Source organism: Comamonas odontotermitis (assembly GCF_040396735.1).
Classification (GTDB): Bacteria; Pseudomonadota; Gammaproteobacteria; order Burkholderiales; family Burkholderiaceae_C; genus Comamonas; species Comamonas odontotermitis_C.
On the sequence record NZ_JBEBNZ010000002.1, the window covers coordinates 114,231 to 228,333 of the forward strand.

101 protein-coding genes, 1 tRNA gene and 1 riboswitch (2 of these 103 only partly in view) are annotated in these 114,103 nt (G+C 62.4%); of the genes, 44 read left to right on the forward strand and 58 right to left on the reverse strand.

Going from position 1 to position 114,103, the window contains the following annotated elements:
• From ACH2DG_RS02950 to ACH2DG_RS03015, 14 genes are all read right to left on the reverse strand, one after another.
• Positions 1–942: the 5' portion of an NADH-quinone oxidoreductase subunit D gene (locus ACH2DG_RS02950; protein WP_395024218.1), read on the reverse strand. The gene continues 312 nt to the left of window position 1, outside the view; the window shows 942 of its 1,254 coding nt (coding positions 1–942); it begins with the start codon at positions 940–942; its stop codon lies off the left edge, out of view.
• 27 nt (positions 943–969) lie between these two features.
• Positions 970–1,578 carry an NADH-quinone oxidoreductase subunit C gene (locus tag ACH2DG_RS02955; protein ID WP_395024219.1) on the reverse strand — a complete coding sequence of 203 codons (609 nt, stop codon included), beginning with the start codon at positions 1,576–1,578 and terminating at the stop codon, positions 970–972.
• Positions 1,579–1,586: 8 nt separating this feature from the next.
• Positions 1,587–2,066: an NADH-quinone oxidoreductase subunit B family protein gene (locus ACH2DG_RS02960; RefSeq protein ID WP_021028558.1), complete on the reverse strand. Its 480-nt coding sequence runs from the start codon at positions 2,064–2,066 to the stop codon at positions 1,587–1,589.
• Positions 2,067–2,088: 22 nt separating this feature from the next.
• Complete coding sequence (locus ACH2DG_RS02965; protein ID WP_184705847.1) at positions 2,089–2,448, reverse strand: NADH-quinone oxidoreductase subunit A; 360 nt, start codon at positions 2,446–2,448, stop codon at positions 2,089–2,091.
• A gap of 69 nt (positions 2,449–2,517) precedes the next feature.
• Positions 2,518–2,602, reverse strand: a tRNA-Leu gene (locus ACH2DG_RS02970).
• 116 nt (positions 2,603–2,718) lie between these two features.
• Positions 2,719–3,180, reverse strand: coding sequence for a preprotein translocase subunit SecG (secG, locus tag ACH2DG_RS02975; RefSeq protein ID WP_395024220.1), 462 nt, complete (start codon positions 3,178–3,180; stop codon positions 2,719–2,721).
• Between the two features lie 42 nt (positions 3,181–3,222).
• A complete protein-coding gene (gene tpiA, locus ACH2DG_RS02980) occupies positions 3,223–3,963 on the reverse strand; it encodes a triose-phosphate isomerase (protein ID WP_395024221.1) in 741 nt (246 codons plus the stop codon).
• The gene (locus ACH2DG_RS02985) at positions 3,960–4,955 is read right to left on the reverse strand and encodes an NAD(P)H-quinone oxidoreductase (protein ID WP_395024406.1); all 996 of its coding nucleotides are present in this window, start codon (positions 4,953–4,955) and stop codon (positions 3,960–3,962) included. The genes tpiA and ACH2DG_RS02985 overlap by 4 nt, the downstream gene beginning before the upstream one ends.
• A gap of 98 nt (positions 4,956–5,053) precedes the next feature.
• Positions 5,054–7,285, reverse strand: coding sequence for a polyribonucleotide nucleotidyltransferase (gene pnp / locus ACH2DG_RS02990; RefSeq protein ID WP_395024222.1), 2,232 nt, complete (start codon positions 7,283–7,285; stop codon positions 5,054–5,056).
• 204 nt (positions 7,286–7,489) lie between these two features.
• Positions 7,490–7,756 (reverse strand): 30S ribosomal protein S15, encoded by a 267-nt coding sequence (gene rpsO, locus ACH2DG_RS02995; protein ID WP_116925902.1) that lies wholly within the window; start codon positions 7,754–7,756, stop codon positions 7,490–7,492.
• A 173-nt stretch (positions 7,757–7,929) separates the two neighbouring features.
• Complete coding sequence (locus ACH2DG_RS03000) at positions 7,930–8,265, reverse strand: AzlD domain-containing protein (RefSeq protein ID WP_395024223.1); 336 nt, start codon at positions 8,263–8,265, stop codon at positions 7,930–7,932.
• Positions 8,262–8,972, reverse strand: a complete 711-nt coding sequence (locus ACH2DG_RS03005; RefSeq protein ID WP_395024224.1) for an AzlC family ABC transporter permease — start codon at positions 8,970–8,972, stop codon at positions 8,262–8,264. Before ACH2DG_RS03005 ends, ACH2DG_RS03000 begins: the two co-directional genes overlap by 4 nt.
• A 45-nt stretch (positions 8,973–9,017) precedes the next feature.
• Positions 9,018–9,707, reverse strand: coding sequence for a hypothetical protein (locus ACH2DG_RS03010; protein ID WP_395024225.1), 690 nt, complete (start codon positions 9,705–9,707; stop codon positions 9,018–9,020).
• Complete coding sequence (locus tag ACH2DG_RS03015; RefSeq protein ID WP_395024226.1) at positions 9,707–10,750, reverse strand: MlaD family protein; 1,044 nt, start codon at positions 10,748–10,750, stop codon at positions 9,707–9,709. The genes ACH2DG_RS03010 and ACH2DG_RS03015 overlap by 1 nt, the downstream gene beginning before the upstream one ends.
• A gap of 169 nt (positions 10,751–10,919) precedes the next feature.
• Here ACH2DG_RS03015 and imuA point away from each other — a divergent pair, with 169 nt between their 5' ends.
• From imuA to ACH2DG_RS03035, 4 genes are all read left to right on the forward strand, one after another.
• Positions 10,920–11,729 (forward strand): translesion DNA synthesis-associated protein ImuA, encoded by an 810-nt coding sequence (gene imuA, locus ACH2DG_RS03020; protein WP_395024227.1) that lies wholly within the window; start codon positions 10,920–10,922, stop codon positions 11,727–11,729.
• Complete coding sequence (locus ACH2DG_RS03025; protein WP_395024228.1) at positions 11,659–13,071, forward strand: Y-family DNA polymerase; 1,413 nt, start codon at positions 11,659–11,661, stop codon at positions 13,069–13,071. The genes imuA and ACH2DG_RS03025 overlap by 71 nt, the downstream gene beginning before the upstream one ends.
• 8 nt (positions 13,072–13,079) lie before the next feature.
• Positions 13,080–16,208: an error-prone DNA polymerase gene (locus tag ACH2DG_RS03030; protein WP_395024229.1), complete on the forward strand. Its 3,129-nt coding sequence runs from the start codon at positions 13,080–13,082 to the stop codon at positions 16,206–16,208.
• 269 nt (positions 16,209–16,477) lie between these two features.
• Entirely contained in the window at positions 16,478–17,572 is a 1,095-nt protein-coding gene (locus ACH2DG_RS03035) for a DNA/RNA non-specific endonuclease (protein WP_395024230.1), read from the forward strand.
• Between the two features lie 27 nt (positions 17,573–17,599).
• On the opposite strand, the gene ACH2DG_RS03040 is transcribed toward ACH2DG_RS03035, so the two are convergent.
• From ACH2DG_RS03040 to ACH2DG_RS03060, 5 genes are all read right to left on the reverse strand, one after another.
• Complete coding sequence (locus ACH2DG_RS03040) at positions 17,600–19,063, reverse strand: efflux transporter outer membrane subunit (RefSeq protein ID WP_395024231.1); 1,464 nt, start codon at positions 19,061–19,063, stop codon at positions 17,600–17,602.
• A 10-nt stretch (positions 19,064–19,073) separates the two neighbouring features.
• Positions 19,074–22,265 carry an efflux RND transporter permease subunit gene (locus tag ACH2DG_RS03045; RefSeq protein WP_395024232.1) on the reverse strand — a complete coding sequence of 1,064 codons (3,192 nt, stop codon included), beginning with the start codon at positions 22,263–22,265 and terminating at the stop codon, positions 19,074–19,076.
• Positions 22,262–25,405 carry an efflux RND transporter permease subunit gene (locus tag ACH2DG_RS03050; RefSeq protein ID WP_395024233.1) on the reverse strand — a complete coding sequence of 1,048 codons (3,144 nt, stop codon included), beginning with the start codon at positions 25,403–25,405 and terminating at the stop codon, positions 22,262–22,264. The genes ACH2DG_RS03045 and ACH2DG_RS03050 overlap by 4 nt, the downstream gene beginning before the upstream one ends.
• Positions 25,406–25,418: 13 nt before the next feature.
• Positions 25,419–26,960 carry an MdtA/MuxA family multidrug efflux RND transporter periplasmic adaptor subunit gene (locus ACH2DG_RS03055; protein ID WP_395024234.1) on the reverse strand — a complete coding sequence of 514 codons (1,542 nt, stop codon included), beginning with the start codon at positions 26,958–26,960 and terminating at the stop codon, positions 25,419–25,421.
• A gap of 180 nt (positions 26,961–27,140) precedes the next feature.
• Positions 27,141–28,115, reverse strand: coding sequence for a DMT family transporter (locus tag ACH2DG_RS03060; RefSeq protein WP_395024235.1), 975 nt, complete (start codon positions 28,113–28,115; stop codon positions 27,141–27,143).
• Between the two features lie 126 nt (positions 28,116–28,241).
• Here ACH2DG_RS03060 and ACH2DG_RS03065 point away from each other — a divergent pair, with 126 nt between their 5' ends.
• On the forward strand, positions 28,242–29,192 hold the full coding sequence (locus ACH2DG_RS03065; RefSeq protein WP_395024236.1) for a LysR family transcriptional regulator: 951 nt from the start codon (positions 28,242–28,244) through the stop codon (positions 29,190–29,192).
• A gap of 464 nt (positions 29,193–29,656) precedes the next feature.
• Here ACH2DG_RS03065 and ACH2DG_RS03070 read toward each other — a convergent pair whose 3' ends face one another.
• Positions 29,657–29,893 (reverse strand): hypothetical protein, encoded by a 237-nt coding sequence (locus ACH2DG_RS03070; RefSeq protein ID WP_395024237.1) that lies wholly within the window; start codon positions 29,891–29,893, stop codon positions 29,657–29,659.
• A 356-nt stretch (positions 29,894–30,249) separates the two neighbouring features.
• On the opposite strand from ACH2DG_RS03070, the gene ACH2DG_RS03075 reads away from it, so the two are divergent.
• Positions 30,250–30,582 (forward strand): four-helix bundle copper-binding protein, encoded by a 333-nt coding sequence (locus ACH2DG_RS03075; protein ID WP_395024238.1) that lies wholly within the window; start codon positions 30,250–30,252, stop codon positions 30,580–30,582.
• Positions 30,583–30,648: 66 nt separating this feature from the next.
• Here ACH2DG_RS03075 and tenA read toward each other — a convergent pair whose 3' ends face one another.
• Together tenA and ACH2DG_RS03085 are read right to left on the reverse strand one after the other, a co-directional pair.
• Positions 30,649–31,317 carry a thiaminase II gene (tenA, locus tag ACH2DG_RS03080; RefSeq protein WP_395024239.1) on the reverse strand — a complete coding sequence of 223 codons (669 nt, stop codon included), beginning with the start codon at positions 31,315–31,317 and terminating at the stop codon, positions 30,649–30,651.
• 89 nt (positions 31,318–31,406) lie between these two features.
• On the reverse strand, positions 31,407–32,342 hold the full coding sequence (locus ACH2DG_RS03085; protein WP_395024240.1) for a LysR family transcriptional regulator: 936 nt from the start codon (positions 32,340–32,342) through the stop codon (positions 31,407–31,409).
• 287 nt (positions 32,343–32,629) lie between these two features.
• Between ACH2DG_RS03085 and ACH2DG_RS03090 the strand changes: the two genes are divergently transcribed.
• Positions 32,630–33,820 carry an acyl-CoA dehydrogenase gene (locus ACH2DG_RS03090; RefSeq protein ID WP_224151783.1) on the forward strand — a complete coding sequence of 397 codons (1,191 nt, stop codon included), beginning with the start codon at positions 32,630–32,632 and terminating at the stop codon, positions 33,818–33,820.
• 320 nt (positions 33,821–34,140) lie between these two features.
• Positions 34,141–35,379 (forward strand): CaiB/BaiF CoA transferase family protein, encoded by a 1,239-nt coding sequence (locus tag ACH2DG_RS03095; protein ID WP_395024241.1) that lies wholly within the window; start codon positions 34,141–34,143, stop codon positions 35,377–35,379.
• Between the two features lie 85 nt (positions 35,380–35,464).
• Here the strand turns inward: ACH2DG_RS03095 and ACH2DG_RS03100 are convergent, their stop codons facing one another.
• Positions 35,465–36,256: a methylated-DNA--[protein]-cysteine S-methyltransferase gene (locus ACH2DG_RS03100; RefSeq protein WP_395024242.1), complete on the reverse strand. Its 792-nt coding sequence runs from the start codon at positions 36,254–36,256 to the stop codon at positions 35,465–35,467.
• Positions 36,257–36,471: 215 nt separating this feature from the next.
• Between ACH2DG_RS03100 and ACH2DG_RS03105 the strand changes: the two genes are divergently transcribed.
• The 6 genes from ACH2DG_RS03105 to ACH2DG_RS03130 all read left to right on the forward strand — a co-directional run bounded on the left by ACH2DG_RS03105 (position 36,472) and on the right by ACH2DG_RS03130 (position 41,957).
• Positions 36,472–36,945, forward strand: a complete 474-nt coding sequence (locus ACH2DG_RS03105) for a nucleoside deaminase (RefSeq protein WP_395024243.1) — start codon at positions 36,472–36,474, stop codon at positions 36,943–36,945.
• A gap of 6 nt (positions 36,946–36,951) precedes the next feature.
• On the forward strand, positions 36,952–38,217 hold the full coding sequence (locus tag ACH2DG_RS03110; RefSeq protein ID WP_395024244.1) for a cyanate transporter: 1,266 nt from the start codon (positions 36,952–36,954) through the stop codon (positions 38,215–38,217).
• Positions 38,218–38,319: 102 nt separating this feature from the next.
• Positions 38,320–38,694, forward strand: a complete 375-nt coding sequence (locus ACH2DG_RS03115) for a CidA/LrgA family protein (RefSeq protein WP_395024245.1) — start codon at positions 38,320–38,322, stop codon at positions 38,692–38,694.
• On the forward strand, positions 38,687–39,412 hold the full coding sequence (locus tag ACH2DG_RS03120; protein ID WP_395024246.1) for an LrgB family protein: 726 nt from the start codon (positions 38,687–38,689) through the stop codon (positions 39,410–39,412). The genes ACH2DG_RS03115 and ACH2DG_RS03120 overlap by 8 nt, the downstream gene beginning before the upstream one ends.
• Before the next feature lie 131 nt (positions 39,413–39,543).
• Positions 39,544–41,163: an ArnT family glycosyltransferase gene (locus ACH2DG_RS03125; RefSeq protein ID WP_395024247.1), complete on the forward strand. Its 1,620-nt coding sequence runs from the start codon at positions 39,544–39,546 to the stop codon at positions 41,161–41,163.
• Positions 41,160–41,957 (forward strand): alpha/beta fold hydrolase, encoded by a 798-nt coding sequence (locus ACH2DG_RS03130; protein ID WP_395024248.1) that lies wholly within the window; start codon positions 41,160–41,162, stop codon positions 41,955–41,957. Before ACH2DG_RS03125 ends, ACH2DG_RS03130 begins: the two co-directional genes overlap by 4 nt.
• A gap of 77 nt (positions 41,958–42,034) precedes the next feature.
• On the opposite strand, the gene ACH2DG_RS03135 is transcribed toward ACH2DG_RS03130, so the two are convergent.
• Positions 42,035–42,694, reverse strand: a complete 660-nt coding sequence (locus ACH2DG_RS03135) for an NAD(P)-dependent oxidoreductase (protein ID WP_395024249.1) — start codon at positions 42,692–42,694, stop codon at positions 42,035–42,037.
• Between the two features lie 141 nt (positions 42,695–42,835).
• Between ACH2DG_RS03135 and ACH2DG_RS03140 the strand changes: the two genes are divergently transcribed.
• Positions 42,836–43,768 carry a LysR family transcriptional regulator gene (locus ACH2DG_RS03140; RefSeq protein WP_395024250.1) on the forward strand — a complete coding sequence of 311 codons (933 nt, stop codon included), beginning with the start codon at positions 42,836–42,838 and terminating at the stop codon, positions 43,766–43,768.
• Between the two features lie 33 nt (positions 43,769–43,801).
• Here the strand turns inward: ACH2DG_RS03140 and ACH2DG_RS03145 are convergent, their stop codons facing one another.
• Complete coding sequence (locus ACH2DG_RS03145) at positions 43,802–44,740, reverse strand: DMT family transporter (RefSeq protein WP_395024251.1); 939 nt, start codon at positions 44,738–44,740, stop codon at positions 43,802–43,804.
• Positions 44,741–44,791: 51 nt separating this feature from the next.
• Here ACH2DG_RS03145 and ACH2DG_RS03150 point away from each other — a divergent pair, with 51 nt between their 5' ends.
• A complete protein-coding gene (locus ACH2DG_RS03150) occupies positions 44,792–45,685 on the forward strand; it encodes a LysR family transcriptional regulator (RefSeq protein ID WP_395024252.1) in 894 nt (297 codons plus the stop codon).
• 1 nt (position 45,686) lies between these two features.
• On the opposite strand, the gene ACH2DG_RS03155 is transcribed toward ACH2DG_RS03150, so the two are convergent.
• The 5 genes from ACH2DG_RS03155 to ACH2DG_RS03175 form a co-directional block, all read right to left on the reverse strand.
• Positions 45,687–46,883: a sugar transporter gene (locus ACH2DG_RS03155; RefSeq protein ID WP_395024253.1), complete on the reverse strand. Its 1,197-nt coding sequence runs from the start codon at positions 46,881–46,883 to the stop codon at positions 45,687–45,689.
• Between the two features lie 189 nt (positions 46,884–47,072).
• Positions 47,073–48,185, reverse strand: coding sequence for a sensor histidine kinase (locus ACH2DG_RS03160; RefSeq protein WP_395024254.1), 1,113 nt, complete (start codon positions 48,183–48,185; stop codon positions 47,073–47,075).
• Positions 48,186–48,851: 666 nt separating this feature from the next.
• A complete protein-coding gene (locus tag ACH2DG_RS03165) occupies positions 48,852–49,463 on the reverse strand; it encodes a heme-binding beta-barrel domain-containing protein (protein ID WP_395024255.1) in 612 nt (203 codons plus the stop codon).
• 290 nt (positions 49,464–49,753) lie between these two features.
• A complete protein-coding gene (locus ACH2DG_RS03170; RefSeq protein ID WP_395024256.1) occupies positions 49,754–50,278 on the reverse strand; it encodes a 6,7-dimethyl-8-ribityllumazine synthase in 525 nt (174 codons plus the stop codon).
• Between the two features lie 95 nt (positions 50,279–50,373).
• A riboswitch (FMN riboswitch) is annotated at positions 50,374–50,541 on the reverse strand.
• A 148-nt stretch (positions 50,542–50,689) separates the two neighbouring features.
• Complete coding sequence (locus ACH2DG_RS03175; RefSeq protein WP_395024257.1) at positions 50,690–51,820, reverse strand: branched-chain amino acid ABC transporter substrate-binding protein; 1,131 nt, start codon at positions 51,818–51,820, stop codon at positions 50,690–50,692.
• 531 nt (positions 51,821–52,351) lie between these two features.
• Here ACH2DG_RS03175 and ACH2DG_RS03180 point away from each other — a divergent pair.
• The 3 genes from ACH2DG_RS03180 (at position 52,352) to ACH2DG_RS03190 (ending at position 54,213) form a co-directional block, all read left to right on the forward strand.
• Entirely contained in the window at positions 52,352–52,837 is a 486-nt protein-coding gene (locus tag ACH2DG_RS03180) for a hypothetical protein (RefSeq protein WP_395024258.1), read from the forward strand.
• Between the two features lie 89 nt (positions 52,838–52,926).
• A complete protein-coding gene (locus tag ACH2DG_RS03185) occupies positions 52,927–53,367 on the forward strand; it encodes a hypothetical protein (protein ID WP_395024259.1) in 441 nt (146 codons plus the stop codon).
• Positions 53,368–53,412: 45 nt separating this feature from the next.
• Positions 53,413–54,213 (forward strand): DUF4124 domain-containing protein, encoded by an 801-nt coding sequence (locus ACH2DG_RS03190; RefSeq protein ID WP_395024260.1) that lies wholly within the window; start codon positions 53,413–53,415, stop codon positions 54,211–54,213.
• Positions 54,214–54,270: 57 nt separating this feature from the next.
• On the opposite strand, the gene ACH2DG_RS03195 is transcribed toward ACH2DG_RS03190, so the two are convergent.
• On the reverse strand, positions 54,271–55,377 hold the full coding sequence (locus tag ACH2DG_RS03195) for an NAD-dependent epimerase/dehydratase family protein (RefSeq protein WP_395024261.1): 1,107 nt from the start codon (positions 55,375–55,377) through the stop codon (positions 54,271–54,273).
• A gap of 207 nt (positions 55,378–55,584) precedes the next feature.
• Here ACH2DG_RS03195 and ACH2DG_RS03200 point away from each other — a divergent pair, with 207 nt between their 5' ends.
• Both ACH2DG_RS03200 and ACH2DG_RS03205 read left to right on the forward strand, forming a co-directional pair.
• Complete coding sequence (locus tag ACH2DG_RS03200; RefSeq protein ID WP_395024262.1) at positions 55,585–56,640, forward strand: CDP-6-deoxy-delta-3,4-glucoseen reductase; 1,056 nt, start codon at positions 55,585–55,587, stop codon at positions 56,638–56,640.
• A 115-nt stretch (positions 56,641–56,755) separates the two neighbouring features.
• Positions 56,756–57,724: a Bug family tripartite tricarboxylate transporter substrate binding protein gene (locus ACH2DG_RS03205; protein ID WP_395024263.1), complete on the forward strand. Its 969-nt coding sequence runs from the start codon at positions 56,756–56,758 to the stop codon at positions 57,722–57,724.
• Between the two features lie 159 nt (positions 57,725–57,883).
• Here the strand turns inward: ACH2DG_RS03205 and folK are convergent, their stop codons facing one another.
• The 4 genes from folK to hda are packed head-to-tail and all read right to left on the reverse strand — an operon-like array spanning position 57,884 to position 61,523.
• Positions 57,884–58,450 (reverse strand): 2-amino-4-hydroxy-6-hydroxymethyldihydropteridine diphosphokinase, encoded by a 567-nt coding sequence (gene folK, locus ACH2DG_RS03210; RefSeq protein ID WP_395024264.1) that lies wholly within the window; start codon positions 58,448–58,450, stop codon positions 57,884–57,886.
• A 57-nt stretch (positions 58,451–58,507) separates the two neighbouring features.
• Positions 58,508–60,091, reverse strand: a complete 1,584-nt coding sequence (pcnB, locus tag ACH2DG_RS03215) for a polynucleotide adenylyltransferase PcnB (protein WP_395024265.1) — start codon at positions 60,089–60,091, stop codon at positions 58,508–58,510.
• Positions 60,088–60,786, reverse strand: coding sequence for an HAD family hydrolase (locus ACH2DG_RS03220; RefSeq protein ID WP_395024266.1), 699 nt, complete (start codon positions 60,784–60,786; stop codon positions 60,088–60,090). Before ACH2DG_RS03220 ends, pcnB begins: the two co-directional genes overlap by 4 nt.
• A 41-nt stretch (positions 60,787–60,827) precedes the next feature.
• Entirely contained in the window at positions 60,828–61,523 is a 696-nt protein-coding gene (gene hda / locus ACH2DG_RS03225) for a DnaA regulatory inactivator Hda (RefSeq protein WP_395024267.1), read from the reverse strand.
• Positions 61,524–61,938: 415 nt separating this feature from the next.
• On the opposite strand from hda, the gene purM reads away from it, so the two are divergent.
• Together purM and ACH2DG_RS03235 are read left to right on the forward strand one after the other, a co-directional pair.
• The gene (purM, locus tag ACH2DG_RS03230; RefSeq protein ID WP_395024268.1) at positions 61,939–62,988 is read left to right on the forward strand and encodes a phosphoribosylformylglycinamidine cyclo-ligase; all 1,050 of its coding nucleotides are present in this window, start codon (positions 61,939–61,941) and stop codon (positions 62,986–62,988) included.
• A gap of 89 nt (positions 62,989–63,077) precedes the next feature.
• Entirely contained in the window at positions 63,078–64,196 is a 1,119-nt protein-coding gene (locus ACH2DG_RS03235; RefSeq protein ID WP_395024269.1) for an AI-2E family transporter, read from the forward strand.
• 142 nt (positions 64,197–64,338) lie between these two features.
• Here ACH2DG_RS03235 and ppk2 read toward each other — a convergent pair whose 3' ends face one another.
• The 3 genes from ppk2 to murJ all read right to left on the reverse strand — a co-directional run bounded on the left by ppk2 (position 64,339) and on the right by murJ (position 68,061).
• Positions 64,339–65,247 (reverse strand): polyphosphate kinase 2, encoded by a 909-nt coding sequence (gene ppk2, locus ACH2DG_RS03240; protein ID WP_395024270.1) that lies wholly within the window; start codon positions 65,245–65,247, stop codon positions 64,339–64,341.
• 229 nt (positions 65,248–65,476) lie between these two features.
• Positions 65,477–66,325 carry a SirB1 family protein gene (locus tag ACH2DG_RS03245; RefSeq protein ID WP_395024271.1) on the reverse strand — a complete coding sequence of 283 codons (849 nt, stop codon included), beginning with the start codon at positions 66,323–66,325 and terminating at the stop codon, positions 65,477–65,479.
• Positions 66,326–66,495: 170 nt separating this feature from the next.
• A complete protein-coding gene (murJ, locus tag ACH2DG_RS03250; RefSeq protein ID WP_395024272.1) occupies positions 66,496–68,061 on the reverse strand; it encodes a murein biosynthesis integral membrane protein MurJ in 1,566 nt (521 codons plus the stop codon).
• Between the two features lie 118 nt (positions 68,062–68,179).
• On the opposite strand from murJ, the gene rpsT reads away from it, so the two are divergent.
• A complete protein-coding gene (gene rpsT / locus ACH2DG_RS03255; RefSeq protein WP_221451995.1) occupies positions 68,180–68,476 on the forward strand; it encodes a 30S ribosomal protein S20 in 297 nt (98 codons plus the stop codon).
• Positions 68,477–68,713: 237 nt separating this feature from the next.
• Here rpsT and ACH2DG_RS03260 read toward each other — a convergent pair whose 3' ends face one another.
• On the reverse strand, positions 68,714–69,049 hold the full coding sequence (locus tag ACH2DG_RS03260) for a DUF3579 domain-containing protein (protein ID WP_224151748.1): 336 nt from the start codon (positions 69,047–69,049) through the stop codon (positions 68,714–68,716).
• A gap of 400 nt (positions 69,050–69,449) precedes the next feature.
• On the opposite strand from ACH2DG_RS03260, the gene ACH2DG_RS03265 reads away from it, so the two are divergent.
• Both ACH2DG_RS03265 and argF read left to right on the forward strand, forming a co-directional pair.
• A complete protein-coding gene (locus tag ACH2DG_RS03265; RefSeq protein ID WP_224151747.1) occupies positions 69,450–70,652 on the forward strand; it encodes an aspartate aminotransferase family protein in 1,203 nt (400 codons plus the stop codon).
• A gap of 102 nt (positions 70,653–70,754) precedes the next feature.
• A complete protein-coding gene (gene argF, locus ACH2DG_RS03270; protein WP_395024273.1) occupies positions 70,755–71,675 on the forward strand; it encodes an ornithine carbamoyltransferase in 921 nt (306 codons plus the stop codon).
• A gap of 178 nt (positions 71,676–71,853) precedes the next feature.
• On the opposite strand, the gene ahpF is transcribed toward argF, so the two are convergent.
• Both ahpF and ahpC read right to left on the reverse strand, forming a co-directional pair.
• The gene (gene ahpF / locus ACH2DG_RS03275; protein WP_395024274.1) at positions 71,854–73,410 is read right to left on the reverse strand and encodes an alkyl hydroperoxide reductase subunit F; all 1,557 of its coding nucleotides are present in this window, start codon (positions 73,408–73,410) and stop codon (positions 71,854–71,856) included.
• A gap of 116 nt (positions 73,411–73,526) precedes the next feature.
• Positions 73,527–74,108: an alkyl hydroperoxide reductase subunit C gene (ahpC, locus tag ACH2DG_RS03280; RefSeq protein WP_184705959.1), complete on the reverse strand. Its 582-nt coding sequence runs from the start codon at positions 74,106–74,108 to the stop codon at positions 73,527–73,529.
• A gap of 405 nt (positions 74,109–74,513) precedes the next feature.
• On the opposite strand from ahpC, the gene bfr reads away from it, so the two are divergent.
• Positions 74,514–74,990, forward strand: coding sequence for a bacterioferritin (gene bfr, locus ACH2DG_RS03285; RefSeq protein WP_224151743.1), 477 nt, complete (start codon positions 74,514–74,516; stop codon positions 74,988–74,990).
• Between the two features lie 91 nt (positions 74,991–75,081).
• On the opposite strand, the gene ACH2DG_RS03290 is transcribed toward bfr, so the two are convergent.
• The 3 genes from ACH2DG_RS03290 to ACH2DG_RS03300 are packed head-to-tail and all read right to left on the reverse strand — an operon-like array spanning position 75,082 to position 80,394.
• Positions 75,082–76,044 carry an alpha-E domain-containing protein gene (locus ACH2DG_RS03290; protein ID WP_395024275.1) on the reverse strand — a complete coding sequence of 321 codons (963 nt, stop codon included), beginning with the start codon at positions 76,042–76,044 and terminating at the stop codon, positions 75,082–75,084.
• 58 nt (positions 76,045–76,102) lie between these two features.
• Positions 76,103–77,590 carry a circularly permuted type 2 ATP-grasp protein gene (locus ACH2DG_RS03295; RefSeq protein WP_395024276.1) on the reverse strand — a complete coding sequence of 496 codons (1,488 nt, stop codon included), beginning with the start codon at positions 77,588–77,590 and terminating at the stop codon, positions 76,103–76,105.
• 59 nt (positions 77,591–77,649) lie between these two features.
• Positions 77,650–80,394, reverse strand: a complete 2,745-nt coding sequence (locus ACH2DG_RS03300) for a DNA internalization-related competence protein ComEC/Rec2 (RefSeq protein ID WP_395024277.1) — start codon at positions 80,392–80,394, stop codon at positions 77,650–77,652.
• 181 nt (positions 80,395–80,575) lie between these two features.
• Here ACH2DG_RS03300 and ACH2DG_RS03305 point away from each other — a divergent pair, with 181 nt between their 5' ends.
• The 6 genes from ACH2DG_RS03305 to ACH2DG_RS03330 all read left to right on the forward strand — a co-directional run bounded on the left by ACH2DG_RS03305 (position 80,576) and on the right by ACH2DG_RS03330 (position 85,935).
• On the forward strand, positions 80,576–81,037 hold the full coding sequence (locus ACH2DG_RS03305; protein WP_224151739.1) for a RidA family protein: 462 nt from the start codon (positions 80,576–80,578) through the stop codon (positions 81,035–81,037).
• Positions 81,038–81,213: 176 nt separating this feature from the next.
• Positions 81,214–81,675, forward strand: coding sequence for a RidA family protein (locus ACH2DG_RS03310; protein WP_395024278.1), 462 nt, complete (start codon positions 81,214–81,216; stop codon positions 81,673–81,675).
• Between the two features lie 216 nt (positions 81,676–81,891).
• Positions 81,892–83,079 (forward strand): M20 aminoacylase family protein, encoded by a 1,188-nt coding sequence (locus ACH2DG_RS03315; RefSeq protein ID WP_395024279.1) that lies wholly within the window; start codon positions 81,892–81,894, stop codon positions 83,077–83,079.
• 43 nt (positions 83,080–83,122) lie between these two features.
• Entirely contained in the window at positions 83,123–84,136 is a 1,014-nt protein-coding gene (locus ACH2DG_RS03320; RefSeq protein WP_395024280.1) for a Bug family tripartite tricarboxylate transporter substrate binding protein, read from the forward strand.
• Positions 84,137–84,228: 92 nt separating this feature from the next.
• Positions 84,229–85,374: an MBL fold metallo-hydrolase gene (locus ACH2DG_RS03325; RefSeq protein WP_395024281.1), complete on the forward strand. Its 1,146-nt coding sequence runs from the start codon at positions 84,229–84,231 to the stop codon at positions 85,372–85,374.
• A gap of 171 nt (positions 85,375–85,545) precedes the next feature.
• A complete protein-coding gene (locus ACH2DG_RS03330; protein ID WP_395024282.1) occupies positions 85,546–85,935 on the forward strand; it encodes a nuclear transport factor 2 family protein in 390 nt (129 codons plus the stop codon).
• A gap of 101 nt (positions 85,936–86,036) precedes the next feature.
• On the opposite strand, the gene ACH2DG_RS03335 is transcribed toward ACH2DG_RS03330, so the two are convergent.
• Together ACH2DG_RS03335 and ACH2DG_RS03340 are read right to left on the reverse strand one after the other, a co-directional pair.
• A complete protein-coding gene (locus ACH2DG_RS03335; protein WP_395024283.1) occupies positions 86,037–87,020 on the reverse strand; it encodes a Bug family tripartite tricarboxylate transporter substrate binding protein in 984 nt (327 codons plus the stop codon).
• Positions 87,021–87,064: 44 nt separating this feature from the next.
• On the reverse strand, positions 87,065–88,525 hold the full coding sequence (locus ACH2DG_RS03340) for an amidase (RefSeq protein WP_395024284.1): 1,461 nt from the start codon (positions 88,523–88,525) through the stop codon (positions 87,065–87,067).
• Positions 88,526–88,632: 107 nt separating this feature from the next.
• Here ACH2DG_RS03340 and ACH2DG_RS03345 point away from each other — a divergent pair, with 107 nt between their 5' ends.
• Positions 88,633–89,544: a LysR family transcriptional regulator gene (locus tag ACH2DG_RS03345; RefSeq protein ID WP_395024285.1), complete on the forward strand. Its 912-nt coding sequence runs from the start codon at positions 88,633–88,635 to the stop codon at positions 89,542–89,544.
• A gap of 40 nt (positions 89,545–89,584) precedes the next feature.
• Here ACH2DG_RS03345 and ACH2DG_RS03350 read toward each other — a convergent pair whose 3' ends face one another.
• On the reverse strand, positions 89,585–90,484 hold the full coding sequence (locus ACH2DG_RS03350) for a LysR family transcriptional regulator (protein ID WP_395024286.1): 900 nt from the start codon (positions 90,482–90,484) through the stop codon (positions 89,585–89,587).
• A gap of 103 nt (positions 90,485–90,587) precedes the next feature.
• On the opposite strand from ACH2DG_RS03350, the gene ACH2DG_RS03355 reads away from it, so the two are divergent.
• The gene (locus ACH2DG_RS03355) at positions 90,588–91,562 is read left to right on the forward strand and encodes a Bug family tripartite tricarboxylate transporter substrate binding protein (RefSeq protein ID WP_395024287.1); all 975 of its coding nucleotides are present in this window, start codon (positions 90,588–90,590) and stop codon (positions 91,560–91,562) included.
• 140 nt (positions 91,563–91,702) lie between these two features.
• A complete protein-coding gene (locus tag ACH2DG_RS03360) occupies positions 91,703–92,446 on the forward strand; it encodes a substrate-binding domain-containing protein (RefSeq protein ID WP_395024407.1) in 744 nt (247 codons plus the stop codon).
• A 275-nt stretch (positions 92,447–92,721) separates the two neighbouring features.
• On the opposite strand, the gene parC is transcribed toward ACH2DG_RS03360, so the two are convergent.
• On the reverse strand, positions 92,722–95,082 hold the full coding sequence (parC, locus tag ACH2DG_RS03365; protein ID WP_395024288.1) for a DNA topoisomerase IV subunit A: 2,361 nt from the start codon (positions 95,080–95,082) through the stop codon (positions 92,722–92,724).
• Between the two features lie 198 nt (positions 95,083–95,280).
• Complete coding sequence (locus tag ACH2DG_RS03370) at positions 95,281–97,257, reverse strand: DNA topoisomerase IV subunit B (RefSeq protein ID WP_395024289.1); 1,977 nt, start codon at positions 97,255–97,257, stop codon at positions 95,281–95,283.
• 199 nt (positions 97,258–97,456) lie between these two features.
• Here ACH2DG_RS03370 and ACH2DG_RS03375 point away from each other — a divergent pair, with 199 nt between their 5' ends.
• The 6 genes from ACH2DG_RS03375 to ACH2DG_RS03400 all read left to right on the forward strand — a co-directional run bounded on the left by ACH2DG_RS03375 (position 97,457) and on the right by ACH2DG_RS03400 (position 102,341).
• Positions 97,457–98,683 carry an MFS transporter gene (locus ACH2DG_RS03375; RefSeq protein WP_395024290.1) on the forward strand — a complete coding sequence of 409 codons (1,227 nt, stop codon included), beginning with the start codon at positions 97,457–97,459 and terminating at the stop codon, positions 98,681–98,683.
• A 26-nt stretch (positions 98,684–98,709) separates the two neighbouring features.
• Positions 98,710–98,871, forward strand: a complete 162-nt coding sequence (locus ACH2DG_RS03380; RefSeq protein WP_395024291.1) for a hypothetical protein — start codon at positions 98,710–98,712, stop codon at positions 98,869–98,871.
• 64 nt (positions 98,872–98,935) lie between these two features.
• Positions 98,936–99,487 carry a class I SAM-dependent methyltransferase gene (locus ACH2DG_RS03385; protein ID WP_395024292.1) on the forward strand — a complete coding sequence of 184 codons (552 nt, stop codon included), beginning with the start codon at positions 98,936–98,938 and terminating at the stop codon, positions 99,485–99,487.
• A 277-nt stretch (positions 99,488–99,764) separates the two neighbouring features.
• Positions 99,765–100,031 carry a hypothetical protein gene (locus ACH2DG_RS03390; RefSeq protein WP_395024293.1) on the forward strand — a complete coding sequence of 89 codons (267 nt, stop codon included), beginning with the start codon at positions 99,765–99,767 and terminating at the stop codon, positions 100,029–100,031.
• A 109-nt stretch (positions 100,032–100,140) separates the two neighbouring features.
• The gene (locus ACH2DG_RS03395) at positions 100,141–101,652 is read left to right on the forward strand and encodes an ATP-binding protein (RefSeq protein ID WP_395024294.1); all 1,512 of its coding nucleotides are present in this window, start codon (positions 100,141–100,143) and stop codon (positions 101,650–101,652) included.
• Positions 101,649–102,341, forward strand: coding sequence for a response regulator (locus tag ACH2DG_RS03400; protein WP_395024295.1), 693 nt, complete (start codon positions 101,649–101,651; stop codon positions 102,339–102,341). Before ACH2DG_RS03395 ends, ACH2DG_RS03400 begins: the two co-directional genes overlap by 4 nt.
• 50 nt (positions 102,342–102,391) lie before the next feature.
• Here ACH2DG_RS03400 and ACH2DG_RS03405 read toward each other — a convergent pair whose 3' ends face one another.
• The 5 genes from ACH2DG_RS03405 to ACH2DG_RS03425 form a co-directional block, all read right to left on the reverse strand.
• On the reverse strand, positions 102,392–103,108 hold the full coding sequence (locus ACH2DG_RS03405) for an MgtC/SapB family protein (RefSeq protein ID WP_395024296.1): 717 nt from the start codon (positions 103,106–103,108) through the stop codon (positions 102,392–102,394).
• A gap of 56 nt (positions 103,109–103,164) precedes the next feature.
• Positions 103,165–105,909, reverse strand: coding sequence for a magnesium-translocating P-type ATPase (gene mgtA / locus ACH2DG_RS03410; RefSeq protein WP_395024297.1), 2,745 nt, complete (start codon positions 105,907–105,909; stop codon positions 103,165–103,167).
• A gap of 216 nt (positions 105,910–106,125) precedes the next feature.
• Positions 106,126–106,317, reverse strand: a complete 192-nt coding sequence (locus ACH2DG_RS03415; protein ID WP_395024298.1) for a hypothetical protein — start codon at positions 106,315–106,317, stop codon at positions 106,126–106,128.
• Positions 106,318–106,658: 341 nt separating this feature from the next.
• On the reverse strand, positions 106,659–107,681 hold the full coding sequence (locus ACH2DG_RS03420; RefSeq protein WP_395024299.1) for a Bug family tripartite tricarboxylate transporter substrate binding protein: 1,023 nt from the start codon (positions 107,679–107,681) through the stop codon (positions 106,659–106,661).
• A 138-nt stretch (positions 107,682–107,819) separates the two neighbouring features.
• A complete protein-coding gene (locus tag ACH2DG_RS03425) occupies positions 107,820–108,185 on the reverse strand; it encodes a winged helix-turn-helix transcriptional regulator (RefSeq protein WP_395024300.1) in 366 nt (121 codons plus the stop codon).
• Between the two features lie 188 nt (positions 108,186–108,373).
• Here ACH2DG_RS03425 and ACH2DG_RS03430 point away from each other — a divergent pair, with 188 nt between their 5' ends.
• A complete protein-coding gene (locus ACH2DG_RS03430) occupies positions 108,374–109,381 on the forward strand; it encodes an NAD(P)-dependent alcohol dehydrogenase (RefSeq protein ID WP_395024301.1) in 1,008 nt (335 codons plus the stop codon).
• Positions 109,382–109,511: 130 nt separating this feature from the next.
• Here the strand turns inward: ACH2DG_RS03430 and ilvD are convergent, their stop codons facing one another.
• Together ilvD and ACH2DG_RS03440 are read right to left on the reverse strand one after the other, a co-directional pair.
• Positions 109,512–111,377, reverse strand: coding sequence for a dihydroxy-acid dehydratase (ilvD, locus tag ACH2DG_RS03435; RefSeq protein ID WP_395024302.1), 1,866 nt, complete (start codon positions 111,375–111,377; stop codon positions 109,512–109,514).
• A gap of 270 nt (positions 111,378–111,647) precedes the next feature.
• On the reverse strand, positions 111,648–111,887 hold the full coding sequence (locus ACH2DG_RS03440; protein WP_395024303.1) for a TIGR04438 family Trp-rich protein: 240 nt from the start codon (positions 111,885–111,887) through the stop codon (positions 111,648–111,650).
• A 97-nt stretch (positions 111,888–111,984) separates the two neighbouring features.
• On the opposite strand from ACH2DG_RS03440, the gene ACH2DG_RS03445 reads away from it, so the two are divergent.
• Complete coding sequence (locus ACH2DG_RS03445; RefSeq protein ID WP_224151703.1) at positions 111,985–112,290, forward strand: c-type cytochrome; 306 nt, start codon at positions 111,985–111,987, stop codon at positions 112,288–112,290.
• A 180-nt stretch (positions 112,291–112,470) separates the two neighbouring features.
• On the opposite strand, the gene ACH2DG_RS03450 is transcribed toward ACH2DG_RS03445, so the two are convergent.
• Complete coding sequence (locus tag ACH2DG_RS03450) at positions 112,471–112,944, reverse strand: LapA family protein (RefSeq protein ID WP_395024408.1); 474 nt, start codon at positions 112,942–112,944, stop codon at positions 112,471–112,473.
• A 254-nt stretch (positions 112,945–113,198) separates the two neighbouring features.
• On the reverse strand, positions 113,199–114,103 hold the final stretch of the coding sequence (gene acs, locus ACH2DG_RS03455) for an acetate--CoA ligase (protein ID WP_395024304.1). The gene runs 1,096 nt beyond the window's last position; the window shows 905 of its 2,001 coding nt (coding positions 1,097–2,001); its start codon lies beyond the right edge, outside the window; its stop codon occupies positions 113,199–113,201.

Here is a 114,103-nt window from a genome sequence, read left to right on the forward strand (position 1 = left end):
GTTGTCGGTGATCACCGGACCGGGATTGGCGCGCAGCCAATCCACACACTGCTTGACAATGCGGTTGGACTGGCGCATTTCCGCCACGCGAACCAGGTAACGGTCATAGCAGTCGCCCGTCGTGCCCACTGGCACATCGAACTCCATGCGGTCGTAGACCTCGTAGGGCTGCTTCTTGCGCATGTCCCACGCCACACCGGAGCCGCGCAGCATCGGGCCGGTCAGGCCCAGGTTCAGCGCGCGCTCGGCGTCAACCACGCCGATACCAACATTGCGCTGCTTCCAGATGCGGTTGTCGGTCAGCAGGGTTTCGTATTCATCGCAGCACTTGGGGAAGCGCGCCGTGAAATCATCGATGAAGTCCAGCAGCGAGCCCTTGCGGTTGCTGTTCATCAGCTCCAGCGACTTGGCATTGCGCACCTTGCTGGCCTTGTACTGCGGCATGCTGTCAGGCAGATCGCGATACACACCACCGGGGCGGAAGTAAGCAGCATGCATGCGGGCGCCAGAGACAGCCTCATACATGTCCATCAGGTCTTCGCGTTCACGGAAGGTGTAGATCAGGATGGTGGAGCTGCCGCCGTCATTGCCCGAAGAGCCCAGCCACATCAGGTGATTCATGATGCGGGTGATTTCGGAGAACATCACACGGATGTACTGCGCACGGATAGGCACTTCCAGGCCCATCAGCTTTTCGATGGCCAGGCAGTAGGCGTGCTCGTTGCTCATCATCGAGCAATAGTCCAGGCGGTCCATGTAAGGCAGCGACTGGATGAATGTCTTGCTCTCGGCCAGCTTTTCGGTGGCGCGGTGCAGCAGACCGATGTGCGGGTCAGCGCGTTGCACCACTTCACCATCGAGCTCCAGCACAAGACGCAGCACCCCGTGTGCTGCAGGGTGCTGAGGACCGAAGTTGAGTGTGTAGTTTTTGATTTCAGCCATGTTTTTTCATCGTGAGGACCGAAGGCCTCAGTGCAGGCCTCCGTAATGCTCTTCACGAATAATGCGGGGCGTGATCTCGCGCGGCTCGATCGAGACAGGCTCGTAGATCACCCGGCCCTGCTCCGCGTCGTAACGCATTTCGACATGGCCGGACAGCGGGAAATCCTTGCGGAAGGGATGGCCAATGAAACCATAGTCCGTCAGAATGCGTCGCAGGTCGGAGTGGCCTTCAAACACGATGCCGAACAGGTCGAAGGCTTCGCGCTCAAACCAGTTGGCAGAACCCCACAGCTCGCTCAGTGTGTCGACGACTGGAAAATCATCGTCCTGGCAGAACACGCGCACGCGCACACGCTGGTTCAGGCTCACCGACAGCAGGTGGCACACCACCGCATAGCGCGGGCCATCGGTACCGACATCCTTGTATGCGGAGTAATCCAGGCCACACAGGTCCATCAGCACTTCAAACTTGCATTCAGGCGCATCACGCAGCAGTTGCATTGCAGCCAGATAGTCCTGGGCAGCGACTTCCACAGTCACTTCATCCAGCGCCAAGGTTACGGAACGCGCCTTGTCGCCCAGCACACGGGCGATGTTTTGTTGCAGCACAGTCGGCTGTATCAGTTCAACACTCATTCCGACTCCTAGGCGCGCGCAATGGTATGGGTGCGGCGAATCTTCTGCTGCAGCTGGATGATGCCGTAGATCAGCGCCTCGGCAGTGGGAGGGCAGCCTGGAACGTACACATCCACCGGAACAATACGGTCACAGCCCCGCACCACCGAATAGCTGTAGTGGTAGTAGCCACCACCATTGGCGCAAGAGCCCATCGAGATCACCCAGCGCGGCTCCGCCATCTGGTCGTACACCTTGCGCATGGCCGGAGCCATCTTGTTGCACAGCGTGCCAGCCACAATCATCAAGTCCGCCTGACGTGGGCTCGCGCGGAACACTTCGGCACCAAAGCGGCCGATGTCATAACGCGCTGCAGCTGCGTGCATCATTTCGACAGCGCAGCATGCCAAACCAAACGTCATGGGCCAGATGGACCCCGTCTTGGCCCAGTTCACCACCGAGTCGTAGCTCGTGGTGACAAAGCCCTTTTCCAACACACCTTCAATCATCGTGCACCTTTGTGATTTCCGGTTATTCCCAGGTCAGCGCGCCCTTTTTCCATTCATAGGCGAAACCCACCACCAGAATGGCCAAGAACACGAGAACCGCGATAAAACCAGGCATTCCCACTTCATGCAGCGATACTGCCCAGGGGAAGAGGAAAGCAATTTCCAAGTCGAAGAGAATGAACAGAATGGCGACGAGATAGTAACGCACGTCAAATTTCATGCGTGCGTCTTCAAACGCCTCAAAGCCGCATTCGTAAGGGGAATTTTTCGCCGCATTCGGGCGATTGGGACCAAGGATGTATCCCGCCACCAGAGGACCTACACCGACAAGAATGCCCACCAGAATGAACAGGAGGACTGGGAGGTATTGATCGAGATTCATCTGAGTACTCACCGCAGGAGCCAACCTGGGTAAGCACAAGATGCGACCCAGGCAGGCCTTTTTTTGTGTTGGTGCCGTCGGCGAGACTCGAACTCGCACAGCTTTCGCCACTACCCCCTCAAGATAGCGTGTCTACCAATTTCACCACGACGGCTGTTTTTGACTGGTCTGGCAGGTGCAATTGCTTTTGCAACAATTTACTTCCCAGACAGACCAAGATTCTACTCTGTAAAAACCCTGATATCGGGGATTCTTTCCAAAATAGTTGACTTATTTCACTGCGGGTTGCGCTGGCTCGGCAGGCGTTGCAGCGGCAGGAACATCTGCTGCTGCAGGCGCGGGCACAGCAGCATCACCGCCAGCGGCTGGGGCAGCAGGCGTTGCCGGTGCAGGCACCGAAGAGCTTGCAGGAGGCACTGCGGCATCAACAGCCGGTGCATTGGACTGCGGAATGGTTGCAGCAGGACCTTCCAGCACGCTACCAGCGGATGTGGGACGGGCATTGCCAAAATAGGCCAGTGCCAGCGTGGCTGCAAAGAACACCGCAGCCAGTACTGCCGTACTGCGCGAGAGGAAATTGGCGCTGCCGGAAGCACCGAACAGGCTGCCCGCACCGCCGCCGCTACCAAAAGCCGCGCCCGCATCTGCACCCTTGCCATGCTGAACCAGCACCAGGCCAATCATGCCCAGTGCAGCCAACATCTGAATTGCCAACAAAATCGTTACCATCATCTACCCTCTTTATCAAAATCGATAGCTGCCTGCGCCCATGTATCAAGCGGCAGCGGCAATAATCTTCAGAAAATCTGGCGCCTTCAGCGCCGCACCACCAATCAAGCCACCATTGATGTCCGGCTGCGCCAGCAGTTGCTCGGCGTTGCCCGCATTCATGCTGCCACCATACAGCAGCGGCACCTTGGCCGCTTGCGTGCTGGCCGCAGCCAACTGCGCGCGCAATACAGCATGGACAGCCTGCGCCTGCTCGGGCGTGGCCGTCTTGCCGGTGCCAATGGCCCAGACAGGCTCATAAGCAACCACGATTTCCGTCGTGCAGGCGCCAATGGCATGGATCACCGCCGCCAGTTGGCGCTTGACCACAGCCTCCGTCTCACCTGCATCGCGCTGCGCCAGGGTCTCCCCCACACACACAATCGGTGTAATGCCTGCATTCAGCGCCTTCTGCGCCTTGGCAGCCACCACGGCATCGGTCTCGCCATGGTACTGGCGCCGCTCGCTGTGCCCCACCAGGGCATAGCGCACGCCAAACTCGCGCAACATGGCAGCAGACACTTCACCAGTGTAGGCACCACTGTCGTGCGCAGATACGTCCTGGGCACCCAGGTGCACCGTAGAGCCCTGCAGCAAGCCTTGCACCTGGGGGACATAGACGGCAGGCACAGCCACCGCCACATCGCACGCAGCCTGCCCCAGTCCTTGCAGAATTTCTTGCAGCAAGGATTGGTTGGCAGCCAGGCTGCCATTCATCTTCCAATTGCCTGCAATCAGTTTTTTCATTGCTCGCTCCAGCTCAGCATGATCTTGCCGATATGTTGGTTGGATTCCATCAGCGCATGGGCTTCGGCCGCACGCGCCGCAGGGAACCGGCTATGAATGATGGGACGCACCTTGCCTGCAGCCAGCAAAGGCCACACTTTGGCTAACAAGGCCTTTGTGATCGCAGCCTTGAAAGCCACAGGACGGGGACGCAGGGTGGAACCGGTGATCTGCAGGCGGCGGCGCAACACCAGGCCGGCATTGAACTCCGCCTTGACGCCACCTTGCACGGCAATGATGACCAGTCGGCCGTCTTCCGCCAGCGCCTCAACCTCACGAGCCACATAATCGCCAGCAACCATGTCCAGGATCACATCCACGCCTTTGCCTGCGGTGATGCGCTGGACTTCTGCGACAAAATCCTGCGTCCGGTAGTTGATGGCAAGGTCAGCCCCGAGGTCGCGGCAGGCCTGGCACTTTTCGTCCGAGCCCGCCGTCACAATCACTTGCGCACCAAAAGCCTTGGCCAGCTGGATTGCCGTCACACCAATGCCGCTGCTGCCCCCCTGGATCAACAAGGTCTCACCCGCCTGCAGCGCACCGCGGTCAAACACATTGCTCCAGACCGTGAAAAAGGTCTCAGGCAGGGCTGCAGCCTCCAGGTCCGACAGACCCGCAGGCACCGGCAGGCACTGCGCAACAGGCGCCACGCAGTACTCTGCATAACCACCACCGGCAACCAGCGCGCAGACACGGTCGCCCAGCTTCAACCCCTGCGCAGCCATGGCAGCAGCATCACCGGCAACGATGACACCGGCAACCTCCAGCCCCGGCAGATCGGACGTGCCCGGAGGCGGTGCGTAGTGGCCCTTGCGCTGAAGCACATCCGGGCGATTGACACCGCTGGCAGCCACATGAATGCACAGCTCGCCCTGCCCCGCTTGCGGCATGGGGCGCTCGCCCAGCTTCAAGACGCCTGGCTCGCCAAAGCCATTCATCTCGACAGCACGCATTTTGTCCATGGCGCTTCCTTGGTACATCACATCATTCACATTGTTCGATCAACAAAAACGCACCCAGGCCCCAGGACCTCGGGTGCGCCCAGCAGGCATTACTGCTGCTGTTGTTGCTGCTGATCGCCCTCAGCACCCACGCGCGGCTCACGCGGCTCGCGGTGCTGGCGTGGTGCACGCTCGCGGAATTCACGCGGCTCGCGAGGCTCGCGAGGCTCGCGCTCCGGCATGCCCGCTGGACGCTCGGTCAGCGCCTTCATCGACAGCTTGACGCGGCCCTTGTCGTCGGTTTCCAGAACCTTGACCTTGACCACTTGGCCTTCCTGCAGGTAATCGGTAACCTTTTCCACGCGTTCGTGGGCGATCTGGCTGATGTGCAGCAGACCATCCTTGCCCGGCAGCAGGTTGACCAGGGCGCCAAAGTCCAGAATCTTCACGACCGGGCCTTCGTAGACCTTGCCGATCTCGACTTCGGCAGTGATCTCCTCGATGCGGCGCTTGGCTTCGTCTGCCTTGGCGCCATCGGTGGCGGCGATGGTGATGGTGCCATCTTCCTCGATATTGATCTGGGTGCCGGTTTCTTCAGTCAGTGCACGGATGGTGGCGCCGCCCTTGCCGATCACGTCACGGATCTTTTCAGGGTTGATCTTCATCGTGTACAGCTTGGGAGCAAACGACGAGATCTCGGCCTTGGCCTCGCCCATGGCTTCCTGCATCTTGCCCAGGATGTGCATGCGTGCTTCCTTGGCCTGTGCCAGGGCAACCTGCATGATTTCCTTGGTGATACCCTGGATCTTGATATCCATCTGCAGGGCGGTGATACCGTTGGTCGTACCCGCCACCTTGAAGTCCATATCGCCCAGGTGATCTTCGTCACCCAGAATGTCGGTCAGCACAGCAAACTTGTTGTCTTCCTTGATCAGACCCATGGCGATACCTGCCACGTGCGCCTTCATGGGCACGCCGGCGTCCATCATGGACAGGCAGCCGCCGCAAACCGATGCCATCGACGAAGAACCATTGGACTCAGTGATTTCCGACACTACACGGATGGTGTAGGGGAACTCTTCCTTCGAGGGCAGGCAGGCCGCCAGGGCGCGCTTGGCCAGACGACCGTGACCGATTTCGCGGCGCTTGGTCGAGCCCATGCGACCCACTTCGCCAGTGGCAAACGGAGGCATGTTGTAGTGGAACAGGAAGCGGTCTTCGAACTCACCAGCCAGGGCGTCGATGCGCTGTGCATCACGCTCGGTACCCAGGGTGGAGATCACCAGCGCCTGGGTTTCACCACGGGTGAACAGTGCCGAACCGTGGGTGCGTGGCAGCACGGAGTTACGGATCTCGATGGGACGCACGGTGCGGGTGTCGCGGCCGTCGATACGGGGCTCGCCAGCCAGAATCTGCGAACGCACGATACGTGCTTCGATGTCAAACAGCATGCCTTCGACCTTGACGCCGTCAAACGCCACGCCTTGCTCCGTCAGCGCGGCCTTCACATCGGCATAGGCGGTGCGGCAGGCGAGCGTGCGCACTTGCTTGTTGCGCTCCTGGTAAGCGGCGCGCAGCTTGGCTTCGCCCAGCTCGGTCACCTTGGCAATCAGTGCCTCATCCTTGGCGGGTGCAACCCAGTCCCAAGCGGGTTTGCCGGCATCGCGCACCAGTTCGTGGATGGCGTTGATGGCGATCTTGCCTTGGTCGTGACCGAACACCACGGCGCCCAGCATCACTTCTTCGGGCAGTTGCTGTGCTTCGGACTCGACCATCAGCACTGCGGCTTCGGTACCAGCCACCACCAGATCCATCTGCGAATCCTTGCGTTGGGTCTGGCCGGGGTTGAGCACGTATTCGCCATTGATGTAACCCACACGGGCAGCACCAATGGGGCCGTTGAAAGGAATGCCCGAGACGGACAGTGCAGCAGACACGGCGATCATTGCGGCGATATCGGCATCCACTTCAGGGTTCAACGAGATGGTGTGGATGACCACGTGCACGTCGTTGTAGAAGCCTTCGGGGAACAGTGGGCGGATCGGACGGTCGATCAGGCGGCTGGTCAGGGTTTCCAGCTCGCTGGGCTTGGCTTCGCGCTTGAAGAAGCTGCCAGGGATCTTGCCTGCAGCGTAGGTCTTCTCGATGTAGTCCACGGTCAGCGGGAAGAAATCCTGGCCGGCCTTGGCAATCTTGGAACCGACGACGGTGGCCAGAACCACGGTGTCATCGATGTTGACCAGCACGGCACCAGAGGCCTGGCGTGCGATTTCACCGGTTTCCATGGTGACCGTGTGCTGGCCCCACTGGAAAGTCTTGGTCACTTTATTGAACATGGTCATATTGACTCCTTGTTGGATAGCTGGGCACGCAGGCCCGGCTTGATTTAAGGGTACAAACAGAACACGATGCCATTCCAGTGCTGCACTTATAGCTACAAATATTGCAGCATTGGAATGACACAGCTTCGCTCTGCTTTACACCCTCCGAAGTAAAAAACGCCTGAGCTAGCGGACTAACTCAGGCGTTTTCATCTCACCCCAGGCTTACTTACGCAGGCCCAGCTTGGCGATCAGCGCAGTGTAACGGTCAGCGTCCTTGGACTTGAGGTAGTCCAACAGCTTGCGACGACGGCTCACCATGCGCAGCAGGCCGCGACGACCGTGGTGGTCCTTGGCGTGCGTCTTGAAGTGAGGGGTCAGTTCGTTGATGCGGGCGGTCAGCAGAGCCACTTGGACTTCTGGGCTGCCCGTATCGGTAGCGGAACGTGCGTTGGCCTTTACAACTTCGGCCTTGATAGATGCGGCGATCATGTGTTTTCCTTCTGAAAAATGCAGCTCGCGCTGGCATTTTTGGTTACTTGCGTCGCAGCCGGAAAAGCTTGCGACGTGCGTCTTGCACCATGCAAAACCGGTCGATTATACCAAAGTGCTGAACCGCTGTGCCAGGAACTGCTTTGCGGCGCGAGGAGATCTCAAACACGTTCTTACATCCACCAGCGCACGGCCGCTGACGCCCCGGCCCCCAGCACCACCACCAGCAGGAACGGAGCCCTCAGCGCCAGCGCAATGGCCGCAACCACCAGGGCCGCCAGCCGCGCATCCAGAACCAGTTGCTGGCCGCCGGCAAAGGTGTTCATTGCTGTCAGCGCAGCCAGCAAGGCGATGGTGAGCGAGCCCGCCACCCGTGCCATGCGCGGATGGTGCAGCCAGCGTGCGGGCACGCCGTAACCCAGCAGCTTGGTGGCATAGGCAATGGCGCTGGCCAGCAACACCCAGAGCCACCAGTGGCCGCCCATCTGGACAACGGTCTCCGTGTTCATGCGGCGCCTCCTGCGGCGCGGGGTGCCTGCCCACTGCTGCGGGTACAGTAACCCCACACACCGCCAAGCACGGCAGCAATCAGAATCGGAATGCCCGGCGGCACCATGGGCACCGCCAGCATGGCAACTGCCGCAGCCGCCACGGCCAGCGCAATCGGCTCCCGCCCTTTGAGGCGCGGCCACAGCAACCCCAGAAAAGCAGCCACTGCCGCCCCATCCAGCCCCCAGCGGCTGGGGGCGCCCAGTGCATTGCCCAGCAATGCGCCTGCTGCCGTAAACAGATTCCACAGGACATAGACGCCCACGCCCGCCGTCCAGAAGCCGCGCCGCTGCTCGGTCTTATCTGCCTGCCCCAGGGCAGTGGCGGCGGATTCATCGATTGTCAACTGTGCCGAGAGCAGCCGAGCGAGCCCCTTGGGGCCCAGCAGCGCTGCCATCTGCATGCCGTACACCGCATTGCGCACACCCAGCAGGCTGGCAGCGCCCAGCGCAGCCACTCCGGCGCCACCACCCGCCACCACACCGACGAATGCAAACTGGGAGCCGCCCGTGAACATCAAAAGGCTCAGCGCGCAGGTCTGCCATACCGAAAGGCCTGCGGCCACACCCAAGGCACCGAAGGAGATGCCATACAGCCCGGTGGCGATACTGATCGACACCCCCATGCGAAAAGCGGACGATTGCCGCCACAGCGTTGAAAGTTGCATGGGCAGCGATTGTAGGGAAGGCGTACGGGTTGTGCAGGCGCCGTGCTACTTCTGCGTCGCCTGCAGCACATCCAGCCGCCGCTGCACCTGCGCCGCCAACGCGGTATCGCCCTGCTCTTGCGCCAGACGCTGCTGGTTGAGGAGCCAGGCGAGCAGCGCACGGCGCCAGCCCTGGGCAGAAGCAGTATCGACCGCCTGCTGCACCACCGCCATGGGCAGTGGGCCGCGCACCGCCAAGGCGCCTGCCGCCACCAGGCGCGAGAGCGGGTCGTCAATGGCTGCCAGCGCCCCAATTGCACTGGCAGGCTGCTGCGCTGCCACTGCCTGCTGGGCTTTGGGCAGCAGTGCGATGTCTGCCATCTGCTGGGCGCCGCGCAGGTAGCGGGCGTAGGCCTGCTCTGGCGCTGCCGCATCATGGGCCACAGCCTCATAACCACTGCATGGCGACGTATCCAGCGCAGCCACCTGTGCGGCGCAGCGTGCCAGCTCCAGCCGGGCCAGCAGGTCGGGCCGCGCAGTGCGGCGAACCTCCTCGCGCGCACGGCGCCACTCCGCATCGGCAACGCGGCTGTTGCCAGACAGGTAGGCATCGGTCGCCCGCTCGGCCGCCCCTTGTTCATTGACGGCCCAATCTGGTATTTTTTGGCCGCCAGCGCAAGCCAGTAAAGCGCCAGAAGCTACCAGAACAATAGCAACCCGATGTACAGCAGAAGACGAGAAAAAGCGCGTCGACATCATGGCAGCTTGACCTCCGCCTCTTTCTTGGCAAACGGCCATTTGCGGTTCAGCTCGGCCAGCATGCCCTCCACTTTGCGCAGGCTGGCCTCGACATCGGCCCGCAAGTCACCCAGGTTGGAAGTCGCGTCCTTCGCATTGGCGCCTACGGCCTGCGCCTCTACCAGCACGGCATCCACCTTCTTGAGACTGCCGCGCACATCCGCCAGCACGCCATTGAGCTGCTGCACGGTCGCGCGTACCTCGGGCATGACGCCCTGCGCGCCAAACACCTGCTTGTCCGTATTCTTGACCAGGCCATCCAGGCGGGCGAGCAACTGGTTGGCTCGGTCGAGGGTGACGGAGATCTTCCTGGCCTCTTCATCTCCACCCAGCGCCACGCCCAACGCGCCGCCGGGGCCATTCAGTTTGGTGCTGAGCGTGCGCAGCTGCACCAAGGTGCTGTCCAGCGCCGAGCCAGCCGAGGTCATCATGTTCAGGTTTTCCAGCAACTGGCGAGCATTGCTCATCAGTTGCGGCAACTCAGCCGTGGCATCGCCCAGCAACACGGCGCGCACCGCGCCATCTTCCAGTGGTGGGTCATCCAGAATGCCTGAATACGCCTTGATCGTGGTCCCTCCCACCAGGCCCTTGACCAGGGTGAACACGCTGCTGATGCGCAGCCAGTGCGCATCCTTTTCCGGCACAGCCACATGGATGCGCACCGTGCCATCCTTGGCCAGCTCGATCTTGTCCACCTTGCCGATGGGAAAGCCGGAAAAAGTCATGTCCATGCCAATGGTCACACCCTCCGAGTCTTCCGCCGTCAGGATCAGCTCCTGCTTGGGCTCGAAAACACCGCGCGCATACAGCAGGTACAACGCCGATCCCAGGATGAGCAGCATGGTGAACAGCAGCAGCGCAGCGGCCTTGCGCTCCAGATGCGGAACGGGCGCCAGGCCATCAATGGCTACGCCATCGGCCACTGCCGTATGCCGCGCCGAAGCCGTTGCATGCGACTGCACGGGCCGGTCGGCGGAGTCGTGGGGTTCTGGTATATGCATGTGGGCCTGATCTTACCCGTGCTGCAAGCCATGGTAATAAAAATCCTGCCAGCGCCATCTGGCAAAGCATTGTGCGCTATGCATTTGATAAGAGGAAACCCTCTTGCCCCGACCGTTGCAGACAAGCACCTCGCATCACTTTATACTGTATATATAAACAGTATTTATCATGCATTCCATCCCTTCCAATCCGGCTCCTGTCTTGCCGCCATCGGTTGCCGCCAGCATCTGGCGTGGCGACTGCCTGGTGCGAACACAACTGGCCTGTACACCTACGGGATGGGAAGCGCTGGATTGCGAACTGCCCGGCAAAGGCTGGCCCAGCCAGTGCCTGACAGAAGTGCTGCAACCCCAGGCAGGCCAGCTGGAATGGCGGCTGACAGCCGCCGCGCTGCAGCAACACAGCCTGCAGAAAAAAGCCATCGTTGCCATCGGCCCGCCGCTACCGCCTCATGCCAGCGGCCTGGCACAGCAGGGCGTGGCGCCCGAGCAGTTCGTGTGGATCAACACATCCACGCCGCAGGACCGGCTCTGGACGCTGGAGCAGCTCATCCGCGCCAATGCGGCAGGCGTGCTCCTTGCCTGGCTGCCGCAGGCCAGCCCCGAGCAGATTCGCCGCCTGCAGATCAGCGCGCAGCAATTTGAAGGACTGGTCTTCCTCTTTCGGCCCAGCAGTGGCCAGCACCAGGCATCGGCCGCGCCGCTGCGCCTGCTGGTGCATGCCAGCAGGCCGTGGTCGCTGCAACTGCAGATCGTCAAGCGGCGCGGGCCGGCACATACCGGCACGCTCGATCTGCCTGCCGCACCGCGCAGCCTGCAAGCGTTCCTGACGCCTCGCATGCTGGGCAATGCAATCGCTACACCGTCCTCCGCCCCTCTTTCAGCGCCCTCCTCCTCTCCTGTACGCCATGACACCACTTTGGGCCGCACTGCTGCCCCATCTGCAGAACACGCAGACCGCGCCACCGCCCAGCATTGATGCCCATATGCATGGGCTGGCGTTGTGGGCCCTGCAGTTCACCCCGCGCGTGGCCTGCGTGCCCTCCCCTGCGCCGTTTGGCAATGCACTGGTGCTCGAGCTGTCTGCCAGCCAGCGCCTGTTCGGCGGCCGCCAGCAACTGGCCCGGCGCCTGTTGCGCGAAGCACGGCAGCAGGGCGTGCGCGCCATCAGTTGGGCCCCCACCAGCCTGGCCGCCATTGCCCTGGCACGCTGCGGTCTGCGCCACGGCTTTGGCGCGCCACTCGCGCAAGTGCTGGCACCGTTGCCGTTGGCCGCCCTGGATGCGACCGCACACCACGCCCAACTGCTCTCGCAACTGGGCTGCACCAGCCTGGGAGCGGTGCAGGCCCTGCCGCGCGGCGGCGTGGCAAGGCGCTTGGGGGCAGATCTGCTGGCCGCACTTGACCAGGCCTGCGGCCTGCGCCCCGACCACTACTCCTGGATAGACTTGCCTGCACGCTTTGATGCCCGGCTGGAGCTGCCCATGCGCATCGACCAGGCCGACGGTCTGATGCACGGCGCGCGCCACCTGCTGCTGCAACTGTGCGGCTGGCTTGCCGCGCAGCGGGCAGGCATACGCAGTTGCACCTTGCGCTGGTGCCATGACGCAATGCGCTCAAAACATGTGGGCGATGGAGGTGAGCTGGTGCTGCACACGGCCACCACCACACGCGACGTCGGGCACCTGGCCCGCTTGCTGCAAGCGCATCTGGCCCATGTGCAACTGCTCGCGCCCGTAGGCGAGCTGAGCCTGCACGCCGATGCCCCCGAAGCACTGCACGAAGCCAGCGCCAGCCTGCTGCCCGACACCACCGCACAAGGCGAAAGCCTGGTGCAAGTGCTCGAACGCATCACCGCCCGCCTGGGCAGCCACCAGGTGCAGCGCCCCCAACTGCAGGCCGACCACCGCCCTGAATGGCAGGTGCAGTGGCAACCTGCCTGCCAGCTTGGCTACACCTCCCCCGCACCACCCGCCGTGCCGCCCCTGCCCCAACCCAGCTTTCTGCTGGCCGAGCCCCTGCAGCTGCTGCAGGACGGCAACAGCCAGCCCCTCTACCAAGGCCCGCTGCAGTTGCTGGCAGGGCCTCAGCGCATTGAAGGCGGGTGGTGGCACCGCAGCCCTGGCTTTGTGCCGCCCGGCGATGGCGAGGCTGATACGAAGCCCGGCGCCAGCACGCCACCGCCCATGGCCCAGATCGCGCACACCGCCGTACGCGATTACTGGGTGGCACACAGCGCGCATGCAGGCCTGCTGTGGGTCTTTCACACCCGCCTGTCGGCGCAGGACAGCGCCTGGTTTCTGCATGGCCGCTTTGCATGAGTCTTGCCATGACATTACCTCCCCGCCCCACCATTCCACGCTACGCCGAGCTGTGGTGCCTGAGCAATTTCAGCTTTCTGCGCGGCGCCAGCCACCCGCACGAGCTGGTGACACGTGCGCACCGCCAGGGCTATGCCGCACTGGCGCTGACCGATGAATGCTCGCTCGCCGGCATTGTGCGCGCCCATGTGGCGGCCCGCGAATGCGGCCTGCCACTGATCATTGGCGCGCAGTTCCAGGTGCAATGCAGCGACAATGATGCGCCGCCCTTCACCCTCATCGCGCTCGCCTGCAACCTGCGCGGCTACGGCAACCTGTGCGCACTGATCACCCATTTGCGAAGAAGAGCGCCCAAAGGGCAATACGCGCTTGCGCAATCCGCCATCAAGAAAAGAGTGTTTGACGACTGCGTGCTGCTGCTGGCCCCGCACCGCCAGGCAAGCGCCGCCCACATCGATACCCAGGCCCGATGGCTGCAGGATCACTTTGCCGGCCGCTGCTGGCTGGCGGTGCAGCAGGACCGCAGCTTGGGCGACGAAGCCTGGCTGCTGCAACTGCGCGCTGCCAGCCGCGCCACAGGCGTGCCCCTGGTGGCTGCAGGCGATGTGCACATGCATGTGCGCTCGCGCAAACCACTGCAGGATACGCTCACCGCCATCCGCTTGCGCAAGCCGCTGGCCGATTGCGGCTACGGCCTGCAGCCCAATGCCGAGCACCATCTGCGCAGCCTTTTGCGGCTGGCGCAACTCTACCCCCGCGATCTGCTCGATGCCACGCTCACCGTCGCGGCGCACTGCCATTTCTCGCTGGATGAATTGCGCTACCAGTATCCCGACGAGGTCGTTCCCGTAGGCCTGTCCCCCGCCAGCTACCTGCGCCAGCTGACTTACGAAGGCGCAGCCAGCCGCTGGCCGCAAGGCATTCCCACCAAGGCCCAGGCCCAGCTGGAGAATGAACTGGCCCTGATCAGCGAGTTGCACTACGAACATTATTTTCTGACCGTGCACGACATCGTGCGCTATGCGCGCAGCCAGGACATCCTGTGCCAGGGCCGGGGCTCGGCAGCCAACTCGGCCGTCTGCTATTGCCTGGGCGTGACCGAGGTAGACCCCGCCGAAAGCACAGTGCTGTTTGAGCGCTTCATCAGCAGGGAGCGCAACGAACCGCCCGATATCGACGTGGATTTCGAGCACGCGCGGCGCGAAGAAGTCATCCAGTACCTGTACAAGAAATACGGCCTGCACCGCGCCGGCTTGACGGCGGTGGTCATCCGCTACCGGCGAAAATCCGCGATCCGTGACGTGGCCAAGGCCCTGGGGTTTGCAGCGGAGCAGATCGACCTGCTGGCACGCGACCACTCGCAATGGGACGCCGAACTGCTGCGCAGCGAAGCGCTGCAAAAGGCTGGCCTGCAGGCCGATGACCTGGCCGTGCGCCAACTGGTGGAGCTGGTGGAGACCTTGCGCCATTTTCCGCGCCACCTGTCGCAGCATGTCGGCGGCTTTGTGCTGACGCGCGGGCCGCTGTCGCGCATGGTGCCGATCGAGAACGCCAGCATGAAAAACCGTACCGTCATCCAGTGGGACAAGGACGACCTGGATGCCGTGGGTCTGCTGAAAGTGGATGTGCTCGCCCTGGGCATGCTGACGGCACTGCAAAAAATGCTGTATCTGGTTGGCGCGCGCAAGGGCGGCACCTTCGGGCTGGGCGACATCCCGCACGGAGACCCCGCCACCTACGACATGATCTGCGCCGCCGACACCATCGGCGTCTTCCAGATCGAAAGCCGCGCGCAGATGAGCATGCTGCCGCGCCTCAGGCCCCGCAACTACTACGACCTGGTCATCGAAGTGTCGCTGGTGCGGCCCGGGCCCATACAAGGCGGCATGGTGCACCCGTATCTGCGGCGCAGGCAAGGCCTGGAGAAAGTCAACTATCCCAGCAATGATCTGGAGCACGTTCTGCAGCGCACGCTAGGCATTCCGATCTTTCAGGAACAGGTCATGCAGATCGCCATCGTCGCCGCCGGCTTCACCCCCGGCGAAGCCGACCAACTGCGCCGCAACATGGCTGCATGGAGACGCACCGGCGACCTGCAGCAATACCATGCCAAGATTATCGAGGGCATGACGCAGCGAGATTACACCCCAGAGTTTGCCGAAGCCATCTTCCAGCAGATTCAGGGCTTTTCGGAATACGGCTTTCCCGAAAGCCATGCAGCCAGTTTTGCCATCCTGGTGTACTTCAGCGCCTGGCTCAAATGCCACTACCCGGCTGAATTTCTGGCCGCCATGATCAACAGCCAGCCGCTGGGCTTTTACAGCAACAGCCAGCTCATCCAGGATGCACAGCGCCATGGCGTGCAGGTGCTGCCGGTCGATGTGATGCACAGCATGGTGGACTGCACAATGGAATACAGCGGCGGCGCGCAGCCTGCAGTGCGCCTGGGGCTGCGGCTGGTCAAACAGCTGTCGCAAGCCCAGAGTGAACGCGTAGTGCAGACGCGCGAGGCCGCGCCCTTCATCAGCGCCGAAGACCTGGCCCAGCGCGCTCGGCTGGATGCACCTGCCATGCAGCAACTCGCCGCCGCCGATGCATTGGCCAGCCTGGAAGGCCACCGCCGCAACCAGCTATGGCAAGCAGCCGCACCACGGCCCAGCAGCCCCTTGCTGCAAGCCGCTGCCATCCACGAAAGCCACCTGGAATTGCCCTCGGCCGCCGAGCAGGAAGACATCCACTGGGACTATGCCGCGCTGGGCCTGAGCCTGCGCCGCCATCCGCTGGCCTTGTTGCGCGAACGCCTGCAGCGCCACCGGTTCCGCACCCATGCAGCCCTGCGCGATGCGCGTGACGGCAGCTGGGTGCGCGCCTGCGGCATCGTCACCTTGCGCCAGCAACCTCCTACTGCCAAAGGCGTGGTGTTCATCACCCTGGAAGACGAGACCGGCAACCTGCAGGTGATCTGCTGGCCAAAGATTCGCGAACACCAACGCGAGGCGCTGTTGCATTCGCAATTGCTGGCGGTGGAGGGGCGCTGGCAGCGCACGGGCGATGTCGGCAACCTGATCGCCCATCGGCTGCGCGATATGTCCGACTGGTTCGACACCTTGCGCATCCGCAGCCGTGACTTTCACTGAGCACTCCGTATCGAACTGCGCCATATGCCCCCAGCATGACGGCGCGTCCTCATTCACTCCATCCAAGGGCACACCCGCACCCCGTTCTGTTGCACCAAGGCATGCAGAAATGTTTTAAATAATTTCATCATTTACGCGCGCCCATGCTTGTAAGCGCGCCACAATAACGATAGCAGACAGCTCTCTGTCGCAACACCAGTTGCGCATGCGTCTTCTGTCTGCAGCTCTCCTGCAAAGGGCGCATCGAGCGCCCCGGTGTCTGTTCATCCATGGCCTGTCCCCCGTCCCGCTCCCGCTCCGCATCCCGTGCTGGCAAACGCAGCAACACATCCCGCAAATCCTCCAACAGCCTGATCGCCCGGCTGCTGCGCCCGCTGGTCGGCAAGGCAGCCATTGCGGCTTACAGCGCAGCAGCTGCGGCAGGCTCTTTCGTACTTGCTCCCCAATTGGAAGGGGCCCGCCACTGGGCCAGAGACAAAACGCAGCATTGGCTGCAAGCCCAGCCGCTGGTACGCGACGCCAACCACTGGTTTGAAGAGCAACAGGACCGCTGGGCCAGCTGGCAGGAAACCCTGCAGACCCTGGCCCGCCAAAGCCGCGAATCTGCGCATCCTTCATCCGGAGGCAATGGGGTCAACAATGGGGCCAGCCAGCCTGCCCCGCCCAAAGGCCAGGCCGGCAAGCAACCATCTGCATCAGACAGTTTTGCGCAGTGCGCAGAACAATTGCCCGCCAGCGCCCCGCTCGGCCTCGCCAGCGTGGGCGCCACCTGGATGCCGGTAGCGCTGTGCTCTGATGGCTTTGCAGTGCTGTATTCGGGGCTGTCTAAAACCCCGATCGTCACCATCGAACGACTCAATCGCAATCGCCTGCAGCATGCTGCGGGCCAGGAACGGACTGACCGCTTCTATGCCGATGCACGCTTGCGCTCCGCGTACAAGGCCGATCTGTCCGATTACCAAGGCAGCGGCTACGACCGAGGCCACATGGCAGCCGCCGCCAACCAGAGCACCGAAACCGGCATGGCGCAGTCGTTTGCGCTGTCGAACATGGTGCCTCAGGACCCCACCAACAACCGCAAGATCTGGTCCAAGCTGGAAGGCGATGTGCGCAAGTACGCCAAGCGCGCCAACGGCAATGTGTTTGTGTATACCGGCCCGCTGTTCGAAGGCGGCGCACACACCATTGGCCGCAACCAGGTATGGGTGCCCAGCCACCTGTACAAGCTGGTGTTTGACGAACAGCAGCAGCGCGCCTGGGCCTGGGTACTGCCCAACAACGCCAGTGCCACGCTGGGGCCGCCGATGAGCTATGCAAACTTTGTAGAGCGCACGGGGCGGAACTTTCTGCCCCAGTTGCAGTGAACAGGCTGCAGCAACACTCCCTGAGCCCTAGGGCTTGGACTGCAGCACTGCTGCATCCGGGGCCTGCATCCACGGTGCATGCCAGCCGCCACCCAGTTCCTGGATCAGTTGCGCTGCTGCCAGTTGCTGGTTCAGTTGCAACTGGATCAGCGAGCGGCGCGCATTCAGCGCTGTCGCCTGCGCGGTCACTACATCGGTGTATTGCACCTGACCTTCCTTGTAGCGGTTGAGCATCTGCTGCTCCACCTTCTCGGCCGAATCCAGGCTTTGCTGCAGCAGCGGCTGCTGGGCGTTCAGAGCTGCGATGTTGCTGAGCACATCTTCCACTGCCTGGAAGGCTCCCAGCACCGTCTGCCGGTAGCTTGCCGTCTTGGCGGCATGCCCAGCCCTGGCCGAATCCACCTGCGCCGCAGTGGCCCCGGCATTGAAGATGCTCTGGCTGATGGACGCGCCCAGCGACCACAGCAGGCCCGAAGCGCTGAACAGGTCGCCCAGATTGGAGCCCGTGCGGCCCAGCGACCCCGACAGGCCGAGGCTTGGGTAGTACGCCGACTGCGCAACGCCGATCTGTGCATTGGCAGCAGCCACGGCACGTTCGGCCGATGCAATATCTGGCCTGCGCTCCAGCAGGGTTGAAGGCACCACGCCCGGCACCTGTGGCACCGTTACCTGCCAAGAGGCAGCAGGCAGATCGAACTGGGCTGGCGCCTGGCCGGTCAATACGGCAATCGCATGCTCATAGGTCTGACGCGACTGGCGCAGCGACTCGGCGCTGGCCTGGGTATTGGTCAGGGTGGTTTGCGCCTGCAGCACGGCCGTCCTGGCTTCGATGCCGCTGTCATAGCGGTTCTGTGTGATCTGCAGGCTGCGCTGGTAGCCTTCGATGGATTGCTGCAGGATCTGCAGTTCCGCATCGGCCTCGCGCAGCCGGAAGTAGTTCTGCACCAGGCTGCCCACCGCCGACAGTCGGGCAGCGGCAAGGTCTGCCTCGCTCGCCTGTGCGCTGCTCTGCGCGGCGCTGACGGACTCCTTCAAGCGCCCCCATACATCCGCATCCCAGGCTGCATTGATGCCCAACGATGCACTGCCACTGCCGCTGGCCTGGCTGCCTCCTTGGCGTGTCTGCCCGAGCGAGCCACTGACCGTTGGCAACAGGCCGGCACGCTGCACGCGCACCGCAGCCTGGGCCTGGGCCACAGCAGCGGCGGCAGCAGCGATGTTCTGGTTGTTCACCTGCACCTGCGCGGCCAGCTGGTTCAATTGCGCATCGCCAAACAAGGTCCACCATTCGCCACGGTCCATGGCGTCATTGGGTTGGGCGCCTTGCCATAGTGCCCCTGCCTCCTTGAAGCTGGCGGGCGCTGGTGTGCTCGGCACTTCATACACAGGTGCCACCGAGCAGGCGCTCAACATGCCCGCACAGCACAGCGCAGAGGCCAGAGTGCGCAGCGCGTTGGCACGGGAAGAAGGTTGTTGGAGTTGTCGTTTCATAAGTTTCTTCTTAACCCGGTGCAGGCCCGGCCTCTTGCGGCTGTGCGCGGCTCAGATAGCGCTCATCGGGCGCATGGCGGCGCAGCCTGTCCATCAGCACATACACGACAGGTGTGGTCACTAGGGTCAGCACCTGGCTGGCCAGCAGGCCGCCAATGATGGCAATGCCCAGCGGCTGGCGCAGCTCCGACCCTTGCCCAAAGCCGATGGCCAACGGCAGCGCACCCAGCGCGGCAGCCAGGGTGGTCATCAGAATGGGACGGAAGCGCAGCACGCAGGCTTCGTGCACGGCATCCGTGGCGCTGATGCCCCGCGCGCGCTGCGCTTCCAGCGCAAAATCGATGATCAGGATCGCGTTCTTCTTGACGATGCCGATCAGCAGAAACACGCCGATGAGCGCAATCACCGTGAACTGCATGTCGAACAGCATCAGCGCAATCACCGCACCCACACCTGCCGACGGCAAGGTGGACAGCACCGTGACCGGATGCACCAAGCTTTCATACAGGATGCCCAGCACGATGTAGATCACCACGAGCGCCGCGAGAATCAGGTACAGCTGCTGCGACTGCGTCTTCTGAAAGCTGAGCGCCGTGCCCTGAAAACTACCACGTACATTGATCGGCATGGCGATATCGGCTTCCGCCTGCCGGATCACGGCCTGCGCCTCGCTCAGCGCCACACCTTCGTCCAGGTTGAACGAGATCGTCGTGGCCAGTTCGCCATCCTGGTGGTTGACCGAGGTGGGTGCAGGCCGCTCCACCACCTTGGCAAAGGCAGACAGCGGCACCATGGTGTCGGCGGCCGTGCTGATGACATTGCCGGTCGAGGCGCTCTTGAGCGCCGGATTGGCCGCCGTTCCCACGGTACCCGCCAGGTTGGATGGCACATAGATGTCCTGCAGTGCAGGTGGGCCGCGTGTGTACTCGGGCGCCCATTCCATGATGACCGAATACTGGTTCAGATCGCTGTAGATGGTGGCAACCGAGCGCTGGCCAAACGCGTTGTAGAGCGCATTGTTGATGGCCTTGGAGTTGACGCCCAGGCGCGCTGCGGCCTGCTTGTCCACATCCACATACACCTCGACGCCGTTTTCCGCCTGGTCGGTATCCACGTCCTGCAGCAATGCCTCCTGCTTGAGACGGTCGGCAAGGCGCGTGGCCCATTTCTTCAGGTCTGCCGTGTTGTCGCTCTTGAGCGTGTACTGGTAGGTGGAATTGGACGAGCGCCCGCCCATGCGCAGATCCTGCACCGGATTGAGGAACACACGCAGGCCGGTGATCTGCGACAGCTGTGGCCGCAGACGCGCCACCACCTGCAGGCTCGTCACATCGCGCTCCTTCACGGGCTTGAGATTGATGAACATGAAGCCCCCACCCGCACGGCTACCGCCTGAAAAGCCCACCACGGTATCCACAGCAGGGTCGCGCTGGATGATGGCCAGCGCATCCTTGAGCTTGTCGGCCATGGCCGTGGAAGAAATGCTCTGGTCCGCACGCAGGCCGCCCGCCAGCTGGCCGTTGTCCTGCTGCGGGAAGAAGCCCTTTTGCACATGCACGAAGAGGTAGCCGTTCATCCCGATCACCACCACCAGAATGGCCATGACCAGCGCCTTGCTGTGCAGGGCCCAGTCCAGACTGCGCTCATAGGTGCGCAGCATCCAGGAATAACCGGCCTCCAGAGCACGCGCCATGCGGCCCTGGGGTTCGGAGCTGACGGCATCTTCGTCGCGCAGGAACCACGCACACATCATCGGCGTGGTGGTGAGCGAGATCACCAGCGAGATCATCACCGCTACCGACAGGGTCACGGCGAACTCCTTGAACAGCCGGCCGATCTGCCCGTCCATGAACAGCAGCGGAATGAACACCGCCACCAGCGACAGGCTGATCGACAGCACGGTAAAACCCACTTCGCGGGCACCCAGCAAGGCAGCGGCCATCTTGTCCATGCCCTGCTCGATGTGACGGCTGGTGTTTTCCAGCACCACAATCGCGTCGTCCACCACAAAGCCGGTTGCCACCGTGAGCGCCATCAGGCTCAAGTTGTTCAGGCTGAAGCCCAGCAGATACATGATGGCAAAGGTGCCCAGCAGCGACACCACAGTTGCTACCGCGGGGATGACCGTGGCGCGCGCCTTGCGGATGAAGGCCCCCACCACCAGCACCACCAGTGCCACGGACACCATCAGCGTCGTCTCGATCTCGCGCAGCGACGAACGGATGGAATTGGTGCTGTCGCTGGCCACCTGGATGGTCACATCCTTGGGCAATTGCGCCTGCAGCTCGGGCAAGAGCTTGCGCACGTTGTCAACCGTGTCGATGATGTTCGCCCCCGGCTGGCGCGTGATCAGCACCAGAATGGCAGGCTGGCCATTGAACAGGCCCATGGTGTGCACATTGGCCGGGCCGTCGATCACGCGTGCCACATCGCCCAGCTTGACGGCGCCATTGTCGCGCCAGCCCACTACCAGACCCTGGTACCAGGACGCCTTGCGCTCGGGCGCGGGGGTATAGATCTGCAGGCGATTGCCTTCGTTCTCGATCGCGCCCTTGGGGCGGTTGGCGTTGGCAGCCTGGATGGCGGCACGCACGTCCTCGGTGGCAATGCCGTATTTGCTCAGGGCCTGCGGCAGCAGTTCCACGCGCACCGATGGCAGCGACCCGCCACCAATTTCCACATCACCCACACCATCGACCTGCGAGATGCGCTGGCTCACCACGTTCGAGACCTCGTCGTACAGCTCGCCGGGTGTGCGTGTGGGCGATGTCATCGCCAGGATGATGACCGGCGCATCGGACGGATTGATCTTGCGGTACGTGGGGTTGCTGCGCAGGTCGGATGGCAGATCGGTGCGCGCCGCATTGATGGCGGCCTGCACCTCCCGCGCGGCGCCGTCGATATTGCGATTGAGGTCAAACTGCAGGGTGACGCGCGAGGAGCCCGTCGAGCTGTTCGACGTCATCTCGTTGACGCCGGCAATCACCCCCAGGTGTCGCTCCAGGGGCGTGGCCACGCTCGATGCCATGTTTTCGGGGCTGGCGCCTGACAGGCTGGCCGATACCGAAATCACCGGGTAGTCCACCTGCGGCAGCGGCGCCACCGGAAGCACAAAGAATGCAGCCATTCCCGCCAGCGCGATACCGATGGTCAGCAAAACCGTGGCCACCGGGCGTTTGACAAACGGCAAGGACAGATTCATGCCGCCACTCCATCGCCCGCGCCGTTGCCATTCACGCCGCCACCGGGCGCACCAGACGGGCCAGGAGGTTGAGGCCTGCGGCGAAAACGTGCTCCCAGGCGGTCAAAGGCCAGATAGATCACCGGCGTGGTGAAGAGCGTGAGCAGCTGGCTCAGCATCAGCCCGCCAAAGATTGCCAGGCCCAGCGGGCGGCGAAGCTCTGCACCATCGCCCCAGCCGAACATCAGCGGCAGCGCAGCAAACAGCGCGGCCAGCGTGGTCATCAGAATGGGACGGAAGCGCAGCAGCGCCGCCTGGTGGATCGCATCCTGCGGCGCCATGCCCTGGCTGCGTTCGGCATCGATGGCAAAGTCGATCATCATGATCGCGTTCTTCTTGACGATGCCGATCAGCAGGATGATCCCGATGATGCCGATCACGCCCAGGTCATTGCCGCTCAGCATCAGCGCCAGCAAGGCGCCCACACCTGCGGACGGCAGGGTGGAGAGGATGGTCAGCGGGTGCACATAGCTCTCGTACAGCACACCCAGCACGATGTATACACACACCAGCGCAGCCAGGATCAGCAGCAACTGGCTGGTGAGCGACTTCTGGTACGCGCCGGCCGCGCCCAGGAACTCCATGGTCAGCGACCGGGGCATGCCGATGTCCTGCGCAGCCTGCTTGATCGCGTCGACCGCATGGCCCAGCGACACGCCGGGCGCAGTGTCAAAGCCCAGCGTGGCTGCGGGGTACTGGGCCACACGGGTGACCTGCAGCGGCGCCATCTGCTCTTCGATCCGTGCAATGGCCGACAGCGGCGTGGCCCCCGTGCTGTTGGCGTTGATGGCCAGATTGCCCAGGGTCTGCACGCTGTTCAACTGGCCCTGCTGCGCCTCCAGGATCACGCGGTACTGGTTGGTCTCGGTGAAGATGGTAGAGACAATGCGCTGACCAAAGGCGCTGTAGAGCGTGTCATCAATGCTGCTGGCACTGATGCCCAGGCGCGATGCGGTGTCGCGGTCCACATTCACATAGGCCGACAGCCCCTGGCGACCGGCGTCGCTGGTGGCATTGCGCACCTCGGGCACCTCCTGCAGGCGGGCGGCCAGCTTTTGCGTCCACTGGTTCACCTCGTCGGTGCTCACTCCACCGATCGACAGGCGGTACTCGGTAGGCCCGCTCTGCGAATCGATGGTCAGATCCTGCGCGGGCTGCAGAAAGATCGACACGCCCGCCACCTGGCCCACGCGGTCGCGCAGGCGCTGCATCACCGCGTCCTGCGCATTATGCGGCCGCTTGAGGTTGATCGACAGGCTGCCGGTATTCAGCATGGTGTTGTTGGCAGCATCCACACCGACGACCGAGCTGACCGATTCCACATCCGGGTCGTGCAGGATGGCGCTCACCGCCTGCTGCTGCAGCGCACTCATGCGGGCAAAAGACACCTCCTGCGCGGCCACGATCTGGGCCTTGAGCTGGCCCGTGTCCTGCGTCGGGAACAGTCCCTTGGGAATCATCAGGTACAGCAACCCGGTCAGCGCCAGGGTGGCCACGGCCACCACCAGGGTCAGGCCCTGGTGGCGAAACACCCACTGCAGCCCCCGGTCGTAGTGGTGGATCACCTTGTCAAAGCCGCGCTGCACAGCCCCCACCCAGCCATGGCTGTGTGCGCCCGTGTCTTCGTGCTTGAGCCAGCGCGCCGACATCATGGGCACGAGGGTAAGCGACACCACGGCAGAGATCAGGATGGTGATCGCCAGGGTGACGGCAAACTCGCGGAACAGCCGCCCCACAATATCGCCCATGAACAGAAGCGGTATCAGCACCGCGATCAGCGACACGGTGAGCGAGATGATGGTGAAGCCGATCTGCGACGCTCCCTTGAGCGCTGCCGCCATCGGCGTCTCGCCCTCCTCGATGTAGCGGGCGATGTTCTCGATCATCACGATCGCGTCGTCCACCACGAAGCCGGTCGCAATCGTCAGCGCCATCAGGCTCAGGTTGTTGAGGCTGTAGCCCAGCAGGTACATCAGGCCGCAGCTGCCGATGAGCGAGATCGGCACCGCCAGACTGGCGATCACCGTGGCACGCAGGCTGTGCAAGAAGAAGAAGATCACCAGCACCACCATGATGACGGCCAGCGCCAGCTCCATCTGCACATGCTCCACCGACGCGCGGATGCCGGTGGTGCGGTCGGTCAGCACCTTCACCTCGACCGATGCGGGCAAGGAGGCCGTGAGCTCCGGTAAGCGCGCCTTGATGGCATCGACCGTGGCGATCACATTGGCGCCGGGCTGGCGCTGCACGTTCACGACGATGGCCGGCGTCTCGTCCACCCAGGCAGCCAGCCGGTCGTTCTCGGCGCTGGCTACCACCTGGGCCACATCCTTCATGTAGACCGGCGCGCCGTTCTTCCAGCTGACGACGAGGTTCATGTAGGCCTCGGCGGTCAGCAACTGGTCGTTGCTGTTGATCGAGTAGGCGCGCTTGGGGCCGTCAAAGCTGCCCTTGGCGGTGTTGGAATTGGCATTGCTGATGGCGGTGCGTAGCGTGCTCAAGGTGATGCCATTGGCCGCCAGCGCCTGCGTGTTGGCCTGGATGCGCATGGCCGGCTTCTGCCCGCCTTCAAGCGTGACCAGGCCCACGCCAGAGACCTGGCTGATCTTTTGCGCCAGCCGCGTGTTGACGATGTTCTGGACTTCCGTCAGTGGCAGTTCTTTAGAGGTAATAGACAGGCTCAGTACCGGCGTATCGGCCGGATTGACCTTGGCATAGACAGGCGGCGCAGGCAGATCGGCAGGCAGCAGCGCACTGCTGGCATTGATGGCGGCCTGCACCTCCTGCTCGGCCACATCCAGCGACAGGCCCAGTTGAAACTGCAGGGTGACCATGGAGACCCCTGCCGCGCTGGTGGACGACATGCGGTCCAGCCCGGACATCTGACCGAGCTGCCGCTCCAGCGGCGCCGTCACCGTGCGGCTCATCACCTCGGGGCTGGCGCCGGGGTACAGGGTCTGCACCTGGATCGTGGGGTAATCGACCTCGGGCAGCGCCGACAAGGGCAGCAGCTTGAAGCCGACCAGGCCCGACAGCACAATGGCCACCATCAGCAAGGCCGTGGCCACCGGCCTTTGAATGAATGGACGGGAAGGACTCATCGATCAACCCGCCTTACTGCGCCTTGGCGGGCGTTGCCGGAGCCGCAGAAGAGGCAGGCGTCGTGGGCACCACGTCAGGGACAGGCACCGCAGGCGCGGCCGGTGTGGGTTGCGCCGCATTGGGAACCACTCCGGCGGGGTTGCCTGTGGCTGCGCCGCCTCCACCACCGCTGGCTGCAGAGCCGTTGGAGGGCGAGCCGGAAGCCGCTGGCGCATCGCCCGGGCGGCCCGCGCCGCCGCGCCGTCCACCACCGCCATTGCCGCCCTCACCCCGGTTGCCTCGGCGGCCACTGCTAGCGCCCGGCGCCTGCGTGGGTGTGTCGCCTTGCAGGGCAACGCTGGCACCGTCCTTGAGGCGATCGGCTCCTTCGGTCACCACCAGTTCGCCCTCCTTCAGGCCGCTGCTGATGGCCACCCACTCGACCGTGCTCATGCCGCGGATCACGGTGCGCTGGTTCACCGTGCGGTCCTGGTTGATGACATAGACGAAATCACCGTTGCCACCCGTGCGGATGGCGGTGACCGGCACCACCAGGGTGCTGATGTCCTTGAGCGTGAGTCTGGTGTTGACGAACTGGTTGGGAAACAGCGCACCATCGGCGTTGTCAAACCGCGCCTTGGCCTTGACGGTACCCGTCGTGGTATCCACCAGATTGTCCAAGGTGAGGAATGCACCGGTGGCCAGCGGTTTGCTGCCCGCGCGGTCCAGCGCGACCACCGGCAAGCGGGCGTCCTGCTTTTGTGCGTCAAGAACCGAGGGAATATGGTCTTGCGGCACGGTAAAGCTCACATCGATAGGCGCCACCTTGGTGATGACGGCAATGCCCGTGGTGCCACCCGCGCTCACATAGTTGCCGGGGTCGATGCTGCGCAGACCGATGCGGCCATCAATGGGCGAAGTGATGCTGGAATACCCCAGGTTCAGTTGCGCGGACTGCACCGCTGCCTGATCGGCGATCACCGTGCCTTCCAGTTGCTTGGCAGTGGCCGCCTGCGTATCCAGGTCCTGGCGGGCGATGGAGTCCTGGCTCCACAGCGTCTGGTAGCGCTTCAAGGTGACGCGCGCGGCGTCCAGCTGGGCCTGGTCACGCGCCAGTTGGCCCTTGGCCTGCATCAGCGCCTGCTCGAAGGGGCGGGGGTCGATCTGCGCCAGCTTCTGGCCCTTTTTCACCATCTGGCCTTCGGTAAACAGCACATCGCGCAGCACGCCGGAAACCTGGGTGGTCAGGGTGACGGTGTTGGTGGGCACCACCGTGCCCATCGCGGTCAGAGTCACGGGCAGGTTCTGCCGTTTGACAGTGGCGCTGCCGACTGTCACGCTCATGGACCGCATCGCACCCGGGCCGCCAAAGCCGGAGCCGCCCGGCCCGCCGCTGCCGGCTTTTTTGCTTTGCACCAGGTACCAGGCACCGCCCGCCAACGCCGTCACCAGCAGCACGGCAATGGTGGAGCCCACCCAGCGCCTGCGTGGCTTGAGGGCCGGACTGTTCAGCGGCGCAGCAGAAGGCTGGGAAATATGGGCAGGATGGGCGGAATTGTTGGAATTGTGGTCCATGGCATGCGATCGATCAGTGGTCTTACATTCGCAGGCACCCCCACCCTCAGGAGGACGCCTCATGTAAAGAAGAATGATCGCATCCTAGTGCAGCAGTGTTGCCTTTGCTTTATCCCGACTGCGAAGAAAAGTAAATGCCGCATTGCAGCAAGCACCCGCCGCCTGTCTTGTCTCGGTGCCTCAGCGCTGCACGGCCCGCAATTCCTGCCAGCGATAGCCCACCACCGCCACCACGATCAGCCCCATGCCGAGCCACTGCGCAGGCGCCGGGTGCGCGCCGAACCACCACAGATCGACCAGCAGGGCCACGGCAGGATAGACAAAGCTCAGCATGGCGATGGCTGCAGCCCCCAGGCGCTGGAAGGCACCGTACATCAGTCCGTACATGAGCGATGTATGCACCAGCCCCACCACCAGCACGCAAGCCACGGTCTGCGTGAGCGGAACCCCTTGCGGCTGCTGCCAGCCCTGCAGCACCATGGCGGCCATTGCAGGCGCCTGCCACAGTGCCAGCAGCGATCCACCCGCCAGCATCTGCACCATGGCAATCTGCGCCGGCGCAGTATTCTTCACGCGCCGGGTGGTGATCACCGTCACCGTGTAGAGCGCTGCCGCCAGCAATGCCAGCAGCACGCCCCAAACGGGCAGGCCTGCCGCTGCATGTGTACCCGCCAGAGCTGCATCGGTGCGCAGCCCACTGGTGAGCACCACGCCTGCCAGGGCCAGCAGCATCCACGGCCATTGGCGCCAGCGCAGCGCCTCGCCACCCAGCGCTGCCGCCAGCACGAGCAAGAACGGCTGCACATGGTAGACCACGGTGGCTACTGCAATGCCAACATAGGCGTAGGCATGGAACAGCGCCACCCAGTTGCCCACCAGGGCCGCACCGCCTGCGGCCATCATCCAGAAACCGCTCCGGCTGGGCGCTACCCACGCCTTGCGCCACCACAGCCATGCACCCAACCCCAGTGCGCCCAGCAGACAGCGCAGCAGCACCACCAGCTCCACATGCAGGCCGCTTTCGATCACCACGAGGCCAATGGTGCCCGAGAGCAGCATGGCGGCCACCATGCGCCAGGTGCCTCCGCCAGTTTTCGCCTGGGCTGAAGAGCCCCTCAACCCCGCCGCCGGAGAGACCGTACCTGAATGCGCCATCACCAACTCCTTGTCTTTGCCATGTGCGCATGGTCATACATCAATGAAAAATCAACAATCTACTTTCATTTCAATTTATTATTGAATTTCAATCAATAGTCTCAACAGACTTAACAAACCACTGCCATGACTTCCGACACGCTTCCGTTGGCCGATATGCAGGTATTCACGCAGGTGGTGGCCCACCAGAGCTTTGCCGGGGCGGCCCGCCAGTTGCGGCTCACCACCGGTGCGGTAAGCCGCAGCGTGGGCCGGCTGGAATCGCAGTTGGGCGTCAAGCTGCTGCATCGCACCACGCGCTCGCTGGCGCTCACCGAAGTGGGCGCCGCCGTGCACGCCGACTGCCTGCAGATGCTGCAGAGCGCCGAGCTGGCCGTATCGCGCGCAGCGGCGCACCGCGAGCAACCCCTGGGCGTACTGCGCATCAACGCGCCACTGGTGTTTGGCGACTGGTGGCTGGCTCCGTTGCTGCCGGGCTTTTGCGCACGCTGGCCCGAGGTGCAGGTACAGGTGTCCATGACCGATGCCATGGCCGACCTGACTGCCGAGCGGCTGGATCTGGCCATCCGCATTGCCGCAGCCGAGGCTTTGCCGCCCGCGATGGTGGCGCGGCCACTGGCGCGCATGGCCTATGTCCTGGTGGCGCACCCCGATTACCTGCGCAAGCACGCCCCCATCGCCATCCCGCAGGATTTGCTGGCCCACCGCTGCATGAGCCTGGGCTATGGCCTGTTTCAGAACACGGTGGAGATGGTCCCTGCCCAGTCGCCAGCCACACCCGCCATCAAGCTGCGGCTCAACACCCCCATCACCATCGCCAGCAGCCACGGCATGCTGCGAGCGCTGCAGCAGGGGCCTGCTGCAGGCATTGCATTGATGGCCGATTTTGTGGCGCGCAGCCACCTTGCCGATGGCAGCCTGGTGCAGGTGCTGCCCGACTGGGAACTCACCGGCGGCTATGCCCCGCGCATGGTCTACGCCGTCTATGCGCCAGGCCCGCACATCCCGCCCAAGCTGCGTGCCATGCTGGACTATCTGCAGGAGCAGTGCACCCCTCTGGCTGAAACCGAGGTGTAAGCCGGTCTACACGCCCGTTGTCCCCATCTGGCGGGCACAATACTGTGGAAAGCACTGTGCACAGCTGTAGATAAGCACAGCAAGTATTTGATAAGACACCAAAAATATGAAGCAGCCCAAATTTTAAGCAACAGGCGTTTTTATCTACGTTCCGACTGGCTTTCAGTCGAAAATATGCCTGTTTTTGTAGCAGCCAGCGCCCGCCACATGGACTTTGCAGATCCTTTTTGCCCAACACGGGTGGACAATTCATCCATCCGCCGCTTGTCCCCATCCACCGGGCACAATGCTGGGGAAAACACTGTGCACAGCTGTAGATAAGAGGCCCATCACCTTGATTTGTAATGGTTTAAATACAGGTGATGAAAAAAAGGGCAACCAGTGCGGTTGCCCTTTCAGTGAGGGAGAAGATTCTTCCGGCCTCAGCCGGTACGCATTGCCCTTGCAGTGCGCCCGTACAGCCACTATTCAACACGGCGAATCTGCTGCAGGCCCAATGCCGTGATCGCCAGATCACCATCACGGCGATCCACCATGCCCCACTCGAACAGCCGCTTGGAGACATGGTCGTGCAGGGCGGTCGCTATCGAGATCACTTCGCCCAGCTCCAGCTTCTTGAGCAAGGCCAGTTCGTCGACGGTGGGCTCAAACACAGGAGCGTGGTAGACGGTTTCGGGCTTGACGGGATTGAGAGACAACATGGCAACTCCTTTTCTGGTTGCGATGCGTGTTTCGTAGGTCGTAGGCCTCGGATTCAGGTGACTTCGGGGTCTGCGCCATCGCGCATCTGGTGAGATAACGCCGCTAGCGTAGGCCTGCGCCATGGCCTGTTTTGTAGGCCAACACCGCCAACCGTGTCATCCACAAGCCGACATTGCACTGCTTTACCAAAGAGCGACAGAGTGTTTACACGAAGCCTCGCGCAAGCAGGGCCGGGCAGCGCCCGTGCCTCCTCCATCGATGGCCTGGTCAACTGGGCCCCATCACCTACACACACCTGTGGCAGGGCGGAGTACAACGAAAAGTACGCCATCCGCCCACCCACCAGGAGATTCCCATGACCCCTACCCCCAGCTACCAGGCCTGTATTGACGCCTGCAACGCCTGCGCCACCGCCTGCAATGCCTGCCTGGCCGGTTGCCTGCGCGAGGAAGACATGCAGATGATGACGCGCTGCATTGCGCTGGATATCGATTGCGCAGCCATCTGCCAACTGACCGCTTCTGCCATGGCCCGCAACAGCGAAATGGCCAGGCACCTGGCCCGCGTATGCGGCGAGATCTGCCTGGCCTGTGCCAATGAATGTGTGCAGCACCACCACGACCACTGCCAGCGCTGCGCAGACGCATGCAGGCAGTGCGCCGCCGCCTGCGAGGCGGTGAACCGCTGAGCAAGCCCTTGGGGCAGGCTGCAGCGAGCGCCCGATGCGCCCAAAGATACGTCTACGAATGCGTTTTCAGCGGCGCGTCGGCCAGCCGCCCAACTGGTAGGCGCTGTCCCAGAACAGCCATTCCAGCTCCGCCGAGTAGCGGTAGGCCTCTGCCATGCGCTGGTGTGTCGCACTGTCAGCTGCGTCGGCCACGCGGTCGATCGTCGCAATCACACCGCGTACAATGGCGTGGAATTCATCGCCCGCATAGGTATCGATCCATGCCTGGTACGGATTGCCCGGCATGGAGCGCGCATGGATGTCCCGCCCCACCTCGGCATAGATCCAGAAGCACGGCAACAAACCAGCCAATGCCACGGGGTAGCTTTCGGACCAGCTATTGGCCACCAGAAAGCTCGCATAGTGGTGGCAGGCCGGAGTGAGCGGCGTCGCGGCAAATTCTTGGGCGGTGATGCCGAAGTCGCGCATGAAGCCGCTGTGCAGCTTGCGCTCTTCCACCACCGCCTCATTGGCCGCATTGGCAAACTGCACCACACCTTCCGCATTGTCTGCCTTGGCCGCAGCCACGGCCAGCGCCCGGCCATAGGCCACGAGGTAGTGCGCATCCTGGATCATGTAGTGGCGAAAGCGTTCGCGGCTCAGGGTACCGGCGGCCAGTTCGCGGTTGAAGGGCAGATCCAGCGTGCGCTGGTACAGGGCATGGTTGGCTTGCCAAAGCGTTTGGCAGAAAGACATGGCGACTCCTGAAAGGTTTCTGTCGGTTTTCTCGGAAATGACCCGGGATTGTCGGCGATGGGCGCCTGGCTTCTCTGCGAATACCGTATTCAGCCAGCGGCTCGCCCCACCAGCCAGCGCGCAAAGGCTTCCAACGCCGCCCGCATCGGTGCTCCGTCAGTGGCCAGGGGCGTGATCAGGTAATAGGCCCGGCTGCCCCTGAGCGGCAGGTTGCAGGCCACCACCAGCTCACCCCGCGCGAGTTCGTCCTCGATCAGCATCGGTGGAATCAAGGCCACCCCCATGCCTTGCGCCGCTGCCACGGCCAACATGGAAAACAGTTCATAGCGCGGGCCGTCGAGCGCATGCGGCGCGTCCACGCCCACCTCGTCAAACCAGCTGCGCCAGCCATCCGGGCGTGTGCTTTGCTGCAGGAGCGGCAGCCGGGCCAGCACCTGGGGCGCAACCGGCTGATACGCACGACCCCGTCCACGGTCAATGGCAGGCTCCAGCAGGCGCGGGCTGCAGACGGGAACGATGATCTCGTCCATCAGCCACGTAGCCTGCGTGCCTGGCCACTGCCTCGCCTGCTCGGGCGTGCCGGCATAGATGGCCGCGTCCACCTGCCGCTCGGCAAATACAAAGGGACGGGTCTGCACATCGATATGCACCACCACGCCGGGGTGCACCTGCTGGAACTGCGGCAACCGAGGCAGCAGCCAGCGCGTGGCAAAGGTAGGCACGGCGGCAATGCTGATGGCGCCCCCTGCGCCCTGGTGGGCCATGATGTCCAGCGTGCCACGCTCGATGCCCTGCAGCCATTGCGCCACCTGCTGGCTGTACTGGTGGCCTGCGGGTGTGAGCACCATGCCGTGGCGCGATCGCTTGAACAGCTGCACGCCCAGTTGCTCTTCCAGCGCAATGATCTGGCGCGAGACGGCGCTCTGCGTCAGTGCCAGCTCCTGCGCAGCGCGGGTATAGCTTTCGTGCCGGGCGGCGGCCTCAAAGCAGGCCAATGCCTGGGTAGATGGAATCATTCGGCGCATAACTCAACCTTTTCCCCTGGCCTCACAGAACAATTTCTCCTGTCCATCTGAAGTGTTTTCCTTCTACCAATATACGCTACCTCTACCAATTTGATAGCAGACATGGTGTTCAGCCAATATTCATAAATGATCTTTTAGCATATCTGGATGATAAACAATCGTTTGCGTCACGGCACGTCCCCACCTACGATGGCGGCTGTACAGGAGTGGGAGGGCACACGTTGCCCTCGCCGCCTCCCCCTACCCATTCAATACACATCCAAACGGATTCAAGGAGCACAGACAACATGGCCAATTTCACCTGGGACGATCCCCTGCACCTGGACGAGCAGCTGACCGAAGACGAGCGCATGATCCGCGACGCGGCGCGCGCCTACTGCCGTGACAAGCTGGCACCCCGCGTGCAGGAAATGTTCCGCAAGGAATCGGTGGACACCAGCATCTTCCGCGAAATGGGCGAGCTGGGCCTGCTGGGCCCCACCATCCCCACCGAATACGGCGGCGCAGGCCTCAACTACGTGAGCTACGGCCTGGTGGCCCGCGAGATCGAGTACATCGATTCGGGCTACCGCTCGATGGCCTCCGTGCAGTCGTCGCTGGTGATGGTGCCGATCAACGAGTTCGGCACCGAAGCGCAGAAGCAGAAATACCTGCCCAAGCTGGCAACCGGCGAATTCATCGGCTGCTTTGGCCTGACCGAGCCAGACCACGGCTCCGACCCCGGCAGCATGGCCACCCGCGCCTACAAGGTGGACGGCGGCTACAAGCTCAAGGGCAGCAAGATGTGGATCACCAACAGCCCCATTGCCGACGTGTTCGTGGTGTGGGCCAAGGAAGTCTCCGAAGGCGGCGCCGTCGGCCAGATCCGCGGCTTCATCCTGGAAAAGGGCTGGAAGGGCCTGACCGCCCCCGCCATCCACGGCAAGGTGGGCCTGCGCGCATCGATCACCGGCGAAATCGTGATGGACGATGTCTTTGTGCCCGAAGAAAACGCCTTCCCCGAAGTGCGCGGCTTGAAGGGCCCGTTCACCTGCCTCAACAGCGCCCGCTTTGGCATTGCCTGGGGCGCGCTGGGCGCTGCCGAGTTCTGCTGGCACACCGCCCGCCAGTACACCATGGACCGCAAGCAGTTTGGCCGCCCACTGGCTGCCAACCAGCTGATCCAGAAGAAGCTGGCCGACATGCAGACCGAAATCAGCCTGGGCCTGCAGGCCGCACTGCGCGTGGGCCGCATGAAGGACGAGCACCAGAACGTGATCGAGGTGACCTCACTCATCAAGCGCAACAACTGCGGCAAGTCGCTGGACATTGCCCGCATGGCGCGCGACATGATGGGCGGCAACGGCATCAGCGACGAATTCGGCGTGGCCCGCCACCTAGTGAACCTCGAAGTGGTGAACACCTATGAAGGCACGCACGATGTGCATGCCCTCATCCTGGGCCGCGCGCAAACCGGCATCGCCGCATTCGCCAACTGAGCGCATACCCGAACCGGCCCCGCTTCGCCTATCGCATGGCACCTGATTAGCTATATATTTAATAGCTATCAACACCCATCAATAAAGCGCCAACGGGTACATTGATTGCAATCCATGACAAACCCACCGCACAGCAGGCCATGCCGTGGGTGGGTTGTCTGCCTTCTGCGCCCAGCGCTTTGCGATCCTTTAACCGGCCCCTTGCGGGATGCGAATGGTACAGACGCAAAGCTGGCCGTACCATCGGCAGGATTTGCTGAAAATTTCAGGCCATAGCGCGCATCTGACAAGCGCTGCCAGCTATCAAATTTGGAGACACCATGACCCAACCCATTGCGCCGCTGGACGGCATCAAAGTTCTCGATCTCTCGCGCGTGCTGGCAGGCCCCTGGTGCGCCCAGATGCTGGGCGACCTGGGCGCCGATGTGATCAAGGTGGAACGACCCATTGCAGGCGACGACACACGCCACTGGGGCCCCCCGTATCTGCACACCGATGATGGTGAAAAGACCGACCAGGCCAGCTACTACACCTGCTGCAACCGCAACAAGCGCAGCATCACCATCGACATGGCCACGCCAGAAGGCCAGGCGCTGATCGTGGAGCTGGCCCGCGACGCCGACATCCTGGTGGAGAACTTCAAGGTAGGCGGCCTCAAGGCCTACGGGCTCGACTACGAAAGCCTCAAGAAGATCAACCCGCGCCTCATCTACTGCTCCGTCACCGGCTTTGGCCAGACCGGCCCCTACGCGCCGCGCGCAGGCTATGACCTGATGGTGCAGGCCATGAGCGGCATGATGAGCATCACCGGCCACCCTGATGGCGAGCCCGGCGGCGGCCCGCTGAAGGTGGGTGTGGCGGTGACCGACGTGTTCACCGGCATCTTCTCGTGCAGCTCCATCCTGGCGGCGCTGCATGCCCGCCACCGCACGGGCGAAGGCCAGCACATCGACATGGCACTGCTCGACGTGGGCATGTCCGTGCTCGCCAACCAGGCCGTGGGCTACCTCAATGCCAACGTCATTCCCGAGCGTGCGGGCAACATCCATCCCAGCGTGGGCCCATACCAGGATTTTCCCAGCAAGGACGGCAACGTGCTGCTGGCGATCGGCAACGACGGCCAGTTTGCCCGCTTCTGCGCGGCCACCGGCAACCCGGATTGGTCGCAGGATGCGCGCTTCACCAAGAATTCGGACCGCATCATCAACCGCAAGGCCCTGTCCGAGCTGCTCTACCCGCTGATGAAGACCCGCACCACCGCCGAGTGGATCAAGCTGCTGGAAGACAAGGCCGTGCCCTGCGGCCCGATCAACAACATTGCCGAGGCCTTTGACGACGAACAGGTCAAGGCGCGCGGCCTGCATGTGCAGACGCCACGCGATGCGGGCGACGGCATTGGCACCATCAGCACCGTGGCTAGCCCCATGCGCCTGACCGCCACGCCCCCCGTGGTGCGCCGCCCCCCACCCGCCATGGGCCAGCACACCGACGAGATTCTGGCCGAGATGGGCCGCAGCCAGGCGCAGATTGCCCAGTTGCGCGAGAGCGGCGCGGTGTAAGCCTTCTTTCCCATCAAAAGCTAAAAACCAAAACCAAGAGCCGCAATCGCGGCTCTTCTTCGTTCCTCGTTTTATTCGCCTGCGTTCAGAACAGTGGCAGTGTCGCCCCATCGCCCAGCGCAGCGCCTTCCCATTCCAGCAAGCTGAGCTTGGTGCGCGTGCCGCCACTGGCCGAAAAACCTCCTGATCCGCCCTGCGCCGCCAGAATGCGGTGGCAAGGCACCACCGGTGCAAACGGATTGGCGCCCAGCGCCTGCCCCACGGCCCGCGCCAGGCCCCGGCCACCGTTCGCGCTGCTGGCAGATCCGTCAGCATCGCCGCCCGCACCCAGGTCGGCGGCCAGTTCGCCATAGGTGCGGGTGTGGCCCGGCGCAATCGCCAATGCCAGCCGGTACACATGCCGGGCAAATTCGGGAACGCCATGCCAATCCAGCGGAATGTCGTCGAGCAGCGGAAGGCCGTTGGCTGCCCAGCGGCTGGAGCTGAATTGCGCACGCACATCCGGCAGCACCATGCCAGCCGCTGTCAGACGCGGCTGGGCAAAGGCCCAATCCTCCCTGGTGGCCGGTGCGCCCCCTGCCCCCTCGGCACGGCCAGCCATCAATATCTGCACCCCTGCCACGGCCTGCAGCGCAGCCGGGCTCAGACTGCCTGCCGACACTGCCTGCCGCCAGCCCCCCGGGCGACGACGGGTAGCGCTGTGCAGCACACGGTCGCGCGTGGTATCGGGCGATGGGTCGGGCAGCATCACTGCCACCACGCCCTGCTCGCCCCAGGCAAGAGAGCACACACCCAACCGGGTGGTGAACAGGGCGTATCCCGTACGGTCGGGCTGCCAGTTTTCATCGTCAGGAACAGGGCGAGTGGTGGGACGCATGCCTGCATCTTGCCGTTTTGCCGGTGCCTTGGCTAGCGCAGCTTGTGGAAAGCCCGCCCGAAACGGCGGTAAACACATCTTCGCACCTCGGCCTTTGGAAGTGCGCCACCCGGGGTGCGCGCGCCAAAGGCAAAATGGAATGCTGTAGAGAAATATTCAAAAAGTGGCTTCCTCGCTTGCGTTACAAGCGCCAATAGCTCACTAATTCATAGCAGATGACCAACAAGAATTCTGATGTGGCGCTGATGCGCCAGGCGGTTGATCTGGCCCACCGCAATCGCCTGGCTGGTGGCCGCCCCTTTGGCGCCGTGTTGGCGCAGGACGGCGTGGTGATCGCCACGGGTGTCAATGAAATCATCGCCAGCCACGACCCAAGCACCCATGCCGAGCTGCAGGCCATCCGCGCCGGCACCCGTGCCCGTGGCAATCCCAGCCTGGCTGGCCTGAGCATTTACGCCAGCGGCCACCCCTGCCCCATGTGCCTTGCCGCGCTGGTGGCAGGCAATGCCAGGCAGGTGTTCTTTGCGTTCGACAACGCCGATGCCGCGCCCTACAACCTGTCGAGCGAAGGCACCTACCAACGCCTGGGTATCCAGCTGACCCCGCCACCGCTGCCCATCACCCGCATCGACACCGGCATTTCTGCCGCCCAGCTGTACGGCGACAGCCCCTGGCCGCAGCAGGGCTGAGCGGCCATGTCGTCTCCGACCCAACCAGGCGCCCAGGCGGCGCCTGCCATCACACCTGCACTCTGGCTGCTGACGGTGGTGCTCGTCACCCTCAACCTGCGCCCCTTTCTGACGGCCCCCGGCCCACTGGGCCACGCCATACAGCAGGCCACTGGCATGGACTTGCGGGCCTTCTCCTGGCTCACCCTGCTTCCCATGGCCTTGATGGGCGTGGGAGGCTGGCTGGCACCCGCAGCCCTGCAGCGCCTGGGCGCGCGCACGGCCGTCTGTGCATCGCTGCTGCTGATCGCCCTGGGTTGTGCGCTGCGCCTCATGCCCGCGGGCCATGCCACCACCATCGTGCTGATTGCCACTGCCGGCCTGTGCGGCGTGGGCGTCGCTCTGGTGCAAAGCGCCTTGCCTGGACTGATCAAGCGCCAGTCGCCGGGCCACGTGGCGCCGATGATGGGCGTGTATTCCGCCGCGCTGATGGGTGGCGGCGCACTGGGCGCGCAGCTCTCGCCACTGGCCATGCAATGGGGCATGGGCTGGCAGGCGGCCATGGCCATCTGGGCGCTGCCCGTGCTGGCCGCATTGCCGCTCGCCTGGTGGGCGCTCACGCGCATTCAGCGCAGCACGCAGGCCCTGGCGCCTGCCGCATCCGGCACCGTGCCCGCCAGTGATACCGGCTGGCTGATGCGGCGGCCCCGCACCTGGCTGCTGCTGATCAGCTTCGGTCTGATGAATGGCGGCTATGCCTCGACGGTGGCCTGGCTCGCGCCCTTCTACCAGGGCCATGGCTGGTCGGCCTCGCAAAGCGGGTCGCTGCTGGCCATTCTCTCCATTGCGCAGGCTGCATCAGCCCTGGCCATGCCGGCACTCGCTCGCCGCCATATCGACCGGCGCGGTTGGATGCTGGTGGCCCTGGCTGCGCAGGTCATCGGCTTTGCCGGCCTTGCGCTGTGGCCCGATGCCATGCCCACCGCCAACGCCATCATCCTGGGCGTGGGGCTGGGCGGCTGCTTTTCCCTCTTCATGGTGCTGGCGCTCGACCACCTGCCCCGCCCCACCCAGGCGGGCGCTCTTAACGCGTTGATGCAAGGCGGCGGCTTTGTGCTGGCGGCACTGGCGCCGCTCGTGATGGCGCAGTTGCACCATTGGAGTGGCAGTTGGACCAGCGGCTGGCTCTACCAGGCGGGCATGGCGCTCGCCGTTGCGGTACTGGCGCTGCGGTTTGCGCCGCAGCACTATGCAAAAGCCATGCAAGCCCCTGTGCAACCGACACTTTCCTGATTGCGGCGCTATGCTGTGCCATCAGGCAGATCTGCTTTGCGCTGCCGCTCGGCACATGGAACTGAACGGATTCAACTCTTCACTTTGAAAGGCTTTCTCCTTATGCAAGCACTGCAAGGAATGGCTTGGCTTCTTGTGCTCCAACTCACCGGCGAAGCACTGGCGCGCCTCCTGAACCTGCCGTTTCCCGGCCCGGTGGTCGGCATGCTGCTCCTGGTGGTGGCACTGCGTGCGCCCCTGGTGCGCGAGCCGGTGCAGGCCACAGCGCGCTTTCTGCTCTCGCACCTGTCACTGCTGTTTGTTCCGGTGGGTGTAGGCGTCATCACCCACCTCGATCTGCTGCGCGACTACGGACTCAAGCTGATGCTGGTGATTGCCCTGTCCACCTGGGCGGGCATGGCCGTTACCGTGCTGCTGGTGCGGGTGCTGATGCGCGGCCAGTTCACAGATGGCAAAAAGGAGTCCGGTGATGCCTGATTTCGTTCAGCTCTGGGTGTACCTGTCGTCTGCGCCACTGTTCGGCCTGACGTCCACCCTCGTTGTCTACGTGCTGGCACAGGCCCTCTATGTGCGCTCCGGCCAGGCACCCTGGGCCAACCCCGTGCTGTGGTCGGTGGTGGTGCTGGGTTCGGCCCTGATGGTGACGCGCGTGCCCTATCCTACCTACTTTGCCGGCGCGCAGTTCATCCACTTTCTTCTGGGGCCTGCCGTGGTGGCGCTGGGCTTTCCGCTGTGGGAGCGGCGCGCCGAACTGCAGCGCAGCTGGAGCCGCTTCCTGCTGGCAGCCCTGGCCGGGGGCGCTACCGCAGCCATTGTCGCGGTTGCAGCAGGCTGGGCCGTGGGCCTGTCTCCCGAGGTGCTGCGCTCGCTCGCGCCCAAATCGGTCACCGCACCGGTCGCCATGGGCATTGCGGAGAAGATCGGAGGCGTTCCGGCGCTGGCTGCCGTGTTTGCCGTGCTGACCGGCCTCGTTGGCGCACTCTCGGCGCGGGCCCTGTTCAGGCTGCTGGGCGTAGGCACCAGTGATCTGGACTGGGTCGCACGGGGTTTTTCCCTTGGAACCGCCTCGCACGGCATCGGCGCTGCGCGTGCCCTGCAGGTGAACGCCGATGCGGGCGCCTACGCAGGCCTTGCCCTGAGCCTGCAGGTGCTGCTGGCGGCGCTGCTGATGCCGCTTGTGGCTCGCTGGTTCTGAGAAAAATTCGCTGCAGTGCATGCTTGGCAAGCACAGTCCGCTATAAAAAAAAGAGTTATTCAATGTCCGTACCAAGCCCGATATGATCAAGGCATCATGACGAGCTATCCGATGGTGACTGTATTTTGGCAATGAGCGCTTCTTCCGACACCACCGCGCAGGCACCCAGCCGGGCGCCCTGGCTCTGGATTGCCGCGCTGGCGCTGCTGGTGATCATCACGCGGCTGTGGATGTCTTCTGCCGTCTCGTGGGACCAGAACGAGCAACTGGTCTGGTCGCAACGGCTGCGGCTGGGCTACGGGCCGCAGCCACCGCTCTATACCTGGCTGCAATGGGCGGTGAACCTCGTTCTGGGCCCCACCACCCTGGCAGTGGTGCTGGTCAAGAACTCCCTGATCGCGCTGACCTTTGTGTTCATGCTGCTCGCGGCGCGCCAGGTGCTGCCGGAGCGCACGGCGTGGCTGGCGGCGGCGGGTCTTGCCTGGCTGCCGGGCATCGGCTGGCAACTGCTGCGCGACCAGACCCACACCGTCATGCTGACCTGTGCGATTGCCTGCACCTGGTGGCTGGTGCTGCGCCATGTCCGCAATCCGCGTCCGCTTGGCTTTGTATGGATCGGTCTGGCCGTGGCCTGGGGAATTCTGTCCAAGTACAGCTACGCACTCGTCGCTGTCGCCCTGCTGGTTGCGGCGCTGTCCGTGCCAGCCCCGCGCCATGCATTGCTGTCGCGCGGCTTCTGGCTGGCGCCGCTGGTCACCCTCGCCCTCGTGGCTCCGCATGCCTGGTGGGTGCTGGAGCACTGGGACAAGGCCAGCGGCTCGACCCTCGACAAACTGCATCCCGCCGATACGCCCTCGCGCCTGCACGGGCTGGCCACCGGCTCAGGCGACCTGCTGGCCTTCTTGCTGCTGGCGGTGCTGCCCTGGCTGCTGATGGCTGCCTATACGCTGGGAAGGTTCTGGAAAACGCCTCGGACATCCGCTGCACCCGCCGCATCCACCAGCCACCAACGCCCCGGCACCCTGCCATGGGTAGAGCCCTTGCTGCGCCACTACGCGATCGTGGTGGTTGCGGTGCTGGCGTTGATGGTGCTGGCAGGGGCCTCCAAGTTCGATGGCCGCTGGATCCAGCCCCTGCTGCTGATGGCTCCGCTGTGGGTGCTGTCGCGCTGGCCCCAGGCAGGCAACAACGAGAGGGGTGCACGGCGCTATCTGGCCGCGTGCCTGGCCATGCTGGTGCTGATGTGCTCGATTGCCATGCTCGCGCCGCTGCGCGATGCCCAGCGAGGCAATGGCGACCGGCTGAACTGGCAGCTGGATGCCATTGCAGCCAGCCTGCGCCAGGCCGGCTTCAATGGCCAGGGCATGATTCTGGCCGAGCACCACACCACAGGCGGCGTGTTGCACATGCTCTTTCCGCAGGCCAAAGTGGTGGTCTGCGACGCAGACGACCCCGGCTTTCACCTCGGATGCGCCTGGCGCAAAGCGGAGAAGGCCCGCGCGAAAGGCCTGCCCCTGTTGCAGGTATCGACCGAAACCCCGGCGCCCGACGCCTGGTGGTGGGCGGCCTGGCCGATCGGCAGCATGCCCGAGCGCCGGGTCTACAACCTGCCCTACCGCTGGACCGACCCGGACCAGGCGCGCATGAAGCTCGAATTCATTGTCTATCCGGCAGACCCCTCCGCCGCTGTGTCCACTTCAGCTGCTGTACATCCTGCCTTGCATGCTTCTGCGCACAACCACCTGCAATGACGACCATCACCACCCACCAACACTGGATGACCATCCCTGAGGGGCGGCTTTTTGCGCAGTCATGGACGCCTTCTGACAGTGCAGGCAGCGAAGGCAGCGCGCCCATCGTGATGCTGCATGAGTCGCTGGGCAGCGTCGCGCTGTGGCGGGATTTTCCGGCCCAGCTGGCACAGGCCACGGGTCGCCGGGTGGTGGCGTACGACCGGCTGGGTTTTGGCCAGTCCGATGCCCGTCAGGGTCTGCCCGATCTCGATTTTGTGGCACAGGAAGCCACGCGGTACTTTCCTGCCATGCGCGAACAGTTGCAACTGGCAAGCTATGTGCTGCTGGGCCACAGCGTGGGCGGCGGCATGGCGGTGGAAATTGCCGCGCGCGCTGGCAGCGAATGCCGGGCCGTGGTCACCATCGCCGCGCAGGCGTTGGTGGAGCCCCATACACTGGCAGGCATCCGCGAGGCACGCGCCCGGTTTCAGGAGGCCGAGCAGCTGGCGCGCCTGGCCAAATACCATGGCGACAAGGCGCGCTGGGTGGTGGACGCCTGGACGGAAACCTGGCTGAGCCCGGCCTTTGCCGACTGGTCGCTCGACAACAGTCTGCCCCGACTCACCTGTCCGCTCCTGGCCCTGCACGGCGAGCTGGATGAATACGGTTCCACTGCCCAGCCCGCCCGCATCGCCCAACTTGCCGGCGGCGGCGGGCTTTGCGAAATTCTGCCCGGTGCGCGCCACATGCCGCACCGCGAGATGCCCGAGCAGGTGCTCTCGCACATCACGCAGTTTCTGAAGAACATTTGAAACTACAAAAACAATAGCTGCTGGCGCTTTGCAGGAGAGCGCCAGCAGCTATTTTGATGACTATCTACCTGTAATCATCAGTAGGCCACGGTAAACCGCTGCTGCAGATGCGTCTCCTGCTCCAGTGCATCCACCAGCGCCACCGCCAGATCCTGCACCGAGATATCGCCGCTCTGGCCGTCCGCCTGCATCAGCGGCTCGTCCCTGCCGGTGCGGTACTTCCCCGTGCGGCCCTGTGCCTGCGCCGCAGACCCGCCATGAAAACCTACGGCAGGGCTGAGCACCGTCCAGTCCAGGCTGTGCTCCTTTTGCAGCTCGGTGTACATGTCACGCGCCGCGCTGGCACCCGGCTTGATGGCGGCGGGAAACTCGGGCGAATCCACCAGTTGCTGGCCGTTGACGAACAGGCTGCCTGCGCCGCCCACCACCAGATAGCGCTTGATGCCTGCTGCCTTGACGCCTTCCACAATGGCGCGCGAGCCGCGCATGAAGTCGTCATAAATATGCGGATTGGTCCAGCCCGCGTTGTAGGCGCTCAGCACGGCCTCGCTGCCTGCCACTGCGCTTTTCACGGCCTGGGCGTCCATCACATCGGCCTGCACCACTTTCAGGTGCGGCTGCGCGGCGATTTTTTCGGGCTGGCGCGCAAGCGCCACCACTTCGTGGCCGCGTTGCAGCAGCTCGTTCAATACGGCTGCGCCGACAAATCCGGTAGCGCCAATCAGTGCGACTTGCATGGTGAGTTCCTTGGTCAAAATGAAGGGTAGGCGTCTGGTGCGCCTGTGGTGTGCGTAGGTCTCTACTGTAGATTGCGGCCGCTCATTTGATAATTCATCAATTTCTGCAATGATTGTTTAGCTCTACTTCAAAATTACCCCATGGAAGACCTCAATCGCATGGCCGTGTTCGCCACCGTGGTGGAGCAAGGCTCGATGAGCGCCGCCGCGCGTGCGCTGGGCATGACGGCCTCGGCCGTGAGCCAGCACATTCGGCAGTTGGAAGCGCAATCGGGCCTGCCACTGCTGCAGCGCACCACCCGCAAGCACAGCCTGACCGATGCGGGGCAGCGCTTCTATGCGCAGTGCGCCGTCATGCTGCAGGCGGCCCGCCAGGCCCGCGCAGAGCTGGAAGCCGAACGCGAAGAGCCGATTGGTGAACTGCGCATTGCCGCCGTGCTGGGCCTGGCCGCCCCACTGGGCCGCGCGCTGGCGCCCCTGCTGCATGCCCACCCACAGCTGCGCCTGCAACTGCTGCTGGACGATGCGCACACCGATCTGGTCTCGGAGCGCATCGACCTCGCCGTGCGCCTGGGCAGCCTGCCCGACTCCACCTGGGTGGCCCGCCCACTGGGCCGCCTGCCCTGGTGGATCTGCGCAGCGCCCATCCTGCTGGGCCCGCAGGCCCAGTTGCCCGAGCAACCTCGGCAGCTGGGAGCCCTGCCGTGGATCGTGCGCAACACCGGAAAAGCCCTGGTGACCGAGTTGCGCCTGCAGCACCCTGCCACGGGCGCTGTCGCACAGTTGCAGACCACGCCGCGCATCATCTGCAACCAGCAACAGGGCCTGCAGCAGCTGTGCAGCGAAGGCCTGGGCCTGGCCAAGCTCTTTTCGCTGGACGTTGCCGAGCCCGTGGAGAGCGGCCAGTTGCTGCGCCTGCTGCCCGACTGGGACTGCGGCAGCCTGGACATCTGGGCCATCACGCCCCAGCGGCACGCCCTGCCGGCGCGTGTGCGCCTGGCACTGGCGGCACTGCAGGCTCACTTTGCGCCGCTGGCCATGGAAGAACGTGCCTTACGATCTCCTCGCGTGTAGAGATCGTAAACACCTTCTAATGGTCCCTGTGCGCTACCGCGCAAGCCCTGCGGCGCGTCTTTCCATCCGGTGGCGGCCCCAGTTCATCAACAGCATGCCCAGGATGGCCAAGGCGCCGCCATGGAGCAGCGATGCGGTGAAGGGTTCGTTCAGCCAGAGACTGGAAAAAACCATGCCAAACAAGGGCACCAGCGCCATATAGGCTGCGGCGGCTCCGGCTCCCAGCGCCTTCACACCGTTCAGGTACCAGGCGTAGGCCAGCGCCGTGGCGCCGAAAGCCAGCGCCGCAATGCCGAACCACGCCTGGACAGGCGCGTCTGCCAACCTCCCCCACGCCGCAGGCCCCTCCAGGGCCAGGCTTGCTGTCAGCAGCAGCCCGGCACCGATGGCCGCAGTCACGGTCGTGGTGGTGAGCGGATCGACACGGGCCAGCACCATCCGCCCCATCAAGGTATAGGCCACCCAGCAGGCCGCGCAGCCCAGCAGCAGCAACTCCCCCGCACCAGCGGTCGGAGACTGCAACAAAGACAGAGATCCGCCACTGAGTGCATACAACGCACCTGTCACGGCCAGCACCAGGCCCAGACACATGGGCGTGTTGACAGCTTCACGAAACAGCAGCACGGCAAAAAGCATGGTCAGTACCGGGTTGAGGGCCACCACCATCGCCGCCTTTCCCGCTGGCACTGTTTGAAGCGCCAGCATGAAGAACACCGAGTAACCAAGCACGCCCACGGCGGAAGCGCATGCCAACCCCATCCACTGCCGCGCGCCAAGGACGCGCAGTGCGCCTGTGCGCCCGCTGCGGTGCAGCCACAGCAAAAGCACTGCACTGGCCAGAAGAAACCGCAAGCTGGCTGCAGCAAGCGGCGGCATGGACTGCGCGACTATGCGCCCCCAGGGCCAGGAAGCGCCCCATAAGGCAGCCATGCCAACCAAACCCCAGTGTGTGGAATACCGTGATGCGTTCATGAGGCGTTACTATCCGCTTATTGACGTTCATCATCAAATGAGCAAACACTCATGACATTCGCACAACTGGAAATCTTCTCGATGCTGGCCCGAATGGGAAGCTTCTCCCGCGCTGCCGCCGCGCTGGGCATTACCCAGAGCGGCGTGAGCCATGCCATCAAGCAACTGGAGACGGAATGGGGTGCCAGCCTGTTCGACCGCGACGGAGTTGCTGCGAACTTGACCAAGGTGGGTGCCCGGCTGCTCACCCGTGCGAACGACATTCTTCAGCAAAAAGATGCCCTGCAGCAGGAGGCGCTTGCGGAGCGCGGCATTGCACGCGGAACCCTGCGCATTGCCTCGTTTGGTGCCACTTCATCGCTGCAGCTGCTGCCCGGGCTCATGGCGCGCTACCAGCAGGCCCATCCATTCGTCGAAGTGCAGATTGAGGAAGCGCAAGACAGCGTAGTGGTGCAATGGCTGCTGGAGCGGCGTGTAGAGCTGGGCTTTGTGGTGCTGCCCGACGAGCGCTTCGACACCCTGCCCCTGGCAGAAGACGAACTGGTGGCCGTGCTGCCCGCCACACATGCCCTGGCCCGCAAGGCTGCCATCTCCGCCATGGATTTTCATGGCTTGCCATTCATCCGCACCTCTGCGGGCTCTGGCCCGTACATCGACGCCTTTCTGGCGGGCGAAGGCGCGGTGCCCAGAACCCTGTTTCGGTTCGAGCAGCTCAGCTCAATGATGGGCTTTGTGGCGCAAGGCAATGCGGTCACCATCGCGGCCCGCCTGGCGTTGCCGGAGGCGCCGGATGGCGTCGCCTACCGCAGCCTGGAGCCGCCCCGCCGCCGGGAAATTGCGCTGGCCGCCCTGCACTTTGACAGGCTCTCGCCCGCTGCGCGCGCCTTCATCGACCTGGCACGCAAAGCGCGAAAGCTGGTGGTGCCGGAGAATATCAGGAGTTAGCTCAACGCTGCGGCTTTGGCGCGAAGGTGCCCACCCAGTACCAGCTGGCAAAAGCGCACCACAGCACACCCGCCACGGCAATGCCGCCGCCCACGGGCCCCAGGTACTGCAGGCCCCAGTGCGTACCGATCTGGCTACCCAGCAAGGCGCCTGCGCCAATCCCGACGTTGAAGAGGCCCGAGAACAGTGACATGCCCACATCGGTGGCGTCCGAGGCCAGGCGCAGCACCTTGGCCTGCAGCGGCAGCACCATGCACAGCATGGACACCCCCCACACTGCGCACACCGCATACAGTGCCAGCGGCCATTGCGTGCTGGGCAGCAGCAGCCACAGACAGGCCGTCAGCACCGCCATGGCCGCCAACAGAAAACCGCGCGGCCAGCGCAGGCCTATTGCGCCGAACAGCACACTGCCCACAATGCCCATGCCCCCATACAGCAACAGGACCCAGGTGGTCACATCATTGGACAGGCCCGCAGCACGCTGGATCAAGGGCTCGATATAGCTGTACACGGTGAACTGCGCGGTCACCATCACAATCAGCAGCGCGTAGGTAGCGGAGAGGGCCGGGCGCTTGAGCAGCATCGGAATGCTCCGGGCCGAACCTGCGTTTTCGCTGGGCAGCAATGGCAGCAGGCGCCACAGCACCAGCATCACCGCCAGGGCAACCAGGCCGATGCCGCCAAAGGTGGTGCGCCAGCCCAGGGCTTCGCCCACCACGCGGCCCAGCGGAATGCCGAGCACCATGGCCAGGGTCGTTCCCGTGGCCAGCAAGCCCAGTGCCTGGGGCTTCTTGCCCTCGGGTGCAATGCGCACGGCCAGAGACGCGGTGATGGACCAGAACACCGCATGCGCCAGCGCAATGCCCATGCGGCTTGCGAGCAGTACCGGGTAGTTCCAGGCAATGGCAGATACACCGTGGCTGACAACGAACAAGGCAAACACACCCATCAACAGCTTGCGGCGCTCGACATTCTTGGTCAGCAGCATGCAGGGCAAGGAAGTGAGGGCAACGATCCAGGCGTAGATGGTCAGCATCAGGCCGACGCGCTCGGTGGTCATTCCGTAGCTCGCGCCAATGTCGCTCAGCAGGCCCACCGGTACAAATTCGCTGGTATTGAAAACAAAGGCGCCCATGGCCAGGGCGATCACACCCAGCCAGGCTTGCTGGCGGGTCAAAGAAGAAGATTCAGTCATTGCAAAAGGGGTTCGCCAACCTGCCCGCCTTGCGCGACAGTCGCCCTTCCAAGGGCTGCCTGGCGATGAAAAAGCCGCTGCGCCGAAGCGGAAAACGGCTCGCCAGTGTGCCAAAAAATGACCGTGGCACCCGTGGCGTGCACAAAAGCCCTCTTTGCCTCTCCAGCAAAACCGTCTGCGCTCACTGCATCAACCCCATCGCAGAGGCAGACAGACCGTGACGCGAAACCGCCGCCCCTCATCCACGGTTTCCGTGGTCAGTGCGGCCCTTTGAGGAAATTGCAGCGCGATACGCTCACGCACATTTCTGAGGCCAATGCCTGTGCCATGGCTGCTTCGACCTGCCGAAGGACAGAAGTCGTTTTCCACCACCAGCAGCAACCGATCTTCGGCCACGCGCGCGCTCACCGCAATCTCCACCAGCCCGGGCATGCTGCAGACACCGTGCTTGACCGCGTTTTCCACCAGAGGCTGCAGCACCAGTGCAGGCACCAGCGTATTCCCCAGTGAGACAGGCACATCGATGCTCACCCGCATGCGATCAGAAAACCGCTCTTGCTCGATATCCAGATACCGTTGCTGCATCGCAACTTCCTCCCCTAGAGGAATATCCGCAGAAGGATCCAGCGTAAGCGTGGCACGCAGATAGCTCGATAGAGACAGCAGCATCGTCCGTGCCTGGTCCACAGCCCTCTCCTCCATCAACCCCGCCAGCGCGTTCATGGTGTTGAACAAGAAATGCGGGTTGATCTGGTAACGCAGTGCGCGCATCTGGGCATTCATCGCCTCTTCGCGCCAGGCATGCATGCGCCGCTCGCGCTCCATCAGGTCAGCGCTGAAGAGATAAGCCACCAACAGGCAGCACCAGCCAAAGACCAGTGCCGAACCGTACAGCATGTTGTAGCTGAAATCGCGCAGGTCGAACGCAGCTTGCGATGATTCATACACGTTGAGGCTTTGGTCCATCAGGCCAAAAATGCATGCCGCCCCCAGCGACAGTGCGACGGACTGGGCGGCCATCGAGCGAAGGCTGCGGCTCCTGCTCCACAGCAAGGCCAGCGAAACGGCCATGATCAAGACCGGCGCAAGCGCGAACAACGTCATTCGGGCGGCAGTCAGCTCGTAACGCTCGCCCCCCAGAAAGCCACGCATCACCGTCGTGAGGAAAATGATGGCCACACAGTACCCGGCAGCCAGCCAGATGCAGGCCCGCAGAATTCTGCGCCGCTCCCGACTCGGTCCCGTTGGAACTGTCGAATGCGGTTTCTCGGGGCCATCCTCGGGAAAGGGCGAAAATCGCATGCGATGAGGCTCCTCGGGCCTGGGCGGCGCCTGCGGCGCCAACAATCTTGATAACGGTCATTATCCCAATCGGATCGCCGGCGCGCATGGCGAGGTTGTGCAACTGGCTGCGAAAATTGCTTTCCACCGACTGCACGCTATGGGAAGTTGACTGGCCCGGCCTCCATCAAATACCTGCTTGCAGCAGAAAGAAGATGCCATTGGCGACCGCTTCTTCACTGACCTGAGCACGGGCATCGCTTTTTTTCCGAGTGCGTTGTGGCTGGAATCAGGCAGGAGCTTGGCCCCTACAGCCCCGTGTGGGTGGACCACCAGCCATATGAATGCTTCCTCCATCTCCCACAAAAGCCATTCGAGGTGTGCCGACAGAATGCGTCGGGGCGATGCTCCTCGTCTGTGCCGGGGCGCAGCAATGGCCCGATTCACATTCCCTGACGGGGAGTGGCTTTGCCTGGGATCAGGCCCGCCACGACCCGTCTGGATATGCCGTTGCTATGTTGGGGGCGCCAAGCTGGGGGCGCTTGACCGGGGGCGCTTGGCCGGGGGCGCTTGGCCGCGGGCGCCAAGCCCTGTGGCAGGTTTGTATTGCCCGTAGCCTCGTCCGGCACAACCCGGCGCCTCTTCCCCGACGCATGTCTGCGATTTGCCGGGTGGTGTGGATGGCTCTTATTGCTTCACGCGCTTGAGCGTATTGCTATCCGAATGGCTGAAGTCTTTGCCGTAAATGGTAGTTAATGTCACCTGGTTATATTTCATGTCATCGCCATTGACTGCCATGGACATATTGAACATACGGGTGGTGCCATTGTTTTTCATGAATATACTTTCGGCAATTGCCCGGTCGGTGCCGACTTCAAATTTATTCGGATCTTCCAATTTACCTTCGGCAGTAATACAAACCGCGCGGGGCACGCAATACGAGTGAAGGATTGTGTTGAATTTTTTATCCCAAATCCAATAACCAACCTGGTCATGAAATTTCTGCTTGTCTGATTTTCGGAATACTTCCTGGTGGTATTGCACCGTGACAAGTTCCTGCTCGCTGGCATTGGTGGCTCCTGCTCCAGGTACGATGGAGATGCGCTCAAAGTAGGGACTCACAGCGGGGGCGCCAATAGCACCACTCGATTTTTGTGCTGGAGCAACATCATTGCCTTTATCGCCTTCCCAAACACCGACCATTTTTGCAAGCGGGCCCAGGGGATTTTCTTCGGCCTTGACGACACCGCCTGCCAGAGTGGAACCAATAATTAAAACTGCTAGAAATTTACCATTCATACTTCTCTTCCTGTAAAGTTTTATTATTGATTTACGCCACCCCATTGCCTATTGCGATGGATCAATTGGCAAAAGATCCTCAGGAAAAGAAATGCAAAATTGTTTTTCCCCGTAATGGTGCGAAAAATCCCCGCTGGAGAATTTGCGGTAAAAGCAACACAGCATAAATGGGCTTGTAATGGAAGACGGCATCCATCTTGAGCGCTACCTGCCGGTACAGAAAAGCCCATTGCAGCGCTTGATTCACAAGCACTGCAATGGGCTCTCAGCACGCAGAGGCCTGATCCGGCTTACGCCGCCAGGCTGTGCAAAGGCTGTGGCCTGTGGGTTTGCTGCACCTCCAGCGAACGGTGCAGTTGAACCGTTGCGGCACAGGCCCGGGCCAGTTCCGTGCCTTTCTTGATGAAATGCTGGTGGAAGAAGTCGTGGTGCTCTTGCGAGTCGTGGAAATCGCGCGGGGTCAGCACGGCCGAGAACACGGGCACACCCGTATCCATCTGCACACGCATCAGGCCATCAATGACCGCTGTCGTCACGAATTCGTGGCGATAGATGCCGCCATTGACAACCAGGCCACAGGCCATCAGGCCCGCGTATTGGCCGGTCTCTGCAAGGCGCTTGAGCACCAGCGGAATCTCGAAGGCGCCAGGTACATCGATGAGATCGATCTGGTCTTTTTGCCAACCGAGTTCGGCCAGTTGGGCGACAGCCGCATCGCGCGCCTGGTGCACGATGTCGGCATGCCACTGCGCGCTGACGATTGCCAGCCTCTGGGCCTTGCCGATGGAATAGGAAATGGGGGACATCTGATTCATGGTGTGTATCCAATAAATTGACCTGAATCAGGGCACGCGAACGCAACACACACCTGCACGGCCGCACAGCGGCAATGCAGGCGCCATGGAGCGCACGCGATTCTCTTTCATCCGGACTGTGACCGTCGGCTCTGGCATCTCACCAGATCTGCTGACCCTGGTGACCATGCAGGCCCCCAGGCGCTCGCGGGCTGCTGCAGTCCAGCAGGTTGCTGGCCACAGATACCGCCGGTGGGGAATTGCACCCCGCCCTGAGAATGTTGTTCATTCCGAGAAATGACACCGGCATTGTAGGGTGCGCAGCATGCAGCCACTGTCACGCGGGTTTTATGCATGCCAAAGCAGCCATTCCCCGGTAGAAACAAAAAACCCGCCGAAGCGGGTTGTGTGGGTTCATGGTGCCAGAAAGCTTTATTCGCCGATAGGCGTCTTCTTGCCGGCAATGTAGTGGCTCAGCGTGTACAGAGGCACCTTCAGCTCGCCGTTGTCCTGGAAGGCGATCTTGGCGGTCACGCCGTTGTACTCGGACTTGCGCAGTTCAGGCAGGTACTTCTTGGGATCAGTGGAATCGGCGCGCTGCATCGCGTCGACGATCAGCATGGTCGCGTCGTAGAAGTACGGGCTGTAGACCTGGAACACGCCAGGGTTCTTCGCGTCGTAGCGCTTCTTCCACTCGACACCGCCGGGCATCTTGGCCAGCGAAGCACCGCCGTCAGCGCACACCACGTTTTCCAGCGTCTTGGTGCCGGTGGCCAGCTTGGCCAGCTCAGCCGTGCAGATGCCGTCGCCACCGAAGAACTTCACATTGGTCATGCCCAATTGCACCATCTGGCGCAGCATGGGGCCGGCTTGTGCATCCATGCCGCCGTAGAAGATCGCGTCGGGCTTCTTGGCCTTGATCGATGTCAAGATTGCCATGAAGTCGGTGGCCTTGTCGTTGGTGAATTCGGAAGCAACGATCTTGACACCCTTGGATTCCGCGTCCTTCTTGAACACGTTGGCCAGGCCCTGGCCGTAGGCGGTACGGTCGTCGATCACAGCGACGTTCTTGAGCTTGAGCGTATTGGCTGCGTAGCCTGCCAGCGCAGCGCCCAGCGCGTTGTCGTTGGCGATGATACGGAACACGCCTGGGTATGCGGGGCGGGTCAGCTCAGGGTTGGTAGCCGCACCGGTGATGAACGGCACGCCGCAATCGTTGAAGATCTTGGACGACGGAATGGCCACGCCCGAGTTCAGGATACCGGCCACGGCAGCCACCTTCTCGTCGCACAGCTTCTGTGCGGCAGCAGTGCCTTGCTTGGGATCGGCGGCATCGTCTTCGGCCACCACTTCAAACTTGATCTTCTTGCCACCAATCGTCACGCCCTTGGCGTTCAAGTCATCCACGGCGAAACGCACGCCGGTGACATTGTCCTTGCCGTAGTGGGCCTGTGGGCCGGACAGCGGACTCATCGTACCGATCTTCACCACCTCCTGCGCGCCAGCAGCAACTGCCATGCCGGCCACCACCATTGCCACTGCTGCTTTGATACCTTTGTCCATTGCGTAGTACTCCATCATCTGTAGTAGATCGCCATCCCCCGCTGCACCACACCGATGGCACCATGCCACCGCCTGCGCAGACTTTGATCGCGTGAACCAGATTCTTGTCCCGCAAAGCCCTGCACCGATATTAGGAGAATTCCTGTAAAAAAAGCGACACAGCCCGGACGAAATCGCATATAAGCCGCGCGCCCCAAGCTGCGGCACGAAATGCTGCTCTGCAACATCGCCGTTGGCCGCGTCGTGGCCCATCCTGTGATTTTTGAGCATCAACAATGATTGAACCAACGCGAACCCGTCTTATCTGTAGGCAATCCGCTACGCGCTGTTTTCTGTAAAGATAGGCAAAACCATCCATTCCACGGGGGCAGGGGTCAACCCCCTGAGGCGTTCAAGCGTATTTACATACATGGGCGAATGTTCGCCACACCTCGCACCCAGCAGTTAGCATGGAGGTATTTAGCAGGGTTGAGGGGCCGTCTCACACCAGTGAATGCCTCTGCCCTTGTCCGCATGAAAGGTCTCAAAACTATGAATCGTCGTCATTTGCTGAGCGTGGCTGCCATTGCCGGTACGCTGTTCGCCGCCACTGGCTGTGTTGCCACCGGCAGCGATGGCTACTACGGGGATGGCGGCTATGGCTATGGCTACAACCGCCCTGGCGATACCGTCTATGTACGCGACGGCTATTACGACGACCGCTACTACCGCGAACGTGACCGCGATCGCCAGCGCGCCGAACGCGAGCGCGAACGTGAACGCGAGGCCCGTGAGCGGGAACGCGACCGTGACCGCCAGGCGCGTGACCGCGACCGTGACCAGCGCGCCCGCGATGAAGACCGCCGCCGTGAACTCGATCGCCAGGCCCGCGAGCGTGACCGTGATCGCCAGCAGCGCGAGCGCGACAACAACCGCAATCGTTTTGGCAGCTCGCAGCAACAGGCCGATTGCGCCCGCTACCGCGACCAGGTCCGCTCGGGCAGCGACACCATCAACGTGCCATCCCATCCTTGCTGACAGGCAAATCGGTGCAGCGGGGCACCCGTGCCGCCGCACCGGCAGATTTTGTGGTTCTGCCAACCGCGAACCACCAGGAGAAACGAAACATGACTATCGCACGACTGGGCACCCTGATGGCCACCATCGCCGGTGCCGTATTGCTGACAGGCTGCGTCGTCGCACCGGTCGATGGCGCCTACTACACGGGTGATGCCTATTCCACCTATTCCAGCGGGTATGGCTACGGCTACAGCGGTTATCCCTACTATGGCGGATCGTCGCTGGTGATCGAAAGCTCGCCCACCTATGTGTATGGCGGCGGACGGCCTTACTACCGCCCCGGCGGTGGCTACTACCGCCCAGGTCACGGAGGGTATGACCGCCCGTCCTACCATGGCAACCGCCCCAGCTATGTCTCCCCAGGCACGGGCGCAAACATCGGACGCCCCATCGATGGCGGCGGCGCCCGCCCTTCGCGCCCCAGTGGCGGGGGCAGCCGCTTCACGCCGGGCTACCGGGAGACCCGTCCCCAGCAATGGCAGCGCTGACGCGCCCTGCCCGCCCATCACCTGGCACGGACAACTCAGAAGACCATGCGCCAACCCTCTGCATCGCCTCGCACCATGCATGCCGCCTTGCAAATCAGAAGCTGGGCGCTCGCCGTCATCGCTGGCACTGGCCTGTGGCTGGCAGGCCCCCATGGCGCGCAGGCGCAGGTGACCCGCTGCACCGACCCCGCTACGGGCAAAGTCACCTATACCGACGGTGAATGCGCGCGGGGTACCAGCGCCACCGAGATCGAGCGCCGCAAGACCGATGAGGAACTGGCCCAGGACCGCGCACGCGAGCGCGAAGCACTGCGCGCCAAGGCAGAGAGGCGCGAGCAGGAATTGGAACAGCGAAAGCTCGAAGCCGACGAGCGCACGGCCCAGAATGCAGCTGCCCGCAGCCAGGGCAGGCAGCGCCCCGATTACGCCAATTCGGCAGCCTGCCACCAGTCACGTGAGCGCTACACCGCAGCCTCCGCCGCAGCGGCAGACCGTAGCATGGGCAGCCAGGCACAGTTAGATGCCGCAAAGCGCCAGATGGAACTCGATTGCATGGGCCCTGACGCCTATGGCCGCCTCGAAGCCAGCCGCCCTGCGCCCTCCACGACTGTGGTCAACGACGATTATTGGGACCGCTATCCCCACGGGCGCCCCCATCCGCCCCGGCCCCAACCCCAGCCGGTGCAACCTGCCCCATCCATCACCCGCTGCGATGTGTTCAAGTGCGTGGATTCGCAAGGCTATTCCCACCCACGAGGGCAGATTGGCGAGACAGCCCCCCGCCCCGTACAGCCCAGCGTCAACCCGCGAAACTGCCGCAGCCAAGGCGGCAGCGCCGCTTGCTGACAAGGCAATTGCTCCTTTATTGATAGCTTCTTGTGCTTACCTGCAAAGCGCGAGAAGCTATTTTTTTGGCAAATCCTTTGACAACAGATATGCCGCTGCCAGGCCTTGCTGCACCGTCGGGTAGCGCAACCTCAGGCCCAGTTCCGTCTTCATGCGCCGGTTGGACACATGGCGCGATTCGCTCATGAAGCTCAGCAGCACAGGGCTGAGTTGCAGCGCCGCATCCGCCCGGCTGATGCGCGGCGGGCGCGGCAATTGCCACAGGTCGGCGGCCAGGTCGAAATAATCGCCCATGCGCAGGGCGGAATCATCTGCCACGTTGGTGGTGCGCTGTGGTCTGCCGCGCCACAGCGCCAGCGCCACGGCGCGCGCCAGGTCGTCCGCATGGATATGGCTGGTGAAGACATCGTCCTCTGCCCGCAACGCGGGCGTGCCCCGCAGCAGACGCGCAACCGGCGTGCCGCCCTCACGATCGCCTGCGTAAATGCCGGGGATACGCAGCACATGCACCCGCACGCCGCTGTGCTGAAAGCGCAGAGCCCAGCTCCGCAACTGGCTTTCGGCATCCACCCGCCGCAGCGCACGCGCCGTGGTGGCTCTGAGGGGCATGGCCTCATCCACCCAGGCGCCTTGCCAGTCGCCATACACGCCGCTGGTCGATCCGTACACCAGTGCTGGCGCGCTATGGGCCCGGCGCACCAGCGCCCGCAACAGATGGCGGGTGCGCCGGTCCTGCACGCTGGCTGCAGCCTCGCCTTCGGCGGATGCGATGGCAGCAGGCGGCGCCAGATGCACCACGCGCTGCGCCAGCCCTGCCAGCCGGCGCAGGCTGGTCACATCGTCAAGGTTGCCCAGCAGCGGCAGAATGCCCTGCGCGCGCAGTGCTGCGCACTTCTCTGGCGACGAGGTGAGCGCCCGTACCAAGGGTAGACGGTGACGGAGCTGCGCACCTTTTTTTGCTATCAAATTTGATGATTCAGCACTTACCAGATGAGCGCCAGCGGCCAGTTGCATCGAAACGCGGTGCTCCACAGGCTGCCACAGACGGGCCACGCGCTGGCCCACGTCGCCGCAGCCAACGATCAGCACACGTTGCCGCTTGAAGCGCGAAGGCAGCGCACGTGGTACACGCCGCACGCGCTGCGGTTTTTGAATTGAGGGCACAATAAGCTTTTCGGGGGAGTAGAAACACGCTCTTACAGTCTGTCTGATGCGGCCCATCACCTCCAATGGCCGCATCCGGCCCGCAGTCTACCGCGTGGCGCATGCCACGCATCGGTCCATGCGGTGTGCCGGGCACAACATCCCCCACGATTTCAGGTTCGGGCGCTCGTGGGCGCCCTTGTTTTGTGTCGAAGGAATTTTGGTGCGATGAGCTCTTCTCCCAGCGCGTTTCAAATCTCGGTTCTCCCCAGCGGACGCGCATTTGCCACCCAAGCCTCTGAAGCCATCCTGACCGCCGCCATCCGCAGCGGCGTGGGTCTGCCCTATGGCTGCAAGGACGGCGCCTGCAGCTCCTGCAAGTGCAAGAAGCTCAGTGGCACTGTCGTACACGGCCCGCACAGCGACCGCGCGCTGAGCGCCGAGGAAGAGGCGGCAGGCCTGATCCTGCCGTGCTGCGCCGTGCCGACGAGCGATGTGGTGATCGAATCGCGCCATGTCACCGATGAGAGCGCCTTCCCGGTCAAGAAGATGCCGGTGCGGGTGCAAACGCTCGAACGCCTTTCGCCCGACGTGATCAAGCTGCGCCTGCAGTTGCCTGCGGCGGACACCTTCCGCTACCACGCGGGCCAGTACATCGAATTCCTGCTGGCGGGCGGCGCGCGCCGTGCGTACTCGATGGCCGTGGCTCCGCACCAGCAGGACACTGGCCCCGGGCTGGAGCTGCACATTCGCCACACCCCCGGCGGCCTGTTCACCGACCATGTATTTGGCGCAATGAAAGAGCGCGAGATATTGCGCATCGAAGGCCCGTTTGGCAGCTTCTACCTCAATGAGGACAGCGACAAGCCCATGGTGCTGCTCGCATCGGGCACCGGCTTTGCGCCCATCAAGGCCTTGATCGAGCACCTGCAGCACAAGGGCATCACCCGCCCGGCCGTGCTGTACTGGGGAGGCCGCCGGCCGCAGGATCTGTACATGAGCGAGTGGGTGAACGCCCGCTGCGCCGAAATGCCCAGCCTGCGTTACGTACCCGTGGTATCCAACGCCCTGCCCGAAGATGGCTGGAGCGGCCGCACCGGCTTTGTGCACCAGGCGGTGCTGGACGATTTTGCCGACCTCTCAGGCCACGAGGTGTATGCCTGCGGCGCGCCCATCGTGGTGGACTCGGCCCGCGCAAGCTTTACTGCACAGCGCAGCCTGCCCGATGATGCCTTCCATGCCGACTCCTTTGTCACCGAAGCAGACAAGCAGAACAAGGCCTGATAAAAAAACTATAGCTGCTTATTCATATTTCTATTGATTTTCGAACATAAAATCCACCGAAAACCAATACCAGCAACCGCAAGCAGCTCTCTTTTTTAAACCGCAAACCACTCTTATGCAACGCAGAAACCTTTTGTTGTCGGCCGTGCTGGCCGCATCCACCCTGGCAGCGCCAGGCGCATTTGCAGAACCTGTGATCCGTCTGGTGGTGCCTTACGCCCCCGGCGGCCCGCTGGATGTGACCTCGCGCGTCCTGGCCGAGAGGGTACGGGACCAGTTGGGCACCGTGGTGGTGGACAACAAGGCCGGCGCAGGCGGCAATATCGGGGCCGACATCGTTGCCAAGGCGGCGCCCGATGGGCTGACCATCGGCCTGGCGGCCACAGCTACCCATGCCGTCAATCCCTGGCTCTACAGCAAGATGCCTTTTGACGCCGGCAAGGACTTTGCCGCGATCACGCAGATGGTGCGCGTGCCCAATGTGCTGGTGATGAACGCCCAGCGCGCGCAGAGCCTGGGCATCAACAATGTGGCCGACCTGATCGCCTACGCCAAGAAGAACCCTGGCAAGCTGAACTACGGCAGCGGCGGCAACGGGAGCGCAGGCCATCTGGCAGGCGAGATGATGAAGCGCCAGGCCGGCATTTTCGCCGTGCACGTTCCCTACCGCGGCGCCAACCCCGCGCAGCTGGCCCTCTTGTCAGGCGAAGTGGATTTCAATATCGACAACCTGGCCGCAGCATCGGCCAACATCCACAGCGGCAAGCTCAAGGCGCTGGCTGTCACCAGCCTGCACGAGAGCCCCATGCTTCCGGGCGTGCAGCCACTGGCAAACACGCTCAAGGGCTTCGAGATCGATACCTGGTGGGGCCTGGTGGCACCCGCCGGCACGCCTGCCGAGGTCATCAACCGCCTGAACAAGGCCTTTACCGACGCATTGAAGGACCCTGCCACCAAGACCAAGTTTGCAGGTCTGATGGCGGAACCCGTGCCCACCACGCCTGCGCAGTTTGACAAGTTCATGGCTGCCGAGCGCAACAAGTACGAATCGTTGGTGAAGATGTCCGGCGCCAAGGTGGACTGATAGCCCCGGCCGCCGGTGATGGAGAAGATGGTGGGGGGATGTGGTTATCTACCACTCACCCGTCCATCCAGGACAGGCGCTGCGGGTGCACAGAGAGGGTGGGCATCGAAAATGCCACGCTCTTGCGACACCCCCGGCGCCTTTTTTTCCTGATGCAACCTACGCAGGCAGTGCCCAGACCGGGCCTTCTGCGCGCGCCACGCCCTGCGCCAGGAGCGGTTGCAGTTGCGCATCGCTGACCCATGCAGGCTGCAACTCCTGCAGCGGCGACAGCACAAAGGCGCGCTGCCACATACGCGGGTGCGGCACCTGCAGATCGGGCAGGTTCACCACGGTCTCACGGCTGGCGTACAGCAGCAAATCCAGATCAAGGGTGCGCGGCGCATTGCGATAAGGCCGCTCACGGCCTGCCGTCTGCTCCAGTTGCTGCAGTACCAGGAGCAATGCATGGGCAGGCAGCCGGGTCACCAACTGGGCCACGGCATTGAGATAATCCGGCCCGGCTGAATCCACCGGCTTGCTGGCGTACAGCGACGACACCCGCTCCACCGCCACCCCGGGCATGGCCGCCAGTTGCGCAAGCGCCTGCCGCATCGCCTCCCCGCGATCTCCCAGGTTGGCGCCCAGACCGATCCATGCGCGCACGGAGTGCCCCGCAGCAGGTGCCCAGTCATGATCCGGCTGCTGCTGCGCATGCGCTGCCAGCGGCAATGCAAAATTACTCATGAAAACAAGCTGTAGCGCATACATGGAAAGCGCCACAAGCTATCAATAAAAGAGCAATCACTCACCCGCACCGCTGCTGCCCTGGCCTGCGCCACCGGGCTTGCGGCGACGGCGGCGGCGCTTCTTGGCGGGTGCGTCCAATGCCTCCCCGTCATTCAGCGCCTGCTGGGCCACGGCCTGCAGTGCGCTGGCGTCCAGGCCCTCCACCGGGGCCTTGCCGGCCGGCTTTTTGGTGCCGCGCTTGGCACCTGTGGCGCCCTTTTGTTTGGCACGCTGCTCTTCGCGCACCTGGGCGATCAGGTCTTCCCGACGCGCCTCGTCGGCCTGCTGGAACTCCTGCCACCAGTTGGCCAGCATCTCGTCCACCTCGTCCACATCGGCACGCAGGCGCAGGAAGTCAAAGCCCGCACGGAAACGCACCTGCGCGATCATGCCGAACGGCGTGCTGCCCGTGCGCTTTTCAAAGCGCGGCTGCATCACCCAGATCTCGCGCATGTCGGCGGCCAGCTTGCCGCGCCCCGACACATCGCCAATGCGCAGGTTGAACACCTCGTCAATCGCATCCTGCAGGGCCGGGAACGGGTGTTCGCCCCGATCCAGGCGCGCGTCCCAGCCCGCCTTCACGTCCTGCCACAGCACGCAGGCGAGCAAGAAACTCGGCGCCACGCTCTTGCCTTCGGCCACGCGGCGGTCAGTGTCCATCAGCGCAGCCTGCACAAAGGGCAGGTCGGCCCGATCCACCACCACGTCCAGCAGAGGATAGATGCCCTTGGACAGGCCCAGCTTGCGCAACTGCTCGACCGACGCCAGCGCATGGCCGGTCTGCAGCAGCTTGAGCATCTCGTCGAACATGCGGCTCTGGGGCACCTCCTGCAGCAGCTGCGCACACTCGACCAGCGGCTTGGCCGTCTTGGGGTCGATGGTGAAGCCTTTTTTGCTGAGCTTGGCTGCAAAGCGCACGGCACGGATGATGCGCACCGGGTCCTCGCGGTAGCGCGTGGTCGGATCGCCGATCATGCGCAGCACCAGCTTTTGCGCGTCGCGGATGCCCTTGTGGTAGTCCACCACGATCTGCGTCTGCGGGTCGTAGTACATGGCGTTGACGGTGAAGTCGCGGCGCGCCGCATCTTCGTTCTGCGGGCCCCATACGTTGTCGCGCAGTACGCGGCCGCTTTCATCCACGGCCAGCTTCATGCCGGCAAGAGCGGCCTTGCTGGTTTTTTCATTGCCCTGCACCTGCTCGGCCTTGGAGCTGTCGAGGAAGGCACGGAAAGTGGTGACTTCGATGACTTCGTTCTCGCGGCCGCGGCCGTAGACCACGTGCACGATGCGAAAGCGCCGCCCAATGATGAAGGCGCGGCGGAACAGGTTCTTGACCTGCTCGGGCGTAGCGTTGGTTGCCACGTCAAAATCCTTGGGACGCAGGCCCAGGAGCAGATCGCGCACGGCGCCACCGACGATGTAGGCCTCGAACCCGGCTTCCTTCAAGGTGCTGCAGACATCGACGGCGCGCCGGTCGACCAGCTTGGGATCGATATGGTGTACCTCGACAGGCACTTCCTCGCGCTTGCCGAATGGGTTCTTGGCCTTGCCGGCGGCAGCACTCTTGCCCAGCAGTTTGTCAATGATGTTCTTGATCATGCGTGGGGCTCCAGCAAATCCAGAATGCGCCAGCCGCGCTCGGCAGCCAGCTTGCGCAGGCGTTCATCGGGGTTGGTCGCGATGGGGGTGTTGACCTTTTCCAGCAGCGGCACATCGTTCATCGAATCGCTGTAGAACGTGCTGTCCACCGTGTTCCAGGTGAGGCCTCGCTCTGCCAGCCAGTCATCCATGCGGGAGACCTTGCCCGCGCGCATCGTGGGCACGCCTGCAATTTCGCCGGTGATCCAGCCCGAGGCATCGCGCTCCAGATTGACGGCCAGCAAATGCTCCACGCCCAGTGCCTTGGCAATCGGGCGGGTCACGAATTCGTTGGTGGCGGTAACGATCACGATGGTGTCACCTGCATCGCGGTGCTGCTGCAGCAACGCGCGCGCCGCTGGCTGGATGTGAGGCTCGATCACCTCACGCATGAACACGGTGTGGGCGGCATCTGCCGCATCGCGGCCCAGCCTGCGGATGGCCTCGGTTGCAAAGCGCACGTATTCGTGAATGTCGAGCGTGCCTTTCTGGTAGTCGGCAAAGAATGCGGCATTGCGGCTGCCGAACTCCTCCTTGTCGCACCAGCCTTTGCGCAGGGTGAACTCGCCCCACTCGTAGTCGGAATCGAGTGGCAGCAGGGTGTGATCCAGGTCAAAAAGCGCGAGCCGTGGCTTGGCAGCGGCAGTGGTATTCATCAAATCTTCTCGATTCTTCTCGGTTAGGCCTGGAGCCGGCATCACTCCGTCTCCAGCATGTCTTTGAGCAGCGGGATCGTCAAAGCCCGCTTGTTGCGCAACGCAAAATTGTCCAGATGGTCCAGCAGCTGCATCAGGCTGCCCAGGTCGCGCGAAAAACGCTTGAGCATATAGTCCATCACATCGTCCGGCAACGTCAGGCCGCGCTGCTGCGCCTCGTCCTTGAGTACACCACGGCGCTGGTCCTCGGTCAGCAGGTGCAGCTGGTAGATTTCGCCCCAGCCGAGGCGGGTGCGCAAATCGTCGCGCAGCTTCAGGTCCGAAGGCGGCGCATCGCCTGCCGCCAGCACCCAGCGCCGTGCACCCGTTGCCGGGCTGGTGGCATTCACAAACCAGTTGAATGCCGCCGCCTGCTGGACGGAGTTGTAAAAATGCACCTCATCCAGAATCACCGCCGACCAGCGCTCATTGAACGCGCTGGGAAAGCGGGTATTCGCATCCAGCCAGCCCACCGTGGCGCCCTGCTCTCGCAGGGTTTCTGCCACGGCTCGCAGCAGATAGGTTTTGCCCACGCCCATTTCACCCCACAGGTAAGTGGGCACTGGCGAGCGGGGAGTTCCCCACCCGTCACCCACCTGCAGACGCAGATGCTCCAGCGCCGCCTGGTTCGAACCCGGGAAAAACCGCTGCAGGTTGGGCCCAGGGGCCAAGCCCAGATCCAGCGCCATCTGCTTCATGCCAGGCCTCCCGCACAGGTGGCCGCACCGCACGACGCAACAATGCGGGCGCGCAGAACATGGATCAGGGCAGATGGGACACGCATGGGCTGCGTACGGATGGGCAGTAGGTGTTGGTAAATGAGCGACCACTCACATGCAATACAGCCAGACCGGACCGGCCATTGACAGCACGACCCGCAACCTGCACATATGCAATGCATGCAAACCCGTTGATTTTAGACGGACACAGAGCCCTGGCGGCACAAATACCGTATTCATCCCGGCCGGGCACTGCAATCCGAGCCCCGAGACGGTGTTTACGCCCTGCGCCACAGGCATTCAGCCCCCTCGGGTATACGGGGCGGCATAGAATCGCAGCTTGTGGCCAGCCCGCGGCGGTTGTGCTCCGCTTTTTTGCCCTTGTATTGCCTCCATGAGCTCTTCTACTACCTCTACCCCTCTCTCGTACAAAGATGCCGGCGTTGATATCGACGCAGGCGATGCGCTGGTGGAGCGCATCAAGCCACTGGCCAAAAAGACCATGCGCGAAGGCGTGATGGCCGGCATCGGTGGCTTTGGCGCCCTGTTCGAGGTTCCCAAGCGCTACAAGGAGCCCGTGCTCGTCTCCGGCACCGATGGCGTAGGCACCAAGCTCAAGCTCGCCTTCGAATGGAACATGCATGACACCGTGGGCATCGACCTGGTGGCCATGAGCGTGAACGATGTGCTGGTGCAAGGTGCCGAGCCACTGTTCTTCCTGGATTACTTTGCCTGCGGCAAGCTCCATGTCGACACCGCTGCCGCCGTGGTGGGCGGCATCGCCAAGGGCTGCGAGCTGTCGGGCTGCGCGCTGATTGGCGGCGAAACCGCCGAGATGCCCGGCATGTACCCCGACGGCGAATACGACCTGGCAGGCTTTGCCGTGGGTGCCGTCGAGAAAAGCAAGATTCTGACCGGCCAGAACGTGCAGGCAGGCGATGTGGTGCTGGGCCTGGCATCGCACGGCGTGCACTCCAACGGTTTCTCGCTGGTGCGCAAGTGCATCGAACGCGCCGAAAGCCAGGGCAACGTGCCCGCCACGCTGGATGGCAAGCCCTTCAAGCAGGCCATCATGGAGCCTACGCGCCTGTATGTGAAGAACGTGCTGAGCGTGCTGGCCGAGCATCCCATCAAGGCGCTGGCCCATATCACCGGCGGCGGCTTGCTGGAAAACATTCCCCGCGTGCTGCCAGAAGGGCTGGGCGCGCAACTGGTCAAGGGCAGCTGGCCCCAGACGGAGCTGTTTGCCTGGTTGCAGAAGACTGCGGGTATCGACGATATCGAAATGAACCGCACCTTCAACAATGGCATCGGCATGGTGGTGGTGGTGCCCGCCGAGAGCGCCGAAGCCGTCAAGAGCGCCTTTGCCGCACTTGGTGAACAAGTGTGGACGATTGGCAGCATTGGCCCACGCGGCAGCGAAGCAGCTGTCACGGTGCGCTAAGCTCATTCCACCTGCGGGCAACCCACCGGGTTGCCATGCCAGGCAGCGCTGGTCCTGCAGGCCAGCCTGCTTTTTGACCGATTGCCGCCATGCGCCAAGACTCTGCAACACCACCATCCTCCCCTTCGGCGGGCAATCCATCCGCTGGCGGTGTTGCCGATGCGCCGCAACCCTGGCGGCCTCCGCCCGTGCACTGGGGCGTGCGTCTGGCCTCCTACCTGCTGATGGGCTTTGCGCTGCTCATCATCATGCTCAATGGGCTGCTGGTGGGGCTTCTGGCAGCCTGCGTGGGCTACACCTTCACCCAGTTTCTGGTCCGCAAGATTGCCGAGGCAAGCCGCCAGCCTCTGTCGCTGCATGTGCCGCCGGCCCGCTGGATCGAATATGTGGCCGTGACCATCGTGCTCGTGGTGCCGGTTGTTCTGGTCACCCTGGGCCTGATCCATTCGCAGGGCTATCTGCTCAACGCTCCGCAGCAGTACCGTGACATTCTGGAATCCATGGCCAAGACCTTGCTCGACCTGCGCAGCAAGCTGCCGCCTGAACTGGCCAACGTGCTGCCCGATGGCGCGCAGGAGCTGCAACAACGTGCAGCCGAGTACCTGGGCACCAAGGCCGGCACCATCGCAAACATGGGGCGCTCCTGGCTCGCCGGGCTTTTGTATGTCTTTGTCGGCTTGTTGATCGGCTCGCTGGCCGCAGTGCGCCATGGCCGCCTCTCCCACGCACCGCTGGCTCACCAGTTGCAATTGCGGGTGCAACGATTTGGCGATGCCTTCCGCCAGATCGTGGCCGCGCAGTTCTGGATTGCCCTGTTCAACACCGTGCTGACCGCCATTTTCCTGCTCGGCATCCTGCCTCTGCTCGACATGCGCCTGCCCTATAGCGGCGCACTCATCATGCTGACCTTCTTTGGCGGCCTGATTCCCATTGTCGGCAACCTGGTGTGCAACGCCGTCATCACCACCGTCGGCCTGTCGGTATCGCCACTGACGGCGGTGGCATGTCTTGCCTTTCTGGTGCTGATTCATAAGGCCGAATACCTGATCAATGCCAAGGTGGTGGGGGCGAAGACGCATATGGGCGTCTGGGAACTCCTGTCCGTGATGTTCGTGGCCGAAGCCATTTTCGGCCCCGCCGGTCTTGTGGCCGCCCCGCTGTTCTACGCTTACCTGAAGAAAGAGCTGTTTGCCGCGCGTCTGATATAAGCCAACAGCTACTGAATAGATAGCATAACATTCACAAAAAAACGCCTCGGGGAACCGAGGCGTTTTGCTTGAATGCTGGATTGCATGGAGGCCAGCCGCCGGTCAGCAGGCGGCCTGCACAGCGTTGGCGCAGGGACCAGTCTCAGTAGATTTCCGGCACATACATGGACGCCGGCACCGGCTGGCGGCTGTAGTCCGGGTGGCGCACGCGATCTGGCAGCACCACGTTTTCGTGATCCACATCGGTATACGGAATCTGGCTTAGAAAGTGCGCGATGCAGTTGAGGCGCGCCGTCTTCTTGTCATCGGCATGCACGAGCCACCATGGCGCCTCGGGTGTGTGAGTGCGCTCCAGCATCACTTCCTTGGCCTTGGTGTACTCCTCCCAGCGCACGCGGCTTTGCAGATCCATCGGCGAGAGCTTCCACTGCTTGAGCGGATCATGGATACGCCCGAGGAAACGCAGGTGCTGCTCTTCGTCGCTGATCGAAAACCAGTATTTGACAAGGCGTATGCCCGAACGCACCAGCATCTTTTCAAACTCGGGCACCGAGCGGAAGAACTCCTCGTACTGCTCGTTGGTGCAAAAGCCCATGACCTTCTCGACGCCAGCCCGGTTGTACCAGCTGCGGTCGAACAGCACCACCTCGCCTGCGGCAGGCAGATGCGCCACGTAACGCTGAAAATACCACTGTGTGCGCTCGCGGTCATTCGGCGCAGGCAAGGCCGCCACCCGCACCACGCGCGGATTCAGGCGCTGGGTGATGCGCTTGATGACGCCGCCCTTGCCTGCGGCGTCACGCCCCTCGAACAGCACCACCACCTTCTGGCCCGTGTGCTGCACCCAGTCCTGCAGCTTGACGAGCTCGCCCTGCAGCCGCAGCAATTCGCGGAAATATTTGTATTCGTTCTCACTCAGGCTTGCAGCAAAAGGCGCCCCCAGCAGGCCATCCTCCATCTCCAGCTCCAAGGATTCGTCGTAATCGTCCATGACGTCACGTGCAATCTTGTGCATGACATCTTCGGGCGAAATTCCAAAACGGTCTTTCATAGCAACTCTTCCTCAAAAAGTGCCGCTAACACCACCGCCGAACCATCGTCCGCAGACAAGTCCGGCAAAAACCGGCCACGCCAATACACGGCCTGCCATCAGGGCCGCATGGTCTGGCGCCACCTCATTCACCCTGGATTGATTCGGTAGTGCTAACGCCTCAGAGCACTATATTGCCGCCGATGTATGACGAAATAGTGACAAATACATGTCAAACAACTGATGTTTGTTACATGCGTTGTAAATCCAGCAGCGCCGCACGGATCTGGGCGGCATCCTCCGGAACACCGGTCTGGTTGAGGTACTGCTGCAGGTCTTCACGAGCCCGGTCATGCACCCCCAGTTCTGCGTATGCCAGCCCTCGGTCGCGCAACTCCGTCCATTCGGTGGGCTGCAGCAATACCAGACGGTTCTGTACCTCAATCAGCTTGGCCCAGGCCTTGTCGCTGCGGTAGATCTCCTTGAGGTTGGCCAGCATGCGCACGATGATGTCGCGCGAAGTCGCCGCCTGCAGGTAAAGCCCCAGAGGAACATCATCCTCGTCGACACGGTGATACGCCTTTTGCATGGGCTCCAGCATTTCGGCGAGCATGGAACTGGAGAACGATTGCCCCGAGAGCGGATCGAGCACGATCTGCCCTTCCGCAACACTGACCTTGAGCAGGAAGTGGCCCGGAAAACAGATGCCGTGTGCTGGCAGTTGCAACTCGGAGGCCAGCTCCAGCCAGATTACCGCCAAGGACACCGGAATACCACGCCTGCGATGCAGCACCGCGTTGAGGCAGCTGTTGTCGGGGGCGTAGAAATCATTGGGATTGCCCTGAAATCCCCAGTCGGCATAGAAGCGGTGGTTGAGCACCTTGAGGCGCGTGAGGGCGCTGCGGCTGTGGGCGTCACGGCTCTCCCGCAGTTGGCTGAGCAACTGATCCACCTCGTTGACCACCTGCTGGATGTCAAGCTGCGGGTATTCGATACAGGCAATGGCCGCTGCAGCCTCCAGCAGCGGAAAGTTGTCATCGCTTTGTACCAGCGACGCGAAATGCTCCAACGGGGTGGGGATCGAAAAGCTGAAGTCCATATGCATCCCTGCTGCAGCGCTCCGGCAACAACGCTGGTGCAATCACCGCGTTCTGGCGCTTCTGCAGCGCTGCTTGCGCCATAGCTTCAATGTATAGCATCGTGCAGGCACATCCGGGCGACAACTGTCACCAACTGTTGTGAATGTGCCTATGCGTTGCCAGAGGGGTTTCAACGGCGCAGCAGGCTGCGCAGCTTCATGCCCGACAGTGCGAGCACGCCGAAATACAGCACCACCGAGCCCGCCAGCCACAGCACCAGCCAGCCCACACGCTTGAGCCGCTCGCTGCCCAGGGCCACCCAGTCGAAGGAATGCGCGCCCCACAGCAAAAAGATCGTCAGCAGGCCGGCAGCCAACCCCACCCGGACAAAGAAGATCAGCCAACCTGGTTGCGGCTTGAAACTGCCACGGCGCATCAGCCCCACCAGCAGCCACAGCGCATTCACGATCGCCCCCAGGCCAATCGACAGGGCCAGACCTGCGTGCGCAAAGCTGGGTACCAGCACCAGGTTCAGCAACTGGGTGATGACCAGCACGCAGATGGCAATCTTGACCGGCGTGCGAATGTCCTGACTGGCATAGAAACCCGGCGCCAGCACCTTGATGGCCACCATCGCCAGCAGGCCCACACCATAGCCTTGCAAGGCCAGGGCAATCTGCCCGACATCCGATCCCTTGAGCGCGCCGTAGTGAAACAGCACCGCCACCAGGGGCTTGGCAAAGGCCAGCAAGGCTGCAGCGCAAGGTACTGCCAGCAACACCACCATGCGCAACCCCCAGTCCAGCATGGCGCCATAGCGTGCATCATCGCCTGCCGCCTTTGCCGAAGCCAGCTGGGGCGTCAGCACCACGCCCAGCGCCACGCCCAGCAATGCGGTGGGAAACTCCATCAGCCGGTCGGCATAGAACAGCCATGTCACGCTGCCCGTTGCCATGTACGACGCAATCTGCGTGTTGATCATCAGCGATATCTGCGCCACCCCGACACCCAGCAAGGCCGGAGCCATCAGCGTCAGAATGCGGCGCACGCCAGCGTCTGCCCAGGCGGCCTTGATGGCCGATGGCCTGAAGGCAATGCGCGGCACCATGGCGATGCGTCGCAGTGCCGGAAACTGGATGGCCAGTTGCAGCACGCCCCCCAGCATCACCCCTGCCGCCATGGCGTAGATAGGCTCCACGCCGCGCGCACCCAGCCAGGGTGCCAGCAGCAAGGCTGCCACGATCATGCTGACATTGAGCAGCACCGGCGTGAATGCCGGCACCACAAAGCGCTTCCAGGTATTGAGCACGCCTGCGGCCAATGCCACCAGCGACATGAAACCGATGTACGGAAACATCCAGCGCGTCATCAGCACGGCAGCGTCATAGCTGTGTGCGTTCTGGCGCAGGCCGCTGGCCAGCAGCCACACCAGCGCCGGTGCGGCCACGACACCGACCACGCAGGTCACCGCCAGTATCCAGAACAGCACCGTTGCCACGCTCTGCACCAGGGCGCGCGTTCGCTCCTCACCCTCCTTGGCAAGGGTCGTGGCCAGCACCGGCACAAAGGCCTGGCTGAAGGCACCTTCTGCAAACAAGCGCCTGAACAGATTGGGGATGCGGAAAGCCACGTTGAAGGCATCCGTCAGCGCGCTGGCACCGAACATGGTGGCCATCAGCAGATCGCGGGCAAGGCCTGTCACACGCGAGAGCAGTGTGAACAGGGAGACGGTGGAGGCGGCTTTGAACAGAGACACCCGCAAAGTGTAGCCGTGCCCAGCCAGGGGATTGAACTGGCACCTGGATTTCTGTGTAAATTGCCGCTATAATCGCTGGTTCACTGACAACATCCGCAGACTTTTAAGGAAAATCATCATGGCATCCAAGCCAGTCAAGAAGAACCCCCGTTTGGCATCCGGCCGCAAGCGCGCCCGCCAGAACGTCAAGCTGAACGCCGCTAACACCTCGCTGCGTTCGAAGTACCGCACCGCTATCAAGAACGTGGAAAAGGCTGTTGCCGCTGGCGACAAGACCAAGGCCACCGAACTGTTTGCAAAGGCCCAGTCCGTGCTGGATACGATCGCCGACAAGGGCATCTTCCACAAGAACAAGGCCGCTCGCGATAAGAGCCGCATTGCTGCCAAGGTGAAAGCCCTGGCATTGGCCGCCTAATCCATTTAGGCAATCGCACGGGCAGACCTCCTGCCCGCCGTTTGTAAACGGGTGCGCTGTCAGTAGTAAAAAAGCCGTCGCAAGACGGCTTTTTTACGTTCGTACTCACCAAAAATATACGCCAGCGCACGCCAAAAACCGCCTGCATCATCAAAAACAATAGCATTCCGCGCTTCTTCACCCGGTCACTGGATTCCCTCCGCCAGTCTCCCGCACCCAAAAAAGAAGGCCTGAGAATCAGGCCTTGGTAGCGGGAGCCGATGCTGAAGCATCCGGGATCAGACAGGCATCGGTGGTCTGCAGATCGTTGTCGCGGGCGAAATTCATCACGAAGTCCCAGGCCATCGGCTCATGGGCCTGCAACTCGCGCTTGACCACCACGCACTTGGCGCCATTCATCGTGGTGGGAATGCACCAGGGCGAATAGCCCAGATGGCTGCCGGGACGCGCGCCACCCGGACGAAACTGACTCATCACCCCTGCCAGGCGCTCCGCCCAGTCGCTGGGGCGAAATGTCCTTCCACCCTGGGTGATGCCCAAAATGAAAACCTCTTGAGACGACGGAGAAACCATGTGACGGAAACCTCTGATAACGGCCTTCCAGGAGGATCACTGCCCGAGGCCAAACCAGCATTTTAACTCTTATATAAGAGATAAGCACGCAGAGCCTATAACTTCAAAACATCATGAAATGCGCAGACAGCATAGTTTTGCCGCAAATTCACGCAATTGAGGCAGAGCAACAGGATACCGGGCACAGAATCCTGAAAACACTACACAGCCGGCCCATTTCGTGCACCACTCTTCAACGCAAAGCGTATATTTCACAAAGAGATCGCTTGCGCAATGCAGTGATGCACATTCTTCACTAGTGGTGTACCGCCCAGCCCCTAGAATGGCCTTTCCACCCGATGCCCTGCCACTTTAGCGGGTATCTGTGGAGTTTTTATTTACTTTTTTGTGGAGATTTCCCATGACCGACATCGTCAAGCCTGCAGAGCCCCATGTGATGACTACCTATGGCCGCGTGCCAGTCGCACTGGAGCGAGGCCAGGGCGTGCGCGTGTGGGATGTCAACGGCAAGGAATACCTCGATGCACTGGGCGGCATCGCCGTCAACACGCTGGGACACAACCATGCCAAACTGGTAGCTGCCCTGCATGACCAGATGACCAAGCTGATCCACACCAGCAACTACTACTACGTGCCGGGTCAGGAAAAGCTGGCCGCCCTGCTGGTCGAGCGCTCGAAGATGACCAACGCCTTCTTCTGCTCCACCGGCCTGGAAGCCAATGAAGCGGCGATCAAGATCGCCCGCAAGTATGGCGTGGACAAGGGCATCGAAAAGCCGGTCATCGTGGTTTTTGACCACGCTTTCCACGGCCGCTCCATTGCCACGATGAGTGCCACGGCCAACCCCAAGGTGCGCAATGGCTTTGGCCCGCTGCTCGATGGCTTCCTGCGCGTGCCTGCCAACGATTTTGTGGCATTGAAAGAGGCAACCGAAGGCAACCCCAATATCGTTGCCGTGATGATGGAGCCCATCCAGGGCGAAGGCGGCCTGCACCCCATGCGCGCCGACTTCATGAAGCAGGTGCGCGAGCTGTGCGATGCCCAGGACTGGCTGTTTGTGGTGGATGAAATCCAGGCCGGCATGGGCCGCACCGGCAAATGGTTTGCCCACCAGTGGGCCGGCATCGTGCCCGATGTGATGTCGCTGGCCAAGGGCCTGGGCTCGGGTGTGCCGATCGGAGCAGTGGTGGCGGGCCCCAAGGCAGCCAAGGTGTTCCAGCCTGGCAACCATGGCACCACGTTCGGCGGCAACCCCCTGGCCATGCGCGCTGGCGTCGAAACCATCCGCATCATGGAAGAAGAGAAGCTGCTGGACAACGCCACCAAGGTCGGCGACTATCTGAAGGCCGCACTGAACAAGGCGCTGGCGGGTACGGAAGGCTTCGTCGAAGTGCGCGGCCAGGGCCTGATGATCGGCGTGGAGCTGAACAAGCCCTGTGGCGAGCTGATCACCCGCGGAGCGCAGGAGGCAGGCCTGCTGTTCAGCGTGACCGCCGACACCGTGATCCGCCTCGTGCCGTCCCTCATCCTGACGGAAGCGGAAGCCGACGAGATCGTCGCCAAGCTGGCTCCGCTGGTCAAGGCATTCCTGGCTGGCAAGTAAACCACGGCTTATGCAAATTCGGATCAGGCCGGCAGGCTGCCAATAGGAAGGCCCGCTGCACCTCTCTGTTTGCATAAGCTCTACAGACAAGACCCGAGCGTTATGAAACATTACCTGCAATTCCAAGACTTCACGGCCGATGAGTATGAATACCTGTTCAAGCGTGCTGCGCTGATCAAGCAGAAGTTCAAGGGCTATGTCACCCACCACACCTTGGCCGACCGCACGCTGGCCATGATCTTTGAAAAGGCCAGCACGCGCACGCGCGTGAGCTTTGAGGCGGGCATGTACCAGTTGGGCGGCTCCGTCGTGCACCTCACCACCGGCGACAGCCAGCTGGGCCGCGCCGAGCCCATCGAGGACAGCGCGCGCGTCATCAGCCGCATGACCGATCTGGTGATGATCCGCACCTTCGGCCAGGAAAAGATCGAGCGCTTTGCCGCGCACTCGCGCGTGCCGGTGATCAACGGCCTGACCAATGAGTTCCACCCCTGCCAGATCCTGGCCGACATCTTCACTTTCATCGAGCATCGCGGCTCCATCCAGGGCAAGACGGTAGCCTGGGTGGGTGACGGCAACAACATGGCCAATACCTGGCTGCAAGCCGCCAACCTGCTGGGCTTCAAGGTGCACGTCAGCACACCCAGCGGCTACGAGATCGATGAAGAACTGGCCTTCAGCGGCCGTCCCTACAGCAAGGATTGCTACAAAATCTTCAGCAACCCGATGGATGCCTGCAAGGATGCAGACCTTGTCACCACCGATGTGTGGACCAGCATGGGTTATGAGGAAGAGAACGAGAAGCGCATGAAGGCCTTTGCCGATTGGTGCGTGGATCAGGAGATGATGGCGATTGCCAAGAAGGATGCCCTCTTCATGCATTGCCTGCCCGCTCACCGAGGCGAGGAAGTGCAGGCCGACGTGATCGACGGCCCGCAGTCCGTCGTCTGGGATGAGGCCGAGAACCGCATGCATGTGCAAAAGGCCCTGATGGAATACCTGCTCATCGGCAAGCAGGGCTGATCGGCATTCCGCCACTCCCACAAACGGCCTTCGGGCCGTTTTTTGATGCCGATCGAGTTCGGCAACAGAGGCAAACAAAAAAGAGGACTGCCAGGCAGTCCTCTTTGCATTTACGGGAGATTTCAGTATTGCTTTGATAGCAACTGGTACTTACCGGTCAAGCGCGCCAGCAGCCATTTCAGTGCCGAATCAGGTGATCAAAGGCCGACAACGCCGCCGTGGCACCGGCACCTGCGGCAATGATGATCTGCTTGAACGGCACGTTCGTGCAATCACCGGCAGCAAACACACCAGGCAGATTGGTTTCCCCCTTGGCATTGATCTCGATCTCGCCAAAGCGCGTCAGGTTCACCGTGCCCTTGAGCCAATCGGTATTGGGCAGCAGACCGATCTGCACAAAGATGCCTTCGAGCGCAACCTGCTTGATCTCGTCGTTGGTGCGGTCCTTGTACGTGAGGCCAGTCACCTTCTTGCCGTCGCCATTCACTTCCGTGGTCTGGGCGTTCAGGATCACCTTTACGTTCGGCAAGGTCGCCAGCTTCTTCTGCAGCACGGCATCGGCCTTCAGCTCCGCAGCAAATTCCAGCACCGTGACACTCTTGACGACACCAGCCAGATCGATGGCCGCCTCAATGCCTGAATTGCCGCCGCCGATCACGGCCACATCCTTGCCCTTGAACAGCGGGCCGTCGCAGTGCGGGCAGTACGTCACACCCTTGGTGCGGTACTTGTCTTCACCAGGCACATTCATGTTGCGCCAACGGGCGCCGGTCGAGAGAATCACGGTCTTGGCCTTGAGCTTGGCGCCCGATTCCGTCTCGATCTCGATCAAGCCACCTTCCTGCGCAGCAGGCGTGAGCCGCTTGGCAGTCTGCAAGGCCATGATGTCCACCTCGTAGTCGCGGATATGGTTTTCCATCGCCGCAGACAGCTTCGGACCTTCGGTCTTGCTGACCGAGATGAAGTTCTCGATATCCACGGTATCGAGCATCTGGCCGCCAATGCGGTCGGCCGCGATGCCGGTGCGGATGCCCTTGCGGGCGGCATAGATGGCTGCAGCCGCGCCGGCGGGGCCACCACCCACCACCAGCACATCAAAGGCTTCCTTGGCAGAAATCTTGGCAGCTTCGCGGGCAGCAGCACCCGTGTCCACCTTGGCCACGATCTCGGCTAGCTCCATGCGGCCCTGGCCAAAGCGTTCGCCATTGACAAAAACGGTAGGCACCGCCATCACTTCGCGCGCTTCCACTTCCTTCTGGAAGATGCCGCCGTCGATCGCAGTGTGCGTGATCTTGGGGTTGAGCACCGCCATCAGATTCAGTGCCTGCACCACATCCGGGCAGTTGTGGCACGACAGCGAGTAGTAGGTCTCGAAGTGCAGTGGCGTATCGATGTTCCTGACCTGCTCCAGCAGATCTGCAGATTCCTTCGATGGGTGGCCACCCACTTGCAGCAACGCCAGCACCAGCGAGGTAAATTCGTGGCCCAATGGCACGCCGGCAAAACGCACGCCGGTATCCACGCCTGGGTTGGTGATCAGAAACGAAGGCCTGCGTTCGTCGCCGTCCTTCTTCTCGACCACGGTGATCTTGTCATTGAGTTCCTTGATGTCCGCGAGCAGCTCGCGCACTTCCTGCGACTTTTCGTCATCGCCCAAGGCCGCCACCAGCTCGACGGGCTTGGTCAGACGCTCCAAGTACGCTTTCAATTGTGCTTTCATGGTGTTGTCGAGCATGGATCTTCCTTTTGACTTTGTAACGACTGAATTTTCTAGTTTTTGAAAAAAACAATGCCCGGGCGCCAGGCACCCGGGCGTCTGAAGCTACTTATTTTGTAGCGGTGTGAGATCGATCAGATCTTGCCGACCAAGTCCAGCGAAGGAGCCAGGGTCTTCTCGCCTTCTTTCCACTTGGCGGGGCACACTTCACCTGGGTGAGCAGCGGTGTACTGAGCAGCCTTGAGCTTGCGCAGGGTTTCCGACACGTCACGGGCGATTTCGTTGGAATGGATTTCCATGGTCTTGATCACGCCATCGGGGTTGATCACGAAAGTGCCGCGCAGTGCCAGGCCTTCTTCAGGAATGTGCACGCCAAAGGCGTTGGTCAGCTGGTGCGTAGGATCGCCAACCAGTGGGAACTGGGCCTTGCCCACGGCGTCGGAGGTTTCATGCCACACCTTGTGCGAGAAGTGCGTGTCGGTGGTGACGATGTAGACCTCTGCGCCAGCCTTCTGGAACTCGGCGTAGTTGTTGGCTGCGTCTTCGATTTCGGTAGGGCAGTTGAAGGTGAAAGCGGCTGGCATGAAGATCACGACAGACCACTTGCCCTTCAGGTCGGCTTCGGTCACGTCGATAAACTCGCCCTTGGCGGCGCCAGCGCGCTGCACGAAAGCAGTGGTCTTGAAGGGTTGGACTTGCGTATTGATCAGGGACATTGCTGTTTCCTTCTAGTGGTAAAAATTGCTTGACAGGGGTTAGTGTAGGAAAATCTGCTTTATTAATCCAATCAATTGAATTGATCGTTTTAATGTACAAAAGCTATTTTAAAAGTTCCTAAGCTGTCGTACTTCTTCAATAGGGACGATTGCCGAATTTGCAAGGCCGCACAGCAGTTTGCGCACCACCTCTGCAAGTTAGCACAGTCGTGTGACAACTGCCTTGCTTCTCGACAAGGCCGCATCATGCAGGTGCGGGCAGGCACTGTCAAATGCGAACACAACTCAACCTTAAACGCAGCCAGAACGCTGCGGCGGGGATTAGTGTCTCGCCTGTTTGGCGCATCGCCGATTCACCCCGACAATAGACCCATCGACCACTGACACACCGAGAAGGAGCCCACCATGAAAGGCGACCCCAAGGCCATTGGCTTTTTGCAAGCCCAGCTGAAAAACGAACTCACCGCCATCAACCAGTACTTTCTGCACTACCGCATGTACAAGCACTGGGGCCTGGACAAGCTGGCCAAGAAGGAATACGAGGAATCCATCGGTGAGATGAAGCACGCCGACTGGCTGATGGACCGCATCTTCATGCTCGATGGACTGCCCAACCTGCAGGATCTGGGCAAGCTGCAGATCGGCGAAGACGTGCCTGAAGCGCTCGCCTGCGATCTGCGTCTGGAGCAAGGCGCGCAAGCCACCATCAAGGACGGCATTGCCCATTGCGAAAGCGTGCGCGACTATGTCTCGCGCGATCTGCTGCAGAAGATTCTGGACGACACCGAAGAGCACATCGACTTCCTGGAGACGCAGCTGGAGCTGATCGACAAGGTCGGCACGCAGAACTACCTGCAGTCGGTGATGGGCGAGCTGGAGTAAGCCCGCCGAGCGTCAAGCTCACACCCTCCAAAGAAAAGGAAAAGGGCGCCATGCGCCCTTTTCCTTTTCTTCATTGCAATGGCTTATCCACCTACATGTCTGCAGTCGCAAGAAAGTCGCTGCCGATGCGGCCGCCCAGCGCATGCACGCGCTCCAGAAAGTGCACCAGGTAGGCATGCAGGCCGGTGGCCAGCAGCTCGTCGATGCGGCCATACTGCAGTTCTGCCAGCAGCAGGCCTGCCTGGCGCTGGGTTTCGGCCGAGTGGTCATTGGCCACTGCCTCCAGAATCTGCACGACCTCGTACATGCTTGCATGCAGGGAGCGTGGCATGTCTCGGCGCAGGATCAGCATCTCGGCCACACGCTCGGGCGTGATCACATTGCGGTAGACCTTGCGGTAAACCTCGAACGCCGAGACGCTGCGCAGAATGGCACTCCAGTGGTAGAAGTCGAACTGCGCTTGGCCTTTGCCTGGCACGGTGCCATGGTAGTCGTTCTTGATGGCGTGGAAGCGTACATCCAGCAAGCGCGCGGTGTTGTCCGCCCGCTCGATGAAGGTGCCCAGCCGCAAAAACCGAAACGCATCGTCCTGCAGCATGGTGCCCAGCGCCACGCCACGCGAAAGGTGTGAACGGTACTTGACCCATTCGAAGAACTTCGCCGGATCGGTCTCGAACTTCTTGGCCTTGAACAGCCGGTTCATGTCCAGCCAGGTCAGGTTCTGCGTCTCCCAAGCCTCTGTGGTCAACGCCCCACGCACGGCACGAGCGTTCTCACGCGCCGCCTGCAGGCAGCTGTAGATCGATGAGGAATTGGTCTCGTCCCGCACCATGAAGTGCAAGACACCTTCCAGGGTGACTTCATCGTGGCGCTGGTAGTAAGCGGGCAGCAGCTCGCTGATCGACAGCACGCTCTGCCAGGCTTTGGTGGCAGCGGACGCAGACTGCGGAAGCATGGAGGTTTCGTAGCTGACATTCAGCATGCGGGCGGTGTTTTCCGCCCGTTCGGTGTAACGGGACATCCAGTAGAGGTGATCGGCGGTACGGCTCAGCATCAATAAAATCTTTCGCTATGCATGATCTTGGTCGAAGGTCAGGTGGTGCGTGCAAGCCTCACTGCTGGCCGCCCTCCCACTCGCTGTAGTCATCCTCCGGGCCGCGCAGCACCCAGGTGTCCTTGGTGCCTCCGCCTTGCGACGAGTTGACGACCAGCGAACCCTCCTTGAGAGCGACACGGGTCAGCCCACCCGGCACCATCTGCACCTGCTTGCCGCTGAGCACGAAGGGACGCAGATCGATATGGCGCGGCGCAATTCCGCTTTCCACATAGGTCGGGCTGCTCGATAGGCTGAGGGTGGGTTGCGCGATATAGCCGCTGGGCTTGGCCTTGAGCACCGCGCGAAACTCCTCGATTTCTGCGCGCGTGGCAGCCGGTCCGATCAACATGCCGTAGCCACCAGCGCCGTGCACCTCCTTCACCACGAGCTCATCCAGATGGTCCAGCACGTAGGCCAGGTCATCCGGCTTGCGGCACATCCAGGTCGGCACATTTTTCAGGATGGCCTCTTCCCCCAGGTAGAAACGGATCATGTCGGGCACATAAGGGTAGACCGACTTGTCGTCGGCCACGCCGGTTCCCACCGCATTGCAGATGGCGACATTGCCCTTGCGGTACACCTGCATCAGGCCCGCGCAGCCCAGCGTGGAATTGGGGCGGAAGACCTGCGGGTCCAGAAAATCGTCGTCCACACGGCGGTAGATCACATCCACGCGTTGCAGCCCCTGCGTGGTGCGCATGTAGAGCATGTCATCGCGCACGACCAGATCCTGCCCTTCCACCAGTTCCACCCCCATTTGCTGAGCGAGGAAGGCATGTTCGAAGTAAGCGCTGTTGTACATGCCTGGCGTCAATACCACCACCGTCGGATTGTTGACGGCGTGGGCGGGAGCACTGGCGCGCAGGGTATCGAGCAGCAAATCGGGGTAGTGGGCCACAGGTGCTACGGCATGGCTGCTGAAAAGCCCGGGAAACAACCGCATCATCATGCGGCGGTTTTCCAGCATGTACGACACCCCGGACGGCACGCGCAGATTGTCTTCCAGCACATAGTAGGTGCCGCTTCCGTCGGCTTCGGCCGCGCGCACGATGTCGATACCTGCCATGTGCGCGTAGATGTCGAGCGGCACATTCACGCCCTGCATTTCGGGCCGGTACTGGCTGTTGTCCAGCACCAGATCGCGCGGCACGATGCCGGCTTTCAGGATTTCCTGGTCGTGGTAGACGTCATGGATGAACCGGTTGAGGGCCGTTACCCGTTGCACCAGGCCCTTTTGCATCTGTCGCCATTCGTGCGAGGGAATGATGCGCGGGATCAGGTCGAACGGAATCAGCCGTTCCGTGCCCGAGCCATCTTCGTCCTTTTCGCCATAGACCGCGAAAGTGATGCCCACACGGCGGAACACCAGTTCGGCCTCTTCACGCAATGCCTGCATCTTGTCGAAAGGCTGCTCCTTGAGCCATTTGGCGTAGGTCTGGTAATGCACCCGCTCGCCCCCCGTGGCGTATGGCAGCCCTTGGTACATCTCATCAAATTTCTGCATCGACATGTCCTTTCTCACGGAATCAGCTTAGCAAGTTTCGCGCCACCGCCAGCTAGGTACTAACCTTCATCGGGTATGAAGGCTTCATTGCCATCCCCTATGGATTTTGCAGGGGAGGCAGCGCGCTCCGATAGGGGCTCGCTGTCAACACGCTCTGAATTTGCACCAAACTGGTGCACCCTATGCTGCCAATACCGCGGCCGAGTCTGGCGCTGGCATTGCAATGCCACCGGCCAGGTGGACTGCCACGATGCAGCGCCGCACTCCACCGTGGAGTGAAACCGGATGCGTTGCTCTGCATACCGCCGCACCACGGGGGCTGCTGGATGACGAAACCGGTTGCGATAGCCCGTTTGCGCCACGGCCCGGCTGGCACCTACGGCAGCCAGCAGCGGCAGGCTTGACGAGGTATTGCTGCCATGGTGTGGAACCAGCATCAGGTCTGCACGAAGCACGGCGCCTCGCTGCACCAGCAGCTGCTCCTGCTGCTTTTCCAGATCACCCAGCAACAATGCGGCTGCCGCATGGCCCTGGTAGGACTGAGCCTGAATGCGCAACACACAGCTGCGCGAATTGCCTGAACGCTGGCGCGCGATGCGTTCATCCGCCGGCAAAGGGCCATCGGGATGCAGAACTTCAAACTGCACCCCATCCCAGCTCCAGGAATGACCCGCAGCACAGTCGCGCCAGGGCAGCGCCTGCAAACCTGACTGGCTGCGCTCCTGCAAGGTCAGAGAGCCCATGGCCTGCGCAGGTCGCAGTTGCTCTGCCACAGCAGCGCTGCCGCCGGTATGGTCACTGTCACCATGGCTGAGCACCAGCATGTCCAGCACGCCCGATTCACGCCCTTGCGCCGCCAGCGCACGCAGGGCTGGCACCACCACACGGTCGCCCGCATTGCTGCCCGGGCCGTAGACGGGCCCCGTGTCATACAACAGACTGTGGCGGGCCGTCTGTACCAGCACCGCCTGACCCTGCCCCACATCCAGCGCCAGCAGGCTGAACTGCCCCTCGACGGGGCGCAGCGGCTGCCACCACAGTGCGGGCAGCAGGCATGGCAGGCCCAGCACGCGCAGCTGCCACGGCAGCGGCAATGCGAGCAAGATGCCGCCCGCCATGGCTGCCACCGCCGCCCACCATGGCGCGGCAGGCAGCCACAGCGCAGCGTGCGGCCAGCGCGCCAGCCATTCCAGCCACACCATCAGTATCTGCATGGCCCAGGCAGCCAGATCCCACAACGGGGGCAGCACCACGCCCAGCAATGCCAGAGGCGTCGCCACCCAGGTCACCCACGGTATGGCCAGCACATTCGCCAGCAGGCCAACCACCGAGACCTGGCCAAACAGCAACAGGGACAGTGGCGTGATGGCCACCGTCACGATCCACTGTTCGCGCAACAGTGCCAGCAACCGGCGCTTGGTGCCCTGTAGCCGCCCAGCAGAGAGTTCATGGGCACCGCCCGCTCCTATATCCGAAGCAAACAAAATGCCCACAGCCAGAAAACTGAGCCAGAACCCTGCTTGCAGCAGAGCCATGGGCTGAAAAAGAACCACTGCGCTGCACGCCATCAGCCATGTCACATACCAGGGCCATGGCCTGCCGCCCAGCCTTTGCATGGCGATCATCGCCAGCATCAGCACGGTGCGCTGCGCAGGCACTCCCCAGCCGCTGAACACGGCATAGGCAAAAGCGCTCAGCACCCCGGCAACCAGGGCCACCTGTGGCGCGGGCAGCCACAGGCACAGGTGGCTGCTGCGGCGCCAGCACCAGCCCACCACCATGCCAGCAGCCCAGGCAAACACGGTGATGTGCAGGCCCGAAATCGCCATCAGATGTGCCACACCAGTAGTGCGAAAGACACGCCAGTCTTCGCGGTCGATAACGCGCTGTTCGCCGGTGACCAATGCCACCAACACGCCAGCAATACGGGCCCGCCGTGTCTCCGCATCCTCCCAGCCCCCATCGCCACCTGCACGCCTGCCCTCGGCAACCGGCGCCAGCCGGTGCACCATGGCGTCGCGCACATGCTGCCGCAGGCGTTCCACCGGATGTGCGTTGCCAGCCTCCAGCAGTTGCGGACCGGCCTGCCGGCTGCCACCGGCCCGAGCGCCCGCTGGCAAGCGCACATAGCCCGTAGCGTGTACGCCCTGCTCCCACATCCACAGTTCATAGTCAAACCCATGCGGGTTGGCGCTGCCGTGGGGCGCCTTGAGCCGCACCGGCAAGCGCCAGCGCTGTCCGGCCGCCAGCACAGGAATGGCTGCAGCCCCCGCTGGTGCAGCACTACGCAGAGCATTCGCAGCGGGCTGTGCATACCATGCGAGATCGACCAACGGCGGCACTGCAACCGGTCGCCCGGCAAATTCCGCCGTGTCAACCTGCAGGCGAAAGCGCTGCCCCAGGGCCGTTTGCTGTGGCATGGCAACAATGGTGCCTTGCAGCAGCAGATCTGCCCCTTCCAGCGCGGGATCCAGCCGCAGCGTCATCTGCTGCGAGGCCTGCCAGCCCGCCAGCCCCCAGGCCAGCGCGCAAGCTGCCAGCATTGCGCCCAAGTGATCGGCGCAACGGCGCCATCCACGGTGTTTTTTGCATGCGCCAGCGCGCCCTATACACCAGGCGCTTGCCAATGTGCCCAGGCCCATCGCCCATCCATACACCGCTTGCGGGTAGAGCTCCGATTGCTGCAGCTGTAATGTGGCGCCCAGCACAATACCCCAAAGCCATGCCAGAGGCTGCCACCCCGAAAAAGACGCAGTTGCGCCCTGCACGGAAGAGCGTGGAGACGGTGACAAGGCGCTTGGCATGGTGCCATGCTAGGCATCACCATTGCCGTGTTTCCAAGGGTTGGCCCCCTGAGCAGACGAACGGTAGACATTCATGACGAAGGTCATCGCCTGTGCTGGGAAGCAGTATGCATTTGTGCCACACTTGGCGCTTTCTGCAATCGGCGCAGCTCTGCTGCCCCCACCAACCACCGAGGACTCCATGAGCGTTTACGACCAACTCCAAGCCTTGAACATCAGCCTGCCGCCGCTGGCCATTCCCGCTGCTGCCTATGTGCCCTATGTGCAGACCGGCAACATGGTCTTCCTGAGCGGCCACATAGCGCGCAAGGATGGCAAGCCCTGGGTGGCGCAGTTTGGTCGCAACATCACTACCGAAGAAGGCAAGCTTGCCGCGCGCGCCGTGGCCATTGATCTGCTGGGCACCTTGCAGCACGCAGCGGGCGGTGACCTCAACCGTGTCAAGCGCATTGTCAAGCTGATGAGCCTGGTCAACAGCACCAGCGATTTCACCGAGCAGCACCTCGTCACCAACGGCGCCAGCGAATTGATGGCCGAAGTGTTTGGCGCTGAAAAAGGCGCCCATGCCCGCAGCGCCTTCGGCGTGGCACAGATCCCCTTCGGCGCCTGCGTGGAAATCGAGCTGATCGCCGAGCTGGCCTGATACCCGGGCCCCAGGCCTACGCCAGCGGCGCCAATGCCTTTTGGGCATGGCGCCGCTGCCTTTTTGCATAGAAAAACGGCAAACGGGGCTGGTACGATGTGCGGCAAGCATGCAAATTTGATAGCAAAACTGATTTGCAGGCATTCCTTTCCTTGACCATCAGCAGGACACCAACCATGAGCGTTTACGACCAACTCAAAGCCCTGAACATCGAGCTGCCCCCGGTGCGCACGCCCGCTGCAGCCTATTCCCCTTTTGCACAGACCGGCAACCTGGTCTTCATCAGCGGCCACACCGCCAGCAAGAATGGGCAACCCTGGGCAGGCAAGCTCGGCAAGAACATCGACACTGCCGAAGGCAAGCTGGCCGCGCGCTCAGTTGCCATTGACCTGATGGGCACCCTGCAGGCAGCCGTGGGCGGAGACCTCAACCGCGTCAAGCGCATCGTCAAGCTGATGAGCCTGGTCAACAGCACGGACGAGTTCACCGAGCAGCACCTTGTCACCAACGGCGCCAGCGAGTTGATCGCCCAGGTGTTCGGCCCAGAAAAAGGCGCCCATGCCCGCAGCGCATTTGGCGTGGCACAGGTTCCCCGTGGTGCCTGCGTCGAGATCGAGCTGATTGCCGAAGTGGAATGAAAGCGACTCGCTGAAGCGCCTGAATCCAGGCTTCAAACTTCACACTTCAGATCCAAACGCGCCCTCGGGCGCGTTTTTTGCGTTTTTGCTCTCGGCGTTTTTTGCATCTGCAGCCCTGGCCACTCAGGACACTCCTTTTGTCCATTGAGTGACAAAGCGTCCCGGCACTCCACCCCACAATGCCAGACACCCTCTCCGCCCGCCATCGCACACGCCATGTCTCAAGATTTCCCTGCCAGCGCCGGTCTCCTGTCTTCCGTGGAAGCAATTGCACCGCAATTCGTCTCGATTCGCAGATCGATCCACGCCCACCCAGAACTGGCTTTTGAAGAACAGCGAACCAGCGACCTGGTCGCCAGCACCCTCGAAGGCCTGGGCTACAAGGTACATCGCGGCCTGGGCTCTACGGGCGTTGTGGGCCAGTTGACCAAGGGCAATGGCAGCAAGGCCATCGGCATTCGCGCCGACATGGATGCACTCCCCATCCAGGAGCGCACGGGCCTCGATTACGCCAGCACCTTGCCCGGCAAGATGCATGCCTGCGGACATGATGGCCACACCGCCATCTTGCTGTGCGCTGCGAGGTACCTGGCCCAGTCTGTGGATTTCAACGGCACACTGAACCTGATCTTCCAGCCTGCGGAAGAGAACGAAGGCGGCGCGCTGCGCATGGTGGATGAAGGCCTGTTCGACCTCTTTCCCTGCGACGAAATCTACGCCCTGCACAACGCCCCCGGCCTGCCCGTTGGCAAGATGGCGATCAGCCCGGGCCCTGCCATGGCCTCGTTTGACCGCGTCACCATCCGGTTGCATGGCCGCAGCGCCCACGGCGCCATGCCCCACCATGGCATCGACCCGATGCAGTGCGCAGCCAGCATCGTGCTGGGCCTGCAATCCATCGTCACCCGCGAAATCGATGCTTTGCACGCGGCAGTGATCACCGTCGGCTCCATCCAGGCGGGCGAAGTCTACAACATCGTTCCCGAATCTGCGTTGCTGAAAATCGGCGTGCGCACGCTCGACCTCGCAGTGCGCACGCTGGTCGAAAAGCGCATCCGCCAGTTTGTCGAAGGCCAGGCCCAGAGCTACCAGTTGAACTGCGAGATCGACTACCTGCACAAATACCCCGTGCTGGTGAACCATCCCGCGCAGACGGAATACGCCCGCGAGGCCGCCATCCGCCTGCTGGGCGCCGACAATGTGAGCCAGCGCACGCCCACCATGGGCAGCGAGGATTTTGCCTACATGCTCCAAAAGCGCCCCGGCGCCTACATTCGCCTGGGCAATGGCGTTGGCGAAGATGGCGGCTGCATGGTGCACAACCCGCTGTACGACTTCAACGACAAGGCCCTGACCATTGGCGCCGCCTTCTGGTCGCACCTCGTCCAGAGCTATCTGCGCTAGCCCCTGTCGCCCCCGCGCATCTGCACATCTTTCCGGAGCCTTCATGCAGCACATCCATCGCCGCCATTTCATCCAGGGCCTGGGCGCCACGGCGGGCCTTGCCGGTCTGTCGGCCATCACACCGCTTGCGTGGGCCAGCGATGCATTCCCCAGCAAGCCGTTGAGTCTGGTCGTTCCCTATCCCGCAGGCGGCGCCAGCGACGTGGCAGCGCGGATCTTTGCGGAATCCATGGGCAAGACGCTGCAGCAGCAGGTCATCGTCGAGAACATCGGCGGCGGCACCGGCCTGCTGGGCGCTGGCAAGGTGCTGTCCGCACCCAGCGACGGATATACCTTCTTCCACGGCTCGGCCAACGAAGTCTTTCTGGCCCCCATGCTGAACCCGGCTGCGCGCTACAAACCGCAGGATTTCAGCTTCGCCTGCCCCACCACCGATGCCGTCATCGTGCTGCTGGTGAAGAGCGACCTGCCCGCCCGCACCTACGACGAATTCATCGACTTTGCCAAAAAGCGCCAGGACAAACCGCTCACCTACGCAACGGTGGGCATCGACTCCATGTACAACCTGATGGGCGATGCCCTGGCAGCGCAGCTGAAGCTGCCCTTTCTGCACGTGCCCTACAAGGGTGCAGCACCGGCCCTGCAGGATGTGGCTGGCGGACAGGTGGATTTCGCCATCCTGCCGTACCAGACCAGCTTCGATGGCATGCAGCAGCAGGGCCGCCTGCGCATTCTCACCAGCTTCTCCAAGACGCTGCCCGAGCCCATCAGACACCTGCCACTCATCTCCGCAAGCCGGCACACACCCGATTTCGAGCATACGATCGGAGGCGGCTACTTTGTGCGCAAGGGCACGCCGCCAGAGCGCTCTGCCGTACTGCGCAATGCAGTCTCTGCCGCGCTGGCAACGCCTGCCATCCGCAGCAAGCTCGAATCCGAAGGCCGCAATGTGCGCCAGCCGATCAACTCGCAACCCCAGGCGGATGAGGTGTTCCAGCAGCAATATGCGCGGCTGAACCAGTTGATCCAGGCCGTGGGGCGCAAGGCACTGGCATAGCCTCTGTGCATGGAAAACCGGAGCCAATAGCCGCACACCTGCGGCTTTTTTTCAGGCCGCTATCATGGTCCGCAGAACTCGACACCTGTCCCATGAGCACACCCTCCCCCTCGCCTTCCCCCGCCACGGCCAGTCCCCGCAGCGGATTCAAACGCCTGCGCAGCGGCTGGCTGGTCGCCACCGCCTGCTCCATTGCCGCATGCGCATCCACTCCCGACGAAGAAAGCCAGCGCCGCTACCAAGCCTCGCAACAGTATTCGGCGCAGGACCAGCGCTTTCGCAACGGCCCCAACCCCGACATCAAGCCCCACGCAGGCGGGTTGCAGATCTGGTCGCGTTTTCTGTTCGGCGACAAAACCGGCACCGTGCCGCTAGACCCGATTCCCGTGCAGCCAGTGACGCAGGCGCAGTTGCAGGCGCTGCCGGACGACGCCAACCACATCATCCGGCTGGGCCACTCCTCGCACCTGCTCAAGCTGCAGGGCCGCTACTGGCTGATTGATCCGGTGTTTGGCGAGCGCGTGTCGCCTTTCAGCTTCATTGGCCCCAAGCGCTTTCACCCCACGCCGCTGCCGCTGCAGGAGTTGCCACCGATTGCAGGCCTCGTGCTCTCGCATGACCACTATGACCATCTGGACGAGCCCACGATCAAGTTTCTGCTCGGCAAGGTAGAGCGCTATTTCGTGCCACTGGCGGTCGGTGCCCGCCTGCGTGCCATGGGGGTGGAAGCGGACCGCATCACCGAACTCGACTGGTGGCAGGCCGATGCGCACGCCGGCGTCACCCTCACGGCCACGCCTTCGCAGCATTTCTCAGGCCGCACGCTCAACGACCGCAACAGCACGCTCTGGGCGTCGTGGGTGCTGCAGGCGGGGGGCCAGCGCATTTTCTATACCGGCGATTCAGGCTATTTCCCCGGCTTCAAGACCATTGGCGAAAAGCTCGGACCCATGGATGTGGCCTTGATGGAAAACGGCGCCTACGATGCCTACTGGCCCTCGGTACACATGACGCCTGAGGAAACCGTGCAGGCCTTCATCGATGTGCGCGGCCAAGTGCTCTACAGCGTGCACAACAGCACCTTTGCCCTGGCCATGCACAGTTGGCGCGATCCTCTGGACCGCCTGGAGGCGCTGGCCCAGCAGCGCGGCATCGCGCTGGCAACCCCGGAAATCGGCGAGGTGCTGACCGTTGGCCTGCCGCGCAGCAATGCGCTGTGGTGGAAAAACCTACGTTAAGCACTGATGACCGCAATGGCGCTAATCGCAGCGCCTGCGCGCACTACCATCGCTTCGCATACCTGCCGCAGGGCGCCGTACTGCCCTGTATGAGCGCCTTTCAGGATCGTGTTCATGGTCCTGCGGCAGATTTCCCACCGATTCCCTAACGATTTCCCAGGAGACAGCACCATGAGCAACACCGCCACCCGTCTGACCAGCCATCCCGAAGAGGCCGCTGTGCGCGCACCGCTGGAGCTGTACATGCGCGGCCATGCCGAAGACAGTGCCGAGCACATGCGCGCCGCCTTCATGCCCACCGCGCGGCTGGAGAGCGTTCGCGAAGGCCCGCTGACATCGTGGGACCTCGATACCTACTGCCAGCGTTTCAAGAACACCCCCGCCGCCGACGAGGCCACACGCCGCCGCACCATCGATACGCTCGATATCGTGGGCACGGCGGCCAGCGCCAAGGTCACCCTGGTGCACGGCAATATCACCTTCACCGACTACTTCGTGCTGCTCAAGACCGAGCAGGGCTGGAAGATCGCCAACAAGGCCTTCCATGCACAGGTCGCCTGATCTCCTGAAAAACCAAAAAAATAGCTGCCAGCGCTTTTCCCCTATGTGCCAGCAGCTATCTTTTGGATACTGATACCGACCCTGGCCCCGACAACAGGCGCTCACTCTGCCTGAATATTGGCCCGCTGCGCCACCTCGCGCATCAGTGGCAGCTCGCGCTCCACACGCTCGCGCAGTGCCGCACCCGGCCCCCAGGCGGGTGTCAGGCCAATGTCCACGAGCTTGCGCTGCATCTCGGGCACGGCCATCACATCGGCCAGTGATTGTTCCAGCTTCTTTTGCACCGGCGCGGGCAGGCCGGCTGGCGCCATGAAGGTGAACCAGGTACTCATGTCAAAACCCGGGTAGCCACTCTCGGCCACCGTCGGCACCTGCGGCAGCAGGGCCAGCCGCTTGGCACCCAGTGCGGCAATCGGCTTGATCTTGCCCGACTTGATCAGTGGCGTGGTCGCCACCACCGTATCGACGGCCAGTTGCACCTGCCCGCCCATGAGCGCGGTGAGGCTGGGCGAGCTGCCGTTGAAGGGCACGTGCAGCATGCTCAATCCCGTGGCGGACTTGAGCAGCTCGCCCCCAAAATGCACCGATGACGCCGTGCCGAAAGTGCCATACGAGAACTTGTCCGGCGCGGCTTTCGATTCAGCGACAAGCTCCTGCAGGGTATTGGCCTTTACCTCGTTGTTGGCCACCAGCACCAGACCCATGTCGGCCACCACGCCCAGCATGGTGAAGCCGCGCTGCGGATCGTAGGGCAGCGTCTTGCGCACCACGGGGTTCATCGTCAGCGTCGAGCCCGCCCCCAGCAGCAGGGTGTAACCGTCGGGCTGCGCCTTGGCCACCAGCCCCGCCCCCACGGCCGTACTGGCGCCGGGGCGGTTGTCCACGATCACGGGCTGGCCCAGCTTCTCACCCAGTGATGTAGCCAGCAGGCGGCCCAGAATGTCGGTCGCGCCGCCGGGCGCATAGGGCACCACCAGCTTGATCGGTCGATCGGGATAGTGCTGCTGCGCGAGGGCTGGTGGCAGCGCCAGTGCAGCAGCACTGGCCACCATGCAGATGAGGAAGCGGGAGCGGGACAAGGCCATGGTGAAAATCTCCTTAGGAAGATACGCTTTCTGGAAACACGAGATCAAGCCAGCAGCGGACTTGCCACGCGCGCATGGCCGCTGGCCTGGTCGTAGGCATGGCCCATCTGCAGCACGGCCAGATCGGCCTGCACAGGTCCGATGATCTGCAAGCCTGCAGGCAGCCCTTGCGTACTGAAGCCCGCAGGTGCTGCCAGCGCTGGCAGGCCCGCCATGGTGGCGGGAACCACCGCCTGCATCCAGCGGTGGTAGGTGTCCATGGTGCTGCCACCCACGGTCTTGGGCCAGTCCAGCTCCGCCTGGAAAGGAAAGACCTGGGCGGCAGGCAGGATGAGGAAATCGTAGGTTTCGAACAACCGCCGCAGCGTCTCATACCAGGCGCTTCGCACGCGTGCCGCCGCATAGATGTCCATGGCGGACAGCGCGCGGCCACGCTCCATCTCCCACACGGCTTCGGGTTTGAGCAATGCACGTTTGGCCGGCTCGTCGTACAGCGCCGCATTGGCGCCCGCCACGCTGAAACTGCGCAGGTCGATCCAGGCGCGCCACAGCTGCTCCATGTCGAAAGGCGGCACCACCTCATCCACCGTGCAGCCGATATCCGTGAACGCATGCAGTGCAGCGCGGCATACATCAAGTACTCCAGGCTCAGTGGGCAGGTGCCCGCCCAAATCGCCCAGCCAGCCCATGCGCGCTCCGCGAAAATCGCGCGGCAGCGCCCCGCCCCAGTCCTGCGCACCCTCGCTGCGCCGCGTGAGCGGCAACCGTGCATCAAACCCCGCCTGCACCGACAGCAGCAGCGCCAGATCGGGAATATTGCGCGCCATCGGCCCCGCCACGCTGAACTGCTGGAAGAACACCTCATCGCCCGGCCCGTGCGGCACACAGCCCACCGAGGTGCGCAGGCCATAGACGTTGTTGAATGCGGCCGGCGTGCGCAGCGAACCCATCATGTCCGAGCCATCGGCCACCGGCAGCATGCGCAAGGCCACGGCCACGGCTGCACCGCCGCTGCTGCCTCCCGCCGAGCGCGCGGGATCGAAGGCATTGCGCGTGGTGCCGTAGACCGGGTTGTAGGTGTGGCCACCCAACCCGAATTCGGGCGAATTGCTGCGCGCCACAAACAGTGCGCCGCCAGCGCGCATGCGCTCGAAAACCACCGCATCCGCCTGCGTCACCTGGCCTGCGAAGATCGGCGAGCCCTTTGTGGTGACCATGCCTGCAGCGGGTGAGATGTCCTTGGGCGCCTGCGGAAAGCCATGCAGCGGGCCCCGGCTGTGGCCGCGCGCCAACTCCTCGTCAAGCTGGCGCGCCTGCGCCAGCAGCGGCTCGCGGGGCATGGGCGCCACCAAGGCATTGACCTGCGGGTTGAGCCGATCCATCTGCGCCCAGAAGGCCTGCAGCACCTCGGTGCAGGAAATCTCTTTGCGATGGATGGCTGCGGATAGCTGGGTGGCGCTGAGTTCCACAATGCCGGAGCTGGCAGAAACAGGGTGCTCGCTCATTGAATGTCCGTCTCCTGGATGTCTTGAAAATTCAGCATAGGGAAACATCCACTTTCCGACAATCACAATTTTCTGCGGTTATCGTTGCGTTTTTTGCAAAGCAGGCCATGCGAACGTCTCAGCATCTACAGGACACCGCCATCCGCTACTTTTTGGAAGTGGTGCGCAGCGGCTCGGTGAGCGAGGCCGCGCTGCGGCTCAATGTTTCGGCATCGGCCGTCAGCCGCCAGATCGCGTCGCTTGAAGAAGTGCTGCAGACCCCTTTGTTCGAGCGCCGGCCACGAGGCATGGTGGCCAGTGCCGCAGGAGAGTTGTTGGCCCACCATGCCAGGCGCCACGCGCTGGAGGCGGAGCAGGTGGTGTCGGACATACAGGCCTTGCACGGGTTGCGCCGTGGCCATGTCCGCGTGGTCGCATCCGCCGGGTTTGCCTTCGAGTTTCTGCCCCATGCCATGGCCACTTTTCGCAACCAGCACCCAGGCATGCGGTTTCAGCTCGCTGCCGCATCACCTGCCGAGGTGACCCATGCCGTGCGCAACGGAGACGCCGACATCGGCCTCACCTACAGCCGCGCCGCAGTGCGCGATATCGATGTGCAACACCGCCAGAGCTCGCCCGTGATTGCGATCATGCCGCCCGATCACCCGTTGGCCCGCTTTGCCAGCGTGACGCTCGCGCAGATGCATCCCTACCCGATTGCCCTGCTGGACGAAGGCAACACCGCGCGCCAGCTGTTTGACATTGCCTGCGGCCAGCGCGGGCTGGAGTTTGAACCGGTGCTGGAGAGCAGCCAGTTCGATGCCCTGGTGCGATTTGTGCTGCACGGCGGCGGGCTCACGCTGGGCGGCGAGGTAACCGTGCGCGAATATGTGCGCCGGGGCCAGTTGCATACGGCGGCCATTCGCGAGCGTGGCATGAATGCCCGCTCCATTGAACTGCAAACGCTGACGGGCCGCCAGTTGCCGCAAGGTGTGAAGGCGTTCGTGGAGCACCTGCGGGCATTGCTGCCTGCGGTGTGATGGCCCGTTGTGGAACGGCGAGAGGTGGGTACATTCTTATTCAGTGCGAACGGCATGCCTGCAAAAGGCACGTATGCAGCGTCTGAGCAGAGGGACTGAGCGTACGGTCACGCCGCCGCAGCAAACCAATCGTGCGCCATACTTGAGGCGCGGTTAGCGGTACACCACAAAGCTGCGCATGATCTGGCCGCAGTGCCAGCTGAGGTATCGCGGCAAGTCCCAAACCGGCCTCCACCAAAGCCAATGCGCCTGCGAGGTGGTTGCACTCATACCAAGCAACAGGCCGGTGCGAAAGCTGGGCAATGACCTGATCAAGGAGCACGCGATTTTCGCTTTGATGTGAGACCGATACCAAACGTTGGCCAGCTAATTCTGACCAATCCACTTGCTCCCGGTTCGCCCAAGGATGGGTTCGTGGCATGGCCAGTACATAGCGTTCGCTGGTCAATGCATCAAACTGGAGCGACGGCTCCTGACTGCCAGTGAAGCTCAATCCAAAATCTGCTACCCCTTGCCTTACAGCTTCTAGAACCTGCTTGGCACCTTCGTCCATGACATGTACCTGGACTTCCGGTTGATCCTGTGCAAATGCCTTCAAGACCGGCGCAAGCAAATTTGTGGCCACAGAAGGTATACACGCAACTATCACACGCCCCCGGCGAAGCTTTTGCTGATCATCTACCCGCTGAATGGCCTCCTCAAGGCTTGCCAAGGCTCTACGTGCCTCTTGCAAAAACTCCTGCCCCACGGGGGTGAGCTCCACATGTCGTGTTGTGCGCTCCAGCAGCCTTGCACCCAGTGCCGACTCAAGGCGCTCCACCCGTCTGCTGAGGGCTGGTGGGGACAGAAAAAGCGCATCTGCAGCCAAGCGAAAGCTTGCTTTCTCAGCCGTCATTACAAAAGCCTCCAACTCCCCCATATCGAATTTGATGCGCCCCATGCAATAGTTCCTCTGTAAATTGCAATTTACAGAATAACACTCAGTACCTAGGATCGCGTCTATTGAAAAAGCCGGGTTCCTCCCTGCAGACATTGGAGACAACATGAAACAGCCCAACTTGCTGGTCACAGGCGTCCTCGCCGCTGGCCTTTGCTTCGCTACGACCGTCAGCCAAGCGCAAGACTTTCCGCCCAAGAAACCTGTCGTCATGGTTGTGGGCTTCGCAGCTGGAGGCTCTGCCGACATCGCCGCACGCATCATTGCGAAGAAGCTGAGCGAAAACACAGGCCAGAATGTGGTGGTAGATAACAAACCTGGAGCCGGAGGAAATCTTGCGCATGCCCAGGTTGCGAATGGTCCTACAGACGGTTCGATGTTGCTGTTTGGCTCCATTGGGCCTCTTACCATCTCTCCCCATTTGATGAAGTTGCGGTACGACCCTCTCAAGGATCTGGCCCCGATCACCATGGGAGTGGTCTTCCCCAATGTTCTCGTAGTTCCAGCCGGCAGCGGAATCAAGACATTGGGCGACTATGTTGCCAGAGCCAAACGCGAGCCCGGAAAGCTGGATTTTGCCTCAACGGGTCCTGGATCGGCCTCCCACCTGGCAGGCGAACTGCTCAATGATGTGGCACATATAAATACCGTGCATGTGCCTTACAAGGGAGGAGCGCCTGCCTTGCAAGACGTGCTTGGCGAGCGCGTGGTCTCGTTCTATGCGGCTCCACCGACAGCTCTTCCGCACATTGAGTCAGGCAAGCTGGTACCGCTTGCCACGACTGGCCTGACGCGTCCCGCTTACCTGCCCAATGTTCCAACGGTGGCGGAAAGCTACCCCGGCTTCAACGCCACAAATTGGTACGCGTTTTTGGCCTCCGCAAAAACGCCTCAACCTCTGCTGGATCGCTGGAACATCGAGCTGGTCAAGGTGCTCAACACCCCCGAAGTTCGTGACAACCTGCTCAAACATGGCCAGACAGCAGCACCCGGCAAGCGCGAGGAGCTTGGGAAATTCATCGCCGAGGAATATGCCAAGTGGGGGCGCATTATCCGGGAACGCAAAATCACCATCGAATGATTAGCCAGACCTGATGGTCACTGGTTATAAATATAAGGAGACAAATCTTGCCTATCTTCAATCGTCGCAATCATTCCGTTTCTACGTTGCGCCGTCGCATGCTAGGAGCGGTACTGGGCGGAGTGCTGAGTTTGGGGCTCATGGCGGGGTGTGCCAGCCCATCCGCCACCCATCCGACCGAGATTCGCGTGATTACCTCTGGCGGATTTTCTGCCGCGTATGACCAGCTTGTACCGCTGTACGAGCAAGCCACCGGCTACAAGGTCATCACCTCGCGTGGCGCCTCTCTTGGCAATGCGCCTGACTCAATTCCTAGCAGGTTTGCGCGTGGAGAGCACTTCGATGTGGTCATCCTGGCGGACTCAGGCTTGGAGCAGTTGATCACACAGGGGAAGGTCCAGAAAGGCTCTCGCATGGATCTTGCCCGTTCCATGATCGGAATGAGCGTGCGCAAGGGGACACCCAAGCCAGATATCAGTACGGTTGAAGCCCTGAAACAAACCCTATTGGACGCCAAAAGCATCGCTTACTCTGCAAGCGCCAGCGGCACCTATCTCTCCAATGAGTTATTTCCGCGCCTTGGAGTTGCCGAGCAGATCAAGGGCAAGGCCACCAGAATCTTGAGCGAGCGCGTGGGTGCGGTTGTCTTGCGTGGAGACGCCGACATTGGATTTCAGCAGGTAAGCGAACTTCTTCCTTTTAAGGAGCTTGAGTTTGTAGGATCTCTGCCCGATGAAGCTCAGCAGCGTGTATTTTTCTCTGCCGGCGTTGCGACAGCTGCGAAAAATCCCGATGCTGCTACCCACCTCATACGCTTTCTCGCAGCTCCTGCAGCAGCCCCAATCGTTCGTAGTACTGGCATGGAGCCAGCAGTCGCTCGCTGACTGAATAAAGACGGGGCGATTCTTAGAATCTTCGAGAGCTTTTGCGGTACGTGCCGCGAGCACATAGCGAATTCAGCCAGCCTCCAAGCGGTCTGCCTTGTGCAGTGTCGGACGCCCGCAGGTGCTGAAGGTTTTCGCCAATAAAAATAAGAGCTGCCTGCGCCTTTCTCTCCCCGGTCTCCAATCCTTGTCATGAGGAGATCATGAATGGGAGCGCGCAAGCAGCTCTCTTTTTTGAGCATGATATGACGACAGGGCCGCACCGGCCCCATCGGTCACTCCACGCGGAACACCGCGTTCGGCTTGAAGCCCAGGTCCGCCGCCTTGCCCTTCTTGGCGCGGCTGGACTTGGCGTTGTTGAGGCTGCGGATTTCCAGCGTTTCCTCGCGCGCCTTGCCGCCACGGCCAACGCCCTCGATGCGAATGCTGCGCGTGTAGGCGGCAGCACCCGCCAGGCGGTCATTGCCCTCCAGATCGATCAGCTTGAGGCCCTTGCCGCCGTTGGCCATCTGGTTCAGCTCGGTGATATCGAACGTGAGGATGCGTCCGCCCGCCGAGGCACAGACCACATGGGTGGCATCGGGCAGCTCGACGCTGCCATTGGTGCCCGACACGAGCGAGGGACGGCACAGCGTATCGCCGTCGGCCAGCGTGACAAAGGCCTTGCCGCCCTTCTGGCGCGAAACCATGTTCTCCACCTGCGCAGTAAAGCCGTAGCCAGCGCTTGATGCCAGCAGCAGACTGGCGGGCAGCGGCCCGGCAAAGTAGTAGAGGATCTGCGTGCCTGCCTCCAGCTCCATCATCGTGGTCACTGGCTGGCCATCGCCCCGCCCGCCCGGCAGGGCCGCCACGGGAATCGAGTAGACGCGACCATTGCTGCCGAACACCAGCAGCTGGTCGACCGTGCGGCACTCAAAGGTGCCATACAGAGTGTCGCCCGATTTGAAGCTGAAGCTGCCAGTCTCGTGGCCATGGCCGGTGCGGGCACGCACCCAGCCTTTTTCGGACACCACAACGGTGACGGGCTCATCCACCACCTTGACTTCGGCAACCGCTTTTTTCTCCTCCTGGATCAAGGTACGGCGCGCATCGGCAAACTGCTTGGCGTCGCTTTCGATTTCCTTGACCATCAGGCGCTTGAGCGAAGCGGGATTGGCCAGAATGTCTTCGAGTTTGCCCTGCTCTTCGCGCAATTCCTTGAGCTCCTGCTCGATCTTGATCGCCTCCAGGCGCGCCAATTGGCGCAGGCGGATTTCCAGAATGTCATCTGCCTGGCGCTCCGTCAGGTCAAAGCGTGCCATCAGCGCAGCCTTGGGCTCGTCGCTGGCGCGGATGATGGCAATCACCTCGTCGATGTTCAGCAGGACGAGCTGGCGACCTTCGAGGATGTGGATACGGTCCAGCACCTTGGTGAGGCGATGCTGCGAGCGGCGGGTGATGGTGGTCTGGCGGAACTCGATCCACTCTTCCAGCATCTGGCGTAGCGATTTCTGCGTCGGCTTGCCGTCGATGCCGATCATCGTCAGGTTGATCGAAGACGAGGTCTCCAGGCTGGTGTGTGCCAGCAGGCAGGTGATCAGCTCGGACTGTGGCGTTTTGCCGGTCTTGGGCTCGAACACCAGACGCACCGCCGCGTCCTTGCTCGATTCGTCGCGCACGCCATCGAGCACCGACAGCACCGTGGCCTTGAGCTGGGTCTGGTCCTGCGTCAGCGCTTTCTTGCCGGTTTTGACCTTGGGGTTGGTCAGGTCCTCGATCTCTTCGAGCACCTTCTGCGAAGAGACGCCGGGTGGCAGCTCGTTCACCACCAGTTGCCACTGGCCGCGCGCCAGCTCTTCAATCGTCCAGCGCGCGCGCACCTTGATGGAGCCTCGGCCGGTACGGTAGGCATCGGCAATGTCCTTGTCGCTGCTGATGATCTGGCCGCCCCCCGGGTAATCGGGGCCGGGAACGATGGCGTGCAGATCGGCATCCGTCATCGCGGGCCTCTTGATCAGCGCCACGCAGGCATCAGCCACTTCACGCAGGTTGTGGCTGGGGATTTCGGTTGCCAGGCCCACGGCAATGCCGCTGGCGCCATTCAACAGCGCAAAGGGCAGGCGTGCGGGTAACTGGGCAGGTTCTTCTTCCTTGCCATCGTAATTGGGCACGAAGTCGACGGTGCCCATGTCGATCTCGTCAAGCAGCAAGGTGGTGATCTTGGCCAGACGCGCTTCGGTATAACGCATGGCTGCTGCGCCATCGCCATCGCGGCTGCCGAAGTTGCCCTGGCCATCAACCAGCGGGTAGCGCTGGGAGAAATCCTGCGCCATGCGCACCATGGCGTCGTAGATGGCCGAGTCGCCATGCGGGTGGTACTTGCCCATGGTATCGCCCACCACGCGTGCGCTCTTGGCGGGAGCGGCGCCGTGCGCTGCATTGGCACCCGAAAATCCCAGGCCCATGCGCGCCATGGTGTACAGGATGCGGCGCTGCACGGGTTTCTGGCCGTCGCACACATCTGGCAGCGCCCGGCCCTTGACGACCGAAAGCGCGTACTCCAGGTAGGCGCGCTGGGCGTAGTTGCCCAGATCAAGACTGCCGCCGTCATCCGGCGGTGTGTTGGACAACAGGTCCAAACCGGTTTGTTCACTCATATTTTGATAGCTTTCTGCGCTTGATAGACGGGCGCCAGCAATGGTTTTATCTATTTATGCGGCGCCGTGTGGTGCCAAAGCGGTGGTGGCTGCCTTGTTCCGGTTCCCAACCATGCGAATACCCGAAGGCGAAGCGAAGACAGTGCTATAGCACGACGAACGAAGCCGGCAGAGTCATCGGATGGCTGGGGAATGGAATCAGACGTCGATCTCCACATCGTTGCCGTGAATCTCCATCAGATCGCGCCGCGCGGCGGCTTCGCCCTTGCCCATCAGCTGGCCCATCACCTGCTGCGTCTGCTGCAGGTCGGAGTGCGTCAGCATTATCGGCTGCAGGCGGCGGGTGTCGGGGTTGAGAGTGGTATCCCACAATTGCTCGGCATTCATCTCACCCAGGCCCTTGAAGCGGCTGACCTTGCATTTCTCGCGCGCCACACCGTCCTTGGCAGCCTTGTCGAAGATGCCTTTGAGTTCAGCCTCATCGAGTGCATACAGCTTGGCCGCCGGTTTTTTGCCACGTGCGGGAATATCCACGCGAAAGAGCGGCGGCCGCGCCACACAGACATGGCCTGCATCGATGAGCTTGGGGAAGTGCTTGAAGAACAGCGTCAGCAGCAGCACCTGGATGTGCGAGCCGTCCACGTCCGCATCCGAGAGAATGCAAATCTTGCCGTAGCGCAGGCCGCTCAAGTCAACCTCGTCATTGGGACCGTGGGGGTCCACGCCAATGGCAACGGCAATGTCATGCACTTCGGTGTTCTTGAACAGCAGGTCCCGGTCCACCTCCCAGGTGTTGAGCACCTTGCCGCGCAGCGGCAGCACGGCCTGGGTTTCCTTGTCACGGCCCATCTTGGCACTGCCGCCCGCCGAATCCCCCTCGACCAGGAAGACTTCGTTGTAGGCGATGTCACGGCTTTCGCAATCGGTCAGCTTGCCGGGCAGCACGGCCACGCCGCTGCCCTTGCGCTTTTCGACCTTCTGGCCCGCACGCTGGCGGGTCTGCGCGGCCTTGATGGCGATTTCGGCCAGTTTCTTGCCGTATTCCACGTTTTCGTGCAACCACAGCTCCAGAGCAGGCCGCACCATGCCCGAGACCAGGCGCACGGCATCGCGGGAGTTGAGGCGCTCCTTGATCTGGCCCTGGAACTGCGGGTCCAGCACCTTGGCCGACAGCACATAGTTGGCGCGGGCAAACACGTCTTCGGGCATCAGCTTGACGCCCTTGGGCAGCAGCGAATGCAGCTCGATGAAGCTCTTGACCGCCTGGAACAGACCGTCGCGCAGGCCGCTCTCATGCGTACCGCCCGCACTGGTGGGAATCAGGTTGACGTAACTCTCGCGCACCGGCTGGCCTTCTTCGGTAAAGGCCACGCACCACGACGCACCCTCGCCTTCGGCGAAGTTGTCATCGTGCTTGCCGGCAAAGCCCTCGCCTTCAAACACCGGAATGACCGGGTCCACGGGCAAGGTCTGCAACAGATAGTCCTTGAGACCGCCCTTGTACTGCCAGGTCTGCGTGTCGCGGGTCTTGTCGTTGGTGAGCTGCACGCTCACGCCCGGCATCAGGACGGCCTTGCTGCGCAACAGGTGCACCAGCTCACCCATGGGCAGATGGCTGGATTCAAAATACTTGGCATCGGGCCAGACGCGAACAGTGGTGCCCTGCTTGCGGTCGCCGCTGGTAAGCGCGCGCACTTTCAGCGGCTCGACCACATCCCCCCCGGCGAACGCCATGGTGGCAGCAGAGCCATCGCGGTGCACCGTCACTTCCAGGCGCGTAGCCAGTGCATTGGTAACCGAAACGCCCACGCCGTGCAGACCGCCCGAAAAGCTGTAGGCACCGCCCTGCCCCTTGTCGAACTTGCCGCCTGCGTGCAGTCGGGTAAACACCAGCTCGACCACGGGAGCGTGCTCTTCCGGGTGCAGGCCAAACGGAATGCCGCGACCATCGTCTTCCACGCTAATGGAAGCGTCGGTGTGCAGGTAGACGCGGATCTTCTTGCCGAACCCGGCCAAGGCCTCGTCGGCCGCGTTGTCGATCACCTCCTGAATGATGTGCAGCGGGTTGTCGGTGCGGGTATACATGCCCGGACGCTGCTTGACCGGCTCCAGTCCCTTGAGGACGCGTATCGAGCCTTCTCCGTATTCACTGGTAGACGTGTTTTTGCTTGCCATAACTTTCCATTCTAGCGGCTGCCATTGTAGATAGCTGTATGAATAAACAGGTAGAACTTGTTAACGATTGGCTCCAGAGCGTGCAAAAACCTTGCTGGGCTCCCAAATGGGCCTGAAACATGGCCGGTCAATATACGGGTGACAGCCGGTTTGCTGCGTTGCAGTTAACAATTCCGTCATTACGAGACAGCCTAAGCATATGCAACACAACAACGCACAACATCTGTCCATCGCCCGCGTCCTGCTGTGTGGCGGTGCCGTGGTCACTCTGTCGATGGGTATCCGCCACGGTTTTGGCCTGTGGCTGCAACCCATCACGCAGGAGATGGGCTGGACGCGTGAATCCTTCGCCTTTGCGCTGGCCGTGCAGAATCTCAGTTGGGGCTTGATCGGCATCTTCACCGGCATGCTGGCCGACCGTTTTGGCGCCACCAAGGTGCTGGTGGCTGGGGCCCTGCTGTATGCACTGGGCCTGGCAGGCATGGCCTGGGCTCCCAATACCGTACTGTTTGCGCTGACGGCCGGCCTGTTGATCGGGATGGCGCAGACTGGAACGACCTACGCGGTGATTTACGGGGTGATCGGCCGACAGATACCGCCAGAGAGGCGCTCCTGGGCCATGGGCGTGGCCGCTGCCGCAGGCTCGTTCGGCCAGTTCTTCATGGTGCCGGTTGAAGGCCAGTTGATCGCCAGCCTGGGCTGGCACAACGCGCTGGTGGTGTGCGCGCTGCTGGTGCTGGTCATCGTGCCGCTGGCCTTTGCCCTGCGCGAGCCCAATTTCCATGCCATCAAGAAGGCTTCAGCCGCAGGCCACCAGCAAACCATTGCACAGGCGGTGGCAGAGGCCTTCAGGAACCCGAGCTTTCTGCTGCTGACTGCAGGCTACTTCGTCTGCGGCTTCCAGGTCATGTTCATCGGCGTGCACATGCCCAGTTACCTGAAGGATTTCGGACTGCCTGCGCACGTGGCCAGCTATTCCCTGGCGTTGATCGGGCTTTTCAACATCTTTGGCACCTACCTTGCAGGATCGCTGGGCCAACGCATGGCCAAGCGCTACCTGCTCTCGGGCATTTACTTCATCCGCGCCGTGGCGATCATCATCTTTCTGTTGGTGCCGCTGTCGCCCTGGTCGGTATACGTGTTTGCAGCGGTGATGGGCTTTTTGTGGCTGTCGACCGTACCGCTCACCAATGGCGTGATCGCCCAGGTATTTGGCGTGCAGCACCTGTCCATGCTGTCGGGATTTGTGTTCTTCAGCCACCAGATCGGCAGCTTCCTGGGCATCTGGCTCGGTGGCTATCTGTACGACCACACGGGCAGCTATGACGCAGTGTGGTACGTGGCCATTGCGTTGGGCATCTTCGCGGGCCTCGTGAATCTGCCCGTCAAGGAAAGCCCCGTGCAACGCAGCGCGGCCATTGCTTGAATGCCGCTGGGCGTACACTCGGCACCATGACCACCGCATCCTCCACCCCGCCCGAACCGCGTCGCCGCCTGTGGCTGCGGGTAGGCGGTTGGGCGCTTGCCTCTGTGGTGCTGGCTGCCGTTTTCATGCTGTACACGCAGCCCGAGTTCATGGTGCGGATGGCAGACCATGTGTGGGCCTGCTTCTAGTAGCTTGAAAAACGGTATTGTGCGCCCACCCACTATGCGCAACAAGCTCCATTTTTAATAGCAAATGCACTCTGGCAGCCTTCCTTCCGCCTGGATTACCCGCTTTGCACCACTGGTTCTGCGGAACGGAACGGCGCTTGATGTGGCCTGCGGCACTGGCCGTCATGCGCGCCACATGCAGTCACTGGGCCTGCAGGTGACTGGCCTGGACCGCGACGCTGCAGCCATTGATGGGTTGCGCGGTGACATCCAAGGCGAATGGATCGTTGCCGATATCGAAAACGGCCCCTGGCCGCTGCCCCATCAGCAGTTTGACGCCGTGGTGGTGACGAACTACCTGTGGCGGCCGCTGTGGCCGCATATTCTGGACAGCGTGGCCGCTGGCGGCCTGCTGCTGTACGAGACCTTTGCCGCAGGCAACGAAGCCTTTGGCAAGCCTTCGCGGGCCGACTTCCTGCTTCAGCCTGGTGAACTGTTGCAAGTGTGTGCGGGCTGGCATATCGTGGCTTTTGAGCAAGGGCGCCTCACCGCCCCGGATCGCGTGGTTCAGCGCATTGCCGCACGCAAGCCGGGCCTCGGCCCCGAGGCGTATCTCCAGCGCCTGCCCTCTGCCTGATGCGCATCACATCCTTTCTGCGCTTTGCATAACTTTGCGCAGACAAACCAAACCCCGCGTGGTCTCACCCCCCCGCAACGCACGGCAGCATGGGGGTTGGCGCAGGATTGCGCTTTGTCACAAGCTCCTCGGACACTCTCCAATTTCCTCCTCATTTGGCTTCTAAAGTACATCCATTGGCTCTGCAGCCAGGTGCAAAACACACTCCAGTTCTTCTGCTCTTTGCAGATTGTTTTGTTTTCCCGCAGAGCCATCTTTTTGATGAAAGGGAATGTGCATGAAAGCCATCGAAATGAGTTGCCTGCTGTTGTCAGGCGCCGCCATGACCGGCGCCCTGTTGCTGGGTACGTTGTCCAGCAACGCCCATGCGGCGACTGCCGCCGCCAAAGCCGCCGTGCCCAAGGAAGCCATTGAGGCTTGCAAGGGCAAGAAGGAAGGCGACAAGGTGGATTTGCCCGTAGCCAACGGCAAGGCAGCCAAAGCCATCTGCCGCAAAGCCGGCAACCAGCTGGTTGCCATGCGCACAGCCTCTATCGGTCCGTGAGGGCCTCCCCTGCGACACTCCTGCACACACCACGCACTGTGTAAGAGAATAGCCGGGCAGGCATTGTGTCTGCCCGTTTTACCTTTACCCTCTACTTTCCAGCTTGTATTTGAACCGCCTCCAAACCCGCGTCCTGCTTGCCATGGTCCTGCTGCTGCTCGGTCTGCTGCTGGGCTTTGCAGGCTTTTCGTACTGGAGCCTGCAACGCGGTCTGGCGCCTTACGTCGCGCAGATCGAACTGGGACGGCTGGAATACCTGGAAAGCCAGCTCAGGCGGGAGTATGCCAAGGAGCAAAGCTGGTCAGGCCTCAGCCCTGAGCGCTGGAACGCCCTGACCCGATTTGGCGCCCAGGCCGCCATACCGGTAGCGCCCCCATCGGACGACAACAAACCCAGGGGCGCCACGATAGGCCCTTTGCGCACGCCCGATCTGAAACCCATTGAGCGCCACCCCTTGCATGAACGCCTGGGCCTGCTCGATACCAGAGGCCAACTGATTGCCGGGGTAGCACCGCAGGCCGCCAGTGCCACCAACCCGCTGTTTGACAGCAAGCACCAGTTGATCGGTACCTTGACCCTGGGGCCGCCCGCTGATCTGAAGAACCAGATCGACAGTGCCTTTCTGAAGGAACACCTGGTATTTCTGGCCATTGCGGCCGGACTGGGGCTGGTGGTGGCGGGCGCCCTGTCCTGGTGGCTCAGCCGCCGCTGGATCCGGCCGATCGAAGCGCTGTCCAAAGGCGCCCAAGCCTTTGCGCAGGGCCAGCTTGACTACCGCATTGCCGCGGAAGGCGACGATGAACTGGGCCAGTTGGCGCGCCGCTTCAACCACATGGCTTCGCAGTTGCACGAGGCACAGGCCCAGCAGAACGAATGGCTGACCCAGGTGGCGCATGAGTTGCGCACGCCCCTGGCCGCCGTGCGTGCAGAGATCGAAGCCATACAGGATGGTATCCGCCAGTTTGATGCCAGCACCGCCGAGCGCCTGCATCGGCAGATCATGCGGCTGACCCAACTGGTGGCCGACATGCGCGCTACCATCCCCACCACGCTCGCAGTGCAGGCCCCGCAAGACGCTCCTGCCTTGCAACTGACCGCACCGCGCGCGGCATCTGCCGTGGCACTGGATCTGCGAGCCCTCGTGGCCGAAGCAGTGGACGCCGTACAGGTGCGCTTTGTGCAGGCCCAGATCGCCTTGCCGCCAGCGGCCACCCTGGCGCACAGCCTGCCGGTTGCCTGGGTACACGGCAATGCAGCGCAGCTGCACCAGGTGCTGGGCAATATTTTTGAGAACAATCTGCGCTACACCGATGCGCCGGGCACGGTGGCCATCAGTGCCAGCGTGCATGAGGCTGCTGCCGCCAGCGGCCAGCAACGCTGGATTGAACTGCATATCGATGACAGTGCCCCAGGTGTTGCCCCGGCAGACCAGCCGCGCATCTTTGAACGGTTTTACCGCGTGGAGGCCTCGCGCAGCCGCGCCAGCGGTGGCTCGGGCCTGGGCCTGGCCATCTGCAAAAGCATCGTGCAGGCCCATGGCGGCCAGTTGCGTGCCAGTGCATCGGCACTGGGCGGCCTGCGCATGACCGTGATCCTGCCCTTGATGGACCCCAACCCATGAACAGCGTCAAACCCCGCATTCTGTATGCCGAAGACGAGGCCGATATCGCCTCGGTCGTGACCGACTACCTGCACCATGCGGGCTACGAGGTCGAGCACTTTGCCGATGGCTCGCAAGCCCTGGCGGCAGCCATCGCCCGCCCACCAGCGCTTGCCATCCTCGATTTGATGCTGCCGGGCACCGACGGCCTCACCATTCTGCGTGAATGCCGCGCGCGCCAGCTGTGTCCAGTCATCTGCCTCACCGCCAAGGTGGAAGAGGTGGACCGCCTCATCGGCCTGGAGATGGGTGCGGACGACTACATCTGCAAACCGTTTTCTCCGCGCGAACTGATTGCCCGCGTCAAGGTGGTGCTGCGCCGCAACCAGGTGGCGGAAGCGATGGCAGGCGGCACCGCCGTTTCTGACTGGCGGCTGGACGACGCCACCTGCCAGGCCAGCTGGCGCGGCCAGGACCTGGGCCTGACGCGGCGCGAGTACACACTGCTGTCCATCCTGCATCGCCATCCCGGCAAGATCTATCCGCGCAGCCAGTTGCTGGATCTGGCCTATGCCGACGCGCTGGAAGTGAGCGACCGCGCCATTGACAGCCACATCAAGAACCTGCGCAAGAAGCTGCGGGCAGTGTTGGGAGAGGATGCGGAGTGCATCCGCTCCGTGTACGGTGTGGGCTTTGCGTTTGAGACCTGATCGGCAAACCTTTACCACCTCTTTTCTGGCAGGCCACCATCGCCCCTGCGTCAGTCTCTCGTACTGGGACTCCAGAAGGCCTGGCGCACACCCGGTTTGACAGCCAGCTGCTGCACCAGGGCATCCAGCTCATCACCGTGGACGGACTGCGCCGCCAGTGTCGCCTCGATCACCACTTCCTCGTCGCCAAAAGGTTTGATGTCGATATCCCCTGGCGGATAGCCGCCACGCTCCAGCACATCCTGCAGCATGGCCAAGGCCAGGCGCTGGTGCAGGCGTTCGGCCACCACAAAGACAGCGTTCGTCACCTCGGTGGACACCACATCCAGCGGTTTGCGGTTGATGGCATTGACCAGCGGGCGCAGCAAGGTATTGGCTGCCAGCACCATGACCGTGCCCATCACAGCCTGCACGATCAGGTCGGCACCGGCGGCTGCACCCACTGCCGCCGATCCCCACAAGGTGGCGGCAGTGTTCAGCCCGCGCACATTGCCCTCTTCGCGCATGATGACGCCAGCGCCCAGAAAGCCGATACCAGACACTACATAGGCCATCACCCGCACGGCGCCGTCGGCCCCGGCAATGGTGTTGGCACTGTCGACAAAAATCGCCGCCCCCACGGCCACCAGCACATTGGTGCGCAGCCCCGCCGTGCGCTGGCGGTACTGGCGCTCCAGGCCGATCAAGGTGCCCAGCGCAAAGGCCGTGACCAGGCTGAGCAAGGTATTGAGCAGCGAATCGAGCTGCATGAACTTCAAAGCTTCCACTGTCGTGATCCCCTCTTGTCTCTCACCATCGTTTACTTACAGGCAACATGTGGCATTCATTGCCAGCCAAAGCGACGGATATACCATTTCTTCATGACCTGCGTGAGACCCATGTAGGCCAGCACGATCAGCACCAGGTACACGAAGTACGAACCGGGCAAGGCCTCCAGCTTGAAATGCGAGGCCAGCGGCCCCATGGGCAGAAAAATACCGATGGCCATCACGGCCAGCGTCATCAGAATCACCGGCCATGCCGCGCGGCTCTGGATGAATGGAATGCGCGCCGTGCGGATCATGTGCACGATCAGCGACTGCGTGAGCAGCCCCACGACAAACCAGCCCGACTGAAACAGGGTCTGCTTCTCCGGCGTGTTGGCATCGAACACCTTCCACATCAGCACAAAGGTCAGGATGTCGAACACCGAGCTGATGGGGCCGAAGAACACCATGAAGCGGCCAATGTCCGCAGGGTTCCAGCGCTGCGGGCGGGCAATCAGCTCTTCATCCACATGGTCGAAGGGAATTGCGGTCTGCGACAGGTCATACACCAGGTTCTGCACCAGCAATTGCAGCGGCAGCATGGGCAGAAACGGAATGAAGGCGCTCGCCACCAGTACCGAGAACACATTGCCGAAGTTGGAGCTGGCCGTCATCTTGATGTACTTGAGCATGTTGGCAAAGGTGCGTCTGCCCTCCTGCACGCCCTGCTCCAGCACCATCAGGCTCTTTTCCAGAAGGATGATGTCTGCCGCTTCCTTGGCCACGTCAACGGCTGTATCGACCGAGATGCCGATGTCGGCCGCGCGCAGTGCCGCAGCATCGTTGATGCCATCCCCCAGAAACCCCACCACATGGCCATTGGCCTTGAGCATGCGCACGATGCGCTCCTTGTGCGCCGGGCTCAGCTTGGCAAAGATGTTGTGGGTCTCCACGGCCTGGGCCAGCTCCGCATCGTCCATGCGCTCCACATCGCCGCCCAGCACCATGGTTTGCTCGGTGATGCCCACTTCCTTGCAGACCTTGGCCGTGACGGCTGCATTGTCCCCCGTCAGCACCTTGATGTGCACACCGTGCTGCGTCAACGCCTGCAAGGCGGGAGCCGTGCTCTCCTTGGGCGGATCGATGAAGGCCACAAAGCCACACAGCACCATGCCAGCCTCATCGGCCACACCGTAGCTTTGCTGACTGGCAGCGCTCTCGCGCGTGGCCACGGCCACCACGCGCAGGCCCTGGTTGTTCAGCTCCTCAGTCACCGCCACAATGCGGCTGCGCAGGCCCTCATCGAGCGGCAGCACGGCGCCCGCCGCATGCACCGAGGCGCATACCTGCAGAATTTCGTCCACAGCCCCCTTGGTGATGAGAAGGTGATGTCCGCTGCCGTCGCTCACCACCACCGACATGCGCCGCCGCACGAAGTCGAAGGGAATCTCGTCCACCTTGGCATAGTTGCACACCACGTCCTGCAGCTCGGCATGCTCCAGCACGGCAACGTCCAGCAGGTTCTTCAGGCCGGTCTGGTAGTAGCTGTTGAGGTAGGCCATGTCCAGCACGTGGTGCGACTCATCGCCCCAGGCGTCCAGATGGCGCGCCAGAAAAATCTTGTCTTGCGTCAGCGTGCCGGTCTTGTCCGTGCACAGCACATCCATGGCACCGAAGTTCTGGATGGCATCCAGCCGTTTGACGATGACCTGCTTGCGCGACAGGAACACCGCGCCCTTGGCGAGCGTGGCGGTCACGATCATCGGCAGCATCTCGGGCGTAAGGCCTACCGCCACCGACAGCGCAAACAGCAGCGCCTCAGTCCAGTCGCCCTTGGTGAAGCCGTTGATGGCAAACACGAGCGGCACCATGACAAGCATGAAACGGATCAGCACCCAGCTGACCTTGTTGACGCCGGTCTGAAATGCGGTCGGCGCCCGGTCCATGGCCGTGGCGCGCCCTGCCAGCGCCCCCAGATAGGTGCTGTTGCCCGTCGCCACCACCACCGCCGTGCCCGCGCCCGACACTACGTTCGTGCCCATGAAGACGATGTTGTCCAGATCCACCGGATTGCTCTGGTCTGCGCCCTGCAACTGGGCAAACTTCTCGACCGGCATTGATTCGCCCGTCATCGCCGACTGGGCCAAAAACAGATCCTTGGCCTGCAACAGGCGGCAATCGGCGGGCACCATATCGCCAGCAGACAGCTTGATGATGTCTCCCGGCACCAGCTCGCGCACCGGCAGCTCCAGCGCGGCGGGCGCGGTGGGGAACCCCGATGGGCGTGCATCAGAGGGCTCATCTTCGTCCAGAGCCCTGCGGCGCAACACCGTCGCCGTATTGGACACCATCGCCTGCAGCGAGGCTGCGGCCTTGTTGGCACGCCCCTCCTGCCAGAAGCGCAGCACCGTGGAGAGCAGTACCATGCTGCCGATGACGACCGTGCCCTTGAAATCATCCGTCACCCAGGACACGATGGCCAGCAAGGTCAGCAGAATATTGAACGGCGTGCGAAAACACAGCCACAGATGTTCGCCCGCAGACATGGGCCGGTCCTGGGCGATGGTGTTCCAGCCCGCCTTGGCGCGCGCAGCGTCCACCTGGGTCGCATCCAGGCCATCGGCGGCACTGTTCAGGCCCTGCAGCAGTTCTGCTTCTGCAGCCAGTGCGGCTGCGCGCAGGCGGTCGCCCAAAGCAGCAGGCACGCGCAGATCCGCTGGCGCCTTGGCCAGTTGATCGAGCATGGGAATGCGGCGGAAATGCTCGGCCCAGTGGCGCGAGCGCAGAAAGTTCACGAATCCGTTTTTCAGCGTGGTCAACATGGCCACCCTCCTTCAAGCAATGTGGTGCCGGGCACGGCGCAGCCGCACCCCAGGCAAGCTCAGTCATGAAGCGCGCAGGCAAGCGGCATGCAGCCGTGCGGGGCGCGCAAAGAAGGGGTTACTCCATTCCTTGATCAGCGGGACATGTGTGGAACAAGCCCCAGCGATGGAGACCGTCGGCAAGGCGCCATGGCCCTGCCCGTCATCCATGCCCGATCAGGGAACGGAATGGGTACTGAAAGGATCCAGCGCTGCAGCCAGCGCATGCAGCGGCTTGCGGCACATGCCGCGATGCACGAGACGTACAGCACCGCGCGGCAGGCGTGCAGGACGCAGCCGCTGCGCAAGCCGCACAGGCTGCGACGAAAAACGGCGGCTGCAAGCGCGCAACAACTTGCGTTTTTGCATGGTTCGCTCCCTTGTCCAGCGCACGGCAGCGCTCCGCCATGCCTGTTGCTGGATCGTTTTTTTGGAATGGGATGCAAGCGAAAGCTGTGCGCTACACAAGGGTAGCGACAGGGATTCGCAGGCTGCCCGCCTGATTGGCAAGGCAGCACGCAAAGCTGAGGCGTTTGCGGTTACCTTGCCTGTGGTGCGTTGGCGGCTGGCCAACAACTTGGTACGTCCACAGGACAACTCCTTTTCAACTGGTTCGGCGCGGATTGTAGGCCGTGATGGGGCAAATGACCAGGGGTTTATACGTACATTACCAAATCTTCATGAACGAGCCCGGCACAGGTGCTGCGCGGTCATTCCATCGGAATCCTGCGCTGCTCCACCAATTGCTCCACCTGGCTGCGGGTTTGGGCAATCAACTGTGCAAATTGCGCAGGTGTTCCCCCCAATGGTTGCACGCCGAGTTGCGCGAGGCGCTCACGCACGGCGGGGGTTTTCAAGGCATCACGCGCAGCCTGGTTCAGCGTATCGACCACATTTTGCGGGGTGCCTGCTGGTGCCACCAGGCCAAACCAGGTGATGGCCAGGCGATTGAGCGCAGGGTAGCCAGCCTCTGCCAGCGTGGGCACCTGCGGCAGGGTGGGCAGGCGCTGCTGCGCAGCCACCGCAAACGGCACCAGCCTGCCCGACTGCACCAGGCTGCTCGATGACGGGTACTGGTCGCTCAGCACCTGCGTCTCACCCGCCAGCGCACTGTTCACCACCGGCCCCTGGCCCTTGTAAGGAATATGGCGCATGCGAATGCCCAACTCGGCGTTCATCGACTCAGCGATCAAGTGACCAATGGAGCCCACGCCTGCAGAGCCAATCGTGTAGTGATCCGGCCGGGCGCGCATGGTGGCGATGAAACTCTGCAGATCACCGACACCCAGACTGGGATGGGTGGAGAACACGGAGGGAATCTGGGCCAGCGTGGTGATGGGAGCAAAGTCGCGCAGCGGGTCATGGCGGGCGCTTTTCAGCACCACGGTATTGACGGCCAGGGTACTGATGGTTCCCACGCCAATGGTGTAGCCATCGGGCTGCGCACGTGCCACGGCTTCTGCGCCGATCAGTCCGGCAGCGCCTGCCTTGTTTTCCACCACCACAGGCTGCCCCAACGGGCCACGCATGGCATCGGCGATGACGCGGGCCACGATGTCCGTTGACCCACCGGGCGCAAACGGCACCACCAGTTTGACGGGCTGGCGCGGGTAGGCAGGCTTGTTTTGCGCCAGTGCGTAGGTGGTGGCCCCTCCCGTCAGAAAGGACAACACTGCGGCATGGCACAGGAATTGGCGCCGCGCCAAGGGCAGCAAAGGCAGGCGGAAGATCATGGAAGGCAGATTCCGGGGAGAAGATGCAACCGAGGCATTATCACCAAACCTGCAGTCAATGACCGTATTACCATTTAGCTATATTTTTAATAGCATTAACGCTCAGTACGTAGACGTCTATGCCCTATTCAGCACAGCTCAGGCTGCGCAGCGCGCCTGCACGCTCTGCACCTGCTCACCCCCCTGGGTGTGTGCATAGCCTAGCCCCCAGTCGCGCATGGCAGTCAGTACAGGCTCCAGGCTGCGCCCCATGTCGGTCAGCGCATAGTCCACGCGCGGGGGTACTTCAGCGTATACGGTACGTGCCACGATGCCAGCCTCTTCCAGCTCGCGCAGTTGCAAGGTCAGCATGCGTTGCGTGACATTGGGAATGGCACGCGAAAGCTCACTGAAACGCTTGGTGCCATGCAACAGGTGGAACAGCACAATGGGCTTCCAGGTGCCGCCCATGACCGAAAGCGTTACCTCTACTGCGCAACCGCTTTTGCTGTTCAATCGTTTCATCACATCTCCACACTGTTGCATTGCAATCGCCCGATACTAGCCGCAAGTCAATGGACATGCATTACTTACATTTTTAATACTAGACCACAAATATGTTGGTTCTGGCATTGTGAGGCCATGGCTTGCATGATGGCCGGGCGGCTGTGTTGTGCAGCCCCTGCCATCCAAACTGATGAAAGAGGAATTCCATGAAAGCCATGCAACTTGCGGCCCCCGGCGGCCTTGACCGGCTGCAACTGGTCGACCTGCCAGCGCCTGCGGCGCCTCGCGCCGGAGAGATCCAGGTGCGTCTGCACGCCAGCTCCCTCAACTACCACGACCTCGCCATCGTCGCCGGGCGTTCGCCAACGGCCGATGGCCGCATCCCCATGGCCGACGGCGCGGGTGTTGTCACCGCCGTGGGTGAAGGGGTGTCCGAATTTGCTGTGGGCGATGCGGTGGTTTCCTGCTTCTTCCCGCTGTGGCAATCGGGCAGGCAGGTGCCATCGACTTTTGCCACCGTGCCTGGCGATGGCGTGGATGGGTTTGCACGCGAACAAGTCACCATGGCTGCCACCGCCTTTACCCGTGCCCCCAAAGGCTATACGCATGAAGAGGCTGCCACGCTGACCACGGCAGGTCTCACCGCCTGGCGCGCCCTGGTGGTGGATGGCCGCCTCGAAGCCGGTCAAACCGTGCTGGTGCTGGGCACTGGCGGGGTGTCGATTTTTGCACTGCAACTGGCCCACGCCATGGGCGCGCGGGTGATTGCAACCACCTCGAGCGCCGCCAAGGCAGAGCGCCTGCGTGCATTAGGCGCCCATGAAGTCATCAACTACCGCGACCAACCCCAATGGGGCGATGCCGTACTGGCCGCCACTGGCGGGCGCGGCGCGGACATTGTGGTCGAAGTGGGCGGCCCGGGCACCTTGCCGCAATCCATCCGTGCCTGCACCCCGGGCGGCCACATCGCGCTGATCGGCGTGCTGACCGGCTTTGCCGGCGACGTGCCCACGGTAGAGCTGATGCGCAAGCAGCAGACCCTCCAGGGCCTGATCGTCGGCAGCCGCGAGCACCAGCAGGATCTGGTACGCGCACTCGACCACCTGCCCCTGCGCCCGGTGATCGACAGCAGCTACCCGCTGGCACAGATGGCAGATGCGTTTGCACACCAGATCAGCGCGCAGCACTTGGGCAAGATCTGCCTGCATTGGTAGTGCGCAGGCGAGCGAGGCGACAAGTGCGGTTAAGTGCGGTTGGCAGCTTCATGCCTCAAAAACCGCACAGCAACAGAAAAGCCGCCCCAGGCCTGTGCCCGGGGCGGCTTTTCATTGAGGACGAAGGGCCTCAGTCCAGCAGCGAGATATCGCGCACGGCCCCCTTGTCTGCAGACGTGACCAGCTTGGCGTAGGCCTTGAGAGCAGTGGACACCTGGCGAGGACGCGCCTTGGCAGGTTTCCAGCCCAGCGCATTCTGCGCTTCGCGGCGCTTGGCCAGTTCTTCATCGCTCACCAGCACATTGATGGTGCGGTTGGGAATGTCGATGCGAATCTTGTCGCCGTTCTGCACCAAGCCGATGGCGCCGCCAGCTGCCGCTTCTGGCGAGCAGTGGCCGATGGACAGGCCTGAAGTACCACCCGAAAAACGGCCATCGGTCAGCAGCGCACAGGCTTTGCCCAGACCCTTGGACTTGATGTAGCTGGTGGGGTAGAGCATCTCCTGCATGCCAGGGCCGCCCTTGGGGCCTTCGTAGCGCACAACCACCACATCGCCCGCCTTGACCTTGTCGCTCAGGATGTTCTCCACGGCCTCGTCCTGCGACTCGACCACGTGGGCCGAGCCTTCGAACACCAGGATGGAGTCATCGACACCGGCGGTCTTCACCACGCAGCCATCGAGCGCGATATTGCCACGCAGCACGGCGAGGCCCCCTTCCTTGGAGAAGGCATGTTCGTACGAGCGGATGCAGCCCTCGGCACGGTCCAGATCCAGGCTCGGCCAGCGTGTGCTCTGGCTGAAGGCCACCTGCGTGGGAATGCCTGCGGGGCCCGCCATGTAGAAGGTTCGCACAGCGTCGTCCTGTGTGCGGACGATGTCCCACTGGTCGAGGCCATCCTTCATGGTCTTGGCATGTACCGTGGGTACATCGGTGTGCAGCTTGCCGGCGCGATCCAACTCGCCGAGGATCGCCATGATGCCCCCTGCGCGATGCACGTCTTCGATGTGGTACTTGTTGGTATTGGGCGCCACCTTGCACAGCTGCGGCACCGTGCGCGACATGCGGTCGATGTCGGTCATCGTGAAGTCGATGCCCGCTTCCTGCGCAATCGCCAACAGGTGCAGGATGGTGTTGGTCGAGCCGCCCATGGCGATGTCCAGCGTCATGGCATTCTCAAATGCCTTGAAACCCACCGAGCGCGGCAGCACGGTCTCGTCTTCCTGCTCGTAGTAACGCTGGCACAGTTCCACCGCCAGGCGGCCTGCGCGCTTGAAGAGCTGCTCCCGGTCGGAGTGCGTTGCCACCACCGTGCCGTTACCGGGCAATGCCAGGCCCAGGGCTTCAGCCAGGCAGTTCATCGAATTGGCGGTGAACATGCCGGAGCAGGAGCCACAGGTGGGGCAGGCCGAGCGTTCGACTTCGGCCACATCCGCATCACTGACATTGCTGTCCGCAGCCATCACCATGGCGTCGACCAGATCGAGCTTCTTGATCTGAATCGTCTTGCTGCCGTCTGCCGCAGGCACTGCCAGACGCACCTTGCCTGCTTCCATCGGGCCGCCAGAGACGAACACGACCGGAATGTTCAGGCGCATGGCGGCCATCAGCATGCCAGGGGTGATCTTGTCGCAATTGGAGATGCACACCATGGCGTCGGCGCAGTGCGCGTTGACCATGTATTCGACCGAGTCGGCGATGACTTCGCGGCTGGGCAGCGAATACAGCATGCCGTCGTGGCCCATGGCAATGCCGTCGTCCACGGCAATGGTGTTGAATTCCTTGGCAACACCGCCTGCAGCCTCGATCTCACGGGCTACGAGCTGACCCAGGTCCTTCAGGTGCACGTGGCCTGGAACGAACTGGGTGAACGAATTGACGACGGCGATGATCGGCTTGGAGAAGTCGCCATCCTTCATGCCGGTGGCGCGCCACAGCGAGCGGGCGCCAGCCATATTGCGACCGGCGGTAGAGGTTTTGGAACGGTATGCGGGCATCGTGGTACTCGGGAAAACAGATGATCGATGAGAATAAGCCTGTCTTGCGAAGGGCTGCCTGCGGCGGTAGGCCCGCAGCCAGCGGGGCAAGTCGGCGTGAACCTCTTGAGTGCGCGCCAGTGCAGAGTCTGATTATGGCGCACTACAAAGCATCTGTATGACGCTCGGGTTCCTTGAATACCCGCCCAAAGACACGCCCCGTCGGGTGGCGCGCAACAAAAAACCGCCCGAAGGCGGTTCTGCATGGATACATCGTATGGCGAAATGGGCCTAGCGGCGGCGCGGCCCCTGCCCCATGGCTTCCTTGGCCTTGGCAATGCGGGCCGCCTTTCTCTGGTCTTCCTTCTCCATCTCCTTGCGTTTGGTGTAGCCAGACCAGTCGGCCCAGGCCCACCATAGAACAGCCAAGGCAAAAGGCGCCAGAACCACCGTCCACGACCAGGCTGCCACCGGGCCGATTTCCAGGTACTTCAGCAACAAAAGCACGACCCCCAGAATCAGAAAATACATTGCAATCCCCTCCTACACGTGCAATTGCCCACAGCGGGCATGCTCCAGCGCTGGGAGCATTAGAATGAAATGTACCCCATACCAAGGAGATTGCACGATGAAACGTATTCTGATTGCCACGGCACTGGCCCTGAGCGCCAGTGCCCCTGCGTGGGCAGATCAGGCGCTGGCCCAGTCCAAGAACTGCATGGCTTGCCACTCGGTGGATAAAAAGGTGGTCGGCCCCGCCTTCAAGGATATCGCCAAGAAGTTCGGCGGTCAGGCGGGCGCTGCCGACATGCTGGCACAGAAGATCATGAAGGGCAGCTCCGGCGTCTGGGGCCCTGTGCCCATGCCTGCCAATACGCAGGTGAGCGAAGCAGAAGCCAAGACGCTGGCCAACTGGGTGCTGTCCCTCAAGTAAGCCCTTTGCCATCAGGTGCCCCAGACTCGATTGCTATTCGATAAGTAGCATTCAGCGCTTATTTATCTGGCCCCAGGCAAAAAAAACAAAGCCACCGCTCGCGGTGGCTTCTTTTATGATCTTTTTATCAGTCAACGACCCCAGGCCGATGGCCGATGGCATGGCGATCTTAGAACCTGTTTACAGCAGGCTGCGTGATCCCGTATCGCTGTGGCGCATATGGTCTTCCAGCTGCCCCAGATAGGCCGCATTGCTGTTGTCAGACTCCTGTGCGCGGGCAATCAGGTGCGATTCCAGCTCGGCAAGGCGCACCATCAGGGCAGTCTGGCCGTCGGCGTGCTGGCGTTCCAGCACCTGGCGCAGCTCGGTGAACCGCGATGCCTCGGCCCTGTCGGCCAGTTCGCGCTGCGCAGCCATTTCCTTGTTGTGGCGGCGCGCTTCCAGCAGCACCGAGCCCTGCATCGACAATACATAGGCCACAAACAGCACACATAGCAGCACCGTCAGCCCCAGCATCAGCACGCCCAGGGGTGCATGGATGACCGACAGGCCCAGATTGACCTCAGACGGAGTGGAAAGCGTCTCCCAATTGAGCGCAGCCAGACCGCCGATCAGCACGGCGATGATGAGAAGAAGAATGGTTCGCATGGCAATACATGGTTGTCGTTGTGCAATGCGGCAACCTTACCACGCAGCTACGGCTCTCGTCATGTCAGCCAATGGAGCGGTTTGCAAGCGGATGTTTGCTATTATTTTTGCCTATAAAGCGCTTTCTGGCTGGGCGCTGGAAACCAATTTAGCCTGATTTCTCGTTCGCGGACGCAAAAAAGCCCGGCAAAGCCGGGCTGGAAGCGTGCGGGCGTCGCCCCCCAAGAGAGGTCTTTTTGCCGCTTCCCTTGCCATGGGGATCAGTTGTTCTCGGACAACTGTTCCAGAATGGCCGGATTCTCCAGGGTGCTGGTGTCTTGGGTGATGGCCTCACCCTTGGCGATGGAGCGCAGCAGGCGGCGCATGATCTTGCCGCTGCGGGTCTTGGGCAGGTTGTCGCCGAAGCGAATGTCCTTGGGCTTGGCAATGGGGCCGATCTCCTTGGCCACCCAGTCACGCAGTTCCTTGGCAATCTGCTTGGCCTCCTCGCCGGTGGGGCGGGCGCGCTTGAGCACCACGAAGGCGCAGATGGCCTCGCCGGTCATGTCGTCCGGGCGGCCCACCACGGCCGCTTCGGCCACCAGATCGGTTTTGGAGACGAGTGCCGATTCGATCTCCATGGTGCCCATGCGGTGGCCCGACACGTTCAGCACGTCGTCAATACGGCCGGTGATTCGGAAGTAGCCCGTCCTGGCATCGCGCACAGCGCCGTCACCTGCCAAGTAGATGCTGCCACCCATCTCTTCAGGGAAATAGGCTTTCTTGAAACGCTCGGGGTCGTTCCAGATCGTGCGGATCATCGACGGCCAGGGCTTGGAGATGACCAAAATGCCGCCCGTACCATTGGGCAGCTCCTTGCCGGTCTCGTCCACGATCTTGGCCATGATGCCGGGCAGCGGCAAGGTGCAGCTGCCGGGAACCAGCGGGGTTGCCCCTGGCAGCGGGGTGATGACATGGCCGCCGTTTTCGGTCTGCCAGAAGGTGTCGACAATCGGGCAGCGCTCGCCGCCCACGTTCTTGTAGTACCACATCCAGGCTTCGGGGTTGATGGGCTCGCCCACCGAGCCGAGGATGCGCAAGCTGCCCAGGTTCCAGTTTCTGGGGTGCACCTTTGCATCCGAATCGGCAGCCTTGATCAGCGAGCGGATCGCCGTGGGTGCTGTAT

Coding starts and splice junctions, on each gene's coding strand:
- ACH2DG_RS03265 (WP_224151747.1), top strand. CDS start 69,450: ATGACCGACATCGTCAAGCCTGCAGAGCCCCATGTGATGACTACCTAT.
- ACH2DG_RS03400 (WP_395024295.1), top strand. CDS start 101,649: ATGAACAGCGTCAAACCCCGCATTCTGTATGCCGAAGACGAGGCCGAT.
- pnp (WP_395024222.1), bottom strand. CDS start 7,285: ATGACCATGTTCAATAAAGTGACCAAGACTTTCCAGTGGGGCCAGCAC.
- ACH2DG_RS03010 (WP_395024225.1), bottom strand. CDS start 9,707: ATGTCGACGCGCTTTTTCTCGTCTTCTGCTGTACATCGGGTTGCTATT.
- ACH2DG_RS03130 (WP_395024248.1), top strand. CDS start 41,160: ATGACGACCATCACCACCCACCAACACTGGATGACCATCCCTGAGGGG.
- ACH2DG_RS03260 (WP_224151748.1), bottom strand. CDS start 69,049: ATGGTTTCTCCGTCGTCTCAAGAGGTTTTCATTTTGGGCATCACCCAG.
- ACH2DG_RS03150 (WP_395024252.1), top strand. CDS start 44,792: ATGACATTCGCACAACTGGAAATCTTCTCGATGCTGGCCCGAATGGGA.
- mgtA (WP_395024297.1), bottom strand. CDS start 105,909: ATGTTGACCACGCTGAAAAACGGATTCGTGAACTTTCTGCGCTCGCGC.
- ACH2DG_RS03100 (WP_395024242.1), bottom strand. CDS start 36,256: ATGCGTCCCACCACTCGCCCTGTTCCTGACGATGAAAACTGGCAGCCC.
- ACH2DG_RS03310 (WP_395024278.1), top strand. CDS start 81,214: ATGAGCGTTTACGACCAACTCAAAGCCCTGAACATCGAGCTGCCCCCG.
- folK (WP_395024264.1), bottom strand. CDS start 58,450: ATGAGTAATTTTGCATTGCCGCTGGCAGCGCATGCGCAGCAGCAGCCG.
- ACH2DG_RS03355 (WP_395024287.1), top strand. CDS start 90,588: ATGAAACAGCCCAACTTGCTGGTCACAGGCGTCCTCGCCGCTGGCCTT.
- ACH2DG_RS03015 (WP_395024226.1), bottom strand. CDS start 10,750: ATGCATATACCAGAACCCCACGACTCCGCCGACCGGCCCGTGCAGTCG.
- hda (WP_395024267.1), bottom strand. CDS start 61,523: ATGAAGCAGATGGCGCTGGATCTGGGCTTGGCCCCTGGGCCCAACCTG.
- ACH2DG_RS03090 (WP_224151783.1), top strand. CDS start 32,630: ATGGCCAATTTCACCTGGGACGATCCCCTGCACCTGGACGAGCAGCTG.
- ACH2DG_RS03070 (WP_395024237.1), bottom strand. CDS start 29,893: ATGTTGTCTCTCAATCCCGTCAAGCCCGAAACCGTCTACCACGCTCCT.
- ACH2DG_RS03125 (WP_395024247.1), top strand. CDS start 39,544: ATGAGCGCTTCTTCCGACACCACCGCGCAGGCACCCAGCCGGGCGCCC.
- ACH2DG_RS03360 (WP_395024407.1), top strand. CDS start 91,703: ATGGCGGGGTGTGCCAGCCCATCCGCCACCCATCCGACCGAGATTCGC.
- ACH2DG_RS03220 (WP_395024266.1), bottom strand. CDS start 60,786: ATGAATACCACTGCCGCTGCCAAGCCACGGCTCGCGCTTTTTGACCTG.
- ppk2 (WP_395024270.1), bottom strand. CDS start 65,247: ATGAAAGACCGTTTTGGAATTTCGCCCGAAGATGTCATGCACAAGATT.
- ACH2DG_RS03025 (WP_395024228.1), top strand. CDS start 11,659: ATGACACCACTTTGGGCCGCACTGCTGCCCCATCTGCAGAACACGCAG.
- pcnB (WP_395024265.1), bottom strand. CDS start 60,091: ATGATCAAGAACATCATTGACAAACTGCTGGGCAAGAGTGCTGCCGCC.
- ACH2DG_RS03370 (WP_395024289.1), bottom strand. CDS start 97,257: ATGGCAAGCAAAAACACGTCTACCAGTGAATACGGAGAAGGCTCGATA.
- ACH2DG_RS03245 (WP_395024271.1), bottom strand. CDS start 66,325: ATGGACTTCAGCTTTTCGATCCCCACCCCGTTGGAGCATTTCGCGTCG.
- secG (WP_395024220.1), bottom strand. CDS start 3,180: ATGATGGTAACGATTTTGTTGGCAATTCAGATGTTGGCTGCACTGGGC.
- ACH2DG_RS03145 (WP_395024251.1), bottom strand. CDS start 44,740: ATGAACGCATCACGGTATTCCACACACTGGGGTTTGGTTGGCATGGCT.
- purM (WP_395024268.1), top strand. CDS start 61,939: ATGAGCTCTTCTACTACCTCTACCCCTCTCTCGTACAAAGATGCCGGC.
- ACH2DG_RS03440 (WP_395024303.1), bottom strand. CDS start 111,887: ATGTATTTTCTGATTCTGGGGGTCGTGCTTTTGTTGCTGAAGTACCTG.
- ACH2DG_RS03430 (WP_395024301.1), top strand. CDS start 108,374: ATGAAAGCCATGCAACTTGCGGCCCCCGGCGGCCTTGACCGGCTGCAA.
- argF (WP_395024273.1), top strand. CDS start 70,755: ATGAAACATTACCTGCAATTCCAAGACTTCACGGCCGATGAGTATGAA.
- ACH2DG_RS02985 (WP_395024406.1), bottom strand. CDS start 4,955: ATGCGTGCTGTCGAGATGAATGGCTTTGGCGAGCCAGGCGTCTTGAAG.
- ACH2DG_RS03050 (WP_395024233.1), bottom strand. CDS start 25,405: ATGAGTCCTTCCCGTCCATTCATTCAAAGGCCGGTGGCCACGGCCTTG.
- ACH2DG_RS03290 (WP_395024275.1), bottom strand. CDS start 76,044: ATGCTGAGCCGTACCGCCGATCACCTCTACTGGATGTCCCGTTACACC.
- ahpC (WP_184705959.1), bottom strand. CDS start 74,108: ATGTCCCTGATCAATACGCAAGTCCAACCCTTCAAGACCACTGCTTTC.
- ACH2DG_RS03060 (WP_395024235.1), bottom strand. CDS start 28,115: ATGGCGCATTCAGGTACGGTCTCTCCGGCGGCGGGGTTGAGGGGCTCT.
- ACH2DG_RS03000 (WP_395024223.1), bottom strand. CDS start 8,265: ATGAACACGGAGACCGTTGTCCAGATGGGCGGCCACTGGTGGCTCTGG.
- ACH2DG_RS03040 (WP_395024231.1), bottom strand. CDS start 19,063: ATGAAACGACAACTCCAACAACCTTCTTCCCGTGCCAACGCGCTGCGC.
- ACH2DG_RS03140 (WP_395024250.1), top strand. CDS start 42,836: ATGGAAGACCTCAATCGCATGGCCGTGTTCGCCACCGTGGTGGAGCAA.
- ACH2DG_RS03030 (WP_395024229.1), top strand. CDS start 13,080: ATGACATTACCTCCCCGCCCCACCATTCCACGCTACGCCGAGCTGTGG.
- ACH2DG_RS03180 (WP_395024258.1), top strand. CDS start 52,352: ATGAATCGTCGTCATTTGCTGAGCGTGGCTGCCATTGCCGGTACGCTG.
- ACH2DG_RS03065 (WP_395024236.1), top strand. CDS start 28,242: ATGACTTCCGACACGCTTCCGTTGGCCGATATGCAGGTATTCACGCAG.
- ACH2DG_RS03235 (WP_395024269.1), top strand. CDS start 63,078: ATGCGCCAAGACTCTGCAACACCACCATCCTCCCCTTCGGCGGGCAAT.
- ACH2DG_RS03335 (WP_395024283.1), bottom strand. CDS start 87,020: ATGGCCTTGTCCCGCTCCCGCTTCCTCATCTGCATGGTGGCCAGTGCT.
- ACH2DG_RS02965 (WP_184705847.1), bottom strand. CDS start 2,448: ATGAATCTCGATCAATACCTCCCAGTCCTCCTGTTCATTCTGGTGGGC.
- ACH2DG_RS03115 (WP_395024245.1), top strand. CDS start 38,320: ATGCAAGCACTGCAAGGAATGGCTTGGCTTCTTGTGCTCCAACTCACC.
- imuA (WP_395024227.1), top strand. CDS start 10,920: ATGCATTCCATCCCTTCCAATCCGGCTCCTGTCTTGCCGCCATCGGTT.
- ACH2DG_RS03350 (WP_395024286.1), bottom strand. CDS start 90,484: ATGGGGCGCATCAAATTCGATATGGGGGAGTTGGAGGCTTTTGTAATG.
- ACH2DG_RS03110 (WP_395024244.1), top strand. CDS start 36,952: ATGTCGTCTCCGACCCAACCAGGCGCCCAGGCGGCGCCTGCCATCACA.
- rpsT (WP_221451995.1), top strand. CDS start 68,180: ATGGCATCCAAGCCAGTCAAGAAGAACCCCCGTTTGGCATCCGGCCGC.
- ACH2DG_RS03385 (WP_395024292.1), top strand. CDS start 98,936: ATGCACTCTGGCAGCCTTCCTTCCGCCTGGATTACCCGCTTTGCACCA.
- parC (WP_395024288.1), bottom strand. CDS start 95,082: ATGAGTGAACAAACCGGTTTGGACCTGTTGTCCAACACACCGCCGGAT.
- ACH2DG_RS03035 (WP_395024230.1), top strand. CDS start 16,478: ATGGCCTGTCCCCCGTCCCGCTCCCGCTCCGCATCCCGTGCTGGCAAA.
- rpsO (WP_116925902.1), bottom strand. CDS start 7,756: ATGATCGCCGCATCTATCAAGGCCGAAGTTGTAAAGGCCAACGCACGT.
- ACH2DG_RS03095 (WP_395024241.1), top strand. CDS start 34,141: ATGACCCAACCCATTGCGCCGCTGGACGGCATCAAAGTTCTCGATCTC.
- ACH2DG_RS03155 (WP_395024253.1), bottom strand. CDS start 46,883: ATGACTGAATCTTCTTCTTTGACCCGCCAGCAAGCCTGGCTGGGTGTG.
- ACH2DG_RS03135 (WP_395024249.1), bottom strand. CDS start 42,694: ATGCAAGTCGCACTGATTGGCGCTACCGGATTTGTCGGCGCAGCCGTA.
- ACH2DG_RS03005 (WP_395024224.1), bottom strand. CDS start 8,972: ATGCAACTTTCAACGCTGTGGCGGCAATCGTCCGCTTTTCGCATGGGG.
- ACH2DG_RS03185 (WP_395024259.1), top strand. CDS start 52,927: ATGACTATCGCACGACTGGGCACCCTGATGGCCACCATCGCCGGTGCC.
- ACH2DG_RS03165 (WP_395024255.1), bottom strand. CDS start 49,463: ATGAATGGTAAATTTCTAGCAGTTTTAATTATTGGTTCCACTCTGGCA.
- ACH2DG_RS02955 (WP_395024219.1), bottom strand. CDS start 1,578: ATGAGTGTTGAACTGATACAGCCGACTGTGCTGCAACAAAACATCGCC.
- ACH2DG_RS03345 (WP_395024285.1), top strand. CDS start 88,633: ATGCGAACGTCTCAGCATCTACAGGACACCGCCATCCGCTACTTTTTG.
- ACH2DG_RS03300 (WP_395024277.1), bottom strand. CDS start 80,394: ATGCCAAGCGCCTTGTCACCGTCTCCACGCTCTTCCGTGCAGGGCGCA.
- ACH2DG_RS03420 (WP_395024299.1), bottom strand. CDS start 107,681: ATGATCTTCCGCCTGCCTTTGCTGCCCTTGGCGCGGCGCCAATTCCTG.
- bfr (WP_224151743.1), top strand. CDS start 74,514: ATGAAAGGCGACCCCAAGGCCATTGGCTTTTTGCAAGCCCAGCTGAAA.
- ACH2DG_RS03390 (WP_395024293.1), top strand. CDS start 99,765: ATGAAAGCCATCGAAATGAGTTGCCTGCTGTTGTCAGGCGCCGCCATG.
- ACH2DG_RS03045 (WP_395024232.1), bottom strand. CDS start 22,265: ATGAATCTGTCCTTGCCGTTTGTCAAACGCCCGGTGGCCACGGTTTTG.
- ACH2DG_RS03325 (WP_395024281.1), top strand. CDS start 84,229: ATGAGCACACCCTCCCCCTCGCCTTCCCCCGCCACGGCCAGTCCCCGC.
- ACH2DG_RS03055 (WP_395024234.1), bottom strand. CDS start 26,960: ATGGACCACAATTCCAACAATTCCGCCCATCCTGCCCATATTTCCCAG.
- ACH2DG_RS03375 (WP_395024290.1), top strand. CDS start 97,457: ATGCAACACAACAACGCACAACATCTGTCCATCGCCCGCGTCCTGCTG.
- ACH2DG_RS03205 (WP_395024263.1), top strand. CDS start 56,756: ATGCAACGCAGAAACCTTTTGTTGTCGGCCGTGCTGGCCGCATCCACC.
- ACH2DG_RS03170 (WP_395024256.1), bottom strand. CDS start 50,278: ATGAATCAGATGTCCCCCATTTCCTATTCCATCGGCAAGGCCCAGAGG.
- ACH2DG_RS03340 (WP_395024284.1), bottom strand. CDS start 88,525: ATGAGCGAGCACCCTGTTTCTGCCAGCTCCGGCATTGTGGAACTCAGC.
- ACH2DG_RS03415 (WP_395024298.1), bottom strand. CDS start 106,317: ATGCAAAAACGCAAGTTGTTGCGCGCTTGCAGCCGCCGTTTTTCGTCG.
- ACH2DG_RS03425 (WP_395024300.1), bottom strand. CDS start 108,185: ATGAAACGATTGAACAGCAAAAGCGGTTGCGCAGTAGAGGTAACGCTT.
- tenA (WP_395024239.1), bottom strand. CDS start 31,317: ATGTCTTTCTGCCAAACGCTTTGGCAAGCCAACCATGCCCTGTACCAG.
- ACH2DG_RS03320 (WP_395024280.1), top strand. CDS start 83,123: ATGCAGCACATCCATCGCCGCCATTTCATCCAGGGCCTGGGCGCCACG.
- ACH2DG_RS03315 (WP_395024279.1), top strand. CDS start 81,892: ATGTCTCAAGATTTCCCTGCCAGCGCCGGTCTCCTGTCTTCCGTGGAA.
- ahpF (WP_395024274.1), bottom strand. CDS start 73,410: ATGCTCGACAACACCATGAAAGCACAATTGAAAGCGTACTTGGAGCGT.
- ACH2DG_RS03120 (WP_395024246.1), top strand. CDS start 38,687: ATGCCTGATTTCGTTCAGCTCTGGGTGTACCTGTCGTCTGCGCCACTG.
- ACH2DG_RS03175 (WP_395024257.1), bottom strand. CDS start 51,820: ATGGACAAAGGTATCAAAGCAGCAGTGGCAATGGTGGTGGCCGGCATG.
- ACH2DG_RS03380 (WP_395024291.1), top strand. CDS start 98,710: ATGACCACCGCATCCTCCACCCCGCCCGAACCGCGTCGCCGCCTGTGG.
- ACH2DG_RS03105 (WP_395024243.1), top strand. CDS start 36,472: ATGACCAACAAGAATTCTGATGTGGCGCTGATGCGCCAGGCGGTTGAT.
- ACH2DG_RS03295 (WP_395024276.1), bottom strand. CDS start 77,590: ATGCAGAAATTTGATGAGATGTACCAAGGGCTGCCATACGCCACGGGG.
- ACH2DG_RS02960 (WP_021028558.1), bottom strand. CDS start 2,066: ATGATTGAAGGTGTGTTGGAAAAGGGCTTTGTCACCACGAGCTACGAC.
- ACH2DG_RS03330 (WP_395024282.1), top strand. CDS start 85,546: ATGAGCAACACCGCCACCCGTCTGACCAGCCATCCCGAAGAGGCCGCT.
- ACH2DG_RS03075 (WP_395024238.1), top strand. CDS start 30,250: ATGACCCCTACCCCCAGCTACCAGGCCTGTATTGACGCCTGCAACGCC.
- ACH2DG_RS03190 (WP_395024260.1), top strand. CDS start 53,413: ATGCGCCAACCCTCTGCATCGCCTCGCACCATGCATGCCGCCTTGCAA.
- tpiA (WP_395024221.1), bottom strand. CDS start 3,963: ATGAAAAAACTGATTGCAGGCAATTGGAAGATGAATGGCAGCCTGGCT.
- ACH2DG_RS03445 (WP_224151703.1), top strand. CDS start 111,985: ATGAAACGTATTCTGATTGCCACGGCACTGGCCCTGAGCGCCAGTGCC.
- ACH2DG_RS03200 (WP_395024262.1), top strand. CDS start 55,585: ATGAGCTCTTCTCCCAGCGCGTTTCAAATCTCGGTTCTCCCCAGCGGA.
- ACH2DG_RS03160 (WP_395024254.1), bottom strand. CDS start 48,185: ATGCGATTTTCGCCCTTTCCCGAGGATGGCCCCGAGAAACCGCATTCG.
- ACH2DG_RS03305 (WP_224151739.1), top strand. CDS start 80,576: ATGAGCGTTTACGACCAACTCCAAGCCTTGAACATCAGCCTGCCGCCG.
- ilvD (WP_395024302.1), bottom strand. CDS start 111,377: ATGCCCGCATACCGTTCCAAAACCTCTACCGCCGGTCGCAATATGGCT.
- ACH2DG_RS03085 (WP_395024240.1), bottom strand. CDS start 32,342: ATGCGCCGAATGATTCCATCTACCCAGGCATTGGCCTGCTTTGAGGCC.